Annotated in this window: 108 protein-coding genes, 2 tRNA genes and 1 riboswitch (2 of these 111 running past the window's edge); of the genes, 56 read left to right on the top strand and 54 right to left on the bottom strand. The window is 62.4% G+C overall.

The window, feature by feature from the left end; all coding sequences use genetic code 11:
* Positions 1 to 488, bottom strand: partial view of a nucleotidyltransferase family protein gene (locus tag AABB87_RS09265; RefSeq protein ID WP_341970948.1) — the 5' portion only. The gene continues 193 nt to the left of window position 1, outside the view; the window shows 488 of its 681 coding nt (coding positions 1-488); its start codon is at positions 486 to 488; the stop codon falls past the left edge of the window.
* A gap of 219 nt (positions 489 to 707) precedes the next feature.
* On the opposite strand from AABB87_RS09265, the gene pdxH reads away from it, so the two are divergent.
* A complete protein-coding gene (gene pdxH, locus AABB87_RS09260) occupies positions 708 to 1,343 on the top strand; it encodes a pyridoxamine 5'-phosphate oxidase (RefSeq protein ID WP_341970947.1) in 636 nt (211 codons plus the stop codon).
* Positions 1,344 to 1,404: 61 nt separating this feature from the next.
* Here pdxH and AABB87_RS09255 read toward each other — a convergent pair whose 3' ends face one another.
* From AABB87_RS09255 to AABB87_RS09220, 8 genes are all read right to left on the bottom strand, one after another.
* Positions 1,405 to 3,540, bottom strand: a complete 2,136-nt coding sequence (locus AABB87_RS09255) for a TonB-dependent receptor (protein WP_341970946.1) — start codon at positions 3,538 to 3,540, stop codon at positions 1,405 to 1,407.
* Between the two features lie 88 nt (positions 3,541 to 3,628).
* Positions 3,629 to 4,030: a hypothetical protein gene (locus AABB87_RS09250; protein ID WP_341970945.1), complete on the bottom strand. Its 402-nt coding sequence runs from the start codon at positions 4,028 to 4,030 to the stop codon at positions 3,629 to 3,631.
* A 7-nt stretch (positions 4,031 to 4,037) separates the two neighbouring features.
* Positions 4,038 to 4,580 carry a DUF3299 domain-containing protein gene (locus tag AABB87_RS09245; RefSeq protein ID WP_341970944.1) on the bottom strand — a complete coding sequence of 181 codons (543 nt, stop codon included), beginning with the start codon at positions 4,578 to 4,580 and terminating at the stop codon, positions 4,038 to 4,040.
* A 59-nt stretch (positions 4,581 to 4,639) separates the two neighbouring features.
* Entirely contained in the window at positions 4,640 to 5,947 is a 1,308-nt protein-coding gene (locus AABB87_RS09240; RefSeq protein WP_341970943.1) for an FtsX-like permease family protein, read from the bottom strand.
* Positions 5,944 to 6,630 carry an ABC transporter ATP-binding protein gene (locus tag AABB87_RS09235; protein ID WP_341970942.1) on the bottom strand — a complete coding sequence of 229 codons (687 nt, stop codon included), beginning with the start codon at positions 6,628 to 6,630 and terminating at the stop codon, positions 5,944 to 5,946. The genes AABB87_RS09240 and AABB87_RS09235 overlap by 4 nt, the downstream gene beginning before the upstream one ends.
* Complete coding sequence (gene msrA, locus AABB87_RS09230) at positions 6,627 to 7,172, bottom strand: peptide-methionine (S)-S-oxide reductase MsrA (RefSeq protein WP_341970971.1); 546 nt, start codon at positions 7,170 to 7,172, stop codon at positions 6,627 to 6,629. Before msrA ends, AABB87_RS09235 begins: the two co-directional genes overlap by 4 nt.
* A gap of 29 nt (positions 7,173 to 7,201) precedes the next feature.
* A complete protein-coding gene (locus AABB87_RS09225; protein WP_341970941.1) occupies positions 7,202 to 11,134 on the bottom strand; it encodes a DUF748 domain-containing protein in 3,933 nt (1,310 codons plus the stop codon).
* A gap of 92 nt (positions 11,135 to 11,226) precedes the next feature.
* On the bottom strand, positions 11,227 to 11,349 hold the full coding sequence (locus tag AABB87_RS09220; RefSeq protein ID WP_341970940.1) for a hypothetical protein: 123 nt from the start codon (positions 11,347 to 11,349) through the stop codon (positions 11,227 to 11,229).
* A 14-nt stretch (positions 11,350 to 11,363) separates the two neighbouring features.
* Here AABB87_RS09220 and AABB87_RS09215 point away from each other — a divergent pair, with 14 nt between their 5' ends.
* Positions 11,364 to 12,167: a YdcF family protein gene (locus AABB87_RS09215; protein WP_341970939.1), complete on the top strand. Its 804-nt coding sequence runs from the start codon at positions 11,364 to 11,366 to the stop codon at positions 12,165 to 12,167.
* Between the two features lie 183 nt (positions 12,168 to 12,350).
* On the opposite strand, the gene AABB87_RS09210 is transcribed toward AABB87_RS09215, so the two are convergent.
* Positions 12,351 to 13,922, bottom strand: a complete 1,572-nt coding sequence (locus AABB87_RS09210; RefSeq protein ID WP_341970938.1) for a UbiD family decarboxylase — start codon at positions 13,920 to 13,922, stop codon at positions 12,351 to 12,353.
* 264 nt (positions 13,923 to 14,186) lie between these two features.
* On the opposite strand from AABB87_RS09210, the gene AABB87_RS09205 reads away from it, so the two are divergent.
* From AABB87_RS09205 to tolA, 19 genes are all read left to right on the top strand, one after another.
* Complete coding sequence (locus AABB87_RS09205; RefSeq protein WP_341970937.1) at positions 14,187 to 15,050, top strand: lytic transglycosylase domain-containing protein; 864 nt, start codon at positions 14,187 to 14,189, stop codon at positions 15,048 to 15,050.
* Between the two features lie 37 nt (positions 15,051 to 15,087).
* Positions 15,088 to 15,225, top strand: a riboswitch (ZMP/ZTP riboswitch).
* Positions 15,226 to 15,290: 65 nt separating this feature from the next.
* Positions 15,291 to 16,541, top strand: a complete 1,251-nt coding sequence (gene glyA, locus AABB87_RS09200) for a serine hydroxymethyltransferase (protein WP_058719509.1) — start codon at positions 15,291 to 15,293, stop codon at positions 16,539 to 16,541.
* 21 nt (positions 16,542 to 16,562) lie between these two features.
* A complete protein-coding gene (nrdR, locus tag AABB87_RS09195) occupies positions 16,563 to 17,006 on the top strand; it encodes a transcriptional regulator NrdR (RefSeq protein ID WP_341970936.1) in 444 nt (147 codons plus the stop codon).
* Positions 17,007 to 17,189: 183 nt separating this feature from the next.
* A complete protein-coding gene (locus tag AABB87_RS09190; RefSeq protein ID WP_341970935.1) occupies positions 17,190 to 17,726 on the top strand; it encodes a GspH/FimT family pseudopilin in 537 nt (178 codons plus the stop codon).
* Between the two features lie 192 nt (positions 17,727 to 17,918).
* A complete protein-coding gene (locus tag AABB87_RS09185; protein WP_341970934.1) occupies positions 17,919 to 18,422 on the top strand; it encodes a type IV pilin protein in 504 nt (167 codons plus the stop codon).
* The gene (locus tag AABB87_RS09180; protein WP_341970933.1) at positions 18,407 to 18,988 is read left to right on the top strand and encodes a pilus assembly FimT family protein; all 582 of its coding nucleotides are present in this window, start codon (positions 18,407 to 18,409) and stop codon (positions 18,986 to 18,988) included. Before AABB87_RS09185 ends, AABB87_RS09180 begins: the two co-directional genes overlap by 16 nt.
* Positions 18,982 to 19,716, top strand: a complete 735-nt coding sequence (locus tag AABB87_RS09175; protein WP_341970932.1) for a PilW family protein — start codon at positions 18,982 to 18,984, stop codon at positions 19,714 to 19,716. Before AABB87_RS09180 ends, AABB87_RS09175 begins: the two co-directional genes overlap by 7 nt.
* Positions 19,713 to 21,038, top strand: coding sequence for a pilus assembly PilX family protein (locus AABB87_RS09170; protein WP_341970931.1), 1,326 nt, complete (start codon positions 19,713 to 19,715; stop codon positions 21,036 to 21,038). The genes AABB87_RS09175 and AABB87_RS09170 overlap by 4 nt, the downstream gene beginning before the upstream one ends.
* A 1-nt stretch (position 21,039) precedes the next feature.
* Positions 21,040 to 22,263: a type IV pilus modification PilV family protein gene (locus AABB87_RS09165; RefSeq protein ID WP_341970930.1), complete on the top strand. Its 1,224-nt coding sequence runs from the start codon at positions 21,040 to 21,042 to the stop codon at positions 22,261 to 22,263.
* Between the two features lie 193 nt (positions 22,264 to 22,456).
* A complete protein-coding gene (locus AABB87_RS09160; RefSeq protein WP_341970929.1) occupies positions 22,457 to 23,470 on the top strand; it encodes a recombination-associated protein RdgC in 1,014 nt (337 codons plus the stop codon).
* A 4-nt stretch (positions 23,471 to 23,474) separates the two neighbouring features.
* Positions 23,475 to 24,641 (top strand): bifunctional diaminohydroxyphosphoribosylaminopyrimidine deaminase/5-amino-6-(5-phosphoribosylamino)uracil reductase RibD, encoded by a 1,167-nt coding sequence (gene ribD / locus AABB87_RS09155; RefSeq protein WP_341970928.1) that lies wholly within the window; start codon positions 23,475 to 23,477, stop codon positions 24,639 to 24,641.
* A 49-nt stretch (positions 24,642 to 24,690) separates the two neighbouring features.
* Positions 24,691 to 25,827, top strand: coding sequence for a bifunctional 3,4-dihydroxy-2-butanone-4-phosphate synthase/GTP cyclohydrolase II (gene ribBA, locus AABB87_RS09150; RefSeq protein WP_341970927.1), 1,137 nt, complete (start codon positions 24,691 to 24,693; stop codon positions 25,825 to 25,827).
* Positions 25,828 to 25,855: 28 nt separating this feature from the next.
* Positions 25,856 to 26,326 carry a 6,7-dimethyl-8-ribityllumazine synthase gene (ribH, locus tag AABB87_RS09145; protein WP_058719498.1) on the top strand — a complete coding sequence of 157 codons (471 nt, stop codon included), beginning with the start codon at positions 25,856 to 25,858 and terminating at the stop codon, positions 26,324 to 26,326.
* Positions 26,323 to 26,829: a transcription antitermination factor NusB gene (gene nusB / locus AABB87_RS09140; protein ID WP_058719497.1), complete on the top strand. Its 507-nt coding sequence runs from the start codon at positions 26,323 to 26,325 to the stop codon at positions 26,827 to 26,829. Before ribH ends, nusB begins: the two co-directional genes overlap by 4 nt.
* A gap of 50 nt (positions 26,830 to 26,879) precedes the next feature.
* Positions 26,880 to 28,073, top strand: coding sequence for a pyridoxal phosphate-dependent aminotransferase (locus AABB87_RS09135; RefSeq protein ID WP_341970926.1), 1,194 nt, complete (start codon positions 26,880 to 26,882; stop codon positions 28,071 to 28,073).
* On the top strand, positions 28,070 to 28,489 hold the full coding sequence (ybgC, locus tag AABB87_RS09130; protein WP_341970925.1) for a tol-pal system-associated acyl-CoA thioesterase: 420 nt from the start codon (positions 28,070 to 28,072) through the stop codon (positions 28,487 to 28,489). The genes AABB87_RS09135 and ybgC overlap by 4 nt, the downstream gene beginning before the upstream one ends.
* On the top strand, positions 28,486 to 29,187 hold the full coding sequence (gene tolQ / locus AABB87_RS09125; protein ID WP_341970924.1) for a protein TolQ: 702 nt from the start codon (positions 28,486 to 28,488) through the stop codon (positions 29,185 to 29,187). Before ybgC ends, tolQ begins: the two co-directional genes overlap by 4 nt.
* Positions 29,188 to 29,190: 3 nt before the next feature.
* Entirely contained in the window at positions 29,191 to 29,637 is a 447-nt protein-coding gene (gene tolR / locus AABB87_RS09120; protein WP_341970923.1) for a protein TolR, read from the top strand.
* A gap of 19 nt (positions 29,638 to 29,656) precedes the next feature.
* The gene (gene tolA, locus AABB87_RS09115) at positions 29,657 to 30,595 is read left to right on the top strand and encodes a cell envelope integrity protein TolA (protein WP_341970922.1); all 939 of its coding nucleotides are present in this window, start codon (positions 29,657 to 29,659) and stop codon (positions 30,593 to 30,595) included.
* Positions 30,596 to 30,621: 26 nt separating this feature from the next.
* On the opposite strand, the gene AABB87_RS09110 is transcribed toward tolA, so the two are convergent.
* From AABB87_RS09110 to AABB87_RS09095, 4 genes are all read right to left on the bottom strand, one after another.
* Positions 30,622 to 31,026: a DoxX family protein gene (locus tag AABB87_RS09110; RefSeq protein WP_341970970.1), complete on the bottom strand. Its 405-nt coding sequence runs from the start codon at positions 31,024 to 31,026 to the stop codon at positions 30,622 to 30,624.
* A gap of 106 nt (positions 31,027 to 31,132) precedes the next feature.
* The gene (locus tag AABB87_RS09105; protein ID WP_341970921.1) at positions 31,133 to 31,924 is read right to left on the bottom strand and encodes an HvfC/BufC family peptide modification chaperone; all 792 of its coding nucleotides are present in this window, start codon (positions 31,922 to 31,924) and stop codon (positions 31,133 to 31,135) included.
* The gene (locus AABB87_RS09100; RefSeq protein ID WP_341970920.1) at positions 31,921 to 32,811 is read right to left on the bottom strand and encodes a DUF692 domain-containing protein; all 891 of its coding nucleotides are present in this window, start codon (positions 32,809 to 32,811) and stop codon (positions 31,921 to 31,923) included. The genes AABB87_RS09105 and AABB87_RS09100 overlap by 4 nt, the downstream gene beginning before the upstream one ends.
* Positions 32,812 to 32,818: 7 nt before the next feature.
* Positions 32,819 to 33,109: a BufA1 family periplasmic bufferin-type metallophore gene (locus AABB87_RS09095; protein ID WP_341970919.1), complete on the bottom strand. Its 291-nt coding sequence runs from the start codon at positions 33,107 to 33,109 to the stop codon at positions 32,819 to 32,821.
* Between the two features lie 136 nt (positions 33,110 to 33,245).
* On the opposite strand from AABB87_RS09095, the gene AABB87_RS09090 reads away from it, so the two are divergent.
* The 16 genes from AABB87_RS09090 to AABB87_RS09015 all read left to right on the top strand — a co-directional run bounded on the left by AABB87_RS09090 (position 33,246) and on the right by AABB87_RS09015 (position 51,891).
* Positions 33,246 to 33,806, top strand: a complete 561-nt coding sequence (locus AABB87_RS09090; RefSeq protein WP_341970918.1) for a sigma-70 family RNA polymerase sigma factor — start codon at positions 33,246 to 33,248, stop codon at positions 33,804 to 33,806.
* Entirely contained in the window at positions 33,803 to 33,997 is a 195-nt protein-coding gene (locus AABB87_RS09085) for an anti-sigma factor family protein (protein WP_341970917.1), read from the top strand. The genes AABB87_RS09090 and AABB87_RS09085 overlap by 4 nt, the downstream gene beginning before the upstream one ends.
* Before the next feature lie 121 nt (positions 33,998 to 34,118).
* A complete protein-coding gene (locus AABB87_RS09080) occupies positions 34,119 to 36,650 on the top strand; it encodes a GspE/PulE family protein (protein ID WP_341970916.1) in 2,532 nt (843 codons plus the stop codon).
* 28 nt (positions 36,651 to 36,678) lie between these two features.
* Positions 36,679 to 38,421 (top strand): GspE/PulE family protein, encoded by a 1,743-nt coding sequence (locus tag AABB87_RS09075; protein WP_341970915.1) that lies wholly within the window; start codon positions 36,679 to 36,681, stop codon positions 38,419 to 38,421.
* On the top strand, positions 38,421 to 39,665 hold the full coding sequence (locus AABB87_RS09070) for a type II secretion system F family protein (RefSeq protein WP_341970914.1): 1,245 nt from the start codon (positions 38,421 to 38,423) through the stop codon (positions 39,663 to 39,665). The genes AABB87_RS09075 and AABB87_RS09070 overlap by 1 nt, the downstream gene beginning before the upstream one ends.
* Before the next feature lie 240 nt (positions 39,666 to 39,905).
* Complete coding sequence (locus tag AABB87_RS09065; RefSeq protein ID WP_341970913.1) at positions 39,906 to 40,310, top strand: type II secretion system protein; 405 nt, start codon at positions 39,906 to 39,908, stop codon at positions 40,308 to 40,310.
* Positions 40,311 to 40,322: 12 nt separating this feature from the next.
* Positions 40,323 to 40,865, top strand: a complete 543-nt coding sequence (locus AABB87_RS09060; protein ID WP_445944852.1) for a prepilin-type N-terminal cleavage/methylation domain-containing protein — start codon at positions 40,323 to 40,325, stop codon at positions 40,863 to 40,865.
* The gene (locus AABB87_RS09055; RefSeq protein WP_341970911.1) at positions 40,862 to 41,461 is read left to right on the top strand and encodes a type IV pilus modification PilV family protein; all 600 of its coding nucleotides are present in this window, start codon (positions 40,862 to 40,864) and stop codon (positions 41,459 to 41,461) included. The genes AABB87_RS09060 and AABB87_RS09055 overlap by 4 nt, the downstream gene beginning before the upstream one ends.
* Positions 41,448 to 42,329 carry a type II secretion system protein gene (locus tag AABB87_RS09050; RefSeq protein ID WP_341970910.1) on the top strand — a complete coding sequence of 294 codons (882 nt, stop codon included), beginning with the start codon at positions 41,448 to 41,450 and terminating at the stop codon, positions 42,327 to 42,329. The genes AABB87_RS09055 and AABB87_RS09050 overlap by 14 nt, the downstream gene beginning before the upstream one ends.
* Before the next feature lie 28 nt (positions 42,330 to 42,357).
* Positions 42,358 to 42,762, top strand: a complete 405-nt coding sequence (locus AABB87_RS09045) for an agglutinin biogenesis protein MshP (RefSeq protein ID WP_341970909.1) — start codon at positions 42,358 to 42,360, stop codon at positions 42,760 to 42,762.
* 7 nt (positions 42,763 to 42,769) lie between these two features.
* The gene (locus AABB87_RS09040) at positions 42,770 to 46,774 is read left to right on the top strand and encodes a DUF6701 domain-containing protein (protein WP_341970908.1); all 4,005 of its coding nucleotides are present in this window, start codon (positions 42,770 to 42,772) and stop codon (positions 46,772 to 46,774) included.
* Positions 46,775 to 46,825: 51 nt separating this feature from the next.
* A complete protein-coding gene (locus AABB87_RS09035) occupies positions 46,826 to 47,860 on the top strand; it encodes a hypothetical protein (protein ID WP_341970907.1) in 1,035 nt (344 codons plus the stop codon).
* A gap of 29 nt (positions 47,861 to 47,889) precedes the next feature.
* A complete protein-coding gene (locus AABB87_RS09030; protein ID WP_341970906.1) occupies positions 47,890 to 48,633 on the top strand; it encodes a PilN domain-containing protein in 744 nt (247 codons plus the stop codon).
* The gene (locus AABB87_RS09025; RefSeq protein ID WP_341970905.1) at positions 48,630 to 49,466 is read left to right on the top strand and encodes a hypothetical protein; all 837 of its coding nucleotides are present in this window, start codon (positions 48,630 to 48,632) and stop codon (positions 49,464 to 49,466) included. The genes AABB87_RS09030 and AABB87_RS09025 overlap by 4 nt, the downstream gene beginning before the upstream one ends.
* Positions 49,463 to 50,017 carry a hypothetical protein gene (locus AABB87_RS09020; RefSeq protein ID WP_341970904.1) on the top strand — a complete coding sequence of 185 codons (555 nt, stop codon included), beginning with the start codon at positions 49,463 to 49,465 and terminating at the stop codon, positions 50,015 to 50,017. The genes AABB87_RS09025 and AABB87_RS09020 overlap by 4 nt, the downstream gene beginning before the upstream one ends.
* Complete coding sequence (locus AABB87_RS09015) at positions 50,014 to 51,891, top strand: secretin N-terminal domain-containing protein (RefSeq protein ID WP_341970903.1); 1,878 nt, start codon at positions 50,014 to 50,016, stop codon at positions 51,889 to 51,891. Before AABB87_RS09020 ends, AABB87_RS09015 begins: the two co-directional genes overlap by 4 nt.
* Positions 51,892 to 51,932: 41 nt before the next feature.
* On the opposite strand, the gene AABB87_RS09010 is transcribed toward AABB87_RS09015, so the two are convergent.
* From AABB87_RS09010 to AABB87_RS08995, 4 genes are read right to left on the bottom strand one after another with little or no spacing between them, the layout of a single operon-like run.
* Complete coding sequence (locus AABB87_RS09010; RefSeq protein WP_445944851.1) at positions 51,933 to 52,778, bottom strand: substrate-binding domain-containing protein; 846 nt, start codon at positions 52,776 to 52,778, stop codon at positions 51,933 to 51,935.
* Positions 52,775 to 53,479 carry an ATP-binding cassette domain-containing protein gene (locus tag AABB87_RS09005; protein ID WP_341970902.1) on the bottom strand — a complete coding sequence of 235 codons (705 nt, stop codon included), beginning with the start codon at positions 53,477 to 53,479 and terminating at the stop codon, positions 52,775 to 52,777. Before AABB87_RS09005 ends, AABB87_RS09010 begins: the two co-directional genes overlap by 4 nt.
* Entirely contained in the window at positions 53,476 to 54,180 is a 705-nt protein-coding gene (locus tag AABB87_RS09000; protein ID WP_341970901.1) for an ABC transporter permease, read from the bottom strand. Before AABB87_RS09000 ends, AABB87_RS09005 begins: the two co-directional genes overlap by 4 nt.
* Positions 54,173 to 55,048, bottom strand: coding sequence for a DMT family transporter (locus AABB87_RS08995; RefSeq protein ID WP_341970900.1), 876 nt, complete (start codon positions 55,046 to 55,048; stop codon positions 54,173 to 54,175). The genes AABB87_RS09000 and AABB87_RS08995 overlap by 8 nt, the downstream gene beginning before the upstream one ends.
* A 251-nt stretch (positions 55,049 to 55,299) precedes the next feature.
* Here AABB87_RS08995 and AABB87_RS08990 point away from each other — a divergent pair, with 251 nt between their 5' ends.
* Together AABB87_RS08990 and AABB87_RS08985 are read left to right on the top strand one after the other, a co-directional pair.
* The gene (locus AABB87_RS08990) at positions 55,300 to 56,157 is read left to right on the top strand and encodes a hypothetical protein (protein ID WP_341970899.1); all 858 of its coding nucleotides are present in this window, start codon (positions 55,300 to 55,302) and stop codon (positions 56,155 to 56,157) included.
* Positions 56,158 to 56,421: 264 nt separating this feature from the next.
* Complete coding sequence (locus AABB87_RS08985; RefSeq protein WP_341970898.1) at positions 56,422 to 57,129, top strand: substrate-binding periplasmic protein; 708 nt, start codon at positions 56,422 to 56,424, stop codon at positions 57,127 to 57,129.
* 95 nt (positions 57,130 to 57,224) lie between these two features.
* On the opposite strand, the gene AABB87_RS08980 is transcribed toward AABB87_RS08985, so the two are convergent.
* From AABB87_RS08980 to AABB87_RS08950, 7 genes are all read right to left on the bottom strand, one after another.
* Positions 57,225 to 58,202 carry an AlkA N-terminal domain-containing protein gene (locus tag AABB87_RS08980; RefSeq protein ID WP_341970897.1) on the bottom strand — a complete coding sequence of 326 codons (978 nt, stop codon included), beginning with the start codon at positions 58,200 to 58,202 and terminating at the stop codon, positions 57,225 to 57,227.
* 102 nt (positions 58,203 to 58,304) lie between these two features.
* Positions 58,305 to 59,084, bottom strand: a complete 780-nt coding sequence (locus tag AABB87_RS08975) for a LytR/AlgR family response regulator transcription factor (protein ID WP_341970896.1) — start codon at positions 59,082 to 59,084, stop codon at positions 58,305 to 58,307.
* Positions 59,081 to 60,217 (bottom strand): sensor histidine kinase, encoded by a 1,137-nt coding sequence (locus AABB87_RS08970; protein WP_341970895.1) that lies wholly within the window; start codon positions 60,215 to 60,217, stop codon positions 59,081 to 59,083. The genes AABB87_RS08975 and AABB87_RS08970 overlap by 4 nt, the downstream gene beginning before the upstream one ends.
* A gap of 282 nt (positions 60,218 to 60,499) precedes the next feature.
* A complete protein-coding gene (locus tag AABB87_RS08965; RefSeq protein WP_341970894.1) occupies positions 60,500 to 61,147 on the bottom strand; it encodes a DUF2306 domain-containing protein in 648 nt (215 codons plus the stop codon).
* 276 nt (positions 61,148 to 61,423) lie between these two features.
* Positions 61,424 to 62,251, bottom strand: coding sequence for a LytR/AlgR family response regulator transcription factor (locus tag AABB87_RS08960; protein ID WP_341970893.1), 828 nt, complete (start codon positions 62,249 to 62,251; stop codon positions 61,424 to 61,426).
* A 26-nt stretch (positions 62,252 to 62,277) separates the two neighbouring features.
* Complete coding sequence (locus AABB87_RS08955) at positions 62,278 to 62,784, bottom strand: sensor histidine kinase (RefSeq protein WP_341970892.1); 507 nt, start codon at positions 62,782 to 62,784, stop codon at positions 62,278 to 62,280.
* On the bottom strand, positions 62,721 to 63,443 hold the full coding sequence (locus AABB87_RS08950; RefSeq protein WP_341970891.1) for a histidine kinase: 723 nt from the start codon (positions 63,441 to 63,443) through the stop codon (positions 62,721 to 62,723). Before AABB87_RS08950 ends, AABB87_RS08955 begins: the two co-directional genes overlap by 64 nt.
* A gap of 274 nt (positions 63,444 to 63,717) precedes the next feature.
* On the opposite strand from AABB87_RS08950, the gene AABB87_RS08945 reads away from it, so the two are divergent.
* Together AABB87_RS08945 and AABB87_RS08940 are read left to right on the top strand one after the other, a co-directional pair.
* On the top strand, positions 63,718 to 65,115 hold the full coding sequence (locus tag AABB87_RS08945) for a phosphomannomutase/phosphoglucomutase (RefSeq protein ID WP_341970890.1): 1,398 nt from the start codon (positions 63,718 to 63,720) through the stop codon (positions 65,113 to 65,115).
* Entirely contained in the window at positions 65,112 to 66,434 is a 1,323-nt protein-coding gene (locus AABB87_RS08940) for a 3-deoxy-D-manno-octulosonic acid transferase (protein WP_341970889.1), read from the top strand. Before AABB87_RS08945 ends, AABB87_RS08940 begins: the two co-directional genes overlap by 4 nt.
* A gap of 140 nt (positions 66,435 to 66,574) precedes the next feature.
* Here the strand turns inward: AABB87_RS08940 and AABB87_RS08935 are convergent, their stop codons facing one another.
* The 4 genes from AABB87_RS08935 to AABB87_RS08920 all read right to left on the bottom strand — a co-directional run bounded on the left by AABB87_RS08935 (position 66,575) and on the right by AABB87_RS08920 (position 70,743).
* Positions 66,575 to 67,717, bottom strand: a complete 1,143-nt coding sequence (locus AABB87_RS08935; RefSeq protein ID WP_341970888.1) for a branched-chain amino acid ABC transporter substrate-binding protein — start codon at positions 67,715 to 67,717, stop codon at positions 66,575 to 66,577.
* 380 nt (positions 67,718 to 68,097) lie between these two features.
* Positions 68,098 to 68,835 carry a hypothetical protein gene (locus tag AABB87_RS08930; protein WP_341970887.1) on the bottom strand — a complete coding sequence of 246 codons (738 nt, stop codon included), beginning with the start codon at positions 68,833 to 68,835 and terminating at the stop codon, positions 68,098 to 68,100.
* Positions 68,832 to 69,254, bottom strand: a complete 423-nt coding sequence (locus tag AABB87_RS08925; protein ID WP_058719452.1) for a DNA polymerase III subunit chi — start codon at positions 69,252 to 69,254, stop codon at positions 68,832 to 68,834. Before AABB87_RS08925 ends, AABB87_RS08930 begins: the two co-directional genes overlap by 4 nt.
* 19 nt (positions 69,255 to 69,273) lie before the next feature.
* Positions 69,274 to 70,743, bottom strand: coding sequence for a leucyl aminopeptidase (locus AABB87_RS08920; RefSeq protein ID WP_341970886.1), 1,470 nt, complete (start codon positions 70,741 to 70,743; stop codon positions 69,274 to 69,276).
* A gap of 28 nt (positions 70,744 to 70,771) precedes the next feature.
* On the opposite strand from AABB87_RS08920, the gene lptF reads away from it, so the two are divergent.
* Genes lptF through AABB87_RS08895 form a run of 5 tightly spaced genes read left to right on the top strand, consistent with a single transcriptional unit; the run spans position 70,772 to position 75,560 of the window.
* Positions 70,772 to 71,872 (top strand): LPS export ABC transporter permease LptF, encoded by a 1,101-nt coding sequence (gene lptF, locus AABB87_RS08915; protein WP_341970885.1) that lies wholly within the window; start codon positions 70,772 to 70,774, stop codon positions 71,870 to 71,872.
* Positions 71,869 to 73,014 carry an LPS export ABC transporter permease LptG gene (gene lptG / locus AABB87_RS08910; protein ID WP_341970884.1) on the top strand — a complete coding sequence of 382 codons (1,146 nt, stop codon included), beginning with the start codon at positions 71,869 to 71,871 and terminating at the stop codon, positions 73,012 to 73,014. Before lptF ends, lptG begins: the two co-directional genes overlap by 4 nt.
* Before the next feature lie 5 nt (positions 73,015 to 73,019).
* Entirely contained in the window at positions 73,020 to 73,418 is a 399-nt protein-coding gene (locus tag AABB87_RS08905; RefSeq protein ID WP_341970883.1) for a sirohydrochlorin chelatase, read from the top strand.
* Positions 73,415 to 74,359 (top strand): CysB family HTH-type transcriptional regulator, encoded by a 945-nt coding sequence (locus AABB87_RS08900; RefSeq protein ID WP_295083108.1) that lies wholly within the window; start codon positions 73,415 to 73,417, stop codon positions 74,357 to 74,359. The genes AABB87_RS08905 and AABB87_RS08900 overlap by 4 nt, the downstream gene beginning before the upstream one ends.
* Before the next feature lie 13 nt (positions 74,360 to 74,372).
* On the top strand, positions 74,373 to 75,560 hold the full coding sequence (locus AABB87_RS08895) for a pyridoxal phosphate-dependent aminotransferase (protein WP_341970882.1): 1,188 nt from the start codon (positions 74,373 to 74,375) through the stop codon (positions 75,558 to 75,560).
* A 62-nt stretch (positions 75,561 to 75,622) separates the two neighbouring features.
* On the opposite strand, the gene AABB87_RS08890 is transcribed toward AABB87_RS08895, so the two are convergent.
* A complete protein-coding gene (locus AABB87_RS08890) occupies positions 75,623 to 77,650 on the bottom strand; it encodes a type IV pilus assembly protein FimV (protein ID WP_341970881.1) in 2,028 nt (675 codons plus the stop codon).
* A 257-nt stretch (positions 77,651 to 77,907) separates the two neighbouring features.
* On the opposite strand from AABB87_RS08890, the gene AABB87_RS08885 reads away from it, so the two are divergent.
* Together AABB87_RS08885 and AABB87_RS08880 are read left to right on the top strand one after the other, a co-directional pair.
* A complete protein-coding gene (locus AABB87_RS08885; RefSeq protein WP_058719444.1) occupies positions 77,908 to 78,612 on the top strand; it encodes a Crp/Fnr family transcriptional regulator in 705 nt (234 codons plus the stop codon).
* Between the two features lie 8 nt (positions 78,613 to 78,620).
* The gene (locus tag AABB87_RS08880) at positions 78,621 to 79,694 is read left to right on the top strand and encodes a phosphotransferase (protein WP_058719443.1); all 1,074 of its coding nucleotides are present in this window, start codon (positions 78,621 to 78,623) and stop codon (positions 79,692 to 79,694) included.
* A 71-nt stretch (positions 79,695 to 79,765) separates the two neighbouring features.
* On the opposite strand, the gene AABB87_RS08875 is transcribed toward AABB87_RS08880, so the two are convergent.
* A complete protein-coding gene (locus tag AABB87_RS08875; protein ID WP_341970880.1) occupies positions 79,766 to 80,509 on the bottom strand; it encodes a hypothetical protein in 744 nt (247 codons plus the stop codon).
* Between the two features lie 62 nt (positions 80,510 to 80,571).
* Here AABB87_RS08875 and AABB87_RS08870 point away from each other — a divergent pair, with 62 nt between their 5' ends.
* Positions 80,572 to 81,273 carry a glutathione S-transferase N-terminal domain-containing protein gene (locus tag AABB87_RS08870; protein WP_341970879.1) on the top strand — a complete coding sequence of 234 codons (702 nt, stop codon included), beginning with the start codon at positions 80,572 to 80,574 and terminating at the stop codon, positions 81,271 to 81,273.
* A gap of 116 nt (positions 81,274 to 81,389) precedes the next feature.
* Here AABB87_RS08870 and AABB87_RS08865 read toward each other — a convergent pair.
* From AABB87_RS08865 to AABB87_RS08855, 3 genes are all read right to left on the bottom strand, one after another.
* Positions 81,390 to 81,466: transfer RNA gene (locus AABB87_RS08865), tRNA-Arg, on the bottom strand.
* A gap of 95 nt (positions 81,467 to 81,561) precedes the next feature.
* Positions 81,562 to 83,550 (bottom strand): OPT family oligopeptide transporter, encoded by a 1,989-nt coding sequence (locus tag AABB87_RS08860; protein ID WP_341970878.1) that lies wholly within the window; start codon positions 83,548 to 83,550, stop codon positions 81,562 to 81,564.
* Between the two features lie 229 nt (positions 83,551 to 83,779).
* Positions 83,780 to 83,856, bottom strand: a tRNA-Pro gene (locus AABB87_RS08855).
* A 229-nt stretch (positions 83,857 to 84,085) separates the two neighbouring features.
* On the opposite strand from AABB87_RS08855, the gene trxA reads away from it, so the two are divergent.
* The 4 genes from trxA to AABB87_RS08835 all read left to right on the top strand — a co-directional run bounded on the left by trxA (position 84,086) and on the right by AABB87_RS08835 (position 88,133).
* Positions 84,086 to 84,415: a thioredoxin TrxA gene (gene trxA, locus AABB87_RS08850; protein WP_341970877.1), complete on the top strand. Its 330-nt coding sequence runs from the start codon at positions 84,086 to 84,088 to the stop codon at positions 84,413 to 84,415.
* A gap of 245 nt (positions 84,416 to 84,660) precedes the next feature.
* The gene (gene rho / locus AABB87_RS08845) at positions 84,661 to 85,926 is read left to right on the top strand and encodes a transcription termination factor Rho (RefSeq protein ID WP_058719438.1); all 1,266 of its coding nucleotides are present in this window, start codon (positions 84,661 to 84,663) and stop codon (positions 85,924 to 85,926) included.
* A 149-nt stretch (positions 85,927 to 86,075) separates the two neighbouring features.
* Entirely contained in the window at positions 86,076 to 86,333 is a 258-nt protein-coding gene (locus tag AABB87_RS08840; RefSeq protein WP_058719437.1) for a type B 50S ribosomal protein L31, read from the top strand.
* 150 nt (positions 86,334 to 86,483) lie between these two features.
* Positions 86,484 to 88,133 (top strand): hypothetical protein, encoded by a 1,650-nt coding sequence (locus tag AABB87_RS08835; RefSeq protein ID WP_341970876.1) that lies wholly within the window; start codon positions 86,484 to 86,486, stop codon positions 88,131 to 88,133.
* Positions 88,134 to 88,171: 38 nt separating this feature from the next.
* Here AABB87_RS08835 and phoR read toward each other — a convergent pair whose 3' ends face one another.
* From phoR to pstS, 7 genes are all read right to left on the bottom strand, one after another.
* Positions 88,172 to 89,536, bottom strand: a complete 1,365-nt coding sequence (gene phoR, locus AABB87_RS08830; RefSeq protein ID WP_341970875.1) for a phosphate regulon sensor histidine kinase PhoR — start codon at positions 89,534 to 89,536, stop codon at positions 88,172 to 88,174.
* 40 nt (positions 89,537 to 89,576) lie between these two features.
* Positions 89,577 to 90,278: a phosphate regulon transcriptional regulator PhoB gene (gene phoB, locus AABB87_RS08825; protein WP_058719435.1), complete on the bottom strand. Its 702-nt coding sequence runs from the start codon at positions 90,276 to 90,278 to the stop codon at positions 89,577 to 89,579.
* A gap of 140 nt (positions 90,279 to 90,418) precedes the next feature.
* A complete protein-coding gene (gene phoU / locus AABB87_RS08820) occupies positions 90,419 to 91,126 on the bottom strand; it encodes a phosphate signaling complex protein PhoU (protein WP_341970874.1) in 708 nt (235 codons plus the stop codon).
* An 84-nt stretch (positions 91,127 to 91,210) separates the two neighbouring features.
* The gene (gene pstB / locus AABB87_RS08815; RefSeq protein WP_058719433.1) at positions 91,211 to 91,996 is read right to left on the bottom strand and encodes a phosphate ABC transporter ATP-binding protein PstB; all 786 of its coding nucleotides are present in this window, start codon (positions 91,994 to 91,996) and stop codon (positions 91,211 to 91,213) included.
* Between the two features lie 15 nt (positions 91,997 to 92,011).
* Positions 92,012 to 92,905 carry a phosphate ABC transporter permease PstA gene (pstA, locus tag AABB87_RS08810; protein WP_341970873.1) on the bottom strand — a complete coding sequence of 298 codons (894 nt, stop codon included), beginning with the start codon at positions 92,903 to 92,905 and terminating at the stop codon, positions 92,012 to 92,014.
* Positions 92,902 to 93,915, bottom strand: a complete 1,014-nt coding sequence (pstC, locus tag AABB87_RS08805) for a phosphate ABC transporter permease PstC (RefSeq protein WP_341970967.1) — start codon at positions 93,913 to 93,915, stop codon at positions 92,902 to 92,904. The genes pstA and pstC overlap by 4 nt, the downstream gene beginning before the upstream one ends.
* A gap of 135 nt (positions 93,916 to 94,050) precedes the next feature.
* On the bottom strand, positions 94,051 to 95,091 hold the full coding sequence (pstS, locus tag AABB87_RS08800; protein WP_341970872.1) for a phosphate ABC transporter substrate-binding protein PstS: 1,041 nt from the start codon (positions 95,089 to 95,091) through the stop codon (positions 94,051 to 94,053).
* 128 nt (positions 95,092 to 95,219) lie between these two features.
* On the opposite strand from pstS, the gene AABB87_RS08795 reads away from it, so the two are divergent.
* Positions 95,220 to 95,798, top strand: coding sequence for a fasciclin domain-containing protein (locus tag AABB87_RS08795; RefSeq protein WP_341970871.1), 579 nt, complete (start codon positions 95,220 to 95,222; stop codon positions 95,796 to 95,798).
* Positions 95,799 to 95,939: 141 nt separating this feature from the next.
* Here AABB87_RS08795 and glmM read toward each other — a convergent pair whose 3' ends face one another.
* From glmM to AABB87_RS08775, 4 genes are all read right to left on the bottom strand, one after another.
* Positions 95,940 to 97,271 carry a phosphoglucosamine mutase gene (glmM, locus tag AABB87_RS08790; RefSeq protein WP_341970870.1) on the bottom strand — a complete coding sequence of 444 codons (1,332 nt, stop codon included), beginning with the start codon at positions 97,269 to 97,271 and terminating at the stop codon, positions 95,940 to 95,942.
* A 57-nt stretch (positions 97,272 to 97,328) separates the two neighbouring features.
* A complete protein-coding gene (gene folP / locus AABB87_RS08785) occupies positions 97,329 to 98,168 on the bottom strand; it encodes a dihydropteroate synthase (protein ID WP_341970869.1) in 840 nt (279 codons plus the stop codon).
* Positions 98,169 to 98,230: 62 nt separating this feature from the next.
* The gene (gene ftsH, locus AABB87_RS08780) at positions 98,231 to 100,135 is read right to left on the bottom strand and encodes an ATP-dependent zinc metalloprotease FtsH (RefSeq protein WP_058719427.1); all 1,905 of its coding nucleotides are present in this window, start codon (positions 100,133 to 100,135) and stop codon (positions 98,231 to 98,233) included.
* 196 nt (positions 100,136 to 100,331) lie between these two features.
* Entirely contained in the window at positions 100,332 to 101,012 is a 681-nt protein-coding gene (locus AABB87_RS08775) for an RlmE family RNA methyltransferase (protein WP_058719426.1), read from the bottom strand.
* 20 nt (positions 101,013 to 101,032) lie between these two features.
* On the opposite strand from AABB87_RS08775, the gene AABB87_RS08770 reads away from it, so the two are divergent.
* Entirely contained in the window at positions 101,033 to 101,509 is a 477-nt protein-coding gene (locus tag AABB87_RS08770; RefSeq protein WP_058719425.1) for a YhbY family RNA-binding protein, read from the top strand.
* Between the two features lie 139 nt (positions 101,510 to 101,648).
* On the opposite strand, the gene AABB87_RS08765 is transcribed toward AABB87_RS08770, so the two are convergent.
* From AABB87_RS08765 to AABB87_RS08745, 5 genes are all read right to left on the bottom strand, one after another.
* Positions 101,649 to 102,071, bottom strand: a complete 423-nt coding sequence (locus AABB87_RS08765) for a DUF4149 domain-containing protein (protein WP_341970868.1) — start codon at positions 102,069 to 102,071, stop codon at positions 101,649 to 101,651.
* A gap of 13 nt (positions 102,072 to 102,084) precedes the next feature.
* A complete protein-coding gene (gene greA / locus AABB87_RS08760; protein ID WP_058719423.1) occupies positions 102,085 to 102,561 on the bottom strand; it encodes a transcription elongation factor GreA in 477 nt (158 codons plus the stop codon).
* An 84-nt stretch (positions 102,562 to 102,645) separates the two neighbouring features.
* Positions 102,646 to 105,912, bottom strand: a complete 3,267-nt coding sequence (gene carB / locus AABB87_RS08755) for a carbamoyl-phosphate synthase large subunit (RefSeq protein ID WP_341970867.1) — start codon at positions 105,910 to 105,912, stop codon at positions 102,646 to 102,648.
* 13 nt (positions 105,913 to 105,925) lie between these two features.
* Positions 105,926 to 107,086, bottom strand: coding sequence for a glutamine-hydrolyzing carbamoyl-phosphate synthase small subunit (gene carA / locus AABB87_RS08750; RefSeq protein WP_341970866.1), 1,161 nt, complete (start codon positions 107,084 to 107,086; stop codon positions 105,926 to 105,928).
* Between the two features lie 260 nt (positions 107,087 to 107,346).
* Positions 107,347 to 107,751, bottom strand: coding sequence for a GlcG/HbpS family heme-binding protein (locus tag AABB87_RS08745; RefSeq protein WP_058719421.1), 405 nt, complete (start codon positions 107,749 to 107,751; stop codon positions 107,347 to 107,349).
* Between the two features lie 158 nt (positions 107,752 to 107,909).
* On the opposite strand from AABB87_RS08745, the gene AABB87_RS08740 reads away from it, so the two are divergent.
* On the top strand, positions 107,910 to 108,605 hold the full coding sequence (locus AABB87_RS08740) for a Bax inhibitor-1/YccA family protein (RefSeq protein WP_058719420.1): 696 nt from the start codon (positions 107,910 to 107,912) through the stop codon (positions 108,603 to 108,605).
* Positions 108,606 to 108,764: 159 nt separating this feature from the next.
* Here the strand turns inward: AABB87_RS08740 and rlmD are convergent, their stop codons facing one another.
* The 4 genes from rlmD to AABB87_RS08720 form a co-directional block, all read right to left on the bottom strand.
* Positions 108,765 to 110,129 carry a 23S rRNA (uracil(1939)-C(5))-methyltransferase RlmD gene (gene rlmD, locus AABB87_RS08735; protein ID WP_341970865.1) on the bottom strand — a complete coding sequence of 455 codons (1,365 nt, stop codon included), beginning with the start codon at positions 110,127 to 110,129 and terminating at the stop codon, positions 108,765 to 108,767.
* A 54-nt stretch (positions 110,130 to 110,183) separates the two neighbouring features.
* Entirely contained in the window at positions 110,184 to 111,227 is a 1,044-nt protein-coding gene (gene rpoS / locus AABB87_RS08730) for an RNA polymerase sigma factor RpoS (RefSeq protein ID WP_445944850.1), read from the bottom strand.
* A gap of 26 nt (positions 111,228 to 111,253) precedes the next feature.
* Positions 111,254 to 112,138: a peptidoglycan DD-metalloendopeptidase family protein gene (locus tag AABB87_RS08725; protein WP_341970863.1), complete on the bottom strand. Its 885-nt coding sequence runs from the start codon at positions 112,136 to 112,138 to the stop codon at positions 111,254 to 111,256.
* Positions 112,139 to 112,292: 154 nt separating this feature from the next.
* Positions 112,293 to 113,061, bottom strand: the 3' portion of a protein-coding gene (locus AABB87_RS08720) for a protein-L-isoaspartate(D-aspartate) O-methyltransferase (RefSeq protein ID WP_445944849.1). 50 nt of this gene lie beyond the right edge of the window; the window shows 769 of its 819 coding nt (coding positions 51-819); the start codon falls outside the window, past its right edge — the gene reads right to left on this strand; its stop codon occupies positions 112,293 to 112,295.

The raw sequence follows: 113,061 nt of genomic DNA, 5'->3' as shown, positions 1-113,061 counted from the left end.
TTGTACTGGGCGAAGGCCACCGGGTATTGCTCCAGCGCATCGGCCACGGCCAAGATGCTGCTCGGGCGCAGCAAGGGCATATCGGCCGGCATGATCAACCAGCCTTCCGCATCACCGCTGGCGCGCACCCCGGCCGCAATCGAGTAGCCCATGCCGACCGGGCTGGCCCGACCCTGCTGATCCATCTCGGGCAAGACCACCAGGTCCACCGACGCGACCCAGCCCTGCACCAGGTGCAATAACTTCGGGGTCGTGACCACCACCAACTGCAAGCCTGTGGCCATGGCATTGCGCAGGCTGCGTGACAACAAGGTGTCTCGCGAGGCATCGTCGATATCGGCTTGGAAGGCCTCGTCTTCGGCTGGCATGGGGGATGGCTCGCCGCCGGTGTCTGCACCGAGCCGCTGCGCCAGCTTATGGCCCTGGCCGTGAAATCTGATACCGCGCCCTGCCGCAAGCACGACCAGCGCCGGTCGCCTTCTTTTCATCCTGAACCTTATGTTTTTCCCCAGTGTTGCCCGATCAAAGCGCCGAGCTTGCACTGACCGTCAGCATGCCGCCCGGGCCGCCAGCGTGGAAGTGGGGCCAACACCTAAGGTGTTTTACGCACCGACTGTGCCTTGCCGGCGTGTTCGGCGCGCTGGGCTTGGTGAGCGCGTCACCCAGGCGCCAGCCCGGCAGTGCCCAAACGTCGCATACTAAGGCCTATGAGCAAACTATCCGACCTCCGCAAGAGCTACGAACAAGGCGAACTCGATGAAGCCTTGAGTGCCGAGCAACCCTTGAACCAATTCAAGACCTGGCTGGATCAAGCCCTGGCCAGCGAGATTCCCGAGCCCAATGCCATGACCCTGGCCACGGTCGGTGCGAACGGGCAACCGTCCACCCGCATCGTGCTGATCAAGGGCTTTGATGAGCGCGGCCTGGTCTGGTTTACCAATTACGACAGCCGCAAAGGCCAAGAGCTGGCTCACAGCCCGCTGGCCGCACTCCAGTTCCACTGGGTGGAGCTTGAGCGGGTGGTGCGCATCGAAGGTCGGGTCGAACGTGTTGACGGCGCCGAGTCCGATGCCTACTACCGCTCACGGCCGCTGGATTCCCGGCTGGGCGCCTGGGCCTCACCGCAAAGCCAGGTGATAAGCTCACGTGGCGTTTTGGTCACCAATGCCGCCAAAGCCGCCATGACCCACGGCCTCAACCCCGAGCGCCCACCCCACTGGGGCGGCTACCGCTTGGTGCCCCAGCGCTGGGAGTTCTGGCAAGGTCGCCGGTCACGCTTGCATGACCGGCTGTGCTACCGCCAAGAAGGCGGGCAGTGGATCAAGGAGCGCTTGGCGCCTTGATGGCTTGAGTCCCCTGCCGCGCCCTGACGCGCCCTGACGCGCTAAGTCAGGCCCTTTCAGCTCAGAAGCGAACCTGCACCCCTGTGTGCAGCGAACGACCGGCCATGGGGCTGAGTTCGCGAATGGTCGCCACCGAGGTCGCGCTGTATGCCAGCTTGTTGGTGATGTTGTCCAACTTCAAGTACCAGAGCGCGTCGGACTGGCCCAGCATGAACTGGCGCGCAATGCTGGCCTTGAGCAGGCCGTAACCCGCCGTGGGCGTGTCCAGACTAGGCACCCGATCCTGGCGGGCCGACAGACGCCATTCCAGTCGGCCGGACCACAGCCCGCTCTGCGCATCCAAGCCGAAGCTGGCGCGCAGGGGCGCCAAGCGCGGCAAAGCTTCGCCGGTGGCGCGGTTCTCGCCGCGCACGCCGTCGAGTTGGGCCGACAAGCTCAGCACCGTACCGGCCCCAGCGAAGGCCGACATCGCCGCCGGCAAGGTCCAACGCCCTTCCAGCTCAAAGCCCTTCAAGGTGGCCGGCACCGATTTGAAGGCGTAGACCGGCATGTCTTCGATCTCGGGCTCGCCGGTAGCGTCCAGCGCAATATAGCTAGAGAAGCGGGTCTGGTAGACATTGAGGCGCAGCAAATGCTCGGCCGTTTTCCACTGCAGGCCCAGGTCCACACCCTTGGCTTTTTCCAGGCCCAAGCTGGCATCACCACGCTCATAAGCCCCGCTGGCCACATGCACACCATTGGCGTGCAGCTCGTAAAACATCGGCGCCCGTTCGGTGCTGTTGAGATTGGCGTTGAGGCTCAAACCTTGCGCGATCTGCGGCAGGCGATAGCTGGCGCTGAGCGAGGCGCTGCGCGGCTTGTAGCGCTGCGTTACGGCAGGGCCGAAACGAGGCTCGGCGCCAGCAGCGTCACCTGCGGACTCAATCCGCACCGACTCCAAGCGGCCACCGAGCGACAGGCTGAAAGGCCCGGACTCGTATTGCTCAAGCACAAAGATCGCCGCGTTCTCGGTTTTTGAGCTGGGTACCAAGGCTTCGGCGCCCTCGGCACTGAAGTCCGACTTTTCCCACTGCACACCGACCATGCCGTGGACGGGGCCGAGCGCGCCATGCTGCGCTTCAAGCCGCAAATCGTGGCCGACGCTCTTGAACACGGTTCCGACCTCGCCGGAACCCTCCACTTCCTTGTGCTCGTAATTGCTGCGGCTCAGTTGCCAGCTCAAGCGCTGCAACAAGGCCGCAGTGTCACCTTCTGAGGCGCGCCATTCGCCGGCGGCGGCAAGGCGTTGGCGCTGCATTTTGATCTTGACGTCGGGTTCCACCGTGACGCCGTAGTCATTGCGGTAGTCATCCACCGACACGCCGGCATAGCCATTGCTGAAGACATAGGAGCCGCCCAAGGCGCCCCCATGGCTGTCGGCGGCGGAATTGCGCACCTGCTTGCTGAGGCCATCCTCGCTGGTGAATTCGGGCGTGCGCAGGTCGCTGGCGCGGCGCGCGGCCAGGTCAGCATGCCAGGCAAAACCACTCGTGCCCGTGCCGGTGCCGGTGCCACCGTCCAACACCACAGCGCCACTGCGTTCGGCCGCTGCGCCACCCAGGCGCAATTCGGCCGCGCCGCTCAGGCCGGCTTGGGCCTTGCGTGGAATGCGGTTGTCCAGGGTGTTGACCACGCCGCCAATGGCATTGCCGCCATACAGCAAGGCCGCAGCGCCGCGCAAGACTTCAATCCGGTCGACCACCAAAGGGTCCAGCGGCACGGCATGGTCGAAGCTGAGGCTGGACGCATCCACCGAGCTGCCTGAATTGCTGAGCATGCGCACCCGGTCGCCGTCCAGGCCGCGAATGGTGGGCCGGTTGCTATTGGGGCCGAAATAGGTCGAAGCCACGCCGGGCAGACCGTCCAGGGTCTCACCCAGGCTGGAGGCGCGGCGCAGGATCAGGGCGTCGCCCTGCAAAACGTCGACCGCTTGGGTCAGCTCGCCCGCACGCAAGGGGTTGCCGGTGAGCACCACACGGTCGAGTTTTTCGGCCGAAGCCGCGTTGCCAGCCACAGCGGCGGCCGTCGCGCTGCCGTTTGGAGCCACTGGCCCCTGCTGAGCCAAAGCTGGCGCAGCGATGAAAGAGGAAAAGCCGGCCAGGCAAAGCAGGCTGGCGCCGACGGCCAGGGGCCGACGCGCAAAAGTTTTTGTTCGCATAAATCACTCGTTAGCCAGCGCCGAGAAGCTTGTCGGCGTGGCAGGCATGAAACCGCCACTCACCCGCTGGTGAGTGGATCGCTGGGGTTCATGCCGAGTGAGGGGGACCGCGCGCGCCGCGCTTCCAGAATGGCTGCGCCGCAGCGCTGGCCGGCGCCTGCTGCAAAAAGCGCAGCGGGCTGAGTTCGGCCAAAACCACCGGCGCCGCAACATGCGGCAGGTTGTCTTGGGCGATATGGTCGAACACCGAGCACACGTTGTCGCCCAGTTGGTGGCCCCACAGCGTCAAACTCGCTGAGGTGATACGGCCCACATCTTTCGTCTGAATTTGCGACTGAACTTGAGCCTGCCCCACAGGCCCGGCCGTGGCGTGGGCCACCCGGTGCCAGTGACCCAGGCCTTGAGCGGCGAGCAAGCACAGCGCGCACAACCAAGCCAGCCAGATGCTTCTGGCTTGCCCGCTTGGACGCTGATCAAGGTGCCGGCTCATCGCATGCTCAGGGCTTGCTGACCACGGCTTGGCCCTCATTGACCCGGTAGAACAGGCCGTAAGGGTCGTCATTGAGCACCGCCAACACGCCCTGCACCGTCACCGGCTCTAGGCTGTAGCGCACCGGCTCTTTGGTGCGTACTTCGATCAGCCCTTCGGCGCCGGCCGGTACGCAAAAGGAGCAGGAGGTGGGCACGGAAGACAGCAGAAAATGCTTTTGCTTGTCGCCCGGCTCCAGCGGCATCATGAAGCCCTGGACCTTGACGGTCTTCTTGTCCAAGGCCTGCACAGCTGCCGGAAAAATCGGAATCAAACGCGTCTTGTCAGGCTTGGTCATCACCGAGGACAACAAAGCCCAGGTCAGCACGCCCTCTTTTTCCTGCAAAGGCTTAAAAGGACTGCGTGGATCGTGATACCCCGGCCCCTGGCCAATCACCGGTGCAGGCTGCGCCCATACCGTGGTCATCGGGGTGATCGAGCCGATAAGGCCCAGGGCCAAACCTGCGGCTCCAGCAAGCGCAGCGGCGGATCGACATTGAAAGCGGGACATGATCTTGTTCATCTCAGCCGCCATTGTGCCTGCGCCACCGGACACCTGCCCAAAGTCACTCAATGCGGCGCCTGCAATAGCTCGGTCACATCCAGACGGTAAGCCCGCCAAGCCGGCCAGGCCGCGGCCAACAAGGCCAGGCCCAGGCCCAGCGCCGGCAGCATCAACTCGGTCCAAGAAAACCACCAAGCGCTGACGGCCAAGGACTGCTGCTGCGCCATCAAGACGCCCAAGCCTGCCGCCAAGCCGTGACCCAGAGCCAAACCCAGCAAACAGGCCAGGCCGCTCAAACTCAGGGCTTCCAGCGCGATCAAACTCGCCACCCGCGCGGGGCTGGCCCCCAGCATGCGCAGCATGGCCAGATCGCTTTGCCGAGCGCGTACCGCGTGCAAGAGCGCCACAAACACCGACAGCCCTGCCGAGATCAGCATCACCAGGCCGAAGCCGCGCAGCACCGTTTCACCTGCCCCCACCATACGTTGCAAACGGGCGGTCTCCAGCGCGGGTGCGCTGGCCTGCAAGCCCGGCTGCGCATTGACCCAGCGCGGCAGGCTGATGGCGGCGAGCGGGCTGCGGTAGCTCAGCAGCACCATGGTGATCTCGCGCGGCTGGGTGGGGGTTGGCAGGCTGACCGGGGCGGCCTTGCCATGCGGCCCGTGATCGTCGCCTTTCTTGTCGTGATCGGCGTGATCACCGTGATCCTCCTTGTCGGCTTGCACGTCTTTCACCGGCGCCGCGATCGGCGCTTGATGCGTTTCATGACTGATCCACACCGAAGCCAAGTCGGTCAACACCAGCCGATCCAGCGCCCCGCCCTGCGCGGCCAGCACGCCCACCACGGTGTACAACTGCTCGCCATGCGCATCGCCCTGCTCACCCAAGCCGTGGCTGCTGCTGAACTGCTGGCCCAGGGTCAAGCCAGTGCTCCGCGCCACCTCCGCCCCCAACACGGCTTGCATGGGCTTGGCCCACAAGCGCCCCTCGGCCAAGCGTGCGCCACCGATCTCCAGGTATTGCGGGATGGTGCCAACCAAGCGAAAACCGCGCACGCTATCGCCCAGCGACAGCGGCACAGCACGCTCCACCAGCGGATGAGCGCGCAAAGTCTCAAGCGTGTCGAGGGGGATATTGCCGGTGGGCACATCCAGGTGAAAGACCCCCGCCAACATGATTTGCATCGGGCTGCCCTTGGCACCCACCACCAAGTCGATGCCTTGCAGATCGCGGCGCATGCCGGCGTCGAGCTGCTCACTGACCACGATCACAAAGCTGATCGCGCCTAGCCCCAAGCTCAAGAGCAGCAGATTCAATGCCGCCGTCAAAGGTTGCGACCACAGATAAGTCCAGGCCATGCGCCAAAGCCTCATGCCGACGCTCCCAAATCCAGGGTCTGAAAGCCGCTTGCCTCTTGGGCCTGTGCCAGCAAACGGGCGTCGTGCGTCGCCACCAGCAAGGAGGCGCCGGAATCCGATGCGGCCTGCATCAACAAGGCCATCATCTGCGCAGCATGCTCGTCGTCCAAGCTCGCACTCGGCTCATCGGCCAGCAGTAGACGCGGCCGGCGCACCAAGGCCCGTGCCAGCGCCACCCGCTGGGCCTGGCCCACGCTCAACTGATGCGGCTTGCGTCCGCCCAAGCCTTGCAGGCCAAGACTTTGAAGCAAGCCTTTCGCCCGTTCGGTGTCGGGCGGCAGGCCGGCGCAAAGAAAAGGCAGCGTGACGTTGTCCAGCACCGTCAAGGCGCTGCTGAGGTGCAAGCGCTGTGGCACAAAGCCCAGGCACTCGCCACGCCAGGCGTCCCGACGGCGCTGGCTCAGACTTTGCAGCTCCGTGCCTGCGATCAAGACCTGACCCTCGCTGGGGCTCAGCAAACCCGCCAGCAAGGCCAGCAAGGTCGACTTGCCGCTGCCGGACTTGCCGCGCAGCAGCAGATGTTCTCCGGCTGCCAAATGAATATCGGCAAAGCGCAGCGTTAGCCCCGTGTCGGCGGCGGCACGGCTCGCAGGCGGGTAACGGTAGTGCAGGCCGCGCGTCTCGATCAAAACAGTCAAGCTCGCACCAAGCTAGCAAAAGTGGCCTGAAATTTGTCCACCTTGGGGGCCACCACAAAGGCGCAATAGCCCTGCTCCGGGTTGCGGGCGAAGTAATGCTGGTGATAGGCCTCGGCCGCCCAGTAATTTCGCTCAGGCAGCAGCTCGGTCACGACGCGACCTTGATGCGCCTGCTGCGCCTGGGCCAGCACCTCGCGTGCCTGAGCCTCTTGCTCGGCATTGTGGAAATAGATGCCCGAACGGTACTGGCTGCCCACATCGGCGCCTTGGCGATTCAAGCTGGTCGGGTCGTGAATGGCAAAAAAGACTTCGAGCACCTCGCGCAGGCTCAGCTGACGGGGATCGAAATCCACCCGCACCACCTCGGCATAGCCGGTATTGCCAGAGCAAACTTGCTCATAACTGGGTTGAGGGCCCAGGCCATTGCAGTAGCCCGACTCGACCGCGTGGACGCCACGCACTTGCTCGTACACCGCCTCCAGGCACCAAAAGCAACCGCCACCCAAGGTGATGCGCTCAAGGTTTGACGGCGACACATCCATACTGCTCATAACAATCCAATTCAAAAAGGTCAGTCGCCGCCAAGCTTGAGCTCAACCAAGGGCTTCCAGCCGCTGTCGCCAGCTTCGGCCGAGTGCAGCTTGGGTGCGGCCACAAAAATGCGTTGATTGGGCAAGCCCTTGGCAATCAGCCCGTCGCGCACCGCCACGCCGCGCGCGAGGCTCAGTGCATGCGCCGTCTCTTCATTGACGGTGTAGCTGGCCAGCATAAGGCTGCGCATCTCGGCCACAGAAATGTCTTTGGCAAAGCCCAACATATTGCGGGGTTTGTTGGGCAGCTTGGTCGCCTCGTAAACCACCTTGAGCAGACGGTTGCGCTCGGCCTCGCTAAGCATGAGTTCGGCCGCGGCTTGGGCGTCAGCGCCGGCAGTCTGGCGGCGCTGCAGCTCCAGGCGCTTTTGCGCCAGCAAGGCCGCATCCAACTGCGCTTGCTGCAAGGCACTGCGCTCCAGGGCCAGATCGGCCCAGCCCGTGATGGTCAAGGCCAGCGTCGGCTTGTCTGCCAAAGCCTTGGCAATCTTCTCCAGCGTGGCGGGGTTGCTCGGCTGCGCACTACCGAGTGCGAACTCGATTTGACTTTGCTCACTGCCTCCGGCTCCCGCCAACAGCGAGAACGGCGAGGTCAAGGCCTTGCCAATCATGTTGATGATCAACTTGAAAATCACCCCACCGACACTGAATTGCGGATCGTTGAGCGAGCCCGAGACGGGTAACTCAACATCGATCACGCCATCACTGTCCTTCAGCAGTGATACCGCCAGGCGCACCGGCAGTTTGGTGGCGTCCGGGCTATTGACGGCCTCGCCAAAGGTCAGCTGATTAAGAATCAGCTGATTGGAGGCTTTCAGCTGGCCGTCGGGATCGATTTTGTAGGCCACTTTGGTGGACAACTTACCGCGCTCGATTTGGTAGCCGGCGTACTTCTCGGCATAAGGAGACATCGGCGCCAGTTCAATATCGGTGGCCGAGGCCTTGATATCCAACATCAAGGGCGCCCCCAAGGGATTGAGCGCACCATCAATCGCCAGCAAGCCAGTGCCGGCGACCCGGCCGCGCAATTGCAAGGGGGCCATCTCGGCGCGGCCGCTGCGCACCGCACCCAGGCCGCCTTGCAACTCGGTCAGCTGCGCGCTGTAGTTCGGTCGAATAAAACGGTCAGCAAAGTCCACCCGGCCCTTGCTGAGGGTTGTTTGACCGAGGCTGATCTGGATCGGCAGGTTTGCACCTGGCGCGGCATTGGCTGCGGCACTGCCTGGGGCAGCGGACGCAGCGGGAGCAGTGGATGTTGCGGGTGAAGCCACCAGCGCAATACCCGCTTCGGATGCCGGTTTGGCCGGCGCAGCATCTTGCTCGGCGCGAATATCGCTCAGATTGAGGCGCCCTTTCTCGTTGATCAAGACGCTGGCATAGAAGTCATTCAGGCGCAGCTCCTTGACGGCCAAGTCGGGCTTGCTGCCGGGCTTCATCTCAAAGCGTACACCGTCCAGGTGGAAGGCCTGCCAGGTCAGCAAATCCGTGCCGGGCAGACCCATCGCGGCTTGCTTTCGCCCTTGCTGCAGACTCAAATCGGCCAGCAACAGATCGCCATTCACATTGACCTGCCAGTCTTTGGGCAGCTGGCGCACATTGAAGTCACCGCGCCATCCCAGGTCAACACGTTGCAGGTTCAAGTCCAGGCTTGGATCCATATAAGCACTGAGCAACTGCAGCGGCAAACGCTCGGCCCGCAACTTGCCGCTGGCCGCTAACGGCGCCAAGGCAATATTGCCTTGCCAGCTAAAGCTACCCGGCGAATTCGCCGCGGCCTTGGAAAGCGCGGACAGTGGCCTGTCGGGAGCCGAGGCCCGCAGCCCCTTGCGCGAAGCAGCTTGCTTGGCAACCGCCTCACCCGCAAGCTTGAAGCTGAGTTGCGCCGGGCTGCTACCCGATGCTTTGGGCCAGGCCAGTTGGCCTAAGCGCAAAGTCAGCTGTTGGACACTCAAATTGGCCTGGCCACCGGGTGCGGCCGCATCTTGCAAACGCACCGAACCACGATTGAGCTTCAATTCACGCAGGGCCACTTGCCAGTCGGTGGCTGACTTTGAAGTCGAAGCGGCGGGAGCTGTGGACGTGGCCACGCTCACACGCCCAGCGTCGTCCTCACCCCCTAGCTTCAAGACCGGGCGGCCACGGGGCACTGGCTTGCTCACAACCTTGGCAGACTCAGACTGCGGCAAAAGGGCTTGCCAGTTCCAATCATTGTTCTTTGCACGCGCCAGCATCAAGCCGGGGGCATCCAGACTCAATTCACCCAGCTGAACGGTCTTGGCGCCATACGCCATGTCGAGTCGATCCAACTTGACGCTGTCCAGGCGCAGCAAGGGCTCGGCTGTTGGCGACTTGCTTGCCCCAAGAGCCAACTGCTCGATCAGCAAATCTTGAACACCCACTTGCAGCCGAGCCAGCGGGTCGGCGTCCAAAGGCTGGGTGACACCCAGGCTCAAGCGGCCGGCCGCCTTGGCCTTCAGTTGCATCGGCAACTGGGCCGCCCAATAGGGCTCAAACCACTGCAAGGCCAGCTGATCCCATTGCAGATCCAGCTTGGCTTCGGCGGGACTCAGGCTGCCCTGCCCCTTCAAATTGGCGGCCGCCACAGCAGACTCCGCCTTCTTGCCGCCGGGCTTGGCTGCCGCCCCTTCGGGCTGGATCTGCATATCAAAGCTCAGCGGCGTGAGCGCCTTCAAAGGCCATTGCACGGTGCCCAGCTCCAGCTTGAGTGCTTTCGCCTGCAAAGCCGCCTTGCCCGGCACGGAGGCATCGCGCCAGTTGACCTGGGCATCACCCAGGCTGAATTTGGCAAGACTGATGGCCCAGGCCGGCGCTGCAGGGGCGGAAGGAACGGCTTTGGCTTGCTGTTGGTCTTGCACTTTCGCCGCAGGGGCAGCAGGCGCCGGCGCTGCGGTGGGCAGCCAGAGATTGCCTGCGACATCACGAGCCAGATTGAGGCGCAAGCCCTGCCAATTCACCTCACCAAAAGCCAACTTCTGTTGAAAAGGCTGCACCGTTTGCAGGCCAATGCTCAGCTTTTGCCAAGCCAACCAAGGCTTGCTGTCGGGTTGCTGCAGATCAAACTCACTCAAACCCACCCGACCACTGATATCAAGCTTGGGCGCCTGTTTGGGAGGCTGCTGAAAACGTACGGTGAGATCCGCATCCACCTTGCCGGCAGCCAAGCGCAAAGGCAAACCGGCGGGCACATAAGGGATGTAAGGCGCGAGATCCAGGCTACCCAGCTTGAATCGCAGCGTGGCATCGCGTTCCGCCGAAAAAGGCAGGGCCTCGACCTGGCTACCGAACTCCACCCCGTTCAACTGGCCCGAGACGGAGGGCTGAACCAGCACCTTCACATCGGCATCACGGGTGGACAAAAATGGCAGCCCAATGTTCAGATGCACCAACTCATGCTTGCGCGCCATCGGCTGGTCGTCGAACAAGACCTGGCCCTGGTCCAGCGTGATGTTGTAGAGCGCCAGCGCCGGAGGCGGGCCGGAAGACGGCTCGGCCGGCTTGGCGCTGAATTTGGCAATCAGGTCGTCCACATCGTAGGCACCCGGCGCCGTACGGCTCAGCCTGAGCACAGGCCGGCTCAAGGCCACAGACTCAATCACGGGGACGAAATGCCAGAAGGTGCGCGCCGACAGGGCCACCTTCGCCTGCGCCATCTCGAACAAAGGCGGATCCTGATCCCTGCTGCCGGCAATGCGCAAATCCTTCAACTCCAGCGCCAAGCGCCAGGGCTGCACGCTGACCTCGCCGATCGTGACTGCTCGGCCCAATGCCTCACTCGCAATCCTGGCCCCAGTGGACTGGATGACACGCGGCAGAACAAACACCGCAGCAGCCATCAAGACCAGCAAACTCAGAACAAAGCCGGCAAGCCAGCGCAACCATCTCTTCTGGGGCAAGACAGCGGGGGGGGTGTTGGCGAATGTGGGCACGTCAGTGGTGTCTAGGCTAGGTGACAGGGTTTTTGACTGAATGAGCGTCCAACGGTGGATCAATTCAAAAACCGATCCAGCATCAGCCGCCAAAGCCACGCAACTTCAGCAAGCTCGCTGCCGCGCAGTGCGCTTGCACGAAGCTCATCAGGAGAGGCGATGATGTCGCCGCTCCTGCTCATGTTTGGATTTTGTCGTGAATCTGACTCTGCTCTACCCGGAATTGAAACCTTTTCTTGTGGCCGTATTACTACCGCCCGGCCCCTTTCTCGCCCTGAGCCTGGTGGGCGCGGCCTTGCTGCGCCGCCATCGCTGGCGCGGCCGCCTGGTTTTGAGCTTGGGCATGCTCGGCATTTGGCTGAGTTGCACAGAAGGATTTGCACAAATCCTGGCGGAAAAGCTCGTTCATGCCACGCCAGCGGTGAGCGCTGAGACGCTGCAGCAATTGAAGCTTGAATCTCAAGCCGGGGAGAAGTTGGCCGTTTTGGTGCTCGGTGGAGGCGCACGCAACAATGTGCCGGAGTACCAAGGCCCGGCCCTGAAGCTCGTCAGCGAGGAGCGACTGCGCTACGGTGTGTGGTTAGCCAGGCAAATCGATGCACCCTTGGGTTTTAGTGGCGGCATCGGCTGGAGCGCACGAAATCTCAGCATTTCAGAGGCTTCGGCGGCAAAATCCAGCGCGCAAGAAACCTACAAGCTACCTTTGCGGTGGGCAGAAGGGCAATCGCGTGACACCCATGAAAACGCTCAACTGAGCATGGCGATGCTGCGCGCCGACGGCATCCAAACCGTGGTTCTCGTCACGCACGATTTACACATGCCGCGCGCCATGCGCGCGTTTTCACAGGCAAACCCAAGTCAGATGCGCGTGGTCGCGGCGCCGGTCGGCTACCGCCGCGACGGCCCCTTCGATTGGCAAGACTGGAGCCCGAGCGAAGAGGGATTGCCTCGAGTGCGCTATGCCATTTACGAGTGGCTTGGGCAAATATCGGGCCGTTGAAGCAAAGGGGTCGCCCTAAAAAGTAGAAACCCCTTTCAGCCCGAAGGCTGAAAGGGGTCGGATGGCTGACGCCATCAATGGAGCTCTACCGCGATTTGCCGAAGGGCTCCTGGCGCGCAATGATTGCGCCAGTGAAGATGCCTGTAAGAGGCTTTACAACATTAGTGCTCTTGATGAGGCTTTTCAAGGAGAAGTTTTGCTACCCTTGGAAAAAAGCTCGTCAAACAAGACATTGGCACGAGCCTGAACGTCTGGCGTCATCACAATGGTTCGGCCCCACTCCCGAGTGGTTTCGCCGGGCCACTTATTGGTCGCGTCCAAGCCCATCTTGCCGCCCAAACCGCTCACCGGCGAAGCGAAGTCCAGATAGTCAATCGGCGTGCCCTCCACCAAAGTGCAGTCGCGCACAGGGTCCATGCGGGTGGTGATGGCCCAGACCACCTCTTTCCAGTCACGCACATCCACATCTTCATCCACAACAACGATGAACTTGGTGTACATGAACTGGCGCAGATAACTCCACAAGCCAAACATCAGCCGTTTCGCATGGCCCGGATAGGCCTTCTTGATGGAAATCACCGCCATGCGGTAACTACAACCCTCGGGCGGCAGATAGAAATCAATGATTTCAGGAAACTGCTTTTGCAGGATGGGCACGAACACTTCATTCAAGGCCACGCCAAGAATGGCCGGCTCATCAGGCGGCTTGCCGGTGTAGGTGGAGTGGTAAATGGGTTGTGGCCTTTGCGTCAGCCGCTGCACTTCAAAGACCGGGAACCAGTCTTGCTCGTTGTAATAGCCGGTGTGATCACCGTACGGTCCCTCCAAGGCGTGCAAATAGCCGCCCTTCTCTTTCAATGGCACGCCGTCCTCGCTGACGCCCACGTAGCCGATCGCGGCAATGGGAATATGACCTTCCAGCACGATTTCGGCGCTTGCGGGCACTTGCAGCATCTGGCCCGCCTCGCCAACACCGCTATCCACCAACTCGGTTCTTGAGCCACGCAGCAGGCCGGCAAACTGGTACTCCGACAAGCTGTCGGGCACTGGGGTCACGGCACCCAAGATAGTGGCCGGGTCGGCACCCAGAGCCACGACGATCGGGAAAGGCTGGCCTGGATTGGCCAAGGCGAAGTCCCTGAAATCTAGGGCACCGCCGCGATGCGCCAACCAGCGCATGATCAATTGCTTGCGACCAATCAACTGCTGACGGTAGATGCCCAGGTTTTGACGCTGGCGCGGTCGGGCGATGCTTTGCGGCCCACGGGTGACCACCAAGCCCCACGTCAACAAGGGCGCCACATCGCCGGGCCAGCAGGTTTGAATCGGCAGCTTCTTCAAATCCACGTCGCTGCCTTCAAACACCTCTTCTTGACATGGAGCGCTACGCACTTTCTTAGGCTTCATGTCCCAAAGCGCTTTGGCCATGCTCATCAGACGGCCGGCATCCTTGAGGCCACGCGGCGGCTCAGGTTCCTTCAGGCTGGCCAAGACATGGCCCACGTCACGCAACTCCTGCAGGCTCTGAGCCCCCATGCCCAGGGCCACCCGACGCGTCGTGCCAAACAAATTGGTCAGCGCGGGCGTTTGAAATCCCGTCGGTTGCTCGAACAGCAATGCAGGGCCTTCGGCGCGCAAAACGCGGTCGCTCAAGGCCGTCATCTCCAGAACCGGCGAGACCGGCTGCTGAATCCGTCGGAGCTCCCCCAGGCCCTCCATTTGGCCAATAAAGTCACGCAGATCTCTGTACTTCATATTGTTTAGTTATATAAAACTGGTCGCTTAAGCTTGACGGGTTATTTTTCAACCCTAAAATTTGCCGAACATTGGAATTCAAGGGTTTACCCGCGCCCACCCCAGGACTGCTTGGAGGGCGTCAACCGCTGCTGATTAATAGGTCGCCCGTCTCGTCTAGCTTTGGCCAAACGACTCCGGCGGATCGACTGATTATCACTTTCGTGTCTTGGATAGCGAGCGCTTGTCGCCCGAGCCGAGCATGACTGAGAACAAAGGAGTTGCATGACAGCGCGCCACGATCTTTTATCCCTTGCCCGCGGCACCCGTGCCACCTTGTCCCTGTTCGTCAAGGACATCGGCCAAGGACTTTTAGTTGTTAGCCACAATAGTTTGGCCCTGCTGGGCTTGGCCGTCGTGGCCTTGGGGTTGGTCTTTGTTAGCCAAGCCGATCTGCGTCAAGACCTTGAAGGCCAAGCCCTGGGCTGGCTGAATGCCCGAGAAGAAGCCCGCGCCCAGGCCGACGGCAACACCTTGTTCGCCGTCTCAGAGCCCAATGCGGTTGACCGCGCCACTGCCGCTGACCCAAAAGACTTGCCGCGCCAGCAAGCTGCCGTGGCGATGTGGCTGTCGCGTCGCTACAAGGTCGCACCGGAACCCATCAGCCGCTTGGTCCAAGAAGCCTGGGTCATCAGCCGCAAGGCGCAGTTGGAGCCCACCCTTATTCTGGCCATCATGGCGGTTGAGTCCAGCTTTAACCCTTTTGCGCAAAGCCCGGTCGGCGCCCAAGGCCTGATGCAGGTGATGACCCACGTGCACAACGACAAATACGAAGCCTTTGGTGGCAATTTGGCCGCCTTTGACCCCATCACCAATTTGCGTGTGGGTGTGCAGGTGCTCAAGGAATGCATTCAGCGTGCCGGCAGCCTGGACGAAGGCTTACGCTTCTACGTTGGCGCCGCCAATTTGCCCGATGACACGGGCTACGCCGCCAAGGTTTTGGAGTTGCACGAACAAATGAAGAGCGTGGCGACCGGCCGGCCCGTTCAGGCCAAACCAATCCGCGAAAGCAGCCCGATGGCCAGTGCCACGCCGCTGGCTTCTGCCGATACCGACGTGACAGCCTCAAAAGTGGCGCTGGTTCAATAAGGCAAATCCTGGGCCGGTGCGCCCAGAGGCTACACTGAGGGCTTCGCGCGACTGGCGATCAGGATCATGACGCCCTGCTACAGGGCGATGGTTTGAGGTGGTGGACCACCGGGGAGCGCGAACGGTTCATGGATTTGGTCCTGAACTGAATTTGCCGTTCGCCTGGGCCGTCCTGCATGAAAACCTCGGCTGATGAGGTTTTTGTCTGCAGCGACTCCACTTCTACCGCAAGCCACCATCATGTTTGACCGCAGCACATCCACACTTGCCCTCGTTGACCCCGATTTGTGGGCCGCAGTTCAGAACGAGAACAAGCGCCAAGAAGATCACATTGAACTGATTGCGTCTGAAAACTACACCTCGCCCGCTGTGATGCAGGCCCAGGGGAGCCAGCTGACCAATAAGTACGCCGAAGGCTATCCAGGTAAGCGCTACTACGGCGGCTGCGAATATGTCGACGTGGTGGAACAACTGGCCATCGACCGCCTGAAGGAACTTTTCGGCGCCAACTACGCCAATGTGCAGCCCAATTCCGGCTCGCAAGCCAACCAAGGTGTGTTCTTCGCCCTGCTGCAACCGGGCGACACCATCATGGGCATGAGCTTGGCCGAAGGCGGCCACCTGACCCACGGCATGGCCCTGAACATGAGCGGCAAGTGGTTCAACGTCATCTCCTACGGTCTGAATGCCAAGGAAGAGATCGACTACGACGCCATGGAAGCCCTGGCCCGTGAAAAGAAGCCCAAGCTGATCATCGCCGGCGCCTCGGCCTACAGCCTGCGCATCGACTTCGAACGCTTTGGCAAGATCGCCAAGGAAATCGGCGCCTATTTCATGGTGGACATGGCGCATTACGCCGGCCTGATCGCCGCGGGCGTCTACCCCAACCCGGTGCCGCATGCCGACGTCGTCACCTCGACCACCCACAAGAGCCTGCGCGGCCCCCGTGGCGGCATCATCTTGTGCAACGACGAAGCCATCGCCAAGAAGATCAACTCGGCCATCTTCCCCGGCATTCAAGGCGGCCCGCTGATGCATGTCATCGCCGGCAAGGCCGTGGCCTTTAAGGAAGCGCTGACACCTGAGTTCAAGGCTTACCAGGCCCAAGTGGTCAAGAACGCCAAGGTCCTGGCGGACACCCTGATTGAGCGCGGCCTGCGCATCGTCTCGGGCGGCACCGAAAGCCATGTGATGCTGGTGGACCTGCGCCCCAAGAACCTGACCGGCAAGGAAGCCGAGGCCATCCTGGGCGCCGCCCACATGACCTGCAACAAGAACGGCATCCCCAACGATCCGCAAAAGCCCATGGTGACCAGCGGCATCCGCCTGGGCACGCCCGCCATGACCACCCGTGGCTTCAAGGAAGAACAGGTTCGCATCACCGCCCACCTGATTGCCGACGTGCTGGACAAGCCGCACGACGAAGCCAATCTGGAAGCCGTGCGCGTCAAGGTTGCCGCGCTAACCCGCGACTTCCCGGTCTACCGCTAAGCAGCAAAGGCAAGCCCGTCGATGCGTTGTCCTTTTTGCAGTCATGGCGAAACCCAGGTCTCTGAGACCCGTGAATCGGATGAAGGCGATGTTGTACGACGCCGGCGGCGCTGCCTCGGCTGTGACAAACGCTTCACCACCTACGAGCGGGCGGAAATCGCCTTGCCCGTGGTGGTTAAGAAAGACGGCACCCGCGCCGACTTCGATGCCAAGAAGCTGCGCGCCTCCATGCAACTGGCCCTGCGCAAGCGGCCAGTGAGCATTGAGCAGATCGACGCCGCCCTGGCTCAGATCGAAGAGACCTTGCTGACCAGCGGCGCCCGCGAACTGCCATCCACACGCTTGGGTGAGTTGGTGATGCGCGAATTGAAACGCATAGACAAAGTGGCCTATGTGCGCTTCGCTTCGGTTTACCGCAGCTTCGAAGATGTGGATGAGTTCCGCAAGCTGATCCGGGATATTTAGCCCGGGACAGAGCCCGCGACAAAGCGGCGCGTCGAAATCGCTTGGCCGACGCCGATAAATCGAAGCAGCAGCGGCGACAAGCCCCCCACCTTTGGGGGTGCCACTCCCCCCTTCGGTGGGACAGAAAGCCCCCTGACCGACGCCTAAATTGTGTTCATGCCACTGAACATTTAGGAGTCCATCATGGCCAATACCAAACACTCATCACGGGGCATCAGCCTGGTCGAAGTCTGCGTTGGGCTGTGCATGAGCGGCATCTTGACCGCGCAAGCGGTTCCCGCCTTCGACCGTATGCAGCAGCGCCAACGCTTACAGCTTTCCGCGCAAACCCTGATGACCGACATCCAGCAAGCGCGCAGCGAAGCCGTGCAAAGCGGTCAAACCGTCTATCTGCGTTTCAGCCAAAGCAAGTTGGGTAGCTGCTACATCATGCACACCGGCAGCTCTGGCCAATGCACTTGCGACGATGGCGGCGTGGCCGCATGCACCACCAAAGCTCAGCTGATCAAGCTGCAGTGGTTGCCTGCAAGTCAAAAAGTGGCTGTCAGGGCCAATGTTCAGCAACTCAGCTTTCAGGCTCGCCAAGGAACCGTCACCGCAACCGGCAGTGTGGATGTTCAAGGGGCAGCGGGCGAGAGCATTCGCCATGTGGTGAGCATTGCCGGGCGGGTAAGAAGCTGCAGCCCCCAAGGTGCCATGGCGCAGTTCGCGACTTGCTAACTGTTCGCACGTCGGAACGCCTCAGTAAGACATAGGCGGGAAGCTCAATGAATTTCGCCGCCGAGGGAAGAATTACCAATTCGACGCCTCAAACGTCACCAAACAAGGCGGGAGCCGACGGAAGCGCCATATTGATCGACAAGCGGTAAAGCACCTACACCCATCGCCACACGCGCTTCCCATAATCAAAACATGCCAAGCAGCCGATGCATGTCCAGGAATGACTGTCGCTCGCAGTTCATGCAAGCAGGCTTTAGCTTGGTCGAAGTGATGATCACGGTCGTCATCGTCGCCGTCCTGGCCATGGTCGCGCTGCCCGTCTTTCAGAAGCAGATCGCCAAGGGGCGGCGCGCCGACGCGATCGGAGCCTTGTCCACCATTGTTCAGGCTCAAGAGCGCCTGCGCAGCAATCGCGGCAGTTATGCCTCGACGATGGAGGACGCTGAGTTGGCGAAATTGGCCTTCGCCAACAACTTGACGCCCAAAAGGCACTATCAACTCAGCCTTGTAGGCCTTGGCAACCCGCCCGACTTCACCTTCGGTTTCATCGCCCGGGCTGCCGCGAGCAGCGATTCACCCCAGGCGCATGACAGCGACTGCGCAACCATGTTCATCCAGCTCCGCGGGGGCAATATGAGCTACGGCGCAACCGATAGCGCGGGCAGCGACAGTAGTCAAAAATGCTGGCCGCGCTGAACCGAAAAGCTCAGTCCGGCTTGACCTTGGTCGAGTTGATGATTGTTGTTGGCGTTTTGGGCATCGTGTTGGCCGTTGCTGCGCCCTCTTTCATTGACTTGCTGAACCGGCGCCGCGTGCAACTCGTGGCCACCAATCTCAGCAACGACTTGGCATTCGCGCGCGCCGAGTCCGGTTTGCGCCCGGATGACGTCATCGTCTATTTCAAGAAGACGCTCACCATGAGCTGCTACACCATTGCCTATGGCAAGGGGCAATTCGGCAGTTGCGACTGCACCCAAGCGCCGGGCTCGGCCTGCAATCCAGCCCTGACCAGTATTCGAGAATTGAAGACAGAGCAGGTGCTCGACAGCTCCGGCGTCATTTTTGTCGCTACCGGAGATTGGCCCGCCTGGGCCGCCAATCGCTTTGCTTTTGTTGCCCCGCAGATGTTGCCGACCTATAGCAATGTCGCTATCACCGTGACCGGAACCGGCGGCAGCAAGATGCGGGTCCAGCTCAACGGCATGGGCCGGGTTCATATGTGCAGCCCGAACGGGAGTTTCAGCGGGGTGGCGCAATGCTGAACCTGCGCACCCCAAGACTCGGCCGGCCGTTTCGACAGCGCGGTCTGAGCTTGATCGAGATGATGGTGGGCATCACGATCGGCATGATCGTGGTGGCGGGCGCCAGCGTCATGCTCACCCAGCAATTGGCCGAGCACCGCCGTTTGGTGCTGGAAACCCAGATACAACAAGATCTGCGCGCAGCGTCTGACTTGATCTTGAGGGAGTTGCGCAGAGGCGGGGCTCACGCCGTTGCCGAGCGTTTGGTCTGGGCTCCCGGCAGCGGCATCGCCGCACCCATCACCAACGACTACGCCAAGCAAACCGCGGTGCCAGCGACGCAGAACCAAGTCATCTACAGCTACTCCAGCCATGATGACCGGGGAGGCCCCAACCCGCTCAACCCCGAGGACAATCTGTCCGCCAACAACGAGCGCTTTGGCTTTCGGGTCAGCAATCAAACGCTGCAATTCATGCTGGGTAATGGCAATTGGCAGCCCTTGACCGACCCGCAGACGCTGCTGATCACCAATTTCACGATTCAGCAGCAAAGCCAAAGCGTCTCCCTGATCGACAGCTGCGAGATTTCGACATGCCCGGCGGGCAGCGCGACCTGCCCACCCCTGCTGCAAGTCAAGCGCTTTGACATCAGCTTGACCGGCAAAGCCGCTCATGACGACCAGGTGCGGCGCACGCTCAAGGTCAGCAGCCGCATGCGCAATGACGAGATCACCGGAGCGTGCCCATGAGGACGCCAGCCTCAATCGCAGCGGCCAGAGCAGCCACCAGCCCGGCTCGGGCAAGCCAAGGCGGCGCCGCGACCTTGGTGGTGGTGATGGTGCTGTTTCTGATCATGGCCATGATGGCCGCGTTTGGCAGCCGCAACTTGATCTTTGAGCAGCGCGTGGCCAGCAATTACTACCGGGCAGGCGTGGCACTGGAGGTTGCCGAGGCCGGCATTGAATGGGGCCTGGCCCAACTCAACGGGCTCAATATCGACACCGCCTGCGCGCCCAATGGCGCTGGACCGAACAACTTCAGGCGGCGTTACCTCAAGATTGACCCGGCCAACCGCAACATCACGCCGGTGAACCCACCAACGGCGTCCACCGACTGCGTCCGCAACGGTGCTTTGGGCTGGGTTTGCCAATGTCCGACCGGGCCCTTGCCTGCGCGTCTGCCGCTGCCCAGCGAAAACCAGATGCAACCCCGATTTGCCCTGACCTTCAAAGCCATCGCCACGCCGGTGGATCGGCCCGGCGTGATTCGCCTCTACAGCGAAGGCTGCACCGACAGCGGCACGGCCAACTGCGACATCAAGAGCCAGTTCGCGCGCGACGCCTCGCTGGGCATGTCCAACGTCACCGCTGATATTGCCCTGGTCAGCGCACTGAAAACGCCCCCCATCACGCCGCTGGTGGTCAGCGGCAGCCTGGACCCTGGCGCCAATGGCATCGGTCTGCACAATAGTGAGCCGCGCAGCAGCGGCCTGCTTTTGACCACCGGCGCCGCCCTACCTACCTTCACCGGCACAGCCGCAGACCGCCTTGAAAGCCTGCCCGGCACACCAGGCACCCAGGCCATGTTGGGCAATGACCCGGGCTTGACCAATGCCGCTGGCGCTCAAGTCTTCAAGCAGTACTTCGGTATGTCCTTGGCCAGCTATCGCGACCAACCGGCGATGCGCATGATCACCTGCCCGCAAGGCGATTGCGGCGCAGTCTTGCTGGCGGCCTACAACAGTGGGGTACGGCTGGCCTGGGTGGACGGGCCCTTGACCATCACCAGCAATATCACCCTAGGCGCGGCCACCAGCCCGATGGTCATCGTGGCCAATGGCGCCGTCACACTGAACGGCCCCATGCAACTGACCGGCCTGCTTTTCAGCAACGGCAACCTGGTCTGGGACAACGGCAGCGCCATGCCGGCCTTGCTGACGGGCGCACTGATCGTGGCGGGCCAAATGGCAGTCAGCGGCACGGTCGACCTTTGGTACCGGGCCGCGGTAATGGACGAGTTGAGCAACCGCGCCGGCAGCTTTGTTCGCATCCCCGGCGGCTGGTGGAACTGAGATGGACAAGTTCGCGCGCCCTCCTCGTCCAAGCCAGCTTTCTGCGCCCAATGGCCAACGAGGCGTGGCCTTGCTGGAAGCCCTGGTGGCGCTGCTGATCATGTCTTTTGGCATGCTGGCGCTCGCCGGCCTGCAAGGCAATCTGCGCCAAAGCGCTGATCTTGCCAAGCAGCGGGGCGAGGCGGTTCGCCTGGGTCAGCAGGAAATGGAACGCCTGCGCAGCTTCAGCCAACTGCCCGCGCCCAACCCGCCCAATGCCGATGTGCGTGCCTTTGAGGACATTACTGAGCCGCCCAACGGCGTGGCTGGCACCTTCAGCGCCGATACCAACACGACCTTCACCGTCACCCGTCAGGTGACCGACATCGCCGAGCCGCCGCAAAAAGCGTTGCGCATCAACGTCAGCTGGACGGATCGCACCGAAGGCGCGCAATTCATCATCCTGGACAGCATCCTCTCCCGCACCGACCCCATCCTCGGCGGCGGCTTGGCTTTGAGCAGCAAAGCGCCTAGCGCGCGCCAGCCCAGCAACCGGGATGCCAATATCCCAACCCCAGCCAAAGACCTCGGCAACGGCAGCAGCGCCTTCAAGCCATTGACGGGCGGCGATGTGGTGTGGGTCTTCAACAACCTCACCGGCGTCATCACCGGCGTGTGCAATATCCCCGCCACGCCCATGGCCGATTTGGTGGCGACAGATGTGGACTCTTGCAAGAACAACACCCTGGGCTATTTGCTCAGTGGCTTCGTCAGGTTCTCAGATGCCACACCCAGCGACCCCGGCAAACCGCTAGGCCTGGCCCTGCCGATGGACCTGAACCTGGCCTTGACCCAGTCCAGCGCGCTCACACCCAGCTACCAGTGCTTCAACAACGCCCCCATCACCTCGCCCTCGACCCAGACCTTCGTCACTTACTACTGCATCGTCTATCCGAATGCCGACACGCCGCCGATTTGGTCGGGCCAGCTAACGCTCACCGATATCCCTTTGAGCGGCATCGGCGCCCGCACGATCTGCCGCTACAGCGCTGATTACGACGGCAACGGCAGCATCAGCAATGCCGAACATCCCCTGGTCTACAGCAAGGTCACGGGTTCACTGGCGCGGCAGAACTTTCTGGTCATTCCTGGCACCGAAACCTGCCCCGCCGGCCATGACATCGACCCTTCCCAGGGCTTTTTCAGCAATACCGCCACAGTGCGACACCAGCCCAACGGCATTTAGGCCGACCAAACGCTCTGTGCGCCCTGCGCAAGTGCGCCCCCTGCACCTTTTTGCGGTTTTTTGCCTTGTTCGCCAGCAACTCGATTGGCCGGCATTCGCCGAGCACCCCACCAGACCCTGAGACAATCCTTCTTTTGCCCGTCGACCAAGTCGGCGGGCATTTCCGCACTACCGGCGTACAAGGATTGCAGCAGTGTTCAAGAACCTGATGGTTTACCGCATCGGCCCCAATTGGCAGGCCACCGTGGAACAGATTGAAGAAGCGCTCGAGAAGCAGATTTTCGTGGAATGTGGTGCCACGCAAGCCCAAACCATGGGCTGGACCCCGCCCCGCGGCATCCCTCACGCCCCCCTGGTCGAAGACGTTGGCGGCCACTGGCTCTTGAAGCTGATGCTGGAGCAACGCGTGCTGCCCAGCTCGGTGGTCAAACGCCGCGTCGACGAAATGGCAGCCCGGGTTGAACAAGAAACCGGCCGCAAACCCGGCAAAAAGGTCAGCAAAGAGCTGAAGGAGCAAGCCACGCTGGAATTGCTGCCCATGGCTTTCACCAAACAGTCCAGCATCCGCGTCTGGATCGCCCCGGCCCAGCAATTGCTAATGATTGACGCCGGCAGTGCCAGCCGTGCCGAAGAAGTGGTTACCTTGCTGATCAAGGAACTCGCGGGCCTGAACTTGCACTTGATCCAAACCGCCGAATCGCCCGCCGTGTGCATGGCCGCCTGGCTGATGGACGGCGTGCCGCCCGAGGGCTTCACCATCGACCGCGAGTGCGAACTCAAGAGCGCGGACGAGATGAAGTCCGTGGTGCGCTATGCCCGCCACTCGCTGGACATTGACGAGGTGCGCCAGCATCTGGCTGGCGGCAAGGCGCCCACCCGTCTGGCCATGAGCTGGAGGGACCGGGTGTCCTTCATGCTCACCGACACCATGCAGATCAAGAAGATCAGCTTTTTGGATGTGGTGTTTGAAGGCCGCGAGTCCGCTGACAAGGACGAGGCTTTTGACGCCGACGCGGCCATTGCCACCGGCGAGCTGTGCAAACTGATCCCGGAGCTGATCGACGGCCTGGGCGGCGAGCATGACTTCCTCGCTGCCGGCGCCGCGCTGGCCGCGCTGCCGCCCACCTTGAGCGGTGAGCCAGCGAGCGATACGCCTGCAGCAACGGCTTCCGCTGCCACCACCCTCGAAACCGCCCCCTGGGATTGATGCCATGAGCGCGCCCCAGCACCACGGACACCACCAAAGCGACCTCAGCGCCATGCGGCACGCCCTGGCTCTGGCCGAGCAGGCCGTGGGTCTGACGGAGCCCAACCCACGGGTGGGTTGCGTCATCGTCGATGCGCAAGGTCAGGTGCTGGGCAGCGGCCACACCCAGGCCGCCGGCCAAGCCCATGCCGAGGTGATGGCGCTGCGCGATGCGCAGGCGCGCGGTGCGGATGTGCGCGGCGCCACCGCCTATGTCACGCTGGAGCCCTGCTCCCACCAAGGTCGCACAGGCCCTTGCTGCGACGCCCTCATCCAGGCTGGCTTAGCCAAGGTGGTGGCAGCCATCGGCGACCCCAACCCCCAGGTGGCAGGCCAAGGCATGGCCCGCTTGGCAGCCGCCGGCGTGCAGACGGAGCTGGGCTTGCTGGCGGAACAAGCCCGCGAGCTCAATATCGGCTTTTTCTCCCGCATGCAACGCGCCCGCCCCTTTGTGCGCCTGAAGATCGCCGCCTCGCTGGATGGCCAAACCGCCCTGGCCAACGGCCAAAGCCAATGGATCACCGGCCTACCCGCTCGCACCGACGGCCATGCCTGGCGCAAGCGCGCTGGCGCGGTGCTGAGCGGCATTGGCACCGTGCGCGAGGACGACCCGCGCCTGGACGTGCGCCTAGTGCCCTGCGCGATGCAGCCGCTGCGGGTGGTGATCGATTCGCGCCTGGAGATGTCGCCCGGCGCCAAACTGCTGAGCGAGCCCGGCGGGCCAGTACTGATCTTTTGCGCACTGGACGAGGCTGACATGATGGGCGACGGCTCTGCAGCGGCTTCAGCAGCCGCATTGCGCGCCGCCGGCGCCGAGCTGCAAAGCCTCGGCAACGGTCAGGGCAAGGTCGACTTGCGTGCGGCCATCCATGAGCTGGGCCGCCGCGGCATCAACGAGTTGCATATCGAGGCGGGCGAAAAGCTCAACGGCTCGCTGCTGCGTGCTGGCCTGGTGGACGAATTGCTGGTTTACCTGGCGCCCAAGCTGCTGGGCCGTGGCCGCGGCATGGCGGATTTGGGTGGGCTCACCCAGCTGCAAGACGCCTTGAATTGGCAGTGGTTGGACTGTGTGCCGGTGGGCGATGACCTGCGCCTGCGGGCGCGCCGCGTGCCGACCGAAGCCAAACTCTAGGCCCTACGCCAGCAAGGCGGCCGAGGCCGCCTACAATCGGGGGATGCCCATGTCATCTGCCCCCCACGCCCCGGTCACCAGCACCGCCATCGCCCCCGTCCATGAGCTCGTTGCCGAGCTCGCCGCTGGCCGCATGGTCATTCTGGTTGACGAAGAAGACCGCGAGAACGAGGGCGACCTGGTTCTCGCCGCCGACCATGTCACCCCCGAAGCCATCAATTTCATGGCCAAGTTCGGGCGCGGCCTGATCTGCCTGACCCTGACCCGCGAACGCTGCGAAAAGCTCAATCTGCCGCCCATGGCCACCCGCAATGGCACCAAGCACGCCACGGCCTTCACGGTGTCGATTGAAGCCGCCACCGGCGTCACCACCGGCATATCGGCCGCTGACCGTGCCCGCACCGTGCAAGCCGCCGTGGCACGCGATGCCCAGGCCCGTGATCTGGTGCAGCCGGGTCACATCTTCCCCCTGCAGGCCCAAGACGGCGGCGTGCTGATGCGCGCGGGTCATACCGAAGCCGGTTGCGACTTGTCCAAAATGGCCGGCCTGACGCCCTCCGCCGTGATCTGCGAGATCATGAAGGACGACGGCACCATGGCCCGCCTGCCGGACCTGATCGAATTCGCCAAAGAACACAGCCTGAAGATCGGCACCATTGCTGACCTGATCGAACACCGCAGCCGCAATGAAAGCCTGGTGCAACGCGTCGGCCAGCGCAAGCTGCAAACTGCCCAAGGCGAATTCGACTGCACCATTTACCAAGACCGCACCGGCGGCACCCACTTGGCCCTGAGCCACGGCCAGTGGCAAGCCGGCGACGATGTGCTGGTGCGCGTGCACGAGCCGCTGTCGGTGCTGGACCTGCTGGACGTCAGCGCCACCGGTCACGCTTGGCCGCTGCCCGCCGCGTTGACCGAGTTGCAATGTGCCCCTTGCGGCGTGGCCGTGCTGCTGAACTGTGGCGAAGACGCTGCCGGCCTGCTGCAACGCCTGCAGCCCGAACAGCAAAACGCCGCCCCGGCCGCCAAGATCATGGACCTGCGCACTTACGGTGTGGGCGCGCAAATCCTGCGTGACCTGGGCGTGCAACGCATGCGCCTGTTGGGCAACCCGCGCCGCATGCCCAGCATGACCGGCTACGGCCTGGAAGTCACCGGCTTTATGGCCGCAGGCGAACGCGCCTGATCGACCTAAACTAAAAAACCAACAGCATATGCAAGCATCTGACAAGGGACAGGCCAGCAGCGCTTCGCTCAACGGCGAAGACCTGCGCATTGGCATCGTTCAAGCCCGCTTCAACAACGAAATCACCAGCCGTCTGGCACAAGCCTGCCTGGAAGAGCTGGCTGCCTTGGGCGTGGCCGAACACCATATCCGCCACGTCACCGTACCCGGCGCACTGGAAGTGCCCATCGCCCTGCAGGCCATGGCCGACAGCGAGGACTACGACGCCTTGGTCGCCCTGGGCTGCATCATTCGCGGTGAGACCTATCACTTCGAGTTGGTGGCCAACGAAAGTGGCGCGGCCGTCACGCGCATTGCGCTGGACAATGCCACGCCGATCGCCAACGCGATCCTGACGGTGGAAAACGAAGAACAAGCCTGGGCGCGAGCCGAGGAAAAAGGCCGTGATGCGGCGCGCGTAGCGGTCGAGATGGCCAATTTGATGGAAGAACTTCAGTGAGCACAAACGACAGCGCCCCGGCAAAAAAGCCCGCAGCAGGCAAGACCCCCGCCAAGCGTGCCCAACCCAAATCGGCCCGCCGGCGCTCGCGCGAAGCCGCCCTGCAAGGCCTCTACCAGTGGCTGATCACGGGTGATGACGTCGCCACCATCGACGCCCATATGCGCGAGCAAGAAGACTTCGGCAAGGCCGACCGCGCCCACTTCGATGCCTTGCTCAACGGCTGCATCCTGGAAGCCGTGGACCTGGACGCCGTGTTGGCCAAGCATGTCGACCGCAAGACCACCGAGCTCTCGCCGATTGAACACGGCGTGCTGATGATTGGTGCTTACGAACTCAAGCATTGCCTGGACATCCCCTACCGCGTCGCCATCAACGAAGCGGTCGAACTGGCCAAGTCCTTCGGCGGCACAGATGGTCACAAGTACGTCAACGGCGTGCTGGACCGCGCCGCCGGTGATCTGCGCCCGACCGAAGTCGCCGCGCGGGCCAACAAGGGCTGATCAGCCGATCACAGTCCACTGAAGCCGACTCAGCCGACGATTAGCGCCGAATGAAGCTCGCCGCCCGGCTCGATCACATCGAGCCCTTTTACGTCATGGAATGTGCCAAGGCCGCCAGCGAGATCGCGCGCGGGCCTTTGTGCGACCCGGCCCAGGGTGGCCGGCCCATGATTTACCTGAACATCGGTGAGCCTGACTTCGGCGCCGCGCCAGCGGTGCAAGCCGCGGCGCAGGCCTGCATCAGCCAAGGCCTGACCCAGTACACCGCCGCCACCGGCTTGCCGGCTTTGCGCGAGGCCTTGTCGGCCTGGTACCAACAGCACTTCGGGCTGAGCATTGCGCCCGAGCGTATCGTCATCACGGCCGGCGCCTCGGCCGCCTTGCAACTGGCCTGCCTGGCCTTGTTCGAGCGCGGCGACGAGGTGCTGATGCCCGACCCCTGCTACCCCTGCAACCGCCATTTCGTGGCGGCGGCCGACGCCCGCGCCGTGCTGCTGCCTACCGGACCCGAACAACGCTTTCAACCCAGCAGCGAGCAAGTCAGCGCTGCCTGGGGGCCGCAAACCCGTGGCGTGGTGCTGGCCTCGCCCAGCAACCCCACCGGCACCTCGATCGAGCCGGCCGAATTGCGCGCCATTGTCGAGACGGTGCGTGCCCACGGCGGCGTCAGCATCGTCGATGAGATCTACCTGGGCCTGAGCTACGACCCGCGCTTTGCCGGCTCGGCCTTGGCGCTGGGCGAGGATGTGATCTCGGTGAACAGCTTCTCCAAATACTTCGGCATGACCGGCTGGCGCCTGGGCTGGCTGGTGCTGCCGCCGGACTTGGTGGCGCCGATCGAGAAGCTGGCGCAAAACCTCTTCATCTGCCCCTCCACCATTGCCCAGCATGCGGCTTTGGCCGCGTTTGAGCCTGCGTCCATCGCCGAGTTCGAGCGTCGCCGCCAGCTGCTGCGCGAACGCCGCGACTTCATCGTGCCGGCCCTGCAAGCCCTGGGCTTCAAAGTGCCGGTCGTGCCCGATGGCGCCTTCTATGTGTGGATGGACTGCAGCGATCTGCACCCCAATGCCTGGGATTTCGCATTTGAACTGATGCACAGCGCGCAAATCGCCCTCACCCCCGGGCGCGATTTCGGCCGCATCGGCGCCGAGCGCTGGCTGCGCCTGTCCTTCGCCAGCAGCATGAAAGATTTGCAAGCCACCGTGGCGCGCCTGAGCGAAGTGCTGCGCCCCCGCCGCCCATGACGACCGCGTACAAGCACTCCATCAGAATTTATTGGGAAGACACAGACGCCGGCGGCGTCGTGTTTTACGCCAACTACCTGAAATTTTTCGAGCGTGCTCGCACCGAATGGCTGCGCGCCCTCGGCTTCGAGCAAGAAGCCATGCGCCACGCAGAAGGCGCCATGTTCATCGTTAGCAGCACGCAGGTGCGCTACCTGCGCCCCGCGCGCCTGGATGATTGGCTGACCATCACGGTCGAGATTCGCGAACTGGGGCGCGCCAGCATGGTGTTGTTCCAGCAAGCCTGGCGCGCTGACACGCTGCTGAGCGAAGGCGAGATTCGCATCGGCTGTGTAGCCAGCGACGGCAAAAGCCAAGACTTCAAACCCACCCGTATTCCTGCCGCCTTGTTTGCGGCGCTTGTCGAGCAAAAATGAACCAAGACCTTTCCATTGTTGCCCTGATCCTGCATGCCAGCCTGGCCGTCCAGCTGGTCATCGCCGCGCTCTTGCTGATGTCCCTGGCCAGCTGGAGCGTGATCTTCAGCAAGCTGATTTCCATCAACCGCATCAACAAGGGCAACGAGGATTTCGAGCAGGAATTCTGGTCCGGCAAGAACCTCAACGAACTCTACAGCGGTGTCTCCAATCGCACAGACGGCGCGCCGCTGGAGCGCATCTTCGCCTCCGGCATGCGCGAGTTCTTGAAGCTGCGCGAACGCCGTGTGACCGAACCCAATGCCTTGCTGGACGGCGCCCGCCGCGCCATGCGCGCGAGCTTCCAGCGTGAGCTCGATGCAATGGAAAGCAATCTCTCCTTCCTGGCGTCTGTGGGTTCGGTCTCGCCTTATGTGGGCTTGTTCGGCACCATCTGGGGCATCATGCACGCCTTCGTGGGCCTGTCCAATCTGACCCAGGTGACCCTGGCCACGGTGGCGCCCGGCATTGCCGAAGCCCTGGTGGCCACGGCCATCGGCCTGTTCGCCGCCATCCCGGCCGTGCTGGCTTACAACCGCTTCGCGCGCCAGATCGACCGCAGCGCCATCACGCTGGAATCTTTCATCGAAGAATTCAGCAATATCTTGCAGCGCAACGCCAGCCAGCCCCCGGCCGGCGCAGCCAGCCACAGCCGCTAAGCCATGGCCGCCATCAGCTCGCGCGGCTCTCGCCGCCGCCGCACCATCAATGAAATCAATATGGTGCCCTTCATCGATGTGATGTTGGTGCTGCTGATCATCTTCATGGTCAGCGCCCCGCTCATCACCACCGGCCTAGTGGACTTGCCCAGCGTGGGCAAGAGCCGCGCTCAACCCGAGCATGTGATCCATGTGATCGTGGGCGCCGACGAGAAGCTCAAGCTCAAGCTCGACAAAGAAGAGGCCGAAGGCATCAAGCTCAACCACCTGGCCGACCGCGTCAAGAGCGCACAAGCCGGTGAGGCCAGCACGCCCGTGGTGATCTCGGCCGACAAGAGCGTCAAGTACGAGGCTGTGGTCAAGGTCATGGACGTGCTGCAAACCGCAGGCATCCAACGCGTGGGCCTGGCCGTACGCAGTGGTGCCAGCAGCGATAGCAAGGCGCCCTGACCCGCAGATGACTGCCGCGATGAACGCCTTCTCGCTTCCCGCCAAAGACCCTTTGCGCCCGCCCGCAGCGCCCGGCCTGGGGCGTGGCCTCGGCTTTGCCGTGATCGCCCATGCCGCCTTGCTGGCAGCCTTGAGCGCCGGCGTGAGCTGGCGCAGCGAAAGCACCCCGGCCTTCGAGGCCGAGCTGTGGTCCGCCGTGCCGCAGGCAGCCGCGCCCAAGGAGCAACTGCCGCCCGAACCCGAGCCTGAGGCCGAGCCCATCAAGCCGCCGCCCAAGCCCGTGGTGGCCCCTCCTCCACCGCCGCCTCCGCCCGATTTGCAGGCCGAGCGCGATGCGGAGATCGCCATCGCCAAGGCCAAAGAGAAAAAGAAGAAGGACGAGTTGGAGGCCAAGCGCTTAGCCGAGCTCGAAGCCCAGCGCAAGAAGGACAAGGAACGCGAGAAGGCGGAGCGCGAGCGGCTGGAGAAGCTGGAGAAATTGGCCAAGCAAGAAAAGCAAGAGAAACAAGAAAAGCAGGCCAAGCTCGCCAAAGAAGCCAAGGACGCTGAAGCCAAAAAACTCAAGGAAAACGCAGCCGCGACGGCCAAGGCCGAAGCGCAGCGCCAGGAAAACCTGCGCCGCATTCAAGGCCTGGCAGGCGCCAGCGGCGCGCCTGACTCCCGCGGCACAGCCCTGCAGTCCAGCGGCCCCTCGGCCAATTACGCCGGCCGCATCAAGGCGCGCATCCGGCCCAACATCATCTACCCCGAGACCGGCGTGGCCAACCCCATCGCCGAGGTGGAAGTGCGCACCGCGCCAGACGGCAACATCATCGCCCGCAAGCTAGTTAAACCCAGCGGCGATAGCGACTGGGACAACGCCGTGCTACGCGCCATCGACAAGACCGAGACCCTGCCCCGCGACACCGACGGGCGAGTGCCTTCAGTCTTGGTGATCAGCTTCAAACCGCGGGAGTAAGGCGGCGCGGCTAGAGGCCCGGTGGCTTAAGCGCGGCGGCCCAGCCAAGCGTCCAAGGACCAACGCCCCGAGCCCCACAGCGCCACCAACAGCAAGAGCACGCCCCAAAGCTGGTGGCCGGCCAAGGCGGCCGGGGCCAGCTCGCTCAAGCTCAGCACCGCCATCAGGTTGACGACGCTCAGGCCCAGGGCGGCAAAGCGGCCACCTAGACCCAGCGCCAACAAGACCGGCAAGGCCAGTTCACCCGCGGTTCCCAGGTAGGCAGCCAGCTCGGGCGGCAGTAGGGGTACGTGGTACTCGTCTTCAAACAAGGCCAAGGTGCTGGACCAGTCACGCAGCTTGGACAAGCCGGACAGGAAGAACACCTGAGCCACGTAAAGGCGTGCCAGCAACAGCCCTAGCGACTGCACTTGGCTCAAGAGTTGCTGCATCCAATTCGGAAGTGGCAGGCCGGCTGCGTCACTGTGTAGCGAGCCCAGGCCGGGATCACGGCACAGCCGCAAGAAAGCAAATGCGATGGTTTTCATTCAATCGTCCTCAAAGATTTGAATCGCTCGGTGATGGCGGAATCGGGCCGGCCGCATCCGCTTGGGCGGGCGGCAATGCGTCGACCGCCTGTAGCCACCCTCGCTGCAAGGCTTGTTGAAGCCAGGCGCCGAAATCAAAGTCCGGCGCCGCGGCCAAGGCCTGTTGCAATGCGCCGTCAAGGTCGCGCCCTTGCAGCGTGGCGGCCATCAACGCGGCATCGCCCGGGCCCAAGATCTGCTGCTCGGCGCGCCAGCCTTCGCGCCACACCAGCACATGCTGACGCGGCTGTTCCGCATTCAGGCCACAGGCCTGCGGCAGCAAATGCAGGAGGCACAACCCCGACCGCAATCGCAAACGCAACAACTCCGGCGACTGGCTTTGCAGCAAGTTCAATGACTCGACATCCAGCCGGCTGTCTGCAGCACGCTCGGCTACATGCCGGGCCCAGCCCAGGCGAGCCAAATCGCACAGCCACGCTTCCACGCCGGGTTGAGCCGCCAAGAACTCAGGCAAGACCTGACCCCAGGCAGCCAAGTCGCCCTGGCTGGGTGGACTGGCGCGCCAAAAGGCCCAGGCCAAGGTGTCGAATGACGCCTGCCCCAGCTCATTCAACAACAGCGGATGGGCGGCAGCCAAAGAACGCGCCGCCAGAGCTTGGGCATTGCGGCGATAGGCCTGGATGCCATCTGCCTCGGCAAGCCCAGGCAGAGCCCGCCAGCCTGTCGCCGCCAACAGGTCTTGCGCGTTGGACAGACTGCCGACCTGGATGGCGGCCAGCAAGGCTTGCTGAGCGGCGATCATGAAGGCTCCGGCTGCACCACCAAGGCGCACTCGGCCATGATGCGCTCGGCCTGAGCCGCCTCGTCCAGCAGCACCGCGAGTTCAGGCACATCGTTGTCCCACTCGACCAGGCTGAGTTGTGGCCCAAAGCGCGAGATAGCACGGCGGTAGACCCGCCAGACCTCCGGGCTGACCCGGCTGCCGTGGTCGTCGATCACGATGCCGGGCAGTTCGGCATGGCCCGCCAGATGAATCTCACCCACCAAGCCCGGGCACAAGGCATCGACCCAGGCACAGGCGGCATCAGCGGCTGCCGCTTTATCCAAACCCGCATTGCGCGCGTTGACGACCAGATTGTTCACATCCAACAGCAGGCCGCAGCCGCTGCGTTGGCACAGCTGATTGAAGAATTCCGGTTCGGCCAGGGTGTCATTGCCCCAGGCCAAATAGGCGCTGAGGTTCTCCACCAAGATCTGGCGCTGCAGGCGCTCCTGCACTTGCTGCACATGTCGGCACATCAGATTCAGGCTGGCGTCGGTAAAGGCAATTGGCAGCAAATCACTGCCATGCACAAAGCCAGGCCACATCTGGCTGGCCGACACGCGGGCGAAGCTGGCGTGTTCCGACACCCGCAGCGGCTCGACGCGGGCCACCAGGGCCGCCAGCTGATCCAGATGAGCGACGTCCAGCCCGCAGGCCGAACCCAGCGACAAGCCCACGCCATGCAGGCTGATGGGGTAATGCTCGCGCGCCCCCATCAGAACCGCCATGGCCGCACCGCCGCTGGCAAAGAAATTTTCGGAATGAAGCTCCAGAAAGCGCAGCGGTGGCCGCTGCGACATTAGGCTCTCGTAGTGCGGCTGTCGCCAGCCGATGCCCACCGATGATGAGGTCTCCTGCAGCTTCATCTCGCGCTCACTTCTTGGCAGCCTTCATCTTGGCCTTGGCCTCTTCGGCACTCATGCCGCCCAGGCTCTTGCATTGGCCTTTGGGCACATAGTTCCATTCCTCAGCAGCGTCACCCGCCTTGGACTGGCCGGCGCAGGAATGGCTGCCGCTCAGGTTGGCACAGTCATTTTGACCGGCTTTGGCAATGCCGTAGCACTTCTCACGGGCGACTTTTTCATCGGCCGCAGCAGCTTGAGCCACCAGGCCCAGAGACAAGGCACCGGCCAGCGCGGAAGAGACGAGGAGGGAAGTTTTCATGGTGCGTCCTAATAGGGGTTGAAGGATCAATGAGTCTGTGACATCAACAAAGCATCGAATCACTCGACACCCATGGGTCGCGGCAGGCACAGACATACTTACACTGCGCCCAAGAAAAATTTTTTGAGAAGCCGGCATGAGCGACATGGCCCACCAACTCCAAGCACTGCGCCCCCAGTTGCTGAAGTACGCCCAGTTGCAGCTGCGCAATGCGGCCTGGGCGGAGGACGCGGTCTCCGAGACTCTGCTGGCCGCGCTGGAGAAGCCACAGAGCTTTGCCGGCCAGTCGCAGCTCAAGACCTGGCTGATCGGCGTGCTCAAACACAAGCTGGTGGATCAGATCCGCCGCAATAGCAAAGAAATGTCCACCACCGCCGAAGATGGTCAGGACCTTGACGAAGACCTTTTCCATCCCGACGGCCATTGGCGCGAGACCCCGCAAGACTGGGGTGACCCCGAACACTGCCTGCGCCAGCTGGATTTCATGCGCGTGCTGGAGGCTTGCGTGGAGCATCTGCCGGGCCAGCAAGGCCGTTTGTTCATGATGCGCGAGTGGCTGGAGCTCGATAGCGATGAAATCTGTAAGGCTTTGGGCATCAGCTCGACCAATCTTTGGGTGATGCTGCACCGCGCTCGATTGCGCCTGCGCGAATGCCTGCAACTGAACTGGTTCGACGCCCAAGGATCCCAAGCATGAGCAAGCCCATGCGCAACTGCCGTGAAATCACAGCCCTGGTGCTGCAAGCCGAAGACCGTCGGCTGGGTCTGGGCGAACGCCTGAGCGTTCGCATGCACATGCTGATCTGCAAAGCCTGCCCGCGCTTCCTCCAGCAAGTCAGCCTGATGCGCAAGGCCAGTGCACGCTGGCGCGGTTATAGCGAAGAGTAGGCCCGCTGTTTGTGGCAATTCCGAGCTTCACCGCGAGCCGCGCCAAGTAGCATCCGCCTCACGTGCAGTGTGCGCGTGGTCCGCCCTGCCCGCCCTGCCTGATACGACCCTGGAGATTTGAATGCGCGATTTGTCTGCCCCGCTAGCCTGGCCAAATGGCAAGCCAGAGTCTGGCGCGGCCACCGCCGCTCAGCCCGCCGACAAGCAAAGCTTTGTCTGGCCCATGCCGCCCTATGCGGCCTATCCGCTGGCCTCGCCGCAAACTTCGGCCGAGCCCTGCGAGGTGCTCGGCACCAATGGCAGCCGCAGCCCCGGCCATCTGATTCTGCTGGCGCCGTCGGAGCGGGTGGCGCAAATCATGGTGCCGCCAGCCCGCCACGCGATTCCGCTGAAATTCACCCAGTTCCGTGTGCTCAAGCTACTGCGCCCGGTGCAAGTGCCGCCGCACGATGACACCTTGGCGCTGGATGAACGGCCCCGCAGCCCCTTCAAGCTGCGCTTTGTAGGCGGCGGCGAGCTCAAAGGCCGCACCATTGGCCATGTGCAAAATGAGCTGGGCCTGTTCCTGTTCCCGCCCCTGAGCGAGCGCGACGACTCCGTGCTGCGTGTTTTCATCCCGAACGAGTCCCTGGACAAATTCGAAGTCGGCGAGCGCATCGGCGATGTGCTCTTGAAAGAGAACCTAGCCACCGCCGCGCAGATCAACGAAGCCGCTTTCGCGCAGCAGGAAATGCGCTCGCGCCGGGTGGGCGACATCTTGGTGGCCGAGCGCATCGTCAGCGCCGAGCAGCTGATGATGGCGATTGAACAGCAGGCCCGCATGCCCATGGTGCGCATCGGCGAGGCCTTGCTGGCCTTGGAGCTGATCACCGAGGAGCAACTGGAATATGCGCTGGAGTTGCAGCGCGAAGACCGCTCGGTGCCGCTGGGTGAGTTGCTGGTGCGCCGCGGCATCGTCAGCCGCCAGGCCTTGCAGTCGGCTTTGGCCCGCAAGATGGGCTACCCGATTGTGGACGTGGACGCCTTCGCCATCGAGGCCGATGCGGTCAAGACCCTGCCCTTCGCCGTGGCCAAGCGCCTGGAAGTGCTGCCCTTGCTGATCCGCGACGGCCGCCTGATCGTGGCCATGGAAGACCCAACCCGCCGTGAGGCACTGGATGAGGTCGAGTTCATCTCCCAGCTCAAGGTCACCCCAACGCTGACCAAGCTGGGCACCCTGGCGCTGGCCATCCCGATCACCTACGAGCGCTACGGCGGCGACAGCGTCAGCCGCAGCGAGTTGATGCCCAGCATGCAGGGCTTGGACTTCTCGCTCGACCGGGCCGACCAGCTGATCGAAACCCTGGAGCGCGAGGTCAATGGCCGTGAAGGCCGCGACGGGCGCGACGACGACACCCCGATCGAGCAAAGCGACAACTCACTGGTGCGCCTGATCAACACCATGATCATCGACGCCAGCACGCAGGGCGTGTCCGACATCCACATCGAGACCTATCCGGGCAAGGAAAAGCTCAAGATCCGCTTCCGCCGCGACGGTGTGCTCAAGCCCTATCTGGAGCTGCCCAACACCTACCGTAACGCCATGATCGCCCGTATCAAGATCATGTGCGAGCTCGACATCTCCGAGCGCCGCAAGCCGCAGGACGGCAAGATCAATTTCGCGCGTTTCTCGCCCCAGCACCGCCTGGAGCTGCGCGTGGCCACCATACCCACCAATAACGGGCTGGAAGATGTGGTGATGCGTTTGCTGGCCTCATCCAAGCCGCTGCCGCTGGAAAAGCTGGGCCTGACCGCACGTAACCTGGAAGAGCTCAAAAAAGCCGTCGCCCGCCCTTACGGCATGGTGCTGTGCGTGGGCCCGACGGGCTCGGGCAAAACCACCACCCTGCACTCGGCGATGAGTTATATCAACACGCCCGAGCGCAAGATCTGGACCGCCGAGGACCCGGTGGAAATCACCCAGGCCGGCCTGCGCCAGGTGCAGGTCAACCCCAAGATCGACTGGACCTTTGCCAAGGCCTTGCGAGCGTTTCTGCGCGCCGACCCCGATGTGATCATGGTGGGCGAAATCCGCGATGAGGAAACCGGCGAGATCGCCGTTGAAGCATCGCTGACCGGCCACTTGGTGATGTCCACCCTGCACACCAATAGCGCGGCAGAGACCATCACCCGCCTGCTGGACATGGGCATGGACCCCTTCAACTTTGCCGACTCGCTGCTGGCCGTGCTGGCCCAGCGCTTGGTGCGGCGCTTGTGCACCAGCTGCCGCACTTCGCAGCCCATCGCCCCGGCTGAGCTGGACGAAATGCTGGATGACTATCTGAAGATCTACCCGGCCGAAGCCCGCCCGCCCCGCCAAACCGTGCTGGACGAATGGACCAAGGCCTACGGCCAGAACGGCCAGATCCTGCGCTACCACAGCCCCGGCTGCCCGGTGTGCGAGAACAGTGGCTTCAAGAGCCGCGCCGGCCTGCACGAGCTGCTGGTGGTGTCCAAGACCTTGCGGCGCCAGATCCAGACCGGCGCACGCGCCGAGGAGCTGCTGCAAACCGCCCTGCTGGAAGGCATGCTGTCCTTGCGCCAGGACGGTATTCTCAAAGTCTTGCAAGGCATCACCACCATGGGCGAGGTCCGCGCCACCAGCAACGCCTAGAGAACCTAGAGAAAAAAGAAGAGACGATATGGACGCCGATCTGACCCCCAGCCCCGCCGACACCAGCGCCGCCGCGCCGCCAAAAAAGGTCAGGCTCGGCGATGTGCTGGTGCAGCAGCAGCTGATCTCCGAGCAGCAACTCAGCCAGGCACTGGAGTTGCAACGCGCCAGCGGCAAGAAGCTGGGCCGCTTGCTGATCGACGCTGGACTGATCACCGAAGAGGCCCTGGCCCATGTGCTGGCGCGGCAGCTGCGCATTCCCTTCGTCAACCTCAAGACCTTCCCGCTCAAGACCGAGCTAGTGCGCCTGCTGTCCGAAACCCCTGCGCGGCGTTTCCGCGCCATCGTGCTGGAAGATCGTGGCGAGGCCTTGCTGGTGGCCATGGCCGACCCGCTAGACCTGTTCGCCTACGACGAGCTGAGCCGCGTGCTCAAGCGCCGCATCAGCATGGCCGTGGTGGCAGAAAGCCAGTTGCCCACCGCCTTTGATCGCCATTACCGGCGCAGCGAAGAAATCAGCGGCCTGGCCAAGGCACTGGAAAAAGACATTGGTGACACGGTCGACTTCGGCGCCCTGCAGGCCAGCGTGGGCCAAGAGGGCGCGCCCGTGGTGCGCCTGCTGCAAAGCGTGTTCGAAGACGCCACTCAAGCCGGAGCGTCCGATGTGCACATCGAGCCGCAAGAGGGCGAGCTGCTGATCCGCACCCGTATCGACGGCGTGTTGCAGACGCAGACCCATGCCGACAAGCGCATCGCCGCCGCCCTGTCGCAACGGCTCAAGCTGATGGCCGGCCTGGACATTTCTGAGAAGCGCCTGCCGCAAGACGGCCGCTTCACCCTGCGCCTGCGCGACAAAACGATTGATGTGCGCTTGTCCACCCTGCCCGGCCAATATGGCGAGTCGGTGGTGATGCGTTTGCTGGGCCAGGGCACGGCCATCCGGCGCCTGGGGCAGATCGAAATGCCGGCCGATATGTTGGCGCGCTTTCGCGAGATCCTCGGCCAGCAATCGGGCATGGTGCTGGTCACCGGCCCCACCGGCTCGGGCAAGACCACCACGCTCTACGCCGCCCTGAGCGAGCTCAATGCCGAGCAAAGCAAGATCATCACCGTGGAAGACCCGGTGGAATACCGCCTGCCCGGCCTGACCCAGGTGCAAGTCAACGAGAAGATCGAGTTGGACTTTGCCCGCGTGCTGCGCGCCACCTTGCGCCAAGACCCAGATGTGATTCTGGTCGGTGAAATGCGTGACCCGCAGACGGTGGAGATTGGCTTGCGCGCGGCCATCACCGGCCATATGGTGCTGTCCACCTTGCACACGCGGGACGCCATGAGCACGCCGTTTCGCCTGCTCGATATGGGCGCGCCGCCCTTTATGGTCGCCACCTCGCTGCAGGCGGTGATCGCCCAGCGCCTCTTGCGTGCCGTGTGTGAGCACTGCGCGGAAGACCATCACCCGAATGCGCAAGAGGCTGCGTGGCTGGCGGCAGTGGCCGGTGCGGAAGCTGCCAGCATCACGACTCGCAAGGGCGTGGGTTGCTCACAATGCAATGGCACCGGCTATGCCGGGCGCCGCGGCATTTACGAGATGCTGGAGATGAATGCCGATATGGCCGTGGCCGTGCAGCGCGGCGACGCCGCCGGCTTTATGCAGGCCGCCCGCCTCAGCCTCAAGGGCAAGACCCTGGCCGACCGCGCCCTGGCGCTGGTCAAATCCGGCAAGACCTCGCTGTCTGAAGCCATGCGCATCTCTTTTGACAACGACGACTGATGCAAGCCTTTGCCTGGCGAGGACGCAATAACCGCGGCGAATTGCTGGATGGCGTGATCGACGCCACCGACGCTGATGCGGTCGCCGCGCAGCTGATGGCCGGTGGCGTCATCCCCGTCAGCATTGCCCTCAGTGGCGGCAGCGGCACCAGCATCAGCGCGCCCCAGCAAGACTGGCTGCAGATGCTGCAGAACCGGCCGGTCAGCACCGAAGACTGCCTGGTCATGACCCGCCAGCTCTACACCTTGCAAAAAGCCGGCGTGCCCATCCTGCGCTCGCTCGCCGGTCTGGAAGCCTCCACCGCACAGCCCGCCATGATTGCCCTGCTGCAAGACCTGCGCGCCAGCCTGGACCAGGGCCGGGAGCTGGCCACGGCCATGGGCCGCCACCCCAAGGTCTTCAGCCCTTTTTACATCGCCATGGTGCGAGTGGGCGAGATGACCGGCAAGCTGACCGAGGTGCTGCTGCGCTTGTCCCAGCATCTGGAGTTTGAACTCGACATCCGCGCCCGCATCAAGCAGGCCCTGCGCTACCCGGTGATGGTGCTGGTGGCAATGGCGATTGCCATCATCGTCATCAATATCTTCGTGCTGCCCACCTTCGCGGCGGTGTTTGCCGGCTTCAAGGCCGAGCTGCCGCTGATGACCAAATTGCTGCTGGGCTTTTCCGCCTGGACCCTGCGCTGGTGGCCGATGGTGATTGCCGGCAGCGCCGGCCTGGTGATGCTGATCCGCAGCTATCTGGCCACGCCGAACGGGCGTTACCGCTGGGACCGCCGCAAGCTGCGCCTGCCGATTGCCGGTGAGATCGTGCTCAAGGCCACACTGGCCCGTTTCGCCCGCAGCTTTGCTTTGGCCTACAGCTCGGGCGTGCCCATCAGCCAGGCCATGACGGTGGTGGCGCAAACGGTGGAGAACGCCTACATCGGCAGCCGCATCGAGCAGATGCGCGACGGCGTGGAACGCGGTGAAAGCATCTCGCGCTGCGCCGCGGCTTCTGGCGTCTTCACCCCCATCGTCTTGCAGATGATTGCCGTGGGCGAGGAGACCGGTGAGCTGGACGGCCTGATGATGGAGATCGCCAGCATGTATGAGCGCGAAACCGACTACAGCATCAAGGGCCTGTCGGCCTCGATCGAGCCGGTCTTGCTGCTGATCATCGGCGTGCTGGTTTTGATCCTGGCGCTGGGCGTGTTTCTGCCGCTATGGAACCTGGGCCAGGCGGCCATGGGCCGGGGTGGCTGATAGGGATGGCGAGGGCGTGATGAAGTGCACGCACGGGCAGGAGGCAAAAGGGATTAGCTTGGCAAAAGTCTGCAATATCTCAAACAAGGCCTGCGTCGCCCGATATAGAGTGTGAGACAGCGTTTGAGCCTTGCGTGCCGCTGCCAGACAAAGATGGCTGCCACAGCAATCAAGGCATTCACAGCATCAATGGCATTGACGATTTCTCCGACATTCCGACTCCCCAACCGAAGGACAAACATGAAAAAGCAAGCCGGCTTCACTTTGATCGAACTCGTCATGGTCATCGTCATTCTGGGCATCTTGGCCGCCGTGGCCTTGCCCAAGTTCGTTGACCTGAAAACCGATGCCAAGCAGGCAGCAGTGGCCGGTGTGGCCGGTGCCTTGAGCAGCGCCGCGGCCGTCAACTACGCCGCGCGCAAGGTCAAGGGCACGGCAGTCAGCGCCACCAACCCCACCGTCGAAGTTAAAAAATGCAGCGACGTGGTCAATGCCCTGCAGGGCGGCATGCCCGCCACCGTGATCGTCACGGCAGCGACCGCCGCTACCGCGGTGGCTGCTGACGCGTCCGTGTCCACCTGCGCGGTGCAAGATAAAGACGACGCTACCATCACCGCGACCTTCACCGCCATCGGCATCCTCTGAGCGGCCAGCGGCATGCGCGGCCCTGCCTCACATGCCCCAACTGCGCTTGTTTCGTCTTGCGCGCATCAAGCCCCTCGCGCCCGCCCGCGTCATCGCGACCGGCGGGCGCAGTCATTTGAGAGCCAAGGCTTCACCTTGATCGAGTTGGTGATCGTGATGGTAATGATCGCCGCGCTCTCGGTCTTCGCCCTGCCGCGCCTGCTGGACACCGAGATGTGGCGCTTGCGCGCCTTTTCGGATGACTTGCAAAGCCAGATGCAGGCCATGTTGCGCCTGTCCCTGGTGCAACGCCGGCCCATCGTTGCCAGCATCAGCGGCACGGGCGCCAGCTTTGCCTACGCTGCCGGCGGCGCGCTGGGCACCGTCAGCTGCCCGGCCACGTCCAGCCCCTGTATCGCGGAGAGCGCGGTCCGAACCATTACCTTCAACCACGCCAACAGCGGCAGCAGCATCACCTCCACCGCTGCGGCCATGCCCGTCACGGTCAACGTGGGCGGCTTCAGCCAGGCCTTTGTGTTGGAGAACGAGACCGGCCTGTTCTACGCCAGCCCATGATGAGCACGCGCGCCTCTACCGCCAAACGCTCCACCATTAGCCCCACAGCCAGGCACCAGCGCGGCTTGTCCATGATTGAGCTGATCATGTTCATCGTCGTCATCGGCGCGGCGCTGGCAGGCGTTTTGAAGATTTTTGTGCAGGCCGGCGCCAGCAGCGCCGATCCGCAAATGCAGCGCCAAGCGCTGGCGATTGCCGAGTCGCTGATGGAAGAGGTGCAACTGCAGGCATTCACCTTTTGCGACCCCGACGACGCCAATCTAGAAACTGCGGCCAGCAGCGCCGGCTGCGCCAGCCAGGTGGAAAACCTCGGCCCCGAAGCCGGGGAGACTCGCTTCAGCACGCCGCAGTTCGACAATGTCAATGACTACAAAGGCTATGCCATGAACGCTGGCATCGTCGACATCAACAACGTCGCGGTGTCAGGTCTTGCCGGCTACAGCGCCAGCATCGATGTGGCCAACACGGCGCTGGGCAGCATCAGCCAGGCCAGCGGCGACGCGCTGCTGATCACCGTCACCGTCAACGGCCCCGGCGGCACGCAAGTCGTGCTCAGCGGCTACCGCAGCCGGCACTCGCCCAATGCCGCGCTTTAAGCATTTGCCTCTTGCTGCACGGTCCGGCAGCGCCCGGGGCCAGTCCGGCTTCACCTTGATCGAGGCGGTGATCGTGATCGTGCTGACGGGCATTCTGGCCGCCATCGTCAGCGTCTTCATCGTCTCGCCGGTGCAAAGCTATTTGGCCACCGCCGCCCGCACCCAGCTGGTCGACCAGGCCGACACGGCCATTCGCCGCATCGCGCGCGACCTGACCCTGGCCCTGCCCAATAGCGCCCGCGTCAGCGCCAATGGCCGCAGCCTGGAGTTGATCCCCACCACCGGCGCGGCGCGCTATGCCACCCAAGGTACCGACCCGCTGCAGTTCGGTGTGCTCGATACCAGCTTCAATCTGGTCGGCCCGGGCCTGAGCTTGAGCAGCGGCCAGCAGTTGGTGTTCTACAACCTCGGTCCCGATGTGCCCGACGCCAATGCCTATGCCGACAACGCATCGGCCGCCGCCCAAGCCAGTTCGAACCGGCGCAGCGCAAGCAACGGCGCCGGACTGGCCACCAACATCAGCCTCAATTCGCTGGCCGCGCTGCCGGTGGGCTTGTTCGCCGAGCCTTACCGGGTTTACGCCGTCAGCTCGCCCGTGACCTACCGCTGCGACCTGAGCGCCGGCGTGCAGACCCTGAGGCGCTACCAGAACTACGGCTTTCAGCTCAATCAACCCGACCCGCCCAGCGGCGGGAGCAGCACCGTGTTGGCCACCGGTGTCACCGGCTGCAATTTCAGCTATGCCCCGGCCGCCGTGGCCGCTCGCGCCGCGCTGGTGACGCTGAAACTGACGCTCAGCGCCGACACTCGCTCCGGCACCGAGTCGGTTTCGCTCTACCATGCCATCCACATTGACAACCTGCCCTGAGCCGCGCCCTTTGATGAGAGGATTCACCTTGATTTCCATGCTCTTCATCTTGGTGGTGCTGGCGGCGCTGGGCGCGGCCATGGCCAAGTTCAGCATGCGCCAGCAGCTCGGCAGCAGCAGCGAGTTGGCGGCGGCCAAGGCCATGCAGGCCGCCAATGCCGGGCTGGAATGGGCTAACTTTCAAGTGCTTCGCCCAGCGGCGGCGCCGGCCTGCTTTGGCGCCACCCATATCGCCTTGACCGGCAATCTGAGTGACTTTGTGGTCAGCATCAGCTGCAACCTCAGCAGCGGCAGCGACGGCGGCAACACGCTGAACTTCTACCAAGTCACTGCCACCGCCTGCAACGCACCCAGCGCCGGTGTCTGTCCCACCACCGCGGCCCTCAACCCCAGCTATGTCGAGCGGCAATTGACACGCCGCTTGGTGCGCTGAGCCCACCATGCTGCACAGGCTGAACCTCCTCTTGCGCTGGCGTGCATTTTTCCTGGCGCTGGCCCTTTGCCTGAGCCTGCCTCTTGCCCAGGCTGCGGCCTACAGCTTCCCCGGCAATCTGCCGCCAGGCTGCAGCGCGGCCGGCAGCAGCTACACCTGCGGCTCACTCGCCCTGAGCACCGGCGACAGCATCAGCATCAGCGCGCCCAAGCCCGCCAATATCCGCTTCACCGGCACGCTCGACATCAGCAATAGCGCCACCATCAATGCGGGCGGTGTCGCCAGCGATCTCAATCTGACGGTCAATGGCGCCCTGACCATGGCCTACCAAACCGTGATCATGGGCAATGTCACGGCGGGCTCTGTGAACACCGTCAACAACGGGCTGGTGATTGGTGGCAGCCTCACCGCCACCAGCGGCAGCATTCAGCTGCAAGACTGCGCCTCCATTGGCGGCGCCATCAGCAGTGGCACCGGCAGCATTGCCGTGGGCCAGTTCTGCGTCGTCAACGGCGGCATCAGCAGCACCAGCGGCAGCATCACGACCGGGATGAATAGTCAGATCAAAGGCAATCTGAGCAGCGCCGGCGCCATCAATGTGGGGCAGGCCTCCATCATCAGCGGCGCTGTCAGCAGCAGCGGCAGCACAGTGGACCTGGCCTATCAGGCTCAAGTCAGCGGCAACATCAGTGGCGCCGGCAGAGTCACCCTGGGCCAGGCCGCCATCATTGGCGGCGACGTTGCCGCAGGCGGCGGCAACGCCATCAGCCTGGACTTCCAAACCCAGGTCCAAGGCAATCTCAGCACAAGCGGCGCCATCACGGTGAGCCAGCAAGCCGTCGTCAGCGGCAAGATCACCGGCGGCAGCGGCGCCATCAACTTCGGTTACGGCGCCAAAGTCGTCGGCGATGTCAGCAGCAGCAGCGGCACCATCTTTTTCGAGCAAGCCAGCATCGCCCAGGCCTGTGTGCGCTCTACCGCTTCGGCCCGCATCACTCTAGGCTTCACCGCCGCCATCAACAGCGTGTGTTGCGGCGCCAGCTGCGGCAATGCCTGCGTGGTCAATAACACCGGCGGCGCCATGCCGCCGGCCTGCCTGCCAACACCCATCGCCGACTATCACTTTGACGAATGCAGCTTCAAAGGCACGTCCGGCGAAGTCATTGACAGCCGTGGCAACTACCCCGCCACTACTGTGAACGGCACCAGCAGCAGTGGCACGGCGCCGACTGTGCTGGACCGCTATGCCGATCTCTCATCCGGCACCGGCCTGCGCTACATCAGCCCCAACACCGCCATCCCCATTGCTAGCGCCTGGAGCGTGAGCACCTGGATGAGAACACCGCTGTCCACCGGCGGCAGCCCTTACCACGTCTTGGCCGCCGTCAATGGCGGCGGTGATCTGTTCTATATGGATGACAGGAACGGCTTTTTGTGGGGCGCTTATGTGCCCGGCAGCATCGTCAACGGCACGTTCAAGTTCAGCACCCTGGCCGCCGGTTGGCACCACATCGGCCTGGTGGGCAGTGGCGGCAAGACCTCGCTCTATGTGGATGGCGTCTTCAAGGAAACCATCAACCAGCAAGCCAAGGGCAGTCTGGCCTTCATCGGCGCCTCTTGGGACATTGACGCCAGCACCCGTGAAGGGATCAACACCCAGCTGGACGAGTTCATGGTCTTCAACAGCGCCATCTCGGCCGCCAATATCAGCACCATTTACAACAATCAAAAAGCCGGCAAAAACTACGACGGCAGCGCCCGCACACCGAGCAATTGCACCCCAGCCATTGGCAGCTTTGTGGTCAGCAGTGCCAGCGCCGCTTCGACCTGCTCGCCGCAGACCTTCAGCGTCACGGCCAAAGACGCCAGCGGCGCCACGCTGAGCGGCTATACCGGCAGCATCAGTTTGAGCACCTCCACCGGCCAGGGCGACTTCTCCATCGGCAGCGGCCCAGCCCCCAGCGGGACGTTCACACCGGGCGCGGCGAACAGTGGCCGGGCCACCTACACCTTTGCCGCCGGGGACGCCGGCGTTGTCAATCTACGCCTCAACCACAGCCTGGCTCAGAACCTGGTGATCACCGTGCAAGACAGCAGCGTCGCCGCCGCGGTGGGCAGCTCCGGCAGCATTCAGTACCGCGACAACGCCTTTGTCTGGAGCGAGGACATGGGCAGCCAAATTTTCGGCAGCAATATCGTCGTGGCCGGCCGCAAACACGATTTGCAAGTGGCGCTTTGGAAAAAGGATGCCGTCACCGGCAACTGCGCCATCGCCACCGACTACAGCGGCAGCCGTAACCTCAAGCTTTGGCGCACCGACAACGGCGGCCCCTGGACAGCGCCCAGCATCATCAGCCCCGCGCTCAGCGTTCCCGCCGCCCGGCCAGGCGCCAACAACCTCATCGGCCTGAGCTTTACCGCCGGTGTGGCCAAGCTAGACATGGCCAGCACCGACATCGGCAAGTTCAGCCTCAAGCTCGATGACGACAGCTTGCTCTACGCCGCCACCACCATCAGCGGCAGCCTGGGTGACCTGACCTTGCGCCCCTTCGCCATCACCGTTACCGGACTGACGCTGGGCGGCGTCAGCAACCCCGCGGGCAGCCTGTTCAGCGACCCCAAGTTCGGCGCTGCCGGCGCCACCTTCAGCGCCACCCTGGGCGGCTACCTCTGGAGCGCAGCGGGTGACAGCACAAACAAGGGCAAGGTCGATGCCGGCGCCTCCCTGGCACAGATCACCGCGGGCGGCCTGGCGCCTAGCTTTAACAGCCCCATCACCCTCAGCCCGGTGGCGGGGAGCCAGACCCCCACCACAGGCGTGCTGGGAGTGCTCAGCAATGCCAGCGCCACCAACCCCACCATCAGCGGGTTTGTAGGCGGCGCGCTGACGGTGAATGACCTCAAGTACAGCGAGGTGGGCAGCTTTCTGTTGAACACCACCGGCGTACTCAGCAATTTCCTGGGCACGGCCGGGCTCAATCTCAACTCCACCGTCTTCTTGGGCTCGGTGCAGAACAATCGCATCGGCCGTTTTGTGCCGGCCGGCTTTGTGGCCAGCAACACCATCCTCAGCGACCGCCTGGCTGCTGCTTGCTCCCCCATCTCCACCTTCACCTATCTGGGCGAGACCTTCAAGCTCGGTTTCACCCTGACCGCCCAGAATGTGCAAGGCGCCACCACACAGAACTACACCGCTGCCTTTGCCAAGCTGGACCTGGGGGCAGCCAATGCGCTCAACCCCGCCGGCATCAACGGCACAACGCCCTTCAAGATCGGTGCGCGGCTGAGCGCCACCAGCAGCGGCACTTGGAACCTGGGCCAATCCACCAACGCGCAACTCAGCGCCACCGTCTCACGCCTGAGCACGCCCGACGGCCCCTTCCCCGGCAGCAGCTTCGGCATCGCCCCGGTGGACAGCGACGGCGTGGGCATGATGAGCTTCAACCTCGACACCGACAGCCCGCCCAATGGCAATGACCGGGCGGCGCTGCGCTCGGTGCTGGCGCCGTTGACGGCAGTCCCGGTGAATCTGCGCTTTGGCCAGCTGCGCTTGCAAAACGCCATCGGCTCGCAAAACCGCGACCTCAGCATGCGCGTGCTCGCGCAATACTGGGACGGCAGTAACTTTGTAACTAACACACTGGACAGCTGTACTTCCATCGATTCCAAAGCGCTGAATTACGGAAACTACCGCAAGACTTTGACTACCAGCGATGGTCTCTCGCCCGTCAAAACCTACAAACTGCTCAGCGGCGCCAGCAGCTTGACTTTGAGTAAGCCCGGCGGGGGCCGCAGCGGCAGCATGGATGTGGCCTTGAGCTTGAGTACCGTGAGCGATCAAAGCTGCTTGCAAAGCTGGACACCCGGCGTGGCGGCCACTTTGGCGGCGGGTTTGGCCTATCTGCAAGGGCCTTGGTGTGCGGGCACGTACAGCAAGGATCCTTCGGCGCGGGCGACGTTTGGCCTCTACCGCGGCTCAGACAATGTGGTGTATCAGCGCGAAAACTATTGATTGAAGTATTGACCTGCGCCTGACTTGTTTTCACGGATCGGACTATTCCAGATGAGATGGCCTTGGGGCAAACAACGCAACACCTTACGCCTGAGCGTGCGCTGCCACGACGGGCTATTTGCCTATGTATTGACCGATCAGGCCCAAGCGACTGACAAGCCCCTTGAAGTGCTGCAGTGGGGCGTGTTGCGCAATCTGGCGGATGAGCCGGAGGCGCGCGCCAAAGCCATTCGCAGCCTGGGCTTGCATGCCGGTGAGGTGCTGGCCCTGCTGGAGCCCAGCCAATATCAAATCCTCAAGGTCGACACCCCCAATGTGCCCGCCGGTGAGTTGAAAGCTGCCGCGCGCTGGCTGATCAAAGAGCTGGTGGAAGTGCATCTGGATGACCTGACCCTCGACGTCATGCATGTCGGTGGTGATGTGCCGCGCACCCAGCGCCAATTGTTTGTGGTGGCGGCGCGCAATGCGGCCATCACGGAGCTGAGCAGCACCTGCCAGGCCGCCGGCCTGAGCCTGAATGTGGTGGACAGCTGGGAATGCGCCCTGCGCAATGTGCAAACCGCACAGGCCAGGGCTGACGCCATGCCGGAGCGCGCCACCGCCGCCTTGTTGATGCAGGGCGGGCAATGCCTGCTGACCATCAGTGTGGGTGGCGAGCTGTTCTTCACCCGTCGGCTTGATGGCGACCCGCGCCTGACGGCGCGCGCCACCGGCAGCCAGACTCACAAGCCGCTGGAAGAGGCCCCGCTGGGTTTTGAGTACACACCGGGCACCAGCTTGTCGGGCTTGGGCATGGGCATGGGCGAGGACAGCGAAGAATCGGTGCTGATCATCGAGCTGCAACGCTCCATCGACCTGTGGGAACGCTCCTGGCCCGAGTTGCCGCTGGCGCGCCTCTACCTGCTGGTGGCCGAGCATGGCGATCAGCTGGCCACTTTGATGCAGCGCGAGCTCGGCCTGCGCACCCTGGCGATTCAGCTACCCGCGCTGTTCAGCGGTATTGCCGCTGACGCCGATGCCGCGCAGCTCAGCGAATGCCTGCCCTTGCTGGGGGCTGCCCTGCGCCAAGAAACCCGCGCACTCTGAGGCCCAGGACCCAATCACCCGACCCCGCCATGGCCCAGCAAATCAATTTACTCACCCCCATTCTGCTTGCGCCGAAACGCTATTTCTCGGCCCTGACCATGGTGCAGGCCATGGCCATGCTGCTGGCGGCCACGCTGGCTTTGTGCCTGTGGCTGAACCTGCAAGCCCAGCAGTCCAAGCGCGACTTTGCCCAGGCGCAAGCCCGCGGGGCACTTGAATTGCAAACCCTGACTCAAGCCCTGGCCGCGCTGCCGCCACCGGTGGATCCCAAGCTCTTGGCCCAACAGATCAATCAGTTGGAACTCTACAATCAAGCGCAGCTGCTGACCCTCAACATCCTCAACGGCGGTTTGGCGGCGGATGGTTATCGGCATTCCGACCTGCTCAAGTCCCTGGCTCAGACCGTGCCCGCCAGCGTCTGGCTGGGTTCGCTGCGCTGGATGCCGGGTCAACTGGAACTCAACGGCGCCACCCTGGACCCAGTGGCGCTGCGCACCTGGCTGGAACGCCTGGCCGGGCAGCCACTCTTGGCGGGCCTGCAACTGGGCTCGGTGAAGGTGGAGAAATGGGGCCCGGATGGCCCGCTTGGTGGCGAGGCCAATGATCCAGCAGGAACTGCTGCTGCACCAGCCGCCTGGCTGAGCCCGTCCACGCCGAAGCCACGGCCCGGCTTGGCGGTCTGGTCCTTCCGCGTCGTCAGCGCATTACCTGCACCGGCCAACAAGCTGGGCGCCCCCGGCGCCAGCGACCTGAAAGCAGGCACAACACCATGATGGCCAGCAACAAAACCCTGAGCAGCTGGCAAGCCACATGGCAGAGCTGGGCCAAGCGCATCGACGCGCTCAGCCTGCGCGAGCGCGCCTTCATTTTTCTGTGCCTGGCCGCCATCTTGATTGCGATTGCGGACAGCCTGATCATCACCCCCCTCAAGCTGGAGGCCCAAGCTCTGGCCAAGGCCCAGCTCAAGCAGAACCAAGACCTCAAGCAGCTACGGGAACAATTCACCGCCAGCGCCGCACCGCTTGGCGCCAGCAGCGCCCCAGGCGGCCAGGACGAGGGCAGCCAACTCAAGGCCCGGCTGGCCACTGCCCAACAACAGCAAGCCCAGCTGCGCCTGGCCGTGGACGCTGGCTTCAAGAACCTGCTGCAAAGCCAAGTGCCAGGGAGCAACACGGCCACCGCCGGCAGCAGCAAGCAACAAGGCCCGCAGCAATTGCCCGAGCTTTTGGCCACTCTGCTCAAGCAACACCCGGGCCTGAGCCTGCTCAAGCTGGCCAGCCTGCCGGAGGGCCAAGGCCCTGCTCAGTTCGCCACCCAAGCGAACAGCAAAGGCATGAGCCAAGCGGCCCCGCAAGCAGCCAACGCGGCAAGCGCCGCCAATCCCGGGAATGCCGCGAATGCCGCCAATGCCGAGATGCCCCTGACCTGGCAAGGCCTGGAACTGCAAGTCGCTGGTGAGTATCTGGATCAAATGCGGTATCTGCGCCAGCTCGAATTGGCCCTGCCCCGCTTGCACTGGGGCGAACTGCGCCTTTGGTCGCAGGGGGATGGCAAGCCGGTGCTTCTGCAAGTGCAAGTCTTTCTGCCCAAGGCTCGCGCATCATGAGTACCAAATCCAACACCAACCACGCCCGCTTGCTGCGCCGAATCGGCTTACTCAGCGGTCTCGCACTCGTATCGACACAGGCCTTGGCGCAAGCTAGCGCGGTGTCGGCTGCATCAGCTTCAGCCACCGCCCCCAGCAGCCGCGAAGAATTGCGCGACCCCAGCGCCTGGCCGGCCGAGCTGCGCAGTCCGGCGCCAGGTGCGGCGGGCGCGGGTAACGAGGACGACAGCAAACGGGCGGTGCAACACATCACCATCCGCGAGGGCAAAGCCTTTGTGGTGTCCGGTGGCCGCTTACTGCCGGTGGGCGCCAAGCTGGGAGACGCCACCATCGTGCGGATTGAAAGCCAGGCCGTCTGGCTGCGCGATGGACGCGGCACCCGCCGTGAAGCGATCTACCCCGGCATTGAAAAGTACGGCACGGCCCCGGCGCCAAGCGGTGCTGCCCCTCGGGCGCCCAAGCAGACCGCCAAGCCCAGCCCAAGAACAACAAGCCCCAGCGCCACCATGAATTCGACGACACCCAGCGCCAACCTCCAGGAGAAACCATGAAGCTCAGGCGCCATCACTCAGCCAGCCCCCGCCTTGCCAGCGCCCTCGCCCCCAGCATGGCGCTTTCGGCACTGCTGGCCTTGCTCTTGGGCGGCTGCGCCGACAAGCCTTTGCAACTGGCCCAGCCCCGCACCGAGCTGCGCGATGAACTCGACGCCGCCAATGCCGCGAACAAGGCCAACGCAGCCCGCGCCGCCGCTGCCGCCAATGCAAATGCTGCGGTTGCAGCTGCGGCAACGCCGGCTCCCGCCCCGGCTCCGGCCGCGCCACCCGAGCCGCGTTTCGATCTGGTCGTCAACGGCGCGCCGGTGCGCGATGTTTTCCTCTCGCTCGTGACCGACACCCGTTACAGCATGCTGGTGCACCCCTCGGTGAACGGCTCGCTCTCGGTCACGCTCAAGGGCGTCACCGTGCGCGAAGCGCTGGAGTCGCTGCGCGATGTCTACGGCTACGACTTCAAGTTTGATGGCCGCCGCATCACCGTCTTCCCGCCCACCATGCAGACCCGCATCTTCACGGTCAACTATCTGCAGCAGCAGCGCGTGGGCCGCAGCGAGTTGCGCGTCAGCTCAGGCGCCGGGCAAAGCACCAACGCGGGCAGCACCGGTAGCACCGCGGGCAGCAGCAACGGCAGCACGAACAACACGGGCGGCGTGCCTCAGCAGCAAGAAAGCTCGCATGTCGCCACCAGCACCAAGAACGATTTCTGGGCCGACACCACTGCCGCCTTGCGCGCGCTGGTCGGCACCGAAAGCGGCCGCAATGTGATCGCCAGCCCGCAGGCCGGCACGATTGCCGTGCGCGCCATGCCGGACGAAATGCGCGCGGTCGAAACCTTTTTGCGCAGCACCAAACTGGCGGTTGAACGCCAGGTGATGCTGGAAGCCAAGATCGTGGAAGTGGAGCTGCGCGAAGGCTTTCAAAGCGGCATTGACTGGTCGGTACTGGGCAAGAACGGCGCCATCGGCCAGACCAGCGTCAACCCCAGCATCCCCACGGGCGTGAACACCATCGTCAATCCGCTGGTCAGCAATAGCAATGGCCTGCCGGTGATGTCCACCGCCATCCCGAATCCGAACTGGCCAGACTTAGTGCCCATGCTTTCACCCGGTGCGGGCGCCTTTGGCCTGGCCTTGTCGCGCGGCAACTTCCAGGGCTTGCTGAGTTTTCTGGAAAGCCATGGCGACACGCAAATCCTCTCCAGCCCGCGCGTGGCCACGCTGAACAATCAAAAGGCGGTGCTCAAGGTCGGCTCGGACGATTACTACGTCACCGGCATCTCGGGCAGCAACACCACCAATAACAACACGAACAACAACACCAATACCAACACGCCCAGCGTTCCGACGCTGACGCTCACGCCCTTCTTCTCCGGCATTGCGCTCGACGTCACACCCCAGATCGACGAAGAGAACATGATCACCCTGCACATCCACCCAGCGGTGACCTCGGTGACCGAGAAGGTCAAGCAGATTGATCTGGGCACGCTGGGTAACTTCCGCCTGCCGTTGGCTTCCAACAGCATGAACGAAACCGACACGGTGGTGCGCATCCCCGACGGTTACATCGTGGCCATCGGCGGCCTGATGCAGATGGAATCCAACCGCAAAGGCTCCGGACTGCCCGGCGCCGACAGCAATCCCATCACCAGCACCTTGTTCGGCAACCGCGCCAACAGCGGCCGCAAGCGTGAGCTGATCGTGCTGATCAAGCCCAGCATCATCCGCAGCGCCGAGGACTGGGAGCAGCACAACCGCGCGGCTTCGATGGCCTTGTCAGACATGGACGAAAAGGCCCGGCGGGTGATTACCGTCAATGGCAGCCGCAGCCAGGATGGCGCGGTCGATCAGACGCCACCGGCCAGCAAGCGCTGACAAAAAATGCCGAGCTTGCCGCGGCAGCCGCGGCCTCTCAGTCAGCGCGTCGCGTTTGGAAAGAACAGCTGCTCGCCCGCGATTTTGTAGCTGGCGATCTGCGCTTGGCCCTTGGCTGACACCAGCCAATCGGCCAAGGCTTGTGCCTCCTTGAGCTTGACGTGCGGATGCTTGGCGGGGTTCACCACGATCACGCCGTAGGGGTTGTAGAGCCGCGCGTCGCCCTCCACCAGGACGGCCAAGTCGGCACGGTTCTTGGTGAAGGCGGCCCAGGTGCCACGGTCCGCCAGAACATGCGCGTTCAGGGCCGCCGCCATATTCAGCGCCGGGCCCATGCCGCAGCCGCATTGGCGATAGCGTTGCGCCAGGCTTTGCACCGGGTCCACATTGATGGCCTGCCACAGGCGCAGTTCGGCCGCATGGGTGCCGCTTTTATCGCCGCGCGAGACAAAGCTCTGCGCGCTGGCGCCGGGCAGCTTGGCCAGGGCTTGCAGCACATCGCGGCCACGCAGACCCGCCGGGTCGCTGGCCGGGCCAATCAGCACAAAGTCATTCGCCATCACCGGCATGCGCTTGAGGCCAAAGCCCTCGGCCACAAATTTCTCCTCGGCGGCCACATCGTGAACCAGCACCACATCGGCGTCCCCACGCCGGGCCAGGTCCAGGGCCTGGCCCGTGCCCAGGGCCACCACCTTGACCTGGATGCCGGTGTCGGCAGTGAAGCGCGGCAGCAAATGGGCGAACAAACCCGATTGCTCGGTGGAAGTGGTGGAGGCCAGCACGATGCTGGCACTCGTCGGCGCCGCAGGCTGAGCCGCCCGAGCCAGGCCACCAGCGGCCAGCAGCAAGCCGCCAAGTACCGTCGTCAAAAAGAGTTTGCGTTTCAAAACATCTCCCCTCGTAAAAACTGATCGGCCATGGCCGGCAGCGGCGCGCCAAAAAACTGCGCCACCGGCGCATCGGCCAAGACCTGACCCTCGTGCAGATACAGCACCCGGGTGGCCAAGCGTTTGGCTTGGCCAAGATTGTGGGTGCTCATCACCATGCTCAAGCCATCGGCCGCAAAACCCTCGATGACGCGCTCCACCTCGCGCCGCGCGCCCGGGTCCAAATGCGCCGTGGGCTCGTCCAGAAAGAGCAGCTCCGCTTGCAGCGCCCAGGCGCGCGCCAAGGCCAAGCGCTGGCGCTGCCCGCCCGACAAGCTGCAAGCATCGCGCCCGGCCAAGGCTTGCAAGCCCACACGCTGCAGGGCAGCCTGCGCCCGCTCGGCCCGCTCATCGGCGGCCACGCCGGCCAGCCACAAAGCCAGTCGCAGATTACGCTGCACCGACATGCGCAGGAAAAAAGGTTGCTGGAACACCATGGCCTGGCGCGGCAGCCGGCCCAGGCCCGGCAACTGATGCAAGACCCGACCCTCAGCAGGAAGCAAGCCGTGCAGCAGGCGCAGCAAGCTGGTCTTGCCCGCACCATTGGCGCCGATCAAGGCCAACCGTTCGCCGGCATGCAAGCTCAGCTGACACGGCGCCAGCACCTGCCGCCCGCCCAGGCTCAGGCCAGGATGATTGAGTTCAAGCAAAAGCGCACTCATGCAGCTGCTCCCCGCGCTTGGGCCTTGAGCAAAAGCGCGCTGAGCCCGTTGAGCAGGCCCACCACCACGAGCAAGGTCACACCTAAGGCGATGGCCCGCGGCAAATCGCCTTTACTGGTTTCCAGCGCGATCGAGGTGGTCATGACCCGGGTGAAGCCCTCGATATTGCCGCCCACCACCATCACCGCGCCCACTTCGGAGATGGCGCGGCCAAAAGCGCTCAGCAACACCACCAACAGCGCGCTGCGCTGATGCCAGACCAGCAGCAGGGCCGCCTGCGGGCCGCTGGCGCCCAGGGAGCGGAGCTGCTCGCCGCCCTCTTCCATGGCTTCGGCCAAGCGCGCGCGGGCCAAAGCGGCCACCACCGGCAGAATCAGCACGGTCTGTGCCAGCACCATGGCCCAGGGCGTGAACAACAAGCCCCAATGCCCCAAGGGCCCGGAGCGCGACAGCAGCAAATACACCAGCAAGCCCACCAGCACCGAGGGCAGCGCCAGCCCGGTGTTGAGCAACAAGACCCAGGCCTGGCGCCAGCGCGAGGCTTGCGGCAGCGCCACCAACCAAGCCGCCAGCGGCAAGCCCAGCAGCGTGGCCAAGGCACAGGCGCTGCCGCTGACCAGCAAGCTCAGCGCCAACACGCGCAGAAGCGGGCCGTCGGCCTCGGCCAACAAGCTCAGAGCCTGAGCCAGGGTGTCAAGCATGGCTGCGCGGCTTGAGCAGACCCAAGGCCAAGGCCGTGCCCAGCAAGACGATGGCGCAGCCCGCAGCCATGTGCAGGGTGAACAACTCGCCCAGGAACAAGAATCCCCACAGCACCGCAAACACCGGAATCAAAAAGGTCACGGCAATCGTGTTGGTGGGTCCGATGCGGCTCATCAAACGGAAATACAGCAAGTAGGCCAGCGCCGAGCACAGCAGGCCCAGCATCAACACCCCCATCCAGGCCTTGGCACTGGGCATAGCCTCAGGCCAGTAAAACAGCGCCGGCACGGCCAACAACAGTGCCGCGAACACTTGGCTGCCGGTGGCCACCGCCATTGGCTGAATGTGCACCGTGTAGCGCTTGCTGAAGTTGGCAGCCAAGCCGTAGCAAAACGTAGCCAGCAGACAGGCCGCCAAGGCCCAGCCGCTGCCGCCGGGTTTGAAGGAGGCCTTGTCCCAAGCCAGAAACAGCACACCCGCAAAGCCCAGGGCCAAGCCGAGCACGCGCCAGCCACTCAGGCCCTGACGCAGCCAAGCCCAGGCAATCAGCGCGCCCCACAGCGGCGTGGTGGCGTTGAGGATGCTGGACAGGCCCGCCGTGATGGACAGCGCCGCGAAGCTGAACAGGGCAAAGGGAATGGCGCTATTGAGCAGGCCAATCACCAGCAGCGGCTTCCACTCGCGCCGCAACTCCCCCAAGCCCTGGCGCGCCGCCAGCAGCGGGATCAAAGCCAGGCTGGCCACCGTCACCCGTAGCGCAGCCATTACCAGCGGCCCAAACTCATGGGCGCCCAGACGCATGAACAAGAACGAGGCGCCCCAGATGGCGGCAAGCGCAAACAACTCAAACAGATCAAGGGATTTCATCGGCGGGGCTCGGAGGACGGAGGCGAAGCATACTGCCGAGCGAGGCTCAAAGCGGTTTACAACGCTTCGTCGCGACGACCGGACGCCCCGGCCCGGATGAGGGCTGGACGAAGTCCTTGCGATGAAGACGAGCCATGCTAAACAGCGCCGATGAACGCAGAGGAATTCCGACTGATGCTAAGGAACAAGCCTCAGCTCGTGCCGTCGCAAGCGCACCTGGTGCCGCTGAAAAGTCAGGTTATTCTTTGGGCATGAGTATCCAAGCCCGCCGCCCTCTGCTCGTCTTTTTCTTGCTGCTCACTGCGCTGCTGGCATGGCTACCTCAGCTCGATATCGTCGCCAAGGAACGAGTCGATGCGGGCCTGAAGCGCGCCTTGATCAGCTTCGCAACAGCGCGAACGCTCAATGGTGTGGTGTCGACCTTGCAAGAAACCACCCTGTCATTCCAGCCCATGGGTGTTGGCGTCACAACAGCGCCAGGGCAAGTCTTGGACCCGATCAATGATCTGATCGAACAGTTCTCGAGCCTCATGCTCGGCGCCACGGTGTCTTTCGGGCTTCAAAAAGCCCTGCTTGCCATTGGCGCACAGCCCACAGTCAAAGCCTGTATCGCTATGGCACTTCTGGCGGCGGCGCTGGCCGTCGCATGGCGCGGGCAGATGCCCAGATTTGCCCGCGTGGTCTTGACCGCTTTGCTCCTGGTCCGCTTCGCCGTGCCTGTCGCCGCGCTGGGCAGCGATGCCGTCTTCCATGCCTTTTTGAAGGATGACTACCAAGCCAGCCAACAAGGACTGGCACTTTCCGCTGGGGACATGCATGGGCTGGTCACGGACGCCAGACAACAGGCGAGCGCCGCAGCACCGCCATACTTGGCAGACAGATTCAAGCAGGCGATCAAGCTACCCGACATTGGCGCTTTTGCTGAGCAGATCAAGCAGTCCGCTGAGCAAGCGATCAATCATCTGATTCAACTGATCGTCGTGTTTCTGCTTCAAACCCTGGTCGTGCCCCTGCTGCTGCTTTGGCTGATGATTGCTGCGGTCCGTGCAGGCCTGGGTTCGGCAGCCACTGCCGGCTGGGCGCCGCCCAAGCAAGCGGCCATTCGCTGATATCGGCCATGTGGAGCGCCAAGCAAGCGATCGGGCTGGCCAACGACTAGATGCCCTCGGCCGGCTGGAGCCCGCCAAACACCGCCTGTGCAGTGACAAGCTGCCGCTATGCCAAGATCAGGCGAGGCAGGCGTTCCCAAGCCCGCCAGGCGGCCGGGCTGACTCTGTTAGATTGGGGCGGTGGCTACCTTTTCCTCGCGCTTCCAGATTCGCCGCAAAGTCGGGCGGCTGCAGGCTGCTTTTTTTCTGCTGCTTGCGAGCGCCATGCCTTGGGCCGGAGCGGCGGAGTTCAAAGTCGACCTGATCCAGCTCGACCCCTGGGCCAAGCCCAACCCAGACGCGGCACTCAGAACCAAAGAGCCATTGATCGGCATCATCGTGGACTTGCTTCATGAGTTTGAGCGCCGCAGCGGCCACACCACACGCCAATCCTTGACGCCTTACGCCCGGGTCGAGCGCGACCTGCAGCAGGGCGATATCGACTTCACCATCATGGCCTGGAGCGACACGCGCAGCAGCTATGCCAAGCGCGGCACGGCCTTGGTGGCGCTTGAATTCGGCGTGATGGCGCGCCAAGGGATCTCGATCAAGCGATACGAAGATCTAAAAAACATCGTCACTGCCGCACCGCGCGGCTTGAAGGTGGATCCGCGCTTCGACAGCGACTCAAGCATGCCAAAGGAGTTGGTGCGGGACTACACCCAAGCCATCCGCATGGCCGTGGCTGACCGCAAAGCCAAGGCGGTGGCCGGCGGGCTGGCCAGCCTGAACCATTTGATACAGCAGTTCGGCTTAGCGGGCGAGTTCGGTGATGTGCTGGTGCTGAACACCAGCTACTTGACGGTGGCTTTTTCCAAACAGTCCAAGCAACTGGCAGCCGAGGCGCAAGTCAATGCCGTCTTTAAATCCATGGTGGACGATGGCACGGCCAAGCGTATCTTTGAGCGTTGGATGTTCCCGCCCAAGAACTGAGCGCGGCGAAGCCTCAAGTCCAGGCTGATTCGCTCAGCTTCGCGGCAAGTGGCCAGCGCGCCAAGCGCACCCAGCGCGGAAGCAGGAATATGCGCCTAGCGCTTTGCTTGCAGCGTCGCCGCCCGCCACAGATGCAACACCGCGTAGCTGCGATAGGGGCGAAAGGCTTCGGCTCGCTGGGCATAGGCGGCCGGGCTCAGTGGCGCAGCCAAGCCCTGGCTCAGTTGGCGCAGCAGAACCACGTCCTTGGGCGGAAAGGCGTCCGCCCAGGACCAGCCGCGCATCAGCATGTAATGGGCCGTCCAGGGCCCGATGCCGCTGATGCCTTGCAGCTCCAGCAGCGCGTGCTTGAGTTGAGCGGCTTGTTCTTCTGGCTGGGCATCAGCATCCTGCGCTGGCTGCCACGCTTGCTGGGCATAGGCCAGCTGTTCCCAGCGGCGCGCCAAGCTCAGCAGGCAATCGGCGCGGCGCCGGATGATGCCCAGCTCGGCAATCTGCCCCGGCTCCAGCGCGGCCACATCGCTGACCCGGGGAAACAGGCGCAAGGGCGTCGTCAAACCTGGCGGTCCAGGTTCGTTCAGCGGCCGCCCGAAGGCCTGCACAAAACGCTGCGCCAAGGTGCGTGCCGCGGCCACCGTGATTTGCTGCCCCAGCACGGCGCGCACGGCCAGCTCAAAGCGGTCCAGGCAACCCGGCAGGCGCAGGCCTGGATGGCTCAGGGCCAAGTGCCCCAGCCCGTCCATGACGGCTTGCGGATTGGCGTCCAGATCCAGCCAGCGCCGCAGCATGGGCAGCAGGCTATCGATGATCGTCGGCTGGGCCCGCAGCGCTGCAGAAAAGCTCAGCGCCACGACGGAGCGCTTGGGCTGAAACTGCAGGCTCAGCCAGCCTTCAAAGGCCTGCCCCTGCGCGCTCAGCCCTTGCACGCTGCGGGTGATGCGCAGCTGCGCCTGATCGACCTGCTCAATGCTGGCAATGGCGCGGTCAGCCAGAAACTGCAGCAAGGCCTCGACGTGATAAGGCGCTTGATAGGGCAGAAGAATTGCCGCGTCGGCGGGATTCAGGGCAGTCATGGGCGCCGATGATAGGCGGGCGCGGAGTCAGCGCCCTTCAGCGCCCTTCAGCGCCTTTCACTGCCCTTCACTGCCCGCTGACCCTCGGCGCGAATGCGCCAATTACATGGCTTTGAACAAATGCACATAGGCACGGCTGACCGGCAGTTCACGGCCATGGCCCTTGATGCGCACGAACAGGCGGCTGAGCTCATCGCGCCGGGTGCCGGCCAGGTGGTCCAGATTGATGATGGTGGCGCGATGCACCTGCCAGAACTTGGCCGGGTCCAGCTGGGCCATCAGGTCAATGATGGGCGTGCGGATCAGGTGCTCGGCGTTGGCGGTCTGTACCACGGTGTACTTGTCGTCCGCCTGAAAGAACAGCACCTCATCCACCGCAATCTGATGCATCAGATCGCCCTGCGCGGCGCGCACATAACGCAGGCGCTGCACAGACTCTTGCGCCCCGGCGGCAGCCCCCTGCCCTTGCAGCAACTTCTGCAGCACACCGGCCAAAGCGTTGGCGTCCGCTTCAGGCGGGGCTTGCAAGGCGGCACGCACCCGCTCCAGCGTCCGCGCCAGGCGCTCGGTCTTGAGAGGTTTGAGCAGATAGTCCAGCGCCGCAGCCTCGAAGGCCTCAACCGCGTACTCGTCGTAGGCGGTGACAAACACCACCCGCGTCTTGCCCTCTATCCCTTGCGCCACCTCCAGGCCGGTCAAGCCCGGCATCTGAATGTCCAGAAAGGCCAGGTCGGGCTCCAGCGTTTCGATCAGGCGGGCCGCCTCGCGTCCAGTCCGGGCCAGAGCCAGCACCTCCAGCTCTGGCCAGAGCTGGTTCAATTCGGATTTCAGGTGTTCGGCCAGATGAATTTCGTCGTCCGCGATGATGGCGCGCAGGCTCATGCTGCTGATCCTTGGTCTTTGGGGTTGATGGGGAGGGTGAGCAAGGCGCGGCAGCCGGCCTCGTCGATGTGCAGATCCACGCCTGCGCGCTCGCCATAGCGGGCGGCCAGACGCTCGCGCACATTTTTGAGCGCGATGCCATGCCCTTGCTGGCTGCGGCGGGGCTTGGCCAGCAGGCCGAGGCCATCGTCCTGCACCAATACCTTGAGGGTGTTGCCCTCGACCCAGGCGCGCAGCCGCACCTCACCGCCTTCATCCTTGGGTTCGATGCCGTGCACGATGGCGTTTTCGACCAAGGGCTGAATCAACAGCGGCGGCAGGCGCAGCTGCTCGGCCGCCGGCTCGGCCTCCACCACAAAGCGCAGGCGGTCGCCCATGCGGATCTGCATCAAGGCGAGGTAGCTGCGCACGGCTTGCAGCTCGGTGCCCAGCTGGCAGCTGTCCTCACGCAAGGCGGCGAGGCTGGCGCGCAGATGGTCGGTGAAGTGCTCCAACATGGCCAGGGCCCGGTCCGGCGCCGGTTTGATCAGGCTTTGAACCGCCGCCAGGCTGTTGAACAAAAAGTGGGGTTCGATCTGCGCTTGCAGGTGCAGCAGGCGAGCCTCGGTGGCCTGCAGCTGAAGAGCTTGGCGGCGACGCACCTGGTGGTCAATCGCCCAGCCGATCAAGACGCCCACCAGCGAGATGAAAAGAAACTGGCTCAGGCCGCGGGTGCTGTCCAGCGGCGTCCAGACTTGCTGCTGCATCCACCAGCCCAGGCCGAGCGCGAACAGCCACATGCCCAGCAGAACGCAAACCACCGGCACCAGGCTGAAGAACAAGCCCGAGCGCCAGCCGCTGTGCTTAAGTGCGTCCAGCCGTGCTTGCGGCTGCGTCAATTCGATGAGGCGGTAGGCCCCGTGGATCAGGAAGGCGATGAACAAGCCGTTGAGCCAGCTCAAGCCCAGACTCGCCGCCGAGATTTTGGCGCTGCCAAACAGCAGGGCCAGGGTGATGTAGAGGCTGGGAAAGGCCAGGCCGATGCTGGCGGTGATCAATCCCCGCGCCCAACCGGCTTCGTCACGCTGCTTGTGGAGCTGAAAGTAGCGGCGTGCGGCATAGCGCATCTCTGCGGTGAAGGAAGTAGTTTTCATGGAGGGGCGATCCAGCTTGAACATGCGCTGAAGCTTAGGGCGCGAGTGTCCCCCAAAAAGCCGACCCTGCGACGAACGGCAAGCATCGCTGCCCAATGGCAAGCCTGGGCCGTCAATGGCGGCTGCCAGGCCTGAACTCACTGCTCAACGCAGGCCTTATTGAAGCTCACCCTGGGTTTCGGGGCTTGACCACGGCTTGCCATGCGGCATGGCAACGCAGATTCGTCCGCCTGCGCAGGCACTGGCTGCTAAGGATTCATGTCTGCCGAGCAAGCCCGAGGTTCAGGCCGACATGACCTTGCAAGAGTTGACTGGACCGGGTTTTTCAGACCCATGGGCGCCATGCATTCGGCGCCGTACAAACCATTCAGCCAACAACAAATTTGGAACCCAACAGATCCACGCCAAAACTGGATACGCATCAAAGAACTTGATCCCCAGAATCACACTCACGCCCAGATAGAGCCTCAAAGTGAGGCCTGCCAAGGTGACTGCATAGCTTCGCACCATCCAGTTCTGGTGAGACTTCACATTTCCAATGCGAATCAGACGATATGCATTCAAAGTTGTTGCCAACCAAAAAATTGCCATCAAGCCAAATCCTGATGCCACATACAAGCCGCCGATCGAGTTCACAGCCAAGATCAGCCCGGCAACACCAGAAAAAACTATCGCAAGCACATAAAACCGACCGAGCCAACGATGCAAGCCCCAGTGTCTCAGGTGCAATGAAGCGGAGAACTGAAGCGCACCAGCCACGATTGCCACCGCACCACCCAAAAAATGAATCAAAGTAACAACAGGAAAGCGCGCAAATAGATTTTGAATGAACGGAGGTCTTATGCCCGGCATGACCAGTAACACCACGGCATAGAGTGCCACCAGAATCGCCGACAGCAGCATCAAACTCCACATTATTTTCTTACTCATATCTCCCCCTTTATATCCAACTGCAAGCCCAGCGGATAAAGCCGCAAAATCAAGACAAGCCACACGCCACGCAATACAGGCGCGGACATATTGATTGAACAGTTTCAGCAGAATTTCTACGCTCTGCCGGCGCGCATGGACACCGAATCGATACCCAATTCATATTGAAATTCAGCAGGTCGCGCGCAGCGCGCTGCCGAAAGACGAGAGGGGGCCGCACCAAGGCCATCCTTGCCGACGGCACGAGATTGCCGTTGCAGCCCGCCCTGCTCGCGCCTACATCGCCTTGAACAGATGCACATAAGCGCGGCTCACGGGCAGCTCGCGCTCATGGCCGCGCATCCTTAGTAAGAGCCGCGCATTGTCATCACGGCGGGCGGACAGCAGATGGTCCACATTAATCAATATGCCGCGATTCACCTGCCAGAAACGCTGCGGGTCCAGTTGGCTGGCCAGCTCCAGGATGGAGCTGCGGATCAGGTACTCATGCGCGGCGGTGCGAACCAGGGTGTATTTCTCGTCGGACTGCAGGTAGAGGATGTCCTCGACCGGGATGATGTGTGTGCTGCTGCCCTGGCTGGCACGCAGGTGGCGCAACATCGTTTGCGCGCTTGTGGCGCGAGGCAACAGCTGGGCCAGCACCTTAGCCAGCTGTGCCGCATCTGGCAAAGACGGGACCGGTGCGCCACGGGCCTCGTCGGCGAGCAAGGGCGCGCCGGGAGGGTTCGCCAGGGCGCGGCGCAAGCGGTCCACCGTCAGCTGCAGCCGCTCCGCCCGGACCGGCTTGAGCACATAGTCCACGGCCTCATGCTCAAAGGCACTCAGCGCATGCTCGTCATAGGCCGTCACGAAGACGACGCGGGTCGCACCTTCGATGCCTTGGGCGACCTCAAGGCCTGTCAGCCCGGGCATCTGGATGTCCAGAAAAGCAATGTCCGGCTGCAGCCGTCCGATTTGCTCGGCCGCTGCGAGGCCGTGCTGGGCCGTGGCCACGATCTCCAGCTCAGGCCAAAGCTCGTGCAGGCGGTCTTGCAGCACGCGCAACAGGTGGGGTTCATCGTCGGCCAGCAGGGCGCGGGGGCGGGGCATGGGCTTGGTGCTCATCGGCTTCAGCTCGGTCTCGGGTGTCGTCAAACAGCGGGCGTCGCTGATGGGTGCAGACGCGGCAAGCTCAGGCGCACGCGGGTGCCCTGCTCGCTCGCCCCCGCCTGCAATTGCAAGCCGGCCTCAGGGCCATAGGCGGCCCGCAGGCGCTCGCGGATGTTCTTCAGTGCCACGCCGTTGCCACGACGAGGGCGCTGCTGCGCGGCGGCCAGGCCGATGCCGTCGTCATCGATCTCGATGCACAGGCCCTGGCCGTCAAGGCGGGCGCGCAGAACAAGCTGGCCCCCTTCAATCTGCGGCTCCAAGCCGTGGTGGATGGCGTTTTCGATCAAGGGCTGCAAGAGCAGAGGTGGGATGCGGGCGGCGCGCAGCTCAGGCGGGATGTCCAGCTGCCAACGCAAGCGCTCGCCCATACGGCATTGCATCACGGTCAGATAGCTTTGCACCAGGTCGAACTCCTCCCCCAGGCTCACGTCCTGGGCGCGCATCTGCAGCAGGCTGGCGCGCAGGTAGTCGGTGAAGGCATCCAGCATGCGCTTGGCAGGGCCGGTTCATAGTCGATCAGCCCCTGGACATTGGCCAAGGTGTTGAAAAGAAAGTGCGGCTCGATTTGGGCCTGCAGAAGGCGCAACTGCGCCTCGGTCATCTGCTGGCGAACCTTGTGGGCCTGCAACTGCGCGCGCAGCCGCCACCAACTCAGGCCGGCCAGCAGGGTGCCGCAGCCCAAGAAAGTGATCAGCAGCCCGTAGTTTGGCAGTCGAGGTCGAGCCAGGCTGCCCGTGTCCACCGAACGCATCAGCACATCCAGCGCGATCAGGCCCAGCACGCTGCACAGTGCCGGCACGCCGATATAGGCCAGCCAGCGCGAGCGCCCCACGCCTTCACGCCATTGCAAGAGTCGCTCAGGCGGGATGAGCCAGCTCAGCGCGATGAAGCTGCTCTGTAAAAGCAGCATGATGATGATGCCCGTCAGCATCGACCACCCCATATTGGGCGACCACCACGCCATGCGCAGCAGATTGCCGCTGAACAGGGCGGCCAGAAAAACAATCGCCGCGCCAACGCTGGCACCGGTGAGCGCGATCAAGGGCCAGTGGGCGTACCAAGGCAGGCGCCGTGCTGCGCCGATGTGCCAGAGGTCGTCAAAGGCGGTGCTGACCCCGCGCCGCCACGGCTTGCTCAGAAGATTCATGCGCGGCAGTTTAGGGCTGAGGCTATCAACGACGGGCCGGCGTGCGATCAGCGGTTTCAGACCGGTACGAATCGACGAGCCAGCGCCGCGAACGCAGGGAGCGTAGGCGGCAAAGATTCTGGCCCGCCTGCGCAGCCGTCTTCACCCCAGCAAAAAGGTCTTGAAGCCTGCCTACAATCCCCCCCCACGCGGTACCGGGCACCGCTGGCACCAACACAATTCCGGCGTGCCGCGCACAGCGGCCACCCATCACCATCAGGCAGAGGCACAACACATGCAAGTTCACGCATCCATCTTCAAGGCGTATGACATCCGCGGCGTCGTCGGCACGACCCTGAACGAAGAACTGGCCGAGCATCTGGGCCGCGCTTTCGGCACCGAGGCTCGCGCCCTGGGCGAGAAGGCCGTGGCCGTCGGCCGCGATGGCCGCTTGTCCGGCCCTGGCCTGGTGGCGGCGCTGATTCGCGGCCTGCAATCGACCGGCCTCGACGTCGTGGACCTGGGCGCCGTCACCACCCCCATGCTGTACTACGTGGCCGCCACCCGCGCCAAGCATGGCTGCCGCAGCGGCATCATGGTGACCGGTAGCCACAACCCCAAGGACTACAACGGCTTCAAGATGGTCTTGAAGGGTGCTGCCGTGTACGGCGAGCAGATCCAAGGCCTGCGCCGCCGCATCGAAGCCGAGGACTACAAGACCGCTGAACCCGGCAAGGGCCGCACGGCCACCATGGACATCGTGCCCGAGTACAGCCATCGCATCGTCAAGGATGCCAAGCTGAAGCGCCCGATGAAGATCGTGGTGGACTCCGGCAACGGCATCCCCGGCGCCAGCGCCCCGGCCATCCTGCGCGCCCTGGGTTGCGAAGTGATCGACATCTACTCCAAGGTGGACGGTGACTTCCCCAACCACCACCCCGATCCATCGCGCCCCGAGAACCTGGAAGACTTGAAGCGCATCGTGCACGCCTGTGACGCCGAGCTGGGCCTGGCTTTCGACGGCGACGGCGACCGCCTTGGCGTGGTCACCAAGGATGGCACCATGATCATGCCTGACCGCCAGATCATGCTCTTCGCTGCCGACATCCTGAAGCGCAAGCCCGGCGCCGAGATCATCTTCGACGTCAAGTGCACCCAGCGCCTGGCCCCGTGGATTCGCGAGCATGGCGGCAAGCCGCTGATGTGGATGACCGGCCACTCGCTGGCCAAGGCCAAGCTGAAGGAAACCGGCGCGCCGCTGGCCGGCGAATTGTCGGGCCATATCTTCTTCGCCGAGCGCTGGTACGGCTTCGATGATGCGATGTACACCGCCGCCCGCCTGCTGGAAATCCTGTCGCGCTTCGCCGACCCCAGCGCCGTGCTGAACGCGCTGCCCACCAGCTTCAACACGCCCGAGATCAATGTGCCTTGCGCCGAGGGCGAGCACCATGAGGTGGTGAAGAAGCTGCTGGAAGTGGCCGAGTTCCCTGGTTCGAAAGAGATCATCACCATCGACGGCCTGCGCGTCGAGTACGAAGACGGCTTCGGCCTGGTGCGTGCCTCCAACACCACGCCGGTGCTGGTGCTGCGCTTTGAAGGCCACACGCCAGAAGCGCTGGAACGCATTCAGCACGATGTGCTGGCGCAACTCAAGCGCGTCAAGCCCGACGCCGTCTTCGCGGCCGGCCATTGAAACAAGCCGAGCGCTTCGCAGAGCGCAGCAGCCGCTGGGCCTATGCGGCCCTGCTGAGTCTGCTGGCGCCGGCCTATCTGCTGCGCCTGTGGCGGCGCGGCAAGGCCGAGCCTCTTTACCGAGAGCACATCGCGGAGCGCTTCGGCGCCTATCGTGGGACAGCCGCTGAGCAGGGCTGGGTCTGGGTTCATGCCGTATCCCTGGGCGAAACGCGCGCCGCTGCGGCCTTGGTCTCGGCCATGCGCGCGCAGCAGCCGGATATGCGCCTGCTGCTGACCCACAGCACCGCCACCGGGCGCGAAGCCGGGGCGGCCCTGCTGCAGCCCGGCGACGCCCAAGCCTGGTTGCCCTACGACACCCCCGACGCGGTGCGGCGCTTTCTGCGCCACTGGCAGCCGCGCCTGGGCGTGCTGATGGAAACCGAGGTCTGGCCCACGCTGCAGTTTGAATGCGCCAAGGCCGGGTTGCCGCTGTTTCTGGCCAATGCCCGCTTGTCCGAGCGCAGCCTGCGCCGTGGCCAACGCTTCGCGGCCCTGCTGCGGCCGGCGGCCCAGCGCTTGCGCGCGGCCTTGGCGCAAACCGAGGCCGACGCCACTCGCCTGCGCGCGGCGGGCGTGAGCGATGTGCAAGTGATGGGCAATCTGAAGTTCGATATGGCCGTGGACGAGGCCTTGCTGGCGCGCGGCCGCGCCTGGCGGGCCCAGTTGGGGCGCCCGGTCTTGATGCTGGCCGTCAGCCGTGAAGGCGAAGAGGCCCAGTTGCTGCAGGCCTGGCAAGACCTGGCCCTGCGCAAACAGACAGGTGAAGCGCCACTGCTGCTGATCGTGCCGCGCCACCCTCAACGCTTCGATGAGATCGCAGCGATGGTGACAGCTGCGGGCTTGCGCCTGGCACGCCGCAGCAGCTGGCAGGGCGCGGCCGATTCACCCGATTCACCCGATGAGGCCGCCTTGCAAGCCCAGGTCTGGCTGGGTGACTCGATGCGCGAGATGGCGCTGTATTACGGCCTGGCCGATGTGGCCTTGCTCGGAGGCAGCTTCGCCCCCTTGGGTGGGCAGAACCTGATTGAGGCGGCCGCCTGCGCCTGCCCGGTGCTGATGGGGCCGCACACCTTCAACTTCGCCGAGGCCTCCAACTTGGCCGAGCAAGCCGGTGCCGCCCAGCGTGTCAGCGATATGGCGGGCGCGCTCGCTCAAGGTCTGAGCCTGTGCGCAGATATGCCGCGTCGCCAGGCCATGTCGACTCAAGCCCTGCGCTTTGCGAACCAGCACCGCGGTGCGGCCGCACGCATGGCCGAGTTCATCTTGCAAAACGGCTGAGGCCATCGGCAAGGCCTGCCAGCAAGGCAGGGGTCGGCCCTCGTCGCAGCTCAAGCGACCAACCATTCTGCGGCCGCTCAATGCGCATAAAAAAAGCCCGCTTGCGCGGGCTTTTGCTTGAGCTTGTGGCTGATTGAAGATCAGCGAACCACGGCCAACTCAGAGCGGTTGCCGCCCTTATAGGTGTACATGGTCAGAGCGCCGTTCTTGATGTCGCCCTTGTTGTCAAAGGAGATCACACCGGTCACGCCCTTGAAGCCCGTGGTCTTGGCCAGCACCGGCAGGTACTTGGCAGGCTCAGCAGAACCGGCCTTGACCATGGCATCGACCATCACGTTGACGGCGTCATACACATAAGGTGCATAGACCTGCACGTCCAGCTTGTAGGCTTCCTTGAAGCGAGTCTTGAAGACCTCCATGCCCTTCTTGGACTCGCCTTCCACGCCACCGGCTTCCGCGCAGATGACTTGGTCGTCGGCCATGGTGCCAGCGGCCAGCTTGGGCAGCTCGGAGCTGCAGATGCCGTCGCCACCCATGAACTTGGCGGTGATGCCCAACTGCTTCATCTGGCGCAGCATCGGGCCGGCCACGGCGTCCATGCCGCCGAAGAAGATCACGTCGGGCTTCTTGCCCTTCAGTGTGGTCAGGATGGCGGAGAAGTCGGTGGCCTTGTCGTTGGTGAACTCGCGGCCAGCGATCTTGCCGCCAGCGGCCTTCACGCCTTTTTCGAACTCATCGGCAACGCCTTGGCCGTAGGCCGTGCGGTCGTCGATGACGGCAATGACCTTGCCCTTGACGGAGGTGACAGCGTACTTGCCAAGGGTGCCGCCCAGATGGACGTCATCGGCCACCACGCGGAAGGCGGTCTTGTAGCCGTTGCGGGTGTACTTGGGGTTAGTCGCCGAAGGCGAGATTTGCGGGATGCCGGCTTCGAAGTAGATCTTCGAGGCAGGGATGGTGGTGCCGGAGTTCAGGTGACCGATCACGCCATTGACCTTGGCGTCAGCCAGCTTCTGAGCGGCGGCCGTGCCTTGCTTTGGATCGCCAGCATCATCTTCAGCCAGAAGTTCAAACTTGGCGGTCTTGCCACCGATCTTGACGCCCTTTTTGTTGAGCTCATCGATGGCCATGCGGGCACCCAGCTCATTGTCCTTACCCAGGTGGGCGATGCCGCCGCTGGTCGGACCCACGTGGCCAATCTTGACCACGACTTCTTGCGACATTGCCGCGACGCTAGACAACAACGCAATCGCGCCGACCACAACGTTCAATTTAACTTGCATGAATTACCTCCGAATTGGAAGAAGGAGAGCTGTGTTTTCGTTGATTGTTCAACCCCTCAAACATACCCCAAATCGAGGGCCCGCAGATAGGGGGTTAGTCTGGAAAACGGCCCTCCACCGCCAGGCGTTAGGGGGTGTTGCAAAGGCATCTACGCAGTAGCCACAACAAGCACCAAGGCGGCGCAGCAAGGCCGGCAGGGCCGATGCCTTGGGCACTCCGGCGCACCAGTTCAATGCAGGCGCAAGTGCGCCGACCTAGTGAGTTTGAAATTGCTCTTGAAGAATGAGCAAGAGACGGCAAGCAGTCGAGATAAACCCTAGTGTTGCAAGGTGGCGGCACTCAGCACGCGCCACTCGCACAATCAACGCAATCCGGCGGGTCAGCTTTGCGGCAACTGACGCTTTAAGCTGCGCCACACGGCGCTTTCGACATGGGCATGCAACTGGGCGCGCATGGTCATCACGGCCTGCTCCAAGACCTCGTCCAAGACTTGGTCGAGCGCCTCATCCACCGCCAGCGCAATGGCTTCCTTGATGGCCTGCTCTTGACCGGCGAATGCCGCCCGCAGCGGCTCGGCCAACGTGCTCGCCGCGCTCGCCGGCAGGGGCAGGACGGGCGCCAAGGCTTGCGGCAAGACCGGAGTCGGCGCCAGCGCTGGATGAGCCGATGCAGACTCAAGTGCAGGCGCAGGCACTTCGGGCCCAGCCAGGTCAAAGGCCAGGTCGAGGTCGGGCGTGTCAGGCGCCGTGTCAGTCAAGGTATACGGCGCAGTCTCAGATGACTCAGGCAAATTGAAGATCGCAGCGCTTTGCTCCGCGACATCCAACTCAGGCAAAGTCAGATCCAATGCGGCCGGCAGTTCTTGCGCCAAAGGCCGAAGGAACTCACCTTCAAACGGATCGGACAAATCGGGCACGCTGTCCACTGCCAGCGTCAATTCCGGCAGCTCCGGCACTGCCGCCAATGGCGGCAACTCGGCAACACCGGCCTCCGCTGCCCTTGGTCGGGGCCGCGGCGGCAGGTCAAGATCCAAGTCCAGCAAAAATGCCAGATCGGCCGGCTCCACCACTTCGGTCAGGGTGGGCACCACGCGCTTCGGCGCCACAGAGCCGGTCATGCCGCCACCTTGTGATGCTTCACCGCAAAGCCCAAGGCCTCGTACTGCTTGTAGCGGCGCCGCCCGGCTTGCATTTGCGCCGGGTCTTGCGACACCACTTCCAACACGCGCTGGAACTCCTCGAAGCCAGCAGGCATCTCGGGCCCGACGTTGAGCAGCATCTCGCGATGTGGCAGGTCTTGCGCAGTTTCAGCCAGCAAAATAGGCGTGAAGCGGGCATCGACGCCCTCTCCACCCACGCGGCCGTGCGGCACAAACTCTGCCGTCTCGAAGTCCCAGAGCTTGGCATCCAGGCGCTGCAACAGCGCCTCCGGCCCGCACACGCCCACCCGTGCGCCGCCGCGCTGCGCCTTTCGCAGCAAACGGCACAAATACAGCAGGCGTTCGGGCACGCCCGTGTAAAACGTCACTTCGGTCATGCGCAGGCTCGGTCCAGCATCAACGCGCTTGCGACAAGACGAAGTGCGTCAGCAAGCCCACGGGACGGCCGGTGCCGCCCTTGGCCGCGCCACTCTTCCAAGCGGTGCCGGCGATGTCCAGATGGGCCCAGCGGTACTTGTCAGCAAAGCGCTGCAAGAACTTGGCTGCGGTGATGGAGCCGCCTTCGCGGCCGCCCACATTGGCGACATCAGCGAAGTTGCTCTTCAGGCCTTCTTCGTACTCGTCGTCCAAAGGCATGCGCCAGCAAGGATCCAGGGCCGCGTCACCGGCGGCCGTCAGGGCGGCAGCCAGTTCGTCGTCGCTGGCGTACATGCCGCTGCGCACACCGCCCAGGGCGATCACGCAAGCGCCGGTCAGTGTGGCCACGTCCACCACCACCGCGGGCTTGAAGCGCTCGGCATAGGTCAGGGCGTCACACAGAATCAAGCGGCCTTCGGCGTCGGTATTCAGGATTTCGATGGTCTGGCCGGACATCGAGGTCACCACATCGCCCGGCTTCACAGCGCGGCCATTGGGCATGTTCTCGCAAGCGGCGATCAGCACCACCAGGTTCAGCTTGGGCTTCAACTCGACCACAGCGCGCAGCGTGCCCAGCACGCTGGCAGCACCACCCATATCGAACTTCATCTCATCCATGCCGGCACCCGGCTTGAGCGAGATGCCGCCCGAATCAAAGGTAATGCCCTTGCCGACCAGCACCACCGGCGGCACGGTCTTGGCCGCACCGTCGTAGCGGGCGACGATGAAGCGCAGGGGCTCGTCCGAGCCCTGGGCCACCGACAAGAAGGAACCCATGCCCAGCTTCTCGACGGCCTTTTTGTCCAGCACTTCGACCTTGATGCCATGGCTCTTGCCGATGGCTTGCACTTGCTCACCCAGGAAGGTGGGCGTGGCGTAGTTAGGCGGGCGGTTGGCGCACTCACGTGCCAATTCGATGCCAGCGCCGATGGCTTGGCCGCGGGCCAGACCCTTCTTCACCTCAGCCAAGTCTTCCTTGTCGACCAGCAAGCTCAGCTTGACCAACTTGGCCGCAGCAGGAGCGCTGGGCTTGGTGTGGGTGTAAACATAGGCCGAATCCTGCGCACCCAGCACGAACTGCTCGGCCAGGCTTTCCACCGTGTCTTCGCTGCCTTCAAAGCCCGCGAAAGCCACGGCGGCGTGAGCCGCGCCACGACCCTTGAGCTGAGCCAAAGCGGCTTGCAGCGCGGTGCGTGCGCTCTTGAGCGTGTTCTTGCCGGCGGCAGCCAGCACCAGGCGCGGGGCCTTGACGCCAGCAGCGCGCTGCAGCACCAGGGTCTTGCCGGCCTTGAATTCGAAATCGCCCAGCTTGACGGCGTCCTTGACCAGGGCGCTCAGCGTCGCGTCGAGCGTGGCGGGCAAAGCCTCGCCGCCCAAAACCACGATCAAAGCATCGGCATTCACGCCGGCCAATGCGTCCAGGGACGCGGTCTGTGTACGAAAGTCCATAATGTCGCCGAATAGATAAAGTGCGCGAATGTTATTCGATTCCACCGTACGTCGAGAGTTGGCCCGCAGCTTCGGCGTGACCCTTGTGGTCATCCTCACCATTGTTTTGACCATCATGCTGATCCAGACCCTTGGTCGGGCAGCGGGTGGCAATGTCGCGCCTCAAGATGTGATGCTGCTGATGGCTTACGCCTCGCTGGCGCATTTGCCAACGATGTTGTCACTGTCGATGTTCATTGCCGTGGTGTCTTCGCTGGGCCGCATGTACCGCGAGTCGGAAATGACCATCTGGTTCGCCAGCGGCATCGGTCTGGCGCGCTTTGTGCGCCCGGTGCTGCGCATGGCTGCTCCGGTGATCGCGGTGGTGATCCTGCTCAATCTGCTGCTGTGGCCCTGGGGCAATCAGAACAGCACCTTGCTGCTGGAACGCTTTCAAAAGCGCAGCGATCTGTCGCGCGTAGCACCCGGCCAATTTCAAACCTCGCGTGACGGCAACAGCACCTTCTTCATTGACCGCGACAGCGAAGACGGCCGCACCGGCCGCAATGTCTTCATCCTGACCCAGCGCGGCGACAGCGAAGCCATCACCACCTCGGCCAAGGGCCAGATTGTGCTTGAAGGCGATGACCGCTTTCTGGTGCTCGATCATGGCCAGCGCAACGAGACCAACGAAAAAACACAAGAGAAAAGCCTGGCCCGCTTTGAAGAATACAAAGTGCTGGCCGACAGCCAAGCCATGCGCACGGCGGACCAGTTGCCGCCCAAGGCGCTTTACACCCCGGATCTGCTGCGCAACCCCAACCCTAAGAACGATGCTGAACTCACCTGGCGCTTCGGCATGATTCTGGCCAGCTTCAATATGGTCATGCTGGGCATCGGCCTGTCGGCCAGCAACCCGCGCCGCGCCAATAACTGGAACTTGCTTTTCGCCATGCTGGCCGCGGTGGTCTATTTCAATGTGGTCAATCTCAGCCAGTCTTGGGTCGCCAACTCGCGCACGACCGCGCCACTGGCCTTGCTGGGCGTGCACGGCGGGGTGTTCTTGCTGGCCATAGGCCTGATGTGGCTGCGCGATCAGGGCAACCGCCTATGCCTGCCGCGCTTCAAACGCAAGGTGGCGCCAGCATGAGGACCGTCCGCCGCCTGCTTTACCGCGACATCCTGGGCTCGGTGCTGTTTGTCTCGGCCGCCTTTTTGTCGCTCTTCTACTTCATTGACTTTGTCGATGAACTGGAGCGCATGAGCCGCATCGGTGCAGGCGCCGCGCGCGCCGCCCTGCTCTCGCTGATGGTTTTGCCGGGGCATTTGTACGAGCTGATGCCGATTGCCGTGCTGATCGGCAGCATTTTTTCGCTCGCCCGCATGGCGCAGTCCAGCGAGTTCACCATTCTGCGCACCGGCGGCCTCGGGCCGCGCCGGGCCTTGGCGCTACTGGCCACCCTGGCCTTGGGCTTTGCCGCACTGACCTTTGTGGTGGGCGACTATGTGGCGCCCTACTTCGACAAACAGGCCGACGCCATGCGCGCCCGCCTCAGCGGCAATGTGGCCAGCGGCAACCGCGGCGCCTGGCTCAAAGAGCACAAGCTGGTGGACGGCCAAGACCACAGCTTTGCCATCAATGTGGGTCAGGCCACCGCCTCCGGCGCATTGCAGGACGTGCGCATTTTTGAGTTCGACGCCAACGGCGGCTTGGTCTCGCGCATCGAGGCCAAGACGGCCAAGGTGGACGGCAAAGGCCAGTGGCTGTTGTCCGAGGTCGAGCGCACCGACTGGCTGGCCAAGCCGGCGCAACCCGTCGATGCCAAGCAAGCTCGCCGCGCGGACGACGCCCTGGCGGTGACGCATTGGCGCTTGCCCAGCATGAGTTGGGACAGCAGCCTGCACGCTGGCGTGGTGGCCGCGGCGCTGCTGCCCACGGTGTCCATGTCCACCATCGAGCTCTACCGCTACACCGAACACCTCTCGGCCCAGGAGCAATCTGCGCAGGCTCAGAACATCGCCTTTTGGCGCAAGGCCTTCTACCCCTTTGCCTGCTTTGTGATGGTGGCGCTGGCCCTGCCCTTCGCCTATTTGCATGGCCGCTCGGGCGGCATCAGCCTGAAGGTGTTTGGCGGCATCATGCTGGGCATCAGCTTTGTGCTCTTGAACAATGTGGCTGGCCACGTGGGCATCTTGAACAACTGGACTCCCTGGGTCGTGGCGGCTTCGCCCAGCCTGGCTTATTTGGGTCTTTCGCTGGCCGCTTTTGGCTGGCTGGTGCGTTACCGGTAAACGATATGGACGGACTTCTGCTTTTCGCGCACGGCGCCCGCGACCCCTTGTGGGCCCGCCCTTTTCACGCCGTCGAGGCCAGGGTGCGCGCCGCCCGGCCGGGCCTGCCCATGGTGCTGGCCTATCTCGAATTCATGCAGCCCGAGCTGGAAACAGCCGCCCATCAATTGGCCGAGCAGGGCTGCACCCGCATCCACATCGTGCCCATGTTCCTGGGCACCGGCGGCCATGTGCGGCGCGATATTCCGCCCATGCTGGAGCGCCTGCAAAGCCATTACGGCGAGCGCATCGAATGGCTGCTGCACCCAGCGCTGGGTGAGCAAGACCGCGTGCTGCAAGCCATGACCGACGCCAGCCTGGCTTGGCTGGACGCCAGCCCACCGGTTCAGCAGGAGCCCTCATGAATCTGCACCAATTCCGCTTTGTGCAGGAGGCCGCGCGCCGCAATCTCAATCTGACCGAGACCGCCAAGGCCTTGTTCACCTCGCAGCCGGGTGTCTCCAAAGCCATTCTGGAATTGGAGGAAGAACTGGGCGTTGACATCTTTACCCGCCACGGCAAACGCCTGCGCCGCATCACCGAGCCGGGCCAGCAGGTACTGGCCGCCATCGAGATCATCATGCGCGAGGTCAGCAACCTCAAACGCATCGGTGAGGAATACTCCAAGCAAGACAACGGCACCCTGTCCATCGCCACCACCCACACCCAGGCCCGCTATGTGCTGCCCGGCCCGGTGTCGCAGCTGCGCCGCCAACTGCCACAGGTGCGCGTCAGCCTGCACCAAGGCAACCCCGAGCAGGTCGTGCGCTGGCTACTGGACGACAGCGCCGATGTGGGCCTGGCGACCGAATCCCTGGCGCAGATCGACGAGTTGGTAAGCCTGCCCTGCTACGAATGGCAGCATGTGTTGGTGGTGCCCAGCGATCATCCACTGGCCCAGGTCGAGCGAGTCAGCCTCGATCAATTGGCGGCCGAGCCCATCGTCACTTACCACCCCAGCTTCACCGGCCGCACCCGCATTGACCGGGCCTTTGCCGCCCGCCACTTACAACCCAATATCGTGCTGGAGGCGATTGACTCTGACGTCATCAAGACCTACGTCCGCCTCGGCATGGGCCTAGGCATCGTGGCCGAGATGGCGGTGCGCGAAGACCCGCCCGGCGGCGACCTGGTGTCGCGCCCCTTGGGCCATCTATTCGGGCAGAACGTCACTCGCATTGCCTTCAAGCGCGGCGCGTATTTGCGCAACTATGTCTACACCTTCGCCGAGCTGCTGTCGGACCGGCTCAACCGCCATCTGCTGGAGCGCGCCATGAGCGGAGACGCCAGCGACTACAGCCTCTAACTTCTGATTCACCGTGACTGCCACACCGAGACCGACACCCCAGATCGACAGCCGCTTGCCGCAGGTCGGCACCACCATCTTCAGCACCATGTCGGCGCTCGCGCAGCAGCATGGCGCGGTCAATTTGGGCCAAGGCTTCCCGGACTTCGCTTGCGATCCGGCGCTTATTGAAGCCGTGCATGCCGCCATGCTGCAAGGCCATAACCAGTACCCGATGATGAGCGGCGTGCCGGCACTGCGCGAAGCGGTGGCCAACAAGATCGCCACGCTCTACGGCCACCGCTACCAGGCCGACAGCGAGATCACCATCACCGCTGGCGCCACCCAAGCCATCTTCACCGCCCTGCTGGCCATCGTGCATGCGAGTGACGAGGTGATCATTCTGGAGCCCTGCTACGACAGCTATGCACCCAATATCGAGCTGGCAGGCGGCGTGGTGGTGCGTGTGCCGCTGCATGCGGACAGCTTCCGGCCCGACTTCGCGCGCATCAAGGCCGCCATCACCCCGCGCACCCGCGCCATCATCATCAACAGCCCGCACAACCCCAGTGCCACCGTCTGGACGGCCGAGGAGATGGCGCAGCTGGCCGAATTGCTGCGCGACACCGACATCCTGCTGATCAGCGATGAGGTCTACGAGCACATGGTCTTCGACGGCGCCGCCCACCAAAGCGTGGCCTGTTTCCCTGAGCTGGCGGCGCGCAGCTTCATCATCTCCAGCTTCGGCAAGACCTATCACGTCACCGGCTGGAAGGTAGGCTTTGTGGCCGCACCGGCCAGCCTGAGCCGCGAATTCCGCAAGGTTCACCAATACAACGTGTTCACCGTCAACACGCCCATGCAGTTTGGCCTGGCCAGCTTTATGCAGCAGCCAGCACCCTATCTGGAATTGCCAGCGTTTTATCAGCGCAAGCGCGACTTCTTCCGCGCCGGCCTGGCCGGCAGCAAGCTGCGCCTGCTGCCTTGCGAGGGCAGCTATTTCCAGTGCGTTGACATCAGCGAAGTGGCAAGCTTTGCCGCCACAGGCCAGCAAGGCGATCAGGCTTTTTGTGAATGGCTGACCCGCAACGTGGGCGTGGCGGCCATTCCAATGTCAGCCTTCATCGCCAAGCCCGAAGGCCAGCAAAACATCGTGCGCTTTTGCTTCGCCAAACGTGACGAGACCTTGACTCAAGCTCTGGCCCTGCTGCGCGAACTCTAAGCCAAAGGGCAGCCGTCCGCCCTGCTGCGCGGCCTGCTCCTCCACAGCCGCCAACGCCACCGTCAGATCTTGCGCGGCGCGGGATCGTCCAACAAGATGTCCACGCCCGGCTCATTCGTCGGGGCGGCTTGCGGGGCTTGCCAGACCATGGTGGCCATCAAGTCCATGCCGGCCGCGCCGGTGGCATCGGCATCCAGAGGCAGGAAGAGATCGATGTCATCGCTGCGCACCTCATGCTCCGACAGATCGCGCGCCACGCTGTAGAGGAAGAGCAATTCCCGGTAAGCAGGCAAATCAAAGCCGGTCGTGCCCAGATTGCCTTCAGACAGCAGCTGCTGCAAGCAGGCCATGCTGGCGCCACTGTCCGACCACTGCAGCTGCAGCAAGCGCAGGGCATCCGGATAGTCGGCCAACTCACGGCCGTGGTTGACGTCATCACCCCAAGTCGGCGCCACGGCACCGAAACGCTCCGCAAAGCTCTGCGCCACCGCCGCAAACTCGGCCTGCTGACCGTGGCTTTGATGGATCTCCATCAGTTTCAAATAGGGCAAGGCACTGGCCGCACCGGTGCGAATACGTTCCTGCAGCAGCTCAACCGCCGATTCGGTTTGGCCAAGCACCAGGAAGAAGTCCACCTGTTGTTCCAAGTCGATCAGCAACTCGACACTGACATGCGAATCCAGCGATGCTCCGACGGGTGAGTTGCCGGTATGCCAGGTCAGGTCCTCGTTCAAGTGCTGAGCGCTCTGTGGCACGGGCGCAGAAGCGGACGCTGATTGGGTCGGCGGGAGGTCTGAAGGCAGGAACTCCAGCTCCAACTCTTCGTCCGGCAAAGTCTCAGTGGCTGATGCAAGGGCATCGGAAGCCAGCTGATAAGGCAAAACAATGGTCTGCTCATCAACAGGCTTTGCCCCATCAAGCGGCGGTGTCGGGGTGCTGTTTGGCGTGGCCGTGGCCGTGGCCGCGGCAGCAGGCACCAAAGCAGGCTCAGCCGCAGTTGCACTGGCGGGTGAGCCGCTTGGCGAATCAACAGACACAGGACTCGGCGCTGCAGCGGTCTTGCTGGCGATCACTGCAGCGCCGGCCGGGCCGCCCCCTTCGTGCCACCACGCGCGCTCATGCAAGACTCGCTCTCGCCGGCGGCTATGCCAGAGAAAAGCCACTGCGCCGCTCAAGGCCAGCACCGCCACGCCCAGAATGATGGTCAGCGAACCAGGCTCGTTAGGCGTTCGGGCAGGCGCCAACTGTGAGCGCAGGCTCTGCAGCTTCGCTTCGGTCGCCTGACGCTCCCGGCGCATCGCGGCCAGACCGCTTTCCACCGCCTGCAAACGCTGCAAGGCGGCACTCATCTCGGCAGCACTTGATGCCGCAGCGGCAGCCACGGCGGCCCTGTCCAGCACAGCATTCGCCAAAGACTGCTGATCCAACTCCGGTGCATCCAGGCGGAGCTTGGCAGCGTCCTTGTTGCCTGCTTTGCTGTTCTTTTGCTTGGCCGCTCCGGCGCTGCGCTCGGCTTGAGCCGAAGCCTGCGATTCAAGCTCGCGCTTGCGCGCCGACTGAGCCTGCCCTGATGTGGGCTGGCCCGGCGCATTGACTGCCGCTGTCTGACCCGCCGCTGGCGCGGCCGAAGCAGCTGAGCTCACATTGGCCAAGGCCGCTTGCAGCGCTGGTGAAAGCCTGCGCAACTGACTCACTTCGGCTTCGACAGGCGGTGCTTGGGCTGCTTTGCTATCAGGTGGATCGATCAATGCGCTGTACTGGCGCACCAAGCGAACCGGGCAACCCAGGCTGAGGGTGACATTGACGATGGGCTCGTTGACCGGCACAAAGCTGCGCACGCGCACGGCACTGACACTGCCTTCCGTCAGGCCCTCCAGTTGCACACGCACTTGAGCGGGTGACAAACGAGCCTCGCCCACAAACACTTCCACCTGAACACAGTCCAGGCTCAAAGATTCATTGGGGCCCAGACGAACCGGAAACGCCAGGTTCAGGGACTGACCCAGGGCCGACTGGGCCGAAGGCCGCTCGACGCCCAGAGCTGCTGCGGACCCCATGGCGCCTGTGGCCATCACTGTCAGCAAGGCCAAGCGAATGGGATTGGCGCACCAACGATGAAAAGGCACTGAAAATTCTCGGTCCATGCCGGGTTTGTGATGTTTTGAGCACTCTAGCATGAGCCATACCAGCGCCGGCCTTCAGCCCCCCCTGATTCGAGCAGGCCGCGCCAACACCACCAAGAAACCACAGACTGGCCGCGTAAAAGCCCTCGGCAGCAGGCACGCCAAAGCTCATAGACAATAAGCCGCATCACAGCAGCCTCCTGCTGTCACGTCAGCGACTGAGCATGAATAGTACGGTTCTTACAATTCTCGAACGCAACAACATCGAATCGGGTTCGTGGTTCTCCAGGCTCTCTCCCACACTTCGCAGCGACATCCTTTCCCGAGCGTCCGTGCGACGTTTGGGCGACGACAGTTTGCTGAGTTGTCGCGGCGAGCCGGCCGAGGAATGGGTGGGCGTCGCCAAGGGTGCGGTGCGGGTGAGTTCGGTGTCACTTGCCGGCAAGCAAGTGGCGCTGACCTATGTCGAGCCAGGCACCTGGTTTGGCGACATCTCGCTCTTCGACGGCTTGCCGCGCACGCACGATGCCACCACCCACGGCGAGACCACCTTGCTGATCGTGCGCAAGCCCGATTTCAGGGCCTTGCTGCAAGCGCACTCGGAACTCTACGAAGCCCTGCTGCGCCTGAACTGCCGCCGACTGCGTCTGATGTTTGACACGGTCGAGGATCTCAACACCCGCCCGCTTGCCTCGCGGCTGGCCAAGCAGATTTTGCTGCTGGCACGCTCCTACGGCATTGAGCAAGGTGAAGAGATACGCATCGGCCTGCAACTGGCGCAAGAAGACCTGGCCCAGTTGCTGGGCGCCTCGCGGCAGCGGGTCAATCAGGAACTCAAGGGCTTTGAGCGAGATGGTGCTGTGCGTGTCGAGCCCACCCGTTTGGTGGTGTTAAACAAAGACAAACTGCTGGCCATCGCCAGCCGATAAGCAAAAAAATGGATGCATTCACCGGTACTCGCGCCCTCACCCAAAGCCTTGATCTGGAGGCACTGAGTACTTGGCTGACTGCCCATCTGCCGGGCTTTGCCGGCCCCTTGAGCATCGAGCAGTTCAAAGGCGGGCAGTCCAACCCGACCTATAAACTCATCACACCAAGTGGCAGCTATGTGATGCGCAGCAAGCCCGGCCCGGTGGCCAAGCTGCTGCCCTCGGCCCACGCGATTGAGCGCGAATTCACCGTGATGCGCGCCCTGGCCGACAGCGCCGTGCCGGTACCGCAAATGCTGGCTTTGTGCGAAGACGAATCCGTGATCGGCCGCGCCTTCTACATCATGGCTTTCATGCCCGGCCGCGTGCTCTGGGACCCCAGCCTGCCCGGCATGACGCCGGCCGAGCGCGGCGCCATCTTTGACGAGATGAACCGCGTCATCGCAGCCCTGCACAAGGTCGACTTCAGCGCCTGCGGCCTGGCCGAGTACGGCAAGCCGGGCAATTATTTCGAACGCCAGATCGGGCGCTGGAGCAAGCAATACCTGGCCTCGGTGACCGAACCCATCCCGGCCATGGATGAATTGATTGCCTGGCTGCCCGCCCACATTCCCGCATCGGCACGCGACCCCAGCGAGGTCGCCATCGTGCACGGCGACTTCCGCCTCGATAACCTGGTCTTCCATCCCGACAAGCCCGAGGTGATGGCGGTGCTGGACTGGGAGCTGTCAACGCTGGGCCACCCCTTGGCCGACTTCAGCTACCACTGCATGACCTGGCACATCCAGTCCTCCGGCGCAGCGCGCGGCTTGGGCGGTAAAGACCTGGCAGCCCTGGGCATCCCGGATGAGCTCAGCTATGTGCGCCGCTACTGCGAACGCACCGGCCGCGCCGATGTGGACCGCGTGATGCAGGACTGGAATTTCTACCTGGCCTACAACCTGTTCCGCATCGCGGCGATTCTGCAAGGCATTGCCAAGCGGGTGGTAGACGGCACCGCGTCCAGCCAGCAAGCCCGTGAGGCCGGCGCCGGCGCCCGCCCGCTGGCGGAATTGGCCTGGCAGTTCGCGCAGCGGGGCTGAAACAGCCCGGCACCTCGATACAGCACCCGGTAGGCCCGGGTTGACTGGTTCAATCGCCGGGCTGGAGCGCCTCAGTTTTGCGGCACATCCTCATCCGGTGTGGAACTGTGCCAGGCCACCGAGGTCGTGGTCGGCCAGGGGCCGCGCTCAGACAACTTCCCGTTGATCCGCAATGCCTCACGGCAGGCGGACTCCAGCACCCGCACCAGGGCCTGAATCTTGGGCAAGGTAGGTTCGGTCATGGCGGTGCGCAAATAGACATTGCCGCGCATGGTCATCAGCACAAAGGGATGACCCTCGGGCAACAGGTCCTGGCTGGCTTGGGCCAGGATTTCACTCAACTCACCCTCAAGCCAGTCGGCAGCCAAGGTCTTATTGACACCCAAAGCGCCAAAGCGTTGGCGCACCAGCTTGGACGAGATATTCGTCACCTTGGGGAACATCACCAACCAACGCATTTCCTCCGGCGTGTCGGTGTCCACCCGCGTCTTCAAGGTATCGGTGTAGGCCTCGAAGACAGTGCGTTCCAGCACCTCCATCAACTGGCGGCACAGAATCATCATTTGCAAGTCGCTGTGCAGGCGTAACTCGCAACGCATGCGCAACTCGGTGCCCTCGATGTAGGCGCGCTGTGACGCCCCCCATTCGATGCGCAAGCTGCCGGGCATGGCCTTGGGCTGCTCAATCAAGAAACCGCGCCCATCCTTGGCAAGCCGGAACTGCCCCTGCCGACTCTCCGCCCAATCATGGATGGGCCGCCAACGCGCAGCATTGGCGCGTGCGATGAACCAGTGTTTAACTTGCTTTAAAAACATGAACTAGCACAATGAGTCAGCGCAGGCCGAGGGACCCGCGTCAAAGGTAAGAGAGGCAAACAATGATCGATCTTTACTCATGGGCCACGCCAAATGGCCACAAAGTTCACATCATGTTGGAAGAATGCGGCTTACCCTATCGGGTGATCCCCGTGAACATTGGCACCGGGGCACAGTTTGAACCCAAATTTCTCAAGCTAAGCCCGAATAACAAGATTCCCGCCCTGCTAGACCCCGACGGGCCTGACGGCAAAGCCATTCACTTATTTGAATCCGGCGCCATTCTTCTCTACCTCGCAGGCAAGACTGGCCGCTTTCTACCATCTGATACGCACGGCAAATACGAAGTCCTGCAGTGGCTGATGTTCCAGATGAGCAGTGTCGGCCCCATGCTGGGCCAAGCCCACCATTTCCGCGTCTACGCCAAAGAAAAAATCGACTACGCCATTCAGCGCTACAGCAGTGAAGCACAGCGACTTTACGGTGTGATGAATACCCGCCTGGCCAGCAGCAAATACATCGGTGGCCCCGAATACAGCATCGCCGATATGGCCGTCTTCCCCTGGTTGCGCTCCTGGAAAAGTCAGGGCGTAAAGATGGGCGACTACCCGTATCTGAAGGGCTGGTTCGATGAGATCGCCGGCCGCCCGGCAGTGCGGCGCGGCCTGGAGGTGCTGGCCGATATGCGCCAGGCGCAACTCGACGAGCAAGCGCATGAGGTGCTCTTCGGCGAGCAACAGTACCGCAAGCATCCCCTGCACTGAAGCCAAACGGCAGTCGCCCGGGTTCGGCACACAAGAGTGGCGCGCCGCCAAGCCAGCAAAAGCCAAGAGCGCTTTGCTAACGATCAGGATCAGAGGGGAATGAGGAGCCAGAAAACTGGCCCGACCAGCAAGAATCGAACTTGCAACCGCCCGCTTAGAAGGCGGGTGCTCTATCCAGTTGAGCTATGGTCGGTACACGGGAGGCGAGCGCCTCCACAGGGAGCGTGATTGTGCCATGGCGGCAACAGCTGCCCGGCCTCACTGAGGCCCGACGGCAGCGCCCGGGTTTTAACCCAGCATGACGTTGACGATGGCGTTGCCGATGCCCATCAAGGCTGCGCCCGAGATCAGGCCAGCGCAGATCGGCTCACAGCCTTCCACCCAAATGCGATTGCCGGGCGTGCCGGGCGCCTTGTGGCGGCGACCCATCAGCCAGAACAGCAAGGCGCCAGCAAACATGGCGATCACCGACTCAGGCGGCAGCACCACACCCAGACCGATGGACACGGCCGACAAGGGGAAGCGCCCTTTGAAGATGATGCGCGCAATCTCGATGGCAGCCGCACAAACCGCCGCCACCACCATGGCCACGATGGCCGAGGCCGGCAGGCCTTGGACGCCCTTGGCAATGATCTCGGCCACGCCCTTCCATTGCAGGGCAGCCGGCATGGCGAATTGCTCGGACACGATGGTCGTGGTGGAGCGCAGGCCATTGGCATCGGCCGGCAGGAACAGCAAGAAGTACAGCGGCACGCAAGCCATCACGCCGGCAAAAATGCCGATCACATGGCCGACAGCCTGATGCCGCGGCTTGCCGCCCAACATATAGCCGGGCTTGATGTCGGACAGCAGATTGGCCGCGTTGGAGGCCACTTCCGAAGTCATGCCGGCGGGCAGCAAATTGCTGGCCGGATTGGTTCGGTCAATCGCACCCATGGTGAACTGGGTGATCTTGGACAGCGCGCCGGTCGGTGTCCACGAAGTCAACGCCATCGCATTGGTGCAAATCACCGTCAGCACAAAGATCAAAGGCAAGGAGATCAGGGCCAGCAGCCACGGCACGCCAAAGAAGGCGTGAGTGACCCAGGCACCCAGCACGCTGAAGATGGGCACGCCAACGAAGGACACCCACAGCGGCACTTCGATATCGGCCAGCAAATCCGGGCCTTGTTTGGCTGCACTCTTCTTCTTGCCGAGATTCTTGAAGGCGCTGGTGAACAGCTCCGGCTTGGCCAGCAGGCCCACCAAAGCACCCACCACCATCATCGTCACACCCCACCACATCGACCATTGGTTGACGATCTCGGCGCGCGAGATTGGCACCAAGCTGCCATTGGGGGCGACGCGTTGAACGATGTCGCCAGCCTGAATCATGATGGGGGCCAGGATGACGAAGTTGACAAAAGAGCCCAGCAAGACGCTGCTAGCGACCGCGATGCCCATCAAGCCACCAACGCCCAGCATGGCCGCATCCAGCGTGAAACGCAGGCCCAGGGTGCGGAAGTCCACACCCAGAATTTTCGGGATCCACAAATCAGCTTTGACCGCCGCCTGGTAGTAATAGGTGTCCAGGCGCTCATGGAAGGTCCAGGGCGCGCTCATGCCCGCCCACTGATCCATGCGAAGGATCTTGAACTGCAAGAGCTTCATCCAGCCGTCGCTGACCAGCGCTTGATAGAGGCCCGTGCCCACAGCCACATAGCCCAGCAAACGCGCCTTGAAGACGCCACTGCCAGCATCGCCGTTGTAAAGCGAATCCAGCACCACGCCGCTAGCGCGACCTTCCGGGAAAGGCAGTTGTTCTTCATTGATGAAGCGGCGCTTCATCGGGAAAGCCACCAGCACACCCAGGATCGAGACCACAACGATCCAGATCATCATCTGCCACCAGGGGATGATGCGCCCGGTGATCAACATATAAGCCGCCAGGCTCGAGAACAAAGGCGACACCGCATAGCCCGCCGCCGTGGCGATGGACTGGGTGCAGTTGTTTTCGAGAATCGTGTAGTCGCTGGTCAGGCCCGAGTTATTCAGGGCGCGAAACAGGGCGAAAGACAGAATCACCGAGGTCAGCCCAACACCGATGCCGATGCCTGTCTTGCCGCCGATGTAAAGCGATGTGGCCGCCAGAACGGCGCCGAGCAAAAAACCCGTCAGCGCGGAGCGCAGCGTCAGCTGCGGCATATCGCCACGGAAGATGTTCTTGAACCACCACTCGTCTTTTTGCTCGCGCGTCCAGTTGCGGATCTGCTCGTCGGTCAATTGTTGGATAGCCATGACTGCTGTGTTTGATTTTGAAGGCTCTTGATCGAGCCTGTATTGGCGTCAGTGAAGGTCGGTAGACCCGAAGCGGCGAAGTGTCCGTGCTTCCAAGCCCTTTGTTAAGCAGAGCTTACCCAAAGGCGTGGCATCAAATTGCGTAGACTCATCAATACGAAACGACTCAGGCCGGAAATGAAAAAACCCGCTGCAAGCAAAGCTCACAGCGGGTTATCCAATTGGGTCTTGGTCGGGGCGGCGGGATTCGAACTCGCGACCCTCTGCTCCCAAAGCAGATGCGCTACCAGGCTGCGCTACGCCCCGACTAAGACGACTATTCTAGCCTGACTTTTTGGGCTGTGCGAGATATTTCTAAAAATTATTTCAAGAACGCGAAAGCCAAGGTCGCGCCACACAAAAAACCGCCCTGCCCGCCCAGTCTCGGCCTTTGTGTCAAAATCATCCGGCACAAGGCCGAGCGCCTGCCGTGCCACCTACTTCAAGCACTGCAGCCAATCAGCGGCAACACAACAAGCCCGTCCAAGGACAAGCAATGAGCAGCGAACTGATCAAACATATTTCCGACGCCTCTTTTGAGACCGATGTCATCCAAGCCGGCAAGCCCGTGCTGGTGGACTACTGGGCCGAATGGTGCGGCCCCTGCAAGATGATTGCCCCCATCCTGGACGAGATCTCCAAGGACTACGGCGACCGCCTGCAAATCACCAAGATGAATGTGGACGAGAACCGTGAAGTGCCCGCCAAGTTCGGCATCCGCGGCATCCCCACATTGATGTTGTTCAAGGACGGCCAACTGGCCGCCACCAAGGTTGGCGCATTGTCCAAGACACAATTGACCGCCTTCCTGGACGCTAACCTATAATCATTCGAAATTGCCGCTGCGGGCGCCGGTTCAAACGGGTTCGCAGCGTTCGCAATTTGCCAACTCGCCCTGCTTAGTCTTCTTGAATGACTCTGGCGCGAGGACTCGGCACCCAAGCTCCCGCGTTTATTTCTTGCGTTGCGTCTTTTGCCTGCCCCTGGTCTGGCGACAAACGCTTGCTGGTTGCCGAAGTATTTGTCACCGGTCCTTGGCAGGATCTTTGACCCCCTACCGGGTGTTCACCCATGCATCTTTCCGAACTGAAAGCGCTTCACGTCTCCGAGCTCATCAAGATGGGCGAGGCGCTGGAGATCGACAACGTCGCCCGTATGCGCAAGCAGGAGTTGATGTTTGCGATCATGAAAAAGCGCGCCAAGGCTGGCGAGCAAGTCTTCGGCGACGGCGTGCTGGAGGTCTTGCCTGACGGCTTCGGCTTCCTGCGCTCCATCGACGACAGCTATATGGCGTCCACCGACGACATCTATCTGAGCCCAAGCCAGATCCGCCGCTTCAATCTCCACACCGGCGACATGATCGAAGGTGAAGTGCGCGTGCCCAAAGACGGCGAGCGCTACTTTGCCCTGGTCAAGGTTGACCGCGTCAATGAACTGACGCCCGAGGAGAGCAAGCACAAGATCATGTTCGAGAACTTGACGCCGCTGTTCCCACGGGAACCGTTCAAGCTCGAGCGCGACAACTTCAAGGGCGAAGAAAACATCACCGGTCGCATCATTGATTTGATTGCCCCCATCGGCAAAGGTCAGCGCGCCCTGATCGTCGCGCAGCCCAAGACCGGCAAGACCGAGATGATGAAGAGCATCGCGCACGCGCTGGTCGCCAATCACCCCGAGTCGCACCTGATCGTGCTGCTGGTGGACGAGCGCCCCGAAGAAGTGACCGAGATGATCCGCACCGTGCGCGGTGAAGTGATCAGCTCCACTTTCGACGAGCCGGCTGCTCGCCACGTGCAAGTGGCTGAGATGGTGATCGAACGCGCCAAGCGCCTGGTCGAACTCAAGAAAGACGTGATCATCCTGCTGGACTCGATCACCCGCCTGGCCCGCGCCTACAACAACGTCTTGCCTTCGTCGGGCAAGGTCTTGACCGGCGGCGTGGACGCCAATGCCCTGCAGCGCCCCAAGCGCTTCTTCGGTGCGGCGCGTAAAGTCGAAGAAGGCGGCTCGCTGACCATCATCGGCACCGCGCTGATCGATACCGGCAGCCGCATGGACGAAGTGATCTACGAAGAGTTCAAGGGCACCGGCAACTGCGAAATCCATCTGGATCGCCGCATGGCCGAGAAGCGCGTCTACCCTTCGATCTTGATCAACAAGTCCGGCACCCGCCGCGAAGAGTTGCTTCTCAAGCCCGAGATCCTGCAAAAGAGCTGGATCTTGCGCAAGCTGCTCTACAACATGGACGAGATCGAGGCGATGGAGTTCGTGCTGGACAAGATGAAGTCCACCAAAAACAACCTCGACTTCTTCGACATGATGAGGCGAGGCGGCTAAGTTGGGCTTCCTGGTGCAGGCCCAAACCTGCACCTTCGGCGCAAGGATTCGTCCACGCGCCATTCTTCGGGCTATAATCCCGGTTTTACTTCGTCAGCAAGTGCGTCACATGGTGTGACGTGGCTGCCGGCACTGCAGCGAGATCTCCCATGAAAGACGGCATTCACCCTAACTACCGCGACGTTTGCTTCGTGGACCAATCCAACGGCTTCAAGTTCGTGACGCGCTCGACCATGGGCAGCAAGGAAACCGTCAAGCTGGAAGACGGTCGCGAAGTGCCGCTGGTCAAGCTGGAAACCACCAGCGAATCGCACCCCTTCTACACCGGCCAACAAAAGAGCATCGACAATCTGGGCGGCCGCGTCGAGAAGTTCCGCAACAAGTTTGCTGGCTTCGCCAAGAAGTAAGTTACGCATTCACTCCTTCGGGACTGAATCCAAAAAGGCAGCTCAGGCTGCCTTTTTTTCGTCCCTGCGTGAGCACCCGCGCCGCAGGACTGCGTGAGTCTGCGGCATGATGTTGGCTCATCTGCAAATTCAATCAGAAACCGACCCCGCGTGAATCTTCCGACACCCGCCATCGTTGCCGAGCGCGGCGCACAGCGCATGCCTCGCCTGGCCTTGATCCTGTTCTGCGCCGCCTATGTCCTGCCTGGCCTGTTTGGCCGTGAACCATGGCGCAACGCAGATCTGAGTGCCTTCGGATTCATGAGCAGCGTGGCCAGCGGACACGCTCCATGGTGGCAACCCAGCATCGCCGGCATTCACGCCGATGGCGGCCCCCTACCCTACTGGGTCGGCGCCGTGGCCATCAAAGCATTACCCATGCTTGAGCCAGCCTTGGCGGCTCGCCTGCCCTATGGCTTGATCCTGGTGCTGGTTTTGATGCTGGTGTGGTACAGCTGCTTCCATCTGGCGCGCACGGATGCGGCCCAGCCGGTGGCCTTCGCCTTTGGCGGCGAGGCGCAGGGCGTGGACTACGCCCGTGCCATGGCTGACGGCGCGCTACTGGCCCTTATCGCCTCCTTAGGATTGCTGCAACTGGGCCACGAGACCACGCCAGAACTGCTGCAGTTGCTGGCGAGTTCACTCTTTCTCTACGGCTTGGCCGCGGCGCCATTTCGGCTGGCCAAGGCACGCTGGGCGGTGATGTTGTCGCTGCCGGTGCTGGCAGCGAGTGGCGCACCCGCCGTGGCGCTGGCATGTGCAGTCGTCGGCGCCGTTCAATGCAGCAAGTCCAGTTATGCGCAGGTGCGCGAGCTGACTTTGTGGATTCTGATTGCCGGCATGCTGGCCGCCATCAGCGCATGGGAATTCAATGCCTGGGCCTGGCGTATCAGCATGGAAGCCGCGCCTGCGACCTTGCTGGATTTCCTGAGTCTGAGCGCCTGGTTCAGTTGGCCGGCCTGGCCTTTGGCACTGTGGACCTTGTGGCGCTGGCGTGCGCATTGGCAGCATCGCCATATTTTCGCGCCCCTGAGCCTAGCCTTGATTGCCATGCTGACCAGCTTGCTGATGGACAACTCAGATCGCGCCTTGCTGCTGGGCCTGCCTGCGCTGGCCGTGCTGGCCGCATTCGCCTTGCCCACACTGAAGCGCGGCTTTGCTGCGGCGATGGACTGGTTCTCGGTGTTCTTCTTCAGCGCAGGCGCGCTGTTCTTCTGGATCTACTACCTGTCGATGCAGCTGGATTGGCCCAAGACGCCGGCCGCCAATCTGCGACGCCTGGCCGAGGGCTTTGAGCCGCAGTTCAATGCACTGGCTTTGGCGGCAGCCCTGCTGGCTTCGGCCGCCTGGGTGGCCCTGGTGCGCTGGCGCACGGCACGCAATCAACATGCTTTGTGGAAGAGCCTGGTCTTGCCCGCGGGCGGCGTGGCCCTGTGCTGGCTGCTGGCGATGACCATCTTGCTGCCGTTTGCCGACTATGCGCGCAGCGACAAGGCATTGATTGCACGTCTGGGCCGGCATCTGCCGCCCGCCATCAACTGCTTGGCAGCGCCTGATCAATCCATGGCCACACTGGCTGCCATCGAGTTTCATGGCGGCTGGCTGGTGGACGCCAAGCGTCCCTTGAGTGAAAGCGCTTGCGACTACGCGGTGCAAGCCGCCGGCGCCGCAGTGCCCGCCAACTGGGTGTTGGTGGCCCATGAACAGCGGCCAACCGACCGCAAGCCCACCTTCAAGATCTGGAAGCGAGCCCTGCCCTAGCGATAGCCAGGGCAGGCTCACGCGCCTGACTCAAACAGTCAGTCAGCCAGCTGCCGATCCGCGTACGCCGCCTCAACACCCAAGGCTGCTTCAGCCCCATGCCGCACGCGCACGGCAGGGAAGACCAGATTGAAACGCGAGCCCTTGCCGGCCTCGCTTTGAATCTGCAACTCGCCACCATGCCTTTGAACCACATGCTTGACGATGGACAGGCCCAAACCTGTGCCGCCGGTTTCTCGTGAACGGCTGCCGTCCACGCGGTAGAAGCGTTCAGTCAAGCGCGGCAAATGCTCCCGGGCGATACCCAGGCCGGTGTCATTGACACTCAGCTCACCTGAGCCATCGGCCAGGTCACGCCAAACGACATCGATCTGCCCACCGGCCGGCGTGTAGCGCACGGCATTGGTGACCAAATTGGCCGCCGCACTGATCAACTCGGACTCCACGCCCGCCAGGTCAATCTGAGTGGACTGCTGCACCTTGATCTGATGCTTGCCGCCGGACAAGGCCAGAGCATCGGAGTTAATGCGAGCCAAGATCGCGTCCAAGGAGACCCAGCGATCGGGCGCGGGGCGCGGGCTGCCCTCCAACTGCGCTAGGGTCAAGAGGTCACTGACCAGCCCTTGCATGCGCTGTGTTTGCTGGCCCATCAAGGTCAAGACGCGGCGGCGCTCCACTTCTGTGAGCGGCAAAGAACTCATGGTTTCGATGAAGCCCGACAACACGGTCAAGGGCGTGCGAATCTCATGCGAGACATTAGCCACGAAGTCGCGGCGCATCGAATCGGAACGCTCACGCTCCGTGATGTCTTGCGACAGCACCAGCTTCATGCCCTCGCCATAACGCCGGATCACCACAGACAAGGCGCCGAAGCCGCGCACATTACGCAGCAGCAAGGTCTGCTCGAAACTGCCCTCTTGCAAGAAGGCCACAAAGGCGGGCGAGCGCACAAGATTGGTGATGCGCTGGCGCAGGTCGCGTTGCGGGTCGAGCGAAAAATGGTCGGCCGCTACCCGATTGCACCAAAGAATCTGCTCCTGCGCGTCCAGCATCAGCACGCCGTTGGGCGAGGCCTCGATGGCGGACAGGAACTGGTCCAGTTGCAAGCGCTCGCGGGCAATCACCTTCTCGCGATCGCGCACGGCACGCTCAATGCGGTAGCCGAGTTCACCCCACAGCCCCGTGTCACGAGGCGCTGTATCCTGCTGGGAGCCCCGCAGCCATTGCAAGAGCCGATGCCCTCGCACGGCGTCAATCACGACCAGAGCGCCTACCGCGCTGGCCGCTCCCAAGGTTTCAGCCAAAAAGGGTAGATCGAAGAAACGGCCTGTCCACCAGCCAACCATGGCACCCAGGCACACCGCCAAGGCCGCCAAGACAAAACGAGGCAAGAGCCAACTCACGGTAGATTCCGGTTGATTGTTGAACGAAGGCCTTGCGGCCTTAGGCTTGCAAGGCGCTGAGTTGCTGGGTCAGGCGGTAACCCGCACCTCGCACGGTCTCGATCATGCGGGCGCAGTTGACGCGCTCCAAGGCCTCCCGCAAACGCTTGACATGCACGTCAACCGTACGCTCTTCGATGAACACATGGTCACCCCAGACGCGGTCCAGCAATTGCGAGCGACTGTGCACCCGCTCAGGATGGGTCATGAGGAAATGCAGAAGGCGGAATTCGGTCGGACCCAGCTTCACTTCCGAGCCTTCGCGGCTGACCCGGCGCGTGCCCGGGTCAAGATTGAGGCCACCAATTTCCACCTGCGAATCCAGCGCCTCGGGCGCCTTGCGACGCAGCACGGCACGAATCCGCGCCAGCAATTCATTGGTCGAAAACGGCTTGGTCAGGTAGTCATCAGCACCTGCGTCAAGACCTGACACCTTGTCGGTCTCTTCGGCGCGGGCGGTCAGCATGATGATGGGCAATTCCTTGGTGCGCGGCGCACCGCGCCACTGGCGGGCCAATGCCAAGCCGGATTGGCCCGGCAACATCCAGTCCAACACCACCAGGTCAGGCAGCACCCGGTCCACTTCATATTGGGCTTGGTCGGCGCTTGCCGCGATCGTGACCTCGAAGCCCGCATGACGCAGGTTGATCGAAATCAGTTCGGCAATCGCCGACTCATCTTCCACCACAAGAATACGGCTCATTGCGATTCCTTCAATTACTCTAGGCTTGCTGCTCAGACGAGCACGAAACCACACTCACCGGCGCGGGCCTCATCGAGGCCTGGGGCGAACTTGACTTTGCATGCAGAGGGGCCATGGCTCAAACCGCCATGGCAGCGAAATCAGCGGACCATGGTCTCAACGGCTTCCGGCGTGTTGTGACGCACGTCGGTGCCCTTGACTACGTAGATGATCACTTCGGCCAGGTTCTTGGCATGGTCACCAACGCGCTCGATGGCCTTGGCAACAAACACCATGTCAATGGCGGAAGAGATGGTGCGCGGATCTTCCATCATGTAGGTGATCAGCTTGCGCATCAGGCCGTCGAACTCTTTGTCGATCTGGTCATCTTGCTTGAGTACCTCGATCGCACGTTCCACATCCAGACGGGCAAACGCGTCCAGCGCCTTGCGCAGCAGCGCAATCGCCAGCTCTGCCTCAAAAGCCAGGTCAGACATGGGCAAACGCAGGCGGCTGGAAACACCCGAATTGATCAGGCGCTGCACCGTGCGTGCAACACGCGCGGCCTCATCGCCCACGCGCTCGAGATTGGCGATGGTCTTGGAGATCGCGATCAGCAGGCGCAGATCACGTGCGGTGGGCTGGCGTCGCGCGATGATGCTAGACAGATCGCGGTCAATTTCCACTTCCATCGCATTGACCTGCTCTTCTTGCTTGAGCACGGCGCTAGCGATTTCGCTGCTGAAGGAGGTCAGGGCCAGCACAGCTTGTGCCACCTGCGATTCCACCAAGCCGCCCATTTCCAACACTCGGGTGGAAATGCCGCTCAGCTCGGCGTCGAATTGCGTGGAGAGATGTTTGTCACTCATGGCGAGTTCTCTTTTCAATTGTCGAGGCCCGATGGGCTGGCCTCAGTCCCTATTCAGATTCAAGCGCTTGGCTTGTTTGACGCGTCAGCCGAAACGTCCGGTGATGTAATCCTCGGTGTCCTTGCGCTTGGGCTTCATGAACAACTCGGCTGTGGGGCCGAACTCGATCAGGTCACCCAGGTACATATACGCCGTGTAGTCCGAGCAACGCGCCGCTTGCTGCATGTTGTGAGTCACGATGGCGACCGTGTAGTCGTTTTTCAATTCGTGAATCAACTCTTCGATCTTGCCAGTGGAGATCGGGTCCAAGGCCGAGCAAGGCTCGTCCAGCAACAAGATCTCGGGCTTGATCGCGATGCCGCGAGCAATGCACAAGCGCTGCTGCTGACCGCCGGACAGGCCAGAACCGCTCTGGTTCAGCTTGTCTTTGACTTCATTCCACAGCGCTGACTTTTTCAGCGCCCACTCCACGCGCTCGTCCATCTCGACGCGCGGCAGGGTTTCGAACAAACGCACGCCAAAGGCGATGTTGTCGTAGATGGACATCGGGAAAGGCGTGGGCTTTTGGAAGACCATGCCGATCTTGGCGCGGATCAGGGAAACATCGTCCTTGCTGGTCAGAATGTTCTGGCCATCAAGCAAGATCTCACCTTCGGCGCGCTGGTCCGGGTAGAGCTCAAACATGCGGTTGAGCGTGCGCAGCAAGGTGGACTTGCCGCAACCCGAGGGGCCGATGAAGGCGGTGACCTTCTTCTCTGGGATGTCCAGATTGATGTTCTTCAGGGCAAGGAAATTGCCGTAATAGAAGTTCAGATTGCGTACCGAGAGCTTGGCCCGCTCGGTCACGGGCATTTCAACTTTGGCGTCCATGATGTGATGTTCCGCTCAGTGCTTGTTCTTGAAGAGGATGCGCGCCAGGATGTTCAGCAGCAGCACGCCAATGGTGATGATGAAAACGCCTGCCCAAGCCAGCTTCTGCCAGTTTTCATAGGGGCTCATGGCGAACTTGAAGATGGTGACAGGCAGGCTTGCCATGGGCTGGCTCATGTCCGCCGTCCAGAACTGGTTGGACAGGGCCGTGAACAGCAACGGCGCCGTCTCACCCGAGATTCGGGCCAGAGCCAGCAAGATGCCGGTCAGCACACCCGCACGGGCTGCCTTCAGCGTGACGGACATGATGACCTTCCATTTCGGCGTACCCAAAGCGTAAGCCGCTTCGCGCAAGGCGTTGGGGATCAGGCTCAACATGTTCTCGGTCTGGCGGATCACCACCGGCATCACGATCAGCGCCAGGGCCAGCACACCGGCAAAACCGGAGAATGAGTGCATGCGGGCGACGATCAGGCCGTAGATGAACAGGCCAACCACGATGGAGGGCGCGGACAGCAAGATGTCGTTGATGAAACGCACCGCGCTGCCCAGCCAAGTCTTCTGGCCATACTCAGCCAAATAGATGCCGGCCAGGATGCCCACTGGCGTGCCCAGTACAGTTGCCAGACCCACCATCATGAAAGAGCCGTAGATGGCATTGGCCAAGCCGCCGGTTTCTGCCAGTGGCGGTGGGGTCATCTCGGTGAAGGTGGCCAGACTCAAGCCGCCAACACCCAAGCGCACCGTTTCAAACAGAATCCACAACAGCCAGAACAGGCCGAAGGCCATAGAGGCCAGGGCCAAGCTCAGCGCGATGGCATTGACGCGCTTGCGCTTGCGGTGCATGGCCAGACGCTTGCCATCCAGGCCCAGGGAAGACGTCGACGCCACAGTCGTAATGGTGCTCATGTGCGCGTTCCTTCATTCTTCTTCAAGCGCGACAACAGGATCTTGGAACAAGCCAGAACCACAAAGGTGATGAAGAACAGCACCAGACCCAGATAGATCAAGGACGCTTGGTGCAGGCCCTCGCCGGCTTCGGCAAACTCATTCGCCAATGCCGAGGTGATGCTGTTAGCGGCCTCGAAGACCGACAGCGAATTGAGTTGATTCATATTGCCGATGACGAAGGTCACCGCCATGGTCTCGCCCAGGGCACGGCCCAGGCCGAGCATGATGCCGCCCATCACACCGGTCTTGGTGTAAGGCAAGACAACACGCCACATCACCTCCCAGGTGGTAGCGCCCAGGCCGTAAGCCGATTCCTTCAACATGGCCGGCGTGACTTCGAACACATCACGCATCACCGCGGCGATGAAGGGGATGATCATGATGGCCAAAATGATGCCGGCCGACAAAATGCCGATACCGACCGGCGGGCCAGACACCAGGGTGCTGAAAAACGGCACGCCTTCGAGCAGCTTTTGCAGCGGCTGCTGCACATAGGTCGCCAAAATCGGGCCAAAAACCAGCAGGCCCCACATGCCGTAAACAATCGACGGCACGGCGGCCAACAACTCAACGGCGACGCCCAGAGGCCGCTTGAGCCAGTTGGGCGACAACTCGGTCAGGAACAAGGCAATACCAAAACTGACCGGCACGGCGATGAACAAGGCGATGAAGGAGGTCATCAAGGTACCGTAGATCATCACCAGGCCACCGAACTTCTCCTGCACCGGGTCCCATTCACTGGTCCACAAAAAGCTCAGGCCGAATTCGCGAATGGCCGGCATCGCGCCGATCAGCAGCGAAATGATGATGCCAACCAGCAAAGCCAGGGTCAGCCAGGCTGCGCCGTGAGCCAGAAGTGAAAAGACGGTGTCAGCCCACGGCGCAACCGCGCGCCGCGTTGGCGGACTGCTTCTGGGCTGAGTCTTTTCAACCTCAGCGCTGGAATCAAACTTGTTGGCTGGGAGTATTGCGGCCACGGGGCCTCCGCATGCTAGTGCGTTGATGATGGAGAAATTGCGCTTTGCTGACGCAAGAACATCCGAGTCAACTGCACTGAGTCAACCCGGATTGTGTCTAGAGACCAAATGGCCTTTGGACTTTGATTACTTGAAGCTGATGGCCTTGCCGGAAGCGTCCTTGAGATTGTCGGCCCACTGCTTGCGCACCAGATCCTTCACAGCGGCGGGCAGCGGCACATAGTCGAGCTCATCAGCCGTCTTGTCGCCACTGGCGTAAGCCCAGTCAAAGAACTTCAAGGTGGCGGCCGCAGAAGCTGGCTTGTCTTGCTTCTTGTGCATCAGGATGAAAGTGGCGCCGGTGATGGGCCAGCTGTCTTTGCCAGCTTGCTCGGTCAGCACTTGGTAGAAGCTCTTGGACCACTCAGCACCAGCAGCAGCGGCCTTGAAGGCTGCATCGCTAGGCGCCACGAAAGCACCCGACTGGTTCTTCAGCAGAACGTGAGACATCTTGTTTTGCTTGGCGTAGGCGTACTCGACATAACCAATCGAGTTGGGCAGGCGCTGAACGTAGGAGGAAACGCCTTCGTTGCCCTTGCCACCGGCACCAGTAGGCCAGTTGACAGCGGTGCCCTCACCGACCTTGGCCTTCCACTCGGCATTCACCTTGGACAGATAGTTGGTGAACAAGAAGCTGGTACCCGAACCGTCAGCACGGCGCACCACGGCAATGGTGGTATCCGGCAGCGGCACGCCCGGATTCAGGGCGGTCAAAGCCGCGTCATTCCACTTGGTGATCTTGCCCAGATAGATGTCACCCAACACGGTGCCAGTCATACGAACTTGACCAGGCGTGATGCCCTTGATATTGAGCACCGGCACCACACCGCCAATGACGGTGGGGAATTGGATCATGTCGTCCTTGGCCAGGTCTTCGTCTTTCAGCGGCGCATCCGAGGCTCCGAAGTCAACGGTCTTGGCCTTGATTTGCTTGATGCCAGCACCCGAACCCACCGATTGGTAGTTGATACGGACGCCGCTGGCCTTGTTGTAAGAATCGGCCCACTTGGCATAGATTGGTGCCGGGAAGGAGGCACCAGCACCCGTGACATCCTGTGCATGCACCAAGGGCAGCATGGCCAGGGTGGCAGCGAGGACAACACCAGCGCGGACTTGAGCAAACTTCATATGCGACCTATCACTCTCAGGGTTAACGATGGGGTGGATGCTATGACTTAAATATGACACCCACGTGACACACGCCTCGACCACAGGGAATTCGCCCGCAATATTACAGGTAATGACGGAGTCACATAGTGTTCATTGAACTGTCACATTCGATGCCTAAGCTGATGCTGATGTATCCATCCACCTCACCCTACTCTGGAGCTTCGATGAAGTTGAATACCGCACGCCGGGCATTGGCAATTTGCAGCGCAGCCGCACTCGTTCTTGGCCTGAGCGCTTGCGCCACACCCGCCCCAACCCCAGTCTCTCTGGCCGAAACTGTAGCCCGTACGCCCCAACTCAGCACCTTCAGCCAATTGATTGAGCAAGCTGGACTGAAAGCCGAGCTGAACGCAGCCGGCCCGCTGACCGTGTTCGCCCCGAGCAACGAGGCGTTCAAGGCCGTCCCCGCTAAGACGATGGAAGCGCTGAATCAGAATCCAGCGCAGTTGAAGGTCGTGCTGAACTACCACCTGGTGGCCGGCAAGCTGGCAGCCGCCGACATCAAGAATGCCAACGTCACGACACTGAATGGCGCCACCGTCGCAACCGCACGCGCCGGCAGCTTTGTGACGATTGAAGAGGCTCTGGTTCAGGACGGCGAACTGAGCGCCAGCAATGGTGTTGTGCACGTGATCGACCGCGTGCTGACACCTCCAAAGAAGTAAGGCACGAGATCAAGGCGGACCACAAGAGTCCGAGCCTGTAGAAAAGCCCCGGTAGGTCTGGCCTGCCGGGGCTTTTTCATTTGGCTGTGGCTAGTTCAAGCCAGTCCCGGCGCCCGCGCCGAGCAGGCAGCTAGGCAATCGTCAGGCATTCACAGCCTTGACCAAGCGTTCGGCACATTGCTTAGCTACGAGCGCATCACTGGCCTCCACCATGACCCGCAGCAAAGGTTCCGTGCCCGATGCGCGAATCAGCACCCGGCCGCGCGAACCCAGCTCAGAGGTCACCTCGGCCTGCTCACGAGCCAAGTGGGCATTGCTCTTCCAATCCTGGCCGGCTTGCAAGCGCACATTGATCATGGTCTGCGGGAACAAGGTGACCGGCGCCAACTGCTCAGCCAATGACTTGCCGGTGCGGCTGACCGCCTGCAAGATCAGCAAGGCACTGACAATGCCGTCACCGGTGGTGTGCTTGTCCAGCGCCAACAAGTGGCCGCTGCCCTCGCCGCCCAACTCCCAGCCTCGCGCCGCCAATTCCTCCAGCACATAACGGTCACCCACCTTGGCGCGCACGAAATCAACATCCAGCGCCTTGATGGCCAATTCAACCGCCATATTGGTCATCAAGGTACCCACGGCGCCCGGCACCCGCAAACCTTGGCCGAGCCGATCAGCCACCATCACATACAGCAACTCGTCGCCGTTGTAGAGGCGCCCCTCGGCATCAACCAACTGCAGCCGGTCGGCGTCACCATCCAGCGCTACACCGTAATGCGCGCCATGCTCCCTGACCGCCTGCACCAAAGCCGCCGGAGAAGTGGCACCAAAACCCGCGTTGATGTTGAAGCCGTCCGGGCTGCAGCCGATGGAAATCACCTCGGCGCCGAGTTCATGAAAAACGTCCGGGGCCACGTGGTAAGCCGCGCCATTGGCCGCATCCACCACAATCTTCAAGCCCTTGAGGGTCAGGTCTGAACCAAAGCTGTTCTTGCAGAACTCGATATAACGACCGCGCGCATCAGTGATGCGGCGAGCCCGGCCCAAATTAGCCGAATCGATCCAGGTGGGCGCATCTTCCAGCGCCGCTTCAACAGCCAACTCCCAAGCGTCGGGCAGCTTTTCGCCCTTGGAGGAGAAGAACTTAATGCCGTTGTCGGCAAAGGGGTTGTGCGATGCGCTGATCACCACACCCAGATCCTGCCGCAGGGCGCGTGTCAAATAGGCCACCCCAGGCGTGGGCAAAGGGCCAGTCAACTGCACATCCACGCCGGCGGATGCAAAGCCAGCCTCCAGGGCAGATTCGATCATGTAACCCGAAATACGGGTGTCCTTGCCAATCAAAACACTTGGCCGGCCGCCTTGCTTGCGCAAGACCTGACCTACGGCATGACCCAAGCGCAACATGAAGTCAGGAGTAATGGGGCCTTGACCCACAGTGCCGCGAATGCCATCGGTTCCAAAATACTTGCGAGTCATGAAAAACGAACTCCTGATTGATTTGAACCTATTGTCAGCCAAGATTGAGGCGCCACTTCAGCCCTCCCCCTTCTGGGTGGCAGCTTGAAACACTTTGACTGCGTCCACTGTGGCAGCCACATCATGAACCCTGAGCACGGCCGCGCCGCGCGCCATTGCCAGCACCGCAGCCGCCACACTGGCGGGCTGACGCTGATCAACTGAACGCCCCGTCACATCACCCAATGACCGTTTGCGAGACCAGCCCACGAGCAGCGGATAGCCGAGACCGAGCAGTTCAGCCTGCCGCGCCAACATGTCAAAGTTCTGCGGCGTCGTTTTGGCAAAGCCGTAGCCTGGATCCAGGACGATGCGCGTAGCCGCGACGCCAACAGCCCGCAAAGCCTCGGCCCTAGATTTCAAAAACTCAGCCACTTCGACAACCACATCGACATAGTCGGTGAGTTGCTGCATGGTGCTCGAGTCCCCGCGCATATGCATGGCACACAGGCCCACGGATGCATTCGCCGCTACCAGTTGCATGGCATCAAGAGATTGAAAAGCATGGATGTCATTGAGGATATCGACACCGAGCTCCAGCGCTCGCGCCATCACCTCTGGCTTCCAGCTATCCAAGGACACAGGAACGCCCATGCTCAGCGCAGCCCGCAGGACTGGGGCGACTCGTGCCCACTCCTCCTCGGCGCTGAGCACCTGAGCGCCAGGACGGCTCGACTCTCCACCGATGTCCAGGATGTCAGCCCCCTCCGCGAGCAACTGCTCGCAATGCGCAATGGCCTGTGCCGCATCGCCATACTGCCCACCGTCCGAAAAAGAGTCCGGCGTGACATTGACGATGCCCATCACGCGTGGGCTGCTCAGATCAATTTGAAATCGTGTGGTTTGCCAAAAGCTCATCGGGAATAAAAAAGGGCTAGTCCCGGAAGACCAGCCCTTTTGAGTTCGTTCAAAGAAAATTATCAGGCCGCAGCGGGTGCGCTGTCGGTATTGACCGGCGGTGGTGTGCCGTCGGACTTGCCACCACTTGGGGTTGTCCAATCCTTAGGAGGACGCGGCGGCTTGCCGCTCATGATGTCGTCGATCTGATCAGCATCGATCGTCTCGTACTCGAGCAAGGCCTTGGCCATGGCGTGCATCTTGTCTTGATTCTCTTCGATCAAGTGACGCGCAATGCCGTATTGCTCGTCGATGATGCGGCGGATCACAGAGTCCACCTTGCGCATGGTTTCTTCGGACATGCTGGTCGTCTTGGTGACCGAGCGACCGAGGAAAACTTCACCTTCGTTTTCCGAGTACACCATCGGGCCCAGCTCATCGGTCATGCCGTAGCGCATCACCATATCGCGAGCGATCGAGGTGGCACGCTCAAAGTCGTTCGACGCGCCAGTGGTCATTTGGTTCATGAACACTTCTTCGGCGATACGGCCACCGAACAGCACCGAGATGGTAGAGAGCATGCGCTCCTTGTCCAGGCTGTAGCGATCGCCTTCAGGCAGCTGCATGGTCACGCCGAGGGCACGGCCACGCGGAATCACAGTGACCTTATGCACTGGATCGGTCTTGGGCATCAGGCGAGCCACCAGCGCATGACCAGCTTCGTGGTAAGCCGTGTTCTTGCGCTCCTCTTCCGGCATGATCATGGACTTGCGCTCGGGGCCCATCATGATCTTGTCCTTGGCCTTCTCGAAGTCGAGCATCTCGACCACACGGCCACTGCGGCGAGCCGCAAACAGCGCTGCTTCGTTGACCAGATTGGCCAAGTCAGCACCGGAGAAACCAGGCGTACCGCGCGCCAGGATGTCGGCACGAATGTCCTGACCGACCGGCACCTTGCGCATATGCACATTGAGGATCTGCTCGCGGCCACGCACGTCCGGCAGGGTCACATAAACCTGACGGTCGAAACGACCGGGACGCAGCAAAGCGGGATCAAGAATGTCGGGCCGGTTGGTGGCCGCCATCACGATCACACCCAGATTGGTCTCGAAGCCGTCCATCTCCACCAGCATCTGGTTGAGAGTCTGCTCACGTTCGTCGTTACCACCGCCCAGGCCAGCACCGCGATGACGACCGACCGCGTCGATTTCGTCCACGAAGATGATGCAGGGTGCGCTTTTCTTCGCTTGCTCGAACATATCGCGCACGCGGGCAGCACCCACGCCGACGAACATCTCGACAAAGTCAGAACCTGAGATTGAGAAGAAAGGCACCTTGGCCTCGCCAGCAATCGCCTTGGCCAACAAGGTCTTGCCGGTACCCGGAGGGCCGACCAGCAGCACGCCGCGCGGAATCCGGCCGCCGAGCTTTTGGAACTTCTGCGGATCCTTCAGGAAGTCGACCAACTCCTTGACCTCTTCCTTGGCCTCATCGCAGCCGGCCACATCGGCAAAGGTCGTGGTGTTGTTCGCCTCATCAAGCATGCGCGCCTTGGACTTGCCGAAGCTGAAAGCTCCGCCTTTGCCGCCGCCTTGCATCTGGCGCATGAAGTAAACCCAAACGCCGATCAAGAGCAGCATGGGACCCCAGCTGATCAACATATTGACCAGAAAGGAAGGCTCTTCACGCGGCTTGACATCAAACTTGACGCCAGCAGCGCGCAAGTCGCCTACCAGACCACGGTCCAGATAGGTGGCCGTGATGCGCAGCTTCTTGCCATCATTGGTTTCCGCCAAGATGTCAGTACCAGCGCCGCCCTCTTGCAAGGTCACGGACTTGATGCGGTGCGCCTGAACTTCATCGAGAAATTCCGAATATCCAAGCTGATTGCCTTGGCTTGCACCTCGATCGAACTGCTTGAAGACAGTGAACAGCACCAAGGCGATCACTATCCAAACAGCTACCTTCGAGAACCACTGATTGTTCACCGCGACTCCTTCATTCAATTCGGCCCAGCTGCACTCGTTGCAGCCATGTGCACGGCATATGGGGTTGATTCTATTGCAGTCAAGGCCCTGAGCTGCTTTTGCTTAGGCCCGGCATTTGTCAGGCATTACCGCGATTACCGCTCTGCGCCCACTGCGGGGCCATTCCGGCATTCAAACCCAAGATACACACCCAAGTTCAGGGCCGCGGCGCCTTCAGGCCAATGCCGATCAGAAAGGTCTCTGAGGACCGATCCCGCGAGGCCTTGGGCTTGATGGGCTTGACCTTTTTGAAGGTGGCCTTGAATTGCTCCAACAGCTGCGTGTAACCGCTGCCGTGGAAGACCTTGGTGACCAAGGCGCCTTCAGGCTTCAGGTGGCGTTGCGCGAAATCAATGGCCAATTCAACCAAGCCAGCGATCCGCGCAGCATCGACGTTTTCAATACCCGACAGATTGGGGGCCATGTCCGAAACAACAAGATCCACGGCCCGCCCGGCCAGCGTATCTTCCAGCGCCTTCAAACATTCTTCGTCTTGGAAGTCGCCCTGCAGGAACTGCACGCCCTCAATTGGCTCACAAGGCAGCAGGTCCAAGGCGATGATGGTGCCGTTCAACTGCCCAACCGCCGCACCACCCACACCCGCCACCGTGGGGGCGAAACAACGGCGCAGATACTGGCTCCAGGCGCCTGGGGAAGCCCCGAGATCCACCACCACTTGGCCAGGGCGAATCAGCTTGAGCTCCTCGTCAATCTCCTTGAGCTTGTAAGCGGCGCGGGCACGGTAACCATCCCGCTGCGCCATCTTGACGTAGGGATCATTGATGTGATCATGCAACCACGTCTTATTAAGTTTTTTGCTTTTTGTCTTGATCTTCATGTTGCACGGATAATACGCGTATGCCTGCGATTCAATTGAACCCTGCCCAGCGCAAGGAAAAACGTTCCGAAGCCCATCACCTCGACCCCGTCGTGATGATTGGCTCGGATGGACTAACCCCGGCCGTGGTGAAAGCCACTGACGCCGCCCTGAACTCTCACGGCCTGATCAAGGTCCGCGTGTTCTCGGATGACCGAGCAAACCGCGAGAGCATTTTTGCCTCCTTGTGCGGCGAGCTCAATGCTGCGCCGATTCAGCACATCGGCAAGCTGCTGGTCATCTGGCGCCCGATCCCCGAAAAGGCGGATGACGAGCGCGAAGCTGGCGGCAAGGGCGCTCCCCGTGTTGTCAAGATCGTCAAGTTCTCCAAGAGCGGCAACCATCGCCCGCAAATGAAGAAATTGCGCGTTCTCGGCAATGAGCGGGTCGCTCAAGGTGGTGAGATCAAGCGCGCCAAGCGCCGCATCACCAGCGTCAAGAAAATGGCGCAAGACTGAGTCTGAACAGGCAAGCCAAACGGCTTGCCTTGTCTGCCTCAAGCCGCCAAACCGGGCCGTCCGAGTGATCTGGCCCGGCTAAATTCAGGCACAAAGCCTTCAGCATTCGAACCGGGCCACAGGGCCTCAACGGACCCGATCAGTTCTTGCTGACTCGCCAAGCCAAGGCCAAGACCAGCAAAGTCTTGAGCCCGTAAAACCCCAGCGACACGCTGTGCAAGGCCATGAATGACCATGTGCCCTGCCCGGCTTTGGCCGCAGCCATCATGGGCTGCAAGGCGTAATAGCCAGCCACCGTGCAGAACAGCGCACCCGCCGGCAAAAAGAAATTGGCCGACAAGGCCGGGCCGCCACCGTCGCGCGCCATGCGGCGCTCCATCAGCATCAGCAACATCGCTGCCGCCAGGCTGATGGCCGCTTCCTTCTCAAACAATTTGGCCACTACCAAGCCGGCCTGCGCGCGCTCAAGCGCATCAAATGCGCTTGGTGCCGCCACCATGGCCACCGCCAAGAGCAGGCCACCCCACAAGGCAGCCAGCAGGACGCGTGAGCGACTCAGCATGGAGCGGCGCGACTCAAACGTAGCGCACCTCGACCACTTCGTAACGCTTGACGCCACCAGGCGCCATCACGTCAGCCACATCACCGGCCTCTTTGCCGATCAAGGCGCGCGCGATTGGGGAGCTGATCGAAATCTTGCCCAGCTTCAGGTCCGCTTCATCGTCACCCACGATCTGGTAGGTAACCTCGGCGCCGCTGGCCTCTTCTTCGAGCAAGACCGTCGTACCGAAGACGATGCGACCACCGGCATCCACTGTCGCGGGATCGATGATCTGCGCGGCAGCCAACTTGCCTTCGATTTCGAGAATGCGGCCTTCGATGAAGCCTTGCTTGTCTTTGGCCGCCTCGTACTCGGCGTTTTCGGACAAATCGCCCTGCGCACGCGCTTCGGCGATCGCGTTGATCACCGCATGCCGCTCGACACTTTTGAGTCGATGCAGTTCTTCTTTGAGCTTCTCAGCGCCGAATGTGGTGAGGGGGATGGTGGCCATAGTTGTAAACCTTGAAAGACAAAATGAATCCGCCGCTGCGGCTCCAAGCTGGAGCCGCGGCGGCGGAGTTCGTTGGTGCGGAGTTTAGACCAGTTCGGCGTGCAACTCTTGCAGGGATTGCACCAGCAAGCCGTCTTGGTGCTTCATGCCTTCCACGGCGGCTTCGCAGCCGGCCATGGTGGTGTAGTAAGTCACGCGGGCAGCCAGGGCTGCTTGACGGATGTGGCGGCTGTCAGCAATCGCGGTACGAGTCTCATCCACGGTGGTGAACACCAGCTGAATCTCGCCGCCCTTGATCATGTCGACAATGTGCGGGCGGCCATCCTTGACCTTGTTGACCACACGCACTGGCACGCCAGCCTCGGCCACTGCCGCTGCCGTGCCCTTGGTCGCCACCACGCCGAAGCCCAGGGCATGCAGATCCTTGGCCACGGCCACGGCGCGTGCCTTGTCGGCATTCTTCACCGTGATCAGCACATTACCTTGGCGCGGCAGGCGCGAACCAGCACCCAGCTGGCTCTTCAACATCGCTTCACCGAAGGTGCGGGCAGCGCCCATCACTTCGCCGGTGGAACGCATCTCGGGGCTCAGGATGGGATCCACGCCCGGGAACTTATTGAATGGGAAGACGGCTTCCTTGACGCTGAAGTAAGGCGGAATCACCTCGGCAGGAACGCGACCCAAACGATCCTTCTGGTCCTTGAGCTTCTGGCCCGCCATGCAGCGCGCGGCGATCTTGGCCAGTTGCTGGCCGGTGGCCTTGGAAACGAAGGGCACTGTGCGCGAGGCACGCGGGTTCACTTCCAGCACATAGACCGTGGCGCCTTCCAAGCCGCCAGTGACGTCACCTTGAATGGCGAATTGCACATTCATCAGGCCCACCACCTTCAGGGCGCGAGCCATGGCCGCCGTTTGGCGACGCAACTCGTCCTGCAGGGCCACCGACAGGGTGTAAGGCGGCAGCGAGCAAGCCGAGTCGCCGGAGTGGATACCAGCGGCTTCGATGTGCTCCATGATGCCGCCAATCATCACATCGGTGCCATCACTGATGCAGTCGGCATCAACTTCAACAGCGTCTTCCAAGAAGCGATCCAGCAGCACCGGCGACTTGTCGGAGACACGTACCGCTTCGCGCATATAGCGCTCGAGGTCCTTGTCGCCGTGCACGATTTCCATCGCGCGGCCGCCCAGCACATAGCTGGGGCGCACCACCAGCGGATAGCCGATTTCATTGGCCAGGGCCACAGCCTGGTCTTCGGTACGTGCAGTGCGATTGGGCGGCTGCTTCAGGCCCAGCTCGTGCAGCAGCTTCTGGAAGCGCTCACGGTCTTCGGCCATGTCGATGCTGTCGGGCGTGGTGCCGATGATGGGCACGCCGTTAGCTTCCAGGTCCAGGGCCAGCTTCAAAGGCGTTTGGCCACCGTACTGAACGATCACGCCGACGGGCTTTTCCTTCTCGACGATTTCCAGCACGTCTTCCAGCGTCACCGGCTCGAAGTAGAGGCGATCCGAGGTGTCGTAGTCGGTCGACACGGTCTCGGGGTTGCAGTTGACCATGATGGTCTCGTAACCGTCTTCGCGCATGGCCAAGGCGGCGTGAACGCAGCAGTAGTCGAACTCAATACCTTGACCGATACGGTTCGGGCCACCGCCCAGCACCATGATCTTCTTGTTGTTCGTCGGCTCGGCTTCGCACTCTTCCTCGTAGGTCGAATACATATAGGCCGTTTCGGTCGAGAACTCGGCCGCGCAGGTATCCACCCGCTTGTAGACCGGGCGCACGCCCAGCGCATGACGGGCACGGCGCACATCGTGCTGATTGCTGGCCAAGAGCTTACCCAGACGCTTGTCCGAGAAGCCTTTCTTCTTCAGCAGCCGCATTTCGTCCACCGACAGCGAAGCCAGCGCGCGACCAGCCAGCGATTGCTCGATCTGCACCAGTTGCTCGATTTGCGCCAGGAACCAGGGGTCGATGGCCGTCTCTTCAAACACTTCGGCTTGGCTCAGCCCGAGGCGGAAAGCATCCGCCACGAACAGAATGCGCTCAGGGCCGGGCTCGCCGATCTCTTGCACGATTTCTTCGCGGTCGGTGCTGCGCTCGGTCAGGCCGTCAATGCCGGTTTCCAAGCCACGCAGGGCCTTCTGGAAGCTTTCCTGGAAGGTGCGGCCCATGGCCATCACCTCACCCACCGACTTCATCTGCGTGGTCAGACGCGAATCGGCCATCGGGAACTTCTCGAAGGCGAAACGCGGGATCTTGGTGACCACATAGTCGATGCTGGGCTCAAACGACGCCGGGGTCACGCCGCCGGTGATGTCGTTGCGCAGCTCGTCCAGGGTGTAGCCCACGGCCAGCTTGGCGGCGATCTTGGCGATCGGGAAACCGGTGGCCTTGGAGGCCAGTGCCGAGGAACGCGAGACGCGCGGGTTCATCTCAATCACGGTCATGCGGCCGTTCTTGGGATTGATCGAGAACTGCACATTCGAGCCACCCGTGTCCACGCCGATTTCGCGCAAGATGGCGATGGAGGCATTGCGCAGCAGTTGGTACTCTTTGTCGCTCAGGGTCTGAGCCGGCGCCACGGTGATGGAGTCACCGGTATGCACGCCCATGGGGTCCAGGTTTTCGATCGAGCAGACGATGATGCAGTTGTCTTTGCTGTCGCGCACAACCTCCATCTCATACTCTTTCCAACCGATCAGCGACTCTTCGATGAGCAGCTCATTGGTGGGCGAGAGATCCAGGCCGCGCTTGCAGATTTCCTCGAATTCCTCGGGGTTGTAGGCAATACCGCCGCCAGTGCCGCCCAGCGTGAAGCTGGGGCGGATGACCATCGGGAAGCCAGTGCCACCGATCTCGGCGGTGATGCGCTTTTGCACCGCCAGCGCCTCTTCCATCGAGTGCGCAATGCCAGACTTGGCCGAGTCCAGGCCGATCTTGGTCATCGCATCCTTGAACTTCAGGCGGTCTTCGGCCTTCTCGATCGCCTTCTCATTGGCGCCGATCATCTCGACGTTGTACTTGGCCAGCACACCATGCTTGTGCAGATCCAGCGCGCAATTCAGCGCAGTCTGACCACCCATGGTGGGCAGCACCGCATCGGGCCGCTCCTTGGCGATGATCTTCTCGACCACTTGCCAGGTGATGGGCTCGATATAGGTGACGTCGGCCGTGTCGGGGTCGGTCATGATGGTGGCAGGATTGCTGTTCACCAAAATGACTTTGTAGCCCTCTTCGCGCAAAGCCTTGCAGGCCTGGGCGCCGGAATAGTCGAACTCACAAGCCTGGCCGATGATGATGGGGCCAGCGCCGATGATGAGGATGCTCTTGATGTCTGTACGTTTTGCCATAGTCTTTACTCCATCAAGCCTTCGCCATCAGACTGATGAAGCGATCAAACAAATACGAAATGTCATGCGGGCCGGGGCTGGCTTCCGGGTGACCCTGGAAGCAGAAGGCCGGCTTGTCGGTGCGAGCCAAGCCTTGCAGCGTGCCGTCAAACAAGCTGATGTGGGTGGCGCGCAGATTGGCAGGCAGGTCTTCCGCCACCACCGCAAAACCGTGGTTCTGGCTGGTGATGGAGACGCGGCCGTTGTCCAAGTCCTTGACCGGATGGTTGGCACCATGGTGGCCAAACTTCATCTTGAAGGTCTTAGCACCTGAGGCCAGCGCCATGATCTGGTGGCCTAAGCAAATGCCGAAGGTCGGGATGCCGGCTTCGATCAACTCAGCCGCCGCCTGAATCGCGTAATCGCAGGGCTGCGGGTCGCCGGGGCCGTTGGACAGGAACACACCATCGGGCTCCATGCCGAACACCACCGAGGCTGGCGTTTGCGCCGGCACCACCGTGATCTTGCAACCGCGCGAAGCCAGCATGCGCAAGATGTTGCTCTTCACGCCGAAGTCATAAGCCACCACATGGAAGCGGGGCTGGGCCTGCTCGCCGTAGCCCTTGCCCAGGGTCCATTCGGTCTGCGTCCAGGCATGCGTCTTTTCGGTGCTGACCACCTTGGCCAAATCCTGGCCGGCCATGCTTGGCGCGGCTTGAGCCAGCGACACGGCTTGGGCGATCAATTCCGGCGTGATGGCCACGCCCAACGGCAAGGCCATGATGCAGCCGTTTTGCGCGCCGGTGGTGCGCAGCAGACGGGTCAGACGGCGGGTATCGATATTGGCAATCGCCACCGTGCCTTCATCCTGCAAGTACTGACCCAGACTACGGGTCTCGCGGAAGTTGGACGACAGCAGAGGCAATTCTTTGATGATCAAACCAGCGGCATGGATCTTCGAGGCCTCGACATCCTCGTCGTTGACGCCGTAGTTGCCGATGTGCGGATACGTGAGGGTCACGATCTGCCGGCAGTAGCTCGGGTCAGTGAGGATTTCTTGGTAGCCGGTCATGGCGGTGTTGAACACCACCTCACCGACAGTGTGGCCAGCAGCGCCGATGGCGCTGCCTTTGAAGACCGTGCCGTCTGCCAGGGCGAGAATCGCGTGGGGGGTATGGAGCAGATCGGACAGCACGGGGGACTCCGGTAGAGTGCGCGCCCAGCTCTGCTCATCGACTTGGCGCACCGCACATCGCACATCGCGCATCGTGGTGGCAAGAAGTGACCTGAGTCCGGTGAAGAAACTGGTTTGAGTTTCGCTGGAGGCGGTAGGTTGCGGGTAAACCTGCTAAGTATACCCGACCAGGGTTATCACCAGTCGCTACACAAAACTTTTGACCCGCATGTGACAAGAATTACCAGCTTGCCACCCACCACCGAACCACCGCCGATCGCTCAGTTCAGCGCCGCAATACCTGCGCGTGCGATCTGCGCATCTTCCGTGGATTTGACCCCGCTCACGCCGACGGCGCCAACGCATTGCCCGTCCACCAGAATCGGCACGCCACCTTCCAGCAAGCCATTCAAGCCAGGCGCGCTCAAAAACGAAACGCGGCCTTGGTTGATGATGTCTTCGTAAATCTTGGACTCGCGCCGACCCAGTGCCGAGGTATGGGCCTTGGCTGGGGCAATCTGGGCCGAAATAGCCGCGGCACCATCCAGGCGCTGCAGCCACAGCAGATGGCCACCATCATCAACAATGGCAATGCTGACTGCCCACTGATGGGCCAGCGCTTCCGCTTCGGCGGCCGCGGCGATCAGCTTGACTTCAGCCATGGAAAGATAGGGCTTTTGCTTCATGGGATTGATTTTGTGAGTGAAGGCCCCACTTTAGCTTGTCAGGGCCGATGCCCAAGCGCCACCTACGCCAGCCAAACAGGCTACAGTCGCGGCAGTTGCCGCATGGCTGGGACCGATGCCCGCCTCGGCAGCTTTGAACTAATTTTCGGAGGACTGTGATGAACGAAACCCTACAAACCCAATACGGCGGCACCGCCGGCGCTGGCATGGCGCTAGAGCGCCAACGCGTGTTGCGCAATACCTATTGGCTGCTGGCCTTGTCCATGGTGCCCACTGTGCTGGGCGCCTGGGTGGGCGTTTCCACCGGCATCATGGCCGCCATGGGCACAGGCATGAGCATGATCGTGTTCTTTGCCGGCGCCTTCGGCCTGATGTTCGTGGTTGAGAAGACCAAGAACAGCAGCACCGGCGTTTACGCCCTGCTGGCTTTCACCTTCTTCATGGGATTGATGCTTTCGCGCCTGCTGGCAAGCATTCTGGGCTTCAGGAACGGCAGCAGCCTGATCATGATGGCCTTCGGCGGCACCGGCGCCATCTTCTTCGCCATGGCCTCGCTGGCCACGGTGATCAAGCGCGACCTGTCCGGCATGGGCAAGTTCTTGTTCGTCGGCGCCATCATCTTGCTGGTGGTGGGCGTGGTGAACATCTTCTTGCAGTCTTCAGCCCTGATGCTGACCATGTTGGCCCTGTCCATGGCCGTCTTTTCTGCCTTCATGCTCTACGACATCAAGCGCGTGATTGATGGCGGCGAGACCAACTACATCTCGGCCACGCTGGCAATCTACTTGGACATCTACAACGTGTTCCAGAGCCTGTTGTCCCTGCTCGGCATCTTCGGCGGCGAACGCGATTGATGACCCTCCCCCGTAGGCGCTGACGCGCCACCCCCTCAAGGGGGCGAACCCGATGGACCGGCAAAGCCGGATCCATGGGCTCCACCTGATGGCGCACCCGCTTCGCGGCGCATAAAGAAACAAAGGGCCCTCGGGCCCTTTGTTCGCTTCAGACCCGGCTCAATTGCCAGAGTCGAGTTCAAACACCGCAATGCTCTCGACATGCGAGGTGTGCGGGAACATATTCACCGCACTGGCCGCCGTGCAGCGGTAGCCCGCCACATTGACCAGCAAGCCCGCGTCGCGCGCCAGAGTGCTCGGATTGCAACTGACGTAAACAATCCGCTTGGGAGGCTGCCAGCCAGGTGCCAGGCTCGGGTCAAGCGCAATATCAGCCACCGCCTTAGCCAAGGCGAAAGCACCATCACGCGGCGGGTCCACCAGCCATTTATCGGCCACGCCGTCGGCCGCGAGCAAGGCGGGCGTCATCTCGAACAAATTGCGCGCCTCGAAACTCGTCTTCTCCGCCAAGCCGTTGGCTCGGGCATTCTCGCGCGAGCGCTGCACCAAGGTCTCGCTGCCTTCGATGCCCAGCACCTCGCGCGCCTTGGTGGCCAGGGGCAAAGTGAAATTGCCCAAGCCGCAGAACCAGTCGATCACCCGCTCATCCTTCTGCACATCCAGCAGGCGCAGCGCACGGCCGACCAAGACGGCGTTGATATGGGGATTCACCTGCGTGAAGTCGGTCGGCTTGAAGGGCATCACCACGCCAAACTCAGGTAGGCTGTAGGCCAGTTGCGCCCCGCCCTCGTCCAGCAAATGCACTGTGTCCGGCCCTTTGGGCTGCAACCACCACTGCACATCATGCTTGGCCGCAAAGTCGCGCAAGCGGGCCTTGTCCGCATCAGGCAGGGGATTGAGGTTGCGCAGCACCAGCGCAATCACCGAGTCACCCATCGCCAATTCGATTTGCGGCAGACGGTCACGCTCATCCATGCTGGCGATCAATTCACGCAGCGGCATCAATAAATCACTGACGCGCTGCGGCACCACCTTGCAGACCTGCATATCCGCCACATAGCGGCTCTTGCGCTCATGAAAGCCGATCAGGACCTGCGCCTTCTTGGGCACATAGCGCACCGAGAATCGCGCGCGGTAGCGATAGCCCCAGGTTGGCCCTTCAATGGGTCGCAACAAGGTTTCGGCCTTGACCTTGCCCAAGTGCCAGAGGTTGTCCTCCACCACCCGCTGCTTGACGGCCACTTGCGCACCCGCGTGAAGGTGCTGCATCTTGCAGCCCCCGCAGGCCCCGGCATGCAAGCCAAAGTGCGGGCAACCGGGCGTGACGCGCTGCGAGCTTTCATGCCGCATCGCCGTCATCGTGCCCTGTTCCCAGCTATTTTTCTTGCGGCCGGTAGTGACCTGAACCTCTTCACCGGGCAATGCGCCCTCGATGAAAACCACCTTGCCATCCGTTTTGTGGGCCACGCCCTGCGCGTCGAGGTCGATGGATTCGACCTTGAGCCATTCTGAATCTTGAATCATGGGCGCGATTATCCCAGGCTCCGCAAAGCCCACGCGCGCGGCGGCCGCCCCGACCTAAAAAATCGAATCGCGATCGATGCCGTGGCGCATCATGTTGCGCTTGAGCTTAGCCAGGGCTTCAATCTGAATTTGCCGAATACGCTCACGTGTCAGATGCAAGCGGGTGGCCAACACATCCAAGGTTTCAGGCTCACGGTCAGCCAAACCAAATCGCCCAGCCAAGACCTCGCGCTCGCGCTCGCTCAAGGCCGCCAAGCCGTGCGAGACCAAGTCCTCCAACTCATGACTGAGTCGAAGGCCAAGCGGATCGATGGCCTGCTCATCCGCCACCAGATCCATCATGGACTCACCTCCCTCGCCATTGCGATCAACGGGAGAGTCCAGCGAACTCGGCAGTTCGGCGTAGGACAGCAACTCGGCCACATCTTCCACCGGCCGCCCGACCGCGGCGGCCACGTCTTCAACCCGCACCTTGGCCTCGACACCATGCTGGCTTTGCACCGCCTCCAGCGCGCGCCGGGCCTTCAAGACCTGATTGAGTTCGCGCACGATGTGCACAGGCAAGCGCACCAAGCGCGCCTGATGCATCAGCGCACTCTCGATGCTCTGGCGTATCCACCAGCTTGCATAAGTCGAGAAACGAAAACCCCGCTCAGGCTCGAACTTGCCGATGGCATGCATCAAACCGAGGTTGCCCTCCTCGATCAAATCACTCATCGGCAGGCCGCGGCCCAGATAGTTTTTGGCGATGCTGACGACCAAGCGCAGGTTGTGCTTGATCATGGCCTGGCGCGCAGCAAAGCTGCCTGTACGCGCCTCCAATGCAGTAGCGTATTCGTCTTCCGGGCTCAGCAAAGGGGTGCGGCGAATATCGCGCAAATATGCCTGCAAGGCATTGCCGGGATCCGCCTCGGCATCGAACTCGCCGGCGTGACCGTTCAGGGCTGTAGGAGGTTTGGCCAACCCTTCTTCATCCGACGTTGCGTCGGACGACGCAGCATGGGAGGCCTCCCCCTCCAATGCGCCTAATGCAGCATCAATGGCAAAGGGCGCATGACCAGCAGAGGACCTTGATGATGGTGCGTCAGCATGTTTCATGACGCCTCACCCCAAGCCTTGCGCGTTCAGCGGCTAGGCAAAACTCTCGCTGGATCGAGCAATTTGCCTTGGCGGCGAATCTCGAAGTGAAGCTTGACCTGATCTGCATCGCTAGACCCCATCTCGGCTATCTTCTGCCCCTTGCGCACAACTTGATCATCCTTGACCAGCAAGGCTTGGTTGTGGGCATAAGCACTGAGGTAGCCAGCATTGTGCTTAATGATGATCATCTGACCATAGCCCCGCAAGCCCGAGCCAGCATACATGACCCGGCCATCGGCGGCAGCCAAAACTGCATCGCCCGCCTTGCCATTAATGTCCAAGCCCTTGTTGTTGCGAGCCTCATCAAAGCTGGTGATCACGCTGCCTGAAGCAGGCCAAGCCCAGCTGATGTCGTCCTCTTCGATCTTAGCCGGCGCTGTCGCGGAAGCGGGATTGGATGCAGGCGCCGAAGCCGCAGCCGTCGCTGGCGTCTTGGCATCCAGCGGGCGCGTTTCCACCTTGGCCGAAGACACGGGCCGGATGCTGACCGATGCAGCATCCACACCCGGCTGCACCACGCGAAGGACCTGGCCAACTTCGATCACATTGGGATTGTCCAAGCCGTTCCACTTGACCAGATCGCGCCAGCTCTGTCCGTTCTCCATCCCGATGCGAATCAGGTTGTCGCCGGGCTTGACGGTGTAATAGCCGGGCTTGCCTGCATTCTCAATGCCGGGCAGGGGCTTCACATCACTGGTTGCAGGCGCAGGCACAACTGCCGCGGCACCCGCAGTCGGCTTGCCGGATTTGACCGGTGTGCGGTCCTCTACCGGGGCCTTGTTCAGGCTGGTGCCGCAAGCGGACAGCAAGGCCAACAAGCCAGCCGACAGCAGCGAGAGAGAGATGCGGGAGAGAGAGTTCTTTTGCATGCGTTGATTCGCTGACTGATTCAGTGAAAGTTCAGAAGCCGATTGGGGTGCGTTCAATGCTGCATTTTCATGCCAGACCCAAACGATCAAGGACGAGGACTGAGAGCGACGACCGATGCGATTAAGCCAAACGGCATGGCCCTGCCCCAGCGACTCACAACACGCCAGATTTTAATGGCACGAAGTGGACGGCCTCGTACTCGCTGCGCACAAAGCGGCTGATTCCTGCATCAACCAGATGATCCACCACCACCAGCACCTGACCCTGCCCACCTGGCGCCACCATGGGCGCAACCAAACGGCCACCCGGCGCCAACTGGGCTAGCCAAGCGGGCGGCAAATCATCCCCCCCTGCAGCGGCAATGATGCTGTCAAACGGTGCACCACCCGGATGGCCCAAGCGGCCATCACCGTAAATCAAACGAATCTGACTCAGACGCAGCGCTTGCAAATTGGCATGAGCCTTGTCGTGCAAGGGCCGCAATCGCTCGATCGACACCACCTGCCGCGCCAGGCTCGCCAAAACCGCCGCCTGGTAACCGCAGCCGGTGCCGATCTCCAAGACTCGGCCCAAGGAACCAAGTTGCCGAGCGGCACCGCCACCAAACAAAATAGCAATCATGCGACCCACGACCGATGGCTTGGAAATCGTCTGGCCATGACCGATCGGCAAGCTGGTGTCTTCATAGGCCTGGATCGCCAAGGCGCTGTCGACGAACTCATGCCGAGGCACTTCGGCCAGCGCTTGCAACACGCGCTCGTCCTGCAAGCCCGCCTGCTGGAGGCGCTGCACCATGCGGCGCCGCACATGCTGTGAATCCATGCCTAAGCCGCTGGGCGGCGCCAAACGGGCTGCGTCGGCAGCGGCTTCGCGCAGATGACGCTGCGGCATCAGAACTTCGCGCGAACTATTACCCAGGGAT

The organism is Roseateles sp. PN1 (genome assembly GCF_038419725.1).
GTDB lineage: Bacteria > Pseudomonadota > Gammaproteobacteria > Burkholderiales > Burkholderiaceae_C > Paucibacter_A.
Note: the sequence above shows the minus strand (reverse complement) of the source record. Positions and strands in the feature narration are given on the sequence as shown.

Bases quoted from the DNA above. Each gene is read 5' to 3' on its own strand.
- AABB87_RS08945 (WP_341970890.1), top strand. From the start codon at position 63,718: ATGCAAGTTCACGCATCCATCTTCAAGGCGTATGACATCCGCGGCGTC.
- phoB (WP_058719435.1), bottom strand. From the start codon at position 90,278: ATGAGCCGTATTCTTGTGGTGGAAGATGAGTCGGCGATTGCCGAACTG.
- AABB87_RS09075 (WP_341970915.1), top strand. From the start codon at position 36,679: ATGGACGCCGATCTGACCCCCAGCCCCGCCGACACCAGCGCCGCCGCG.
- nrdR (WP_341970936.1), top strand. From the start codon at position 16,563: ATGCGTTGTCCTTTTTGCAGTCATGGCGAAACCCAGGTCTCTGAGACC.
- AABB87_RS09185 (WP_341970934.1), top strand. From the start codon at position 17,919: ATGCCAAGCAGCCGATGCATGTCCAGGAATGACTGTCGCTCGCAGTTC.
- pstB (WP_058719433.1), bottom strand. From the start codon at position 91,996: ATGGACGCCAAAGTTGAAATGCCCGTGACCGAGCGGGCCAAGCTCTCG.
- AABB87_RS08725 (WP_341970863.1), bottom strand. From the start codon at position 112,138: ATGCAAAAGAACTCTCTCTCCCGCATCTCTCTCTCGCTGCTGTCGGCT.
- pstA (WP_341970873.1), bottom strand. From the start codon at position 92,905: ATGAGCACCATTACGACTGTGGCGTCGACGTCTTCCCTGGGCCTGGAT.
- AABB87_RS09110 (WP_341970970.1), bottom strand. From the start codon at position 31,026: ATGCAGCAACTCTTGAGCCAAGTGCAGTCGCTAGGGCTGTTGCTGGCA.
- AABB87_RS09020 (WP_341970904.1), top strand. From the start codon at position 49,463: ATGAGTACCAAATCCAACACCAACCACGCCCGCTTGCTGCGCCGAATC.
- AABB87_RS08905 (WP_341970883.1), top strand. From the start codon at position 73,020: ATGGACGGACTTCTGCTTTTCGCGCACGGCGCCCGCGACCCCTTGTGG.
- AABB87_RS08860 (WP_341970878.1), bottom strand. From the start codon at position 83,550: ATGGCTATCCAACAATTGACCGACGAGCAGATCCGCAACTGGACGCGC.
- AABB87_RS09175 (WP_341970932.1), top strand. From the start codon at position 18,982: ATGCTGAACCTGCGCACCCCAAGACTCGGCCGGCCGTTTCGACAGCGC.
- AABB87_RS09240 (WP_341970943.1), bottom strand. From the start codon at position 5,947: ATGAGGCTTTGGCGCATGGCCTGGACTTATCTGTGGTCGCAACCTTTG.
- AABB87_RS09035 (WP_341970907.1), top strand. From the start codon at position 46,826: ATGAGATGGCCTTGGGGCAAACAACGCAACACCTTACGCCTGAGCGTG.
- AABB87_RS08770 (WP_058719425.1), top strand. From the start codon at position 101,033: ATGCCTGCGATTCAATTGAACCCTGCCCAGCGCAAGGAAAAACGTTCC.
- trxA (WP_341970877.1), top strand. From the start codon at position 84,086: ATGAGCAGCGAACTGATCAAACATATTTCCGACGCCTCTTTTGAGACC.
- pdxH (WP_341970947.1), top strand. From the start codon at position 708: ATGAGCAAACTATCCGACCTCCGCAAGAGCTACGAACAAGGCGAACTC.
- AABB87_RS08955 (WP_341970892.1), bottom strand. From the start codon at position 62,784: ATGCTGGATGCCTTCACCGACTACCTGCGCGCCAGCCTGCTGCAGATG.
- tolR (WP_341970923.1), top strand. From the start codon at position 29,191: ATGGCCGCCATCAGCTCGCGCGGCTCTCGCCGCCGCCGCACCATCAAT.
- AABB87_RS08920 (WP_341970886.1), bottom strand. From the start codon at position 70,743: ATGGACTTTCGTACACAGACCGCGTCCCTGGACGCATTGGCCGGCGTG.
- AABB87_RS09205 (WP_341970937.1), top strand. From the start codon at position 14,187: ATGACAGCGCGCCACGATCTTTTATCCCTTGCCCGCGGCACCCGTGCC.
- AABB87_RS09105 (WP_341970921.1), bottom strand. From the start codon at position 31,924: ATGATCGCCGCTCAGCAAGCCTTGCTGGCCGCCATCCAGGTCGGCAGT.
- AABB87_RS08950 (WP_341970891.1), bottom strand. From the start codon at position 63,443: ATGAATCTTCTGAGCAAGCCGTGGCGGCGCGGGGTCAGCACCGCCTTT.
- AABB87_RS08925 (WP_058719452.1), bottom strand. From the start codon at position 69,254: ATGACCGAAGTGACGTTTTACACGGGCGTGCCCGAACGCCTGCTGTAT.
- AABB87_RS09050 (WP_341970910.1), top strand. From the start codon at position 41,448: ATGCCGCGCTTTAAGCATTTGCCTCTTGCTGCACGGTCCGGCAGCGCC.
- AABB87_RS09095 (WP_341970919.1), bottom strand. From the start codon at position 33,109: ATGAAAACTTCCCTCCTCGTCTCTTCCGCGCTGGCCGGTGCCTTGTCT.
- lptG (WP_341970884.1), top strand. From the start codon at position 71,869: ATGAGGACCGTCCGCCGCCTGCTTTACCGCGACATCCTGGGCTCGGTG.
- rho (WP_058719438.1), top strand. From the start codon at position 84,661: ATGCATCTTTCCGAACTGAAAGCGCTTCACGTCTCCGAGCTCATCAAG.
- AABB87_RS09190 (WP_341970935.1), top strand. From the start codon at position 17,190: ATGGCCAATACCAAACACTCATCACGGGGCATCAGCCTGGTCGAAGTC.
- AABB87_RS09220 (WP_341970940.1), bottom strand. From the start codon at position 11,349: ATGAGCAGGAGCGGCGACATCATCGCCTCTCCTGATGAGCTTCGTGCA.
- ybgC (WP_341970925.1), top strand. From the start codon at position 28,070: ATGACGACCGCGTACAAGCACTCCATCAGAATTTATTGGGAAGACACA.
- AABB87_RS09030 (WP_341970906.1), top strand. From the start codon at position 47,890: ATGGCCCAGCAAATCAATTTACTCACCCCCATTCTGCTTGCGCCGAAA.
- AABB87_RS08875 (WP_341970880.1), bottom strand. From the start codon at position 80,509: ATGTTTTTAAAGCAAGTTAAACACTGGTTCATCGCACGCGCCAATGCT.
- AABB87_RS09180 (WP_341970933.1), top strand. From the start codon at position 18,407: ATGCTGGCCGCGCTGAACCGAAAAGCTCAGTCCGGCTTGACCTTGGTC.
- AABB87_RS09040 (WP_341970908.1), top strand. From the start codon at position 42,770: ATGCTGCACAGGCTGAACCTCCTCTTGCGCTGGCGTGCATTTTTCCTG.
- AABB87_RS08990 (WP_341970899.1), top strand. From the start codon at position 55,300: ATGAGTATCCAAGCCCGCCGCCCTCTGCTCGTCTTTTTCTTGCTGCTC.
- AABB87_RS09085 (WP_341970917.1), top strand. From the start codon at position 33,803: ATGAGCAAGCCCATGCGCAACTGCCGTGAAATCACAGCCCTGGTGCTG.
- greA (WP_058719423.1), bottom strand. From the start codon at position 102,561: ATGGCCACCATCCCCCTCACCACATTCGGCGCTGAGAAGCTCAAAGAA.
- rpoS (WP_445944850.1), bottom strand. From the start codon at position 111,227: ATGAAACATGCTGACGCACCATCATCAAGGTCCTCTGCTGGTCATGCG.
- ribH (WP_058719498.1), top strand. From the start codon at position 25,856: ATGCAAGCATCTGACAAGGGACAGGCCAGCAGCGCTTCGCTCAACGGC.
- AABB87_RS09080 (WP_341970916.1), top strand. From the start codon at position 34,119: ATGCGCGATTTGTCTGCCCCGCTAGCCTGGCCAAATGGCAAGCCAGAG.
- AABB87_RS09060 (WP_445944852.1), top strand. From the start codon at position 40,323: ATGCGCGGCCCTGCCTCACATGCCCCAACTGCGCTTGTTTCGTCTTGC.
- AABB87_RS08960 (WP_341970893.1), bottom strand. From the start codon at position 62,251: ATGAGCACCAAGCCCATGCCCCGCCCCCGCGCCCTGCTGGCCGACGAT.
- pstS (WP_341970872.1), bottom strand. From the start codon at position 95,091: ATGAAGTTTGCTCAAGTCCGCGCTGGTGTTGTCCTCGCTGCCACCCTG.
- phoU (WP_341970874.1), bottom strand. From the start codon at position 91,126: ATGAGTGACAAACATCTCTCCACGCAATTCGACGCCGAGCTGAGCGGC.
- msrA (WP_341970971.1), bottom strand. From the start codon at position 7,172: ATGGATGTGTCGCCGTCAAACCTTGAGCGCATCACCTTGGGTGGCGGT.
- AABB87_RS08935 (WP_341970888.1), bottom strand. From the start codon at position 67,717: ATGCAAGTTAAATTGAACGTTGTGGTCGGCGCGATTGCGTTGTTGTCT.
- AABB87_RS09055 (WP_341970911.1), top strand. From the start codon at position 40,862: ATGATGAGCACGCGCGCCTCTACCGCCAAACGCTCCACCATTAGCCCC.
- AABB87_RS08885 (WP_058719444.1), top strand. From the start codon at position 77,908: ATGAATAGTACGGTTCTTACAATTCTCGAACGCAACAACATCGAATCG.
- AABB87_RS09025 (WP_341970905.1), top strand. From the start codon at position 48,630: ATGATGGCCAGCAACAAAACCCTGAGCAGCTGGCAAGCCACATGGCAG.
- AABB87_RS09135 (WP_341970926.1), top strand. From the start codon at position 26,880: ATGAAGCTCGCCGCCCGGCTCGATCACATCGAGCCCTTTTACGTCATG.
- lptF (WP_341970885.1), top strand. From the start codon at position 70,772: ATGTTATTCGATTCCACCGTACGTCGAGAGTTGGCCCGCAGCTTCGGC.
- AABB87_RS09245 (WP_341970944.1), bottom strand. From the start codon at position 4,580: ATGTCCCGCTTTCAATGTCGATCCGCCGCTGCGCTTGCTGGAGCCGCA.
- AABB87_RS08840 (WP_058719437.1), top strand. From the start codon at position 86,076: ATGAAAGACGGCATTCACCCTAACTACCGCGACGTTTGCTTCGTGGAC.
- AABB87_RS08880 (WP_058719443.1), top strand. From the start codon at position 78,621: ATGGATGCATTCACCGGTACTCGCGCCCTCACCCAAAGCCTTGATCTG.
- ribD (WP_341970928.1), top strand. From the start codon at position 23,475: ATGAGCGCGCCCCAGCACCACGGACACCACCAAAGCGACCTCAGCGCC.
- AABB87_RS08930 (WP_341970887.1), bottom strand. From the start codon at position 68,835: ATGACCGGCTCTGTGGCGCCGAAGCGCGTGGTGCCCACCCTGACCGAA.
- AABB87_RS08985 (WP_341970898.1), top strand. From the start codon at position 56,422: ATGCCTTGGGCCGGAGCGGCGGAGTTCAAAGTCGACCTGATCCAGCTC.
- AABB87_RS09015 (WP_341970903.1), top strand. From the start codon at position 50,014: ATGAAGCTCAGGCGCCATCACTCAGCCAGCCCCCGCCTTGCCAGCGCC.
- AABB87_RS08970 (WP_341970895.1), bottom strand. From the start codon at position 60,217: ATGAAAACTACTTCCTTCACCGCAGAGATGCGCTATGCCGCACGCCGC.
- folP (WP_341970869.1), bottom strand. From the start codon at position 98,168: ATGAGCTTTTGGCAAACCACACGATTTCAAATTGATCTGAGCAGCCCA.
- ribBA (WP_341970927.1), top strand. From the start codon at position 24,691: ATGTCATCTGCCCCCCACGCCCCGGTCACCAGCACCGCCATCGCCCCC.
- AABB87_RS08980 (WP_341970897.1), bottom strand. From the start codon at position 58,202: ATGACTGCCCTGAATCCCGCCGACGCGGCAATTCTTCTGCCCTATCAA.
- tolA (WP_341970922.1), top strand. From the start codon at position 29,657: ATGAACGCCTTCTCGCTTCCCGCCAAAGACCCTTTGCGCCCGCCCGCA.
- AABB87_RS08870 (WP_341970879.1), top strand. From the start codon at position 80,572: ATGATCGATCTTTACTCATGGGCCACGCCAAATGGCCACAAAGTTCAC.
- tolQ (WP_341970924.1), top strand. From the start codon at position 28,486: ATGAACCAAGACCTTTCCATTGTTGCCCTGATCCTGCATGCCAGCCTG.
- AABB87_RS08745 (WP_058719421.1), bottom strand. From the start codon at position 107,751: ATGAAGCAAAAGCCCTATCTTTCCATGGCTGAAGTCAAGCTGATCGCC.
- AABB87_RS09250 (WP_341970945.1), bottom strand. From the start codon at position 4,030: ATGAGCCGGCACCTTGATCAGCGTCCAAGCGGGCAAGCCAGAAGCATC.
- AABB87_RS09100 (WP_341970920.1), bottom strand. From the start codon at position 32,811: ATGAAGCTGCAGGAGACCTCATCATCGGTGGGCATCGGCTGGCGACAG.
- AABB87_RS09255 (WP_341970946.1), bottom strand. From the start codon at position 3,540: ATGCGAACAAAAACTTTTGCGCGTCGGCCCCTGGCCGTCGGCGCCAGC.
- AABB87_RS08765 (WP_341970868.1), bottom strand. From the start codon at position 102,071: ATGCTGAGTCGCTCACGCGTCCTGCTGGCTGCCTTGTGGGGTGGCCTG.
- AABB87_RS09090 (WP_341970918.1), top strand. From the start codon at position 33,246: ATGAGCGACATGGCCCACCAACTCCAAGCACTGCGCCCCCAGTTGCTG.
- glmM (WP_341970870.1), bottom strand. From the start codon at position 97,271: ATGACTCGCAAGTATTTTGGAACCGATGGCATTCGCGGCACTGTGGGT.
- AABB87_RS09170 (WP_341970931.1), top strand. From the start codon at position 19,713: ATGAGGACGCCAGCCTCAATCGCAGCGGCCAGAGCAGCCACCAGCCCG.
- AABB87_RS08965 (WP_341970894.1), bottom strand. From the start codon at position 61,147: ATGAGTAAGAAAATAATGTGGAGTTTGATGCTGCTGTCGGCGATTCTG.
- AABB87_RS08995 (WP_341970900.1), bottom strand. From the start codon at position 55,048: ATGAAATCCCTTGATCTGTTTGAGTTGTTTGCGCTTGCCGCCATCTGG.
- AABB87_RS08975 (WP_341970896.1), bottom strand. From the start codon at position 59,084: ATGAGCCTGCGCGCCATCATCGCGGACGACGAAATTCATCTGGCCGAA.
- AABB87_RS09000 (WP_341970901.1), bottom strand. From the start codon at position 54,180: ATGCTTGACACCCTGGCTCAGGCTCTGAGCTTGTTGGCCGAGGCCGAC.
- rlmD (WP_341970865.1), bottom strand. From the start codon at position 110,129: ATGATTCAAGATTCAGAATGGCTCAAGGTCGAATCCATCGACCTCGAC.
- AABB87_RS08900 (WP_295083108.1), top strand. From the start codon at position 73,415: ATGAATCTGCACCAATTCCGCTTTGTGCAGGAGGCCGCGCGCCGCAAT.
- AABB87_RS09165 (WP_341970930.1), top strand. From the start codon at position 21,040: ATGGACAAGTTCGCGCGCCCTCCTCGTCCAAGCCAGCTTTCTGCGCCC.
- AABB87_RS08740 (WP_058719420.1), top strand. From the start codon at position 107,910: ATGAACGAAACCCTACAAACCCAATACGGCGGCACCGCCGGCGCTGGC.
- glyA (WP_058719509.1), top strand. From the start codon at position 15,291: ATGTTTGACCGCAGCACATCCACACTTGCCCTCGTTGACCCCGATTTG.
- AABB87_RS08775 (WP_058719426.1), bottom strand. From the start codon at position 101,012: ATGAAGATCAAGACAAAAAGCAAAAAACTTAATAAGACGTGGTTGCAT.
- carB (WP_341970867.1), bottom strand. From the start codon at position 105,912: ATGGCAAAACGTACAGACATCAAGAGCATCCTCATCATCGGCGCTGGC.
- AABB87_RS09005 (WP_341970902.1), bottom strand. From the start codon at position 53,479: ATGAGTGCGCTTTTGCTTGAACTCAATCATCCTGGCCTGAGCCTGGGC.
- AABB87_RS09210 (WP_341970938.1), bottom strand. From the start codon at position 13,922: ATGAAGTACAGAGATCTGCGTGACTTTATTGGCCAAATGGAGGGCCTG.
- AABB87_RS09070 (WP_341970914.1), top strand. From the start codon at position 38,421: ATGCAAGCCTTTGCCTGGCGAGGACGCAATAACCGCGGCGAATTGCTG.
- AABB87_RS09065 (WP_341970913.1), top strand. From the start codon at position 39,906: ATGAAAAAGCAAGCCGGCTTCACTTTGATCGAACTCGTCATGGTCATC.